This is a genomic window from Photobacterium sanctipauli (genome assembly GCF_003026495.1).
Lineage (GTDB): Bacteria > Pseudomonadota > Gammaproteobacteria > Enterobacterales > Vibrionaceae > Photobacterium > Photobacterium sanctipauli.
Window position 1 is genome coordinate 115,343 of the sequence record NZ_PYMA01000009.1, and the last position, 88,820, is coordinate 204,162.

Annotated in this window: 73 protein-coding genes, 2 tRNA genes and 1 other RNA gene (1 of these 76 cut by a window edge); 39 read left to right on the forward strand and 37 right to left on the reverse strand. The window is 49.9% G+C overall.

Annotation, left to right across the window (positions count from 1 at the left end):
- Nucleotides 1–225, reverse strand: the 5' portion of a protein-coding gene (seqA, locus tag C9I98_RS14985; protein ID WP_036818057.1) for a replication initiation negative regulator SeqA. 327 nt of this gene lie to the left of the window's left edge; 225 of the gene's 552 nt are visible here — the first part of the coding sequence; it begins with the start codon at nucleotides 223–225; its stop codon lies off the left edge, out of view.
- Between the two features lie 102 nt (nucleotides 226–327).
- On the opposite strand from seqA, the gene C9I98_RS14990 reads away from it, so the two are divergent.
- From C9I98_RS14990 to fldA, 3 genes are all read left to right on the forward strand, one after another.
- Nucleotides 328–1,095 (forward strand): alpha/beta fold hydrolase, encoded by a 768-nt coding sequence (locus C9I98_RS14990; RefSeq protein WP_036818049.1) that lies wholly within the window; start codon nucleotides 328–330, stop codon nucleotides 1,093–1,095.
- Nucleotides 1,096–1,173: 78 nt separating this feature from the next.
- A complete protein-coding gene (locus C9I98_RS14995; protein ID WP_036818051.1) occupies nucleotides 1,174–1,395 on the forward strand; it encodes a DUF2788 domain-containing protein in 222 nt (73 codons plus the stop codon).
- A gap of 239 nt (nucleotides 1,396–1,634) precedes the next feature.
- Nucleotides 1,635–2,162, forward strand: a complete 528-nt coding sequence (gene fldA / locus C9I98_RS15000; RefSeq protein ID WP_036818053.1) for a flavodoxin FldA — start codon at nucleotides 1,635–1,637, stop codon at nucleotides 2,160–2,162.
- Between the two features lie 88 nt (nucleotides 2,163–2,250).
- Here the strand turns inward: fldA and C9I98_RS15005 are convergent, their stop codons facing one another.
- Nucleotides 2,251–2,754 (reverse strand): DUF4442 domain-containing protein, encoded by a 504-nt coding sequence (locus C9I98_RS15005; RefSeq protein ID WP_036818054.1) that lies wholly within the window; start codon nucleotides 2,752–2,754, stop codon nucleotides 2,251–2,253.
- A gap of 217 nt (nucleotides 2,755–2,971) precedes the next feature.
- On the opposite strand from C9I98_RS15005, the gene fur reads away from it, so the two are divergent.
- Nucleotides 2,972–3,418, forward strand: a complete 447-nt coding sequence (gene fur / locus C9I98_RS15010; protein ID WP_107272156.1) for a ferric iron uptake transcriptional regulator — start codon at nucleotides 2,972–2,974, stop codon at nucleotides 3,416–3,418.
- Between the two features lie 128 nt (nucleotides 3,419–3,546).
- On the opposite strand, the gene glnS is transcribed toward fur, so the two are convergent.
- A complete protein-coding gene (gene glnS / locus C9I98_RS15015) occupies nucleotides 3,547–5,211 on the reverse strand; it encodes a glutamine--tRNA ligase (protein WP_036824288.1) in 1,665 nt (554 codons plus the stop codon).
- 313 nt (nucleotides 5,212–5,524) lie between these two features.
- Nucleotides 5,525–8,197: a beta-N-acetylhexosaminidase gene (locus tag C9I98_RS15020; protein WP_245907168.1), complete on the reverse strand. Its 2,673-nt coding sequence runs from the start codon at nucleotides 8,195–8,197 to the stop codon at nucleotides 5,525–5,527.
- A 54-nt stretch (nucleotides 8,198–8,251) separates the two neighbouring features.
- Between C9I98_RS15020 and C9I98_RS26550 the strand changes: the two genes are divergently transcribed.
- Nucleotides 8,252–8,389, forward strand: a complete 138-nt coding sequence (locus tag C9I98_RS26550) for a hypothetical protein (protein WP_158262689.1) — start codon at nucleotides 8,252–8,254, stop codon at nucleotides 8,387–8,389.
- 54 nt (nucleotides 8,390–8,443) lie between these two features.
- Here the strand turns inward: C9I98_RS26550 and nagE are convergent, their stop codons facing one another.
- On the reverse strand, nucleotides 8,444–9,934 hold the full coding sequence (gene nagE, locus C9I98_RS15025; RefSeq protein ID WP_036829000.1) for an N-acetylglucosamine-specific PTS transporter subunit IIBC: 1,491 nt from the start codon (nucleotides 9,932–9,934) through the stop codon (nucleotides 8,444–8,446).
- Between the two features lie 255 nt (nucleotides 9,935–10,189).
- On the opposite strand from nagE, the gene nagB reads away from it, so the two are divergent.
- The 5 genes from nagB to asnB all read left to right on the forward strand — a co-directional run bounded on the left by nagB (nucleotide 10,190) and on the right by asnB (nucleotide 17,089).
- Nucleotides 10,190–10,990 carry a glucosamine-6-phosphate deaminase gene (gene nagB, locus C9I98_RS15030; RefSeq protein ID WP_036829002.1) on the forward strand — a complete coding sequence of 267 codons (801 nt, stop codon included), beginning with the start codon at nucleotides 10,190–10,192 and terminating at the stop codon, nucleotides 10,988–10,990.
- A 16-nt stretch (nucleotides 10,991–11,006) separates the two neighbouring features.
- Nucleotides 11,007–12,143 carry an N-acetylglucosamine-6-phosphate deacetylase gene (nagA, locus tag C9I98_RS15035; RefSeq protein ID WP_036829004.1) on the forward strand — a complete coding sequence of 379 codons (1,137 nt, stop codon included), beginning with the start codon at nucleotides 11,007–11,009 and terminating at the stop codon, nucleotides 12,141–12,143.
- Between the two features lie 2 nt (nucleotides 12,144–12,145).
- Complete coding sequence (nagC, locus tag C9I98_RS15040; RefSeq protein ID WP_107272157.1) at nucleotides 12,146–13,360, forward strand: DNA-binding transcriptional regulator NagC; 1,215 nt, start codon at nucleotides 12,146–12,148, stop codon at nucleotides 13,358–13,360.
- A gap of 161 nt (nucleotides 13,361–13,521) precedes the next feature.
- The gene (locus tag C9I98_RS15045; protein ID WP_036819337.1) at nucleotides 13,522–15,102 is read left to right on the forward strand and encodes a cation:proton antiporter family protein; all 1,581 of its coding nucleotides are present in this window, start codon (nucleotides 13,522–13,524) and stop codon (nucleotides 15,100–15,102) included.
- A gap of 310 nt (nucleotides 15,103–15,412) precedes the next feature.
- Nucleotides 15,413–17,089: an asparagine synthase B gene (gene asnB, locus C9I98_RS15050; protein WP_107272158.1), complete on the forward strand. Its 1,677-nt coding sequence runs from the start codon at nucleotides 15,413–15,415 to the stop codon at nucleotides 17,087–17,089.
- Nucleotides 17,090–17,560: 471 nt separating this feature from the next.
- On the opposite strand, the gene C9I98_RS15055 is transcribed toward asnB, so the two are convergent.
- The 4 genes from C9I98_RS15055 to htpG form a co-directional block, all read right to left on the reverse strand.
- A complete protein-coding gene (locus tag C9I98_RS15055; RefSeq protein WP_107272159.1) occupies nucleotides 17,561–18,865 on the reverse strand; it encodes an inosine/guanosine kinase in 1,305 nt (434 codons plus the stop codon).
- A 161-nt stretch (nucleotides 18,866–19,026) separates the two neighbouring features.
- Entirely contained in the window at nucleotides 19,027–20,016 is a 990-nt protein-coding gene (gene hemH, locus C9I98_RS15060; RefSeq protein WP_036819945.1) for a ferrochelatase, read from the reverse strand.
- A gap of 139 nt (nucleotides 20,017–20,155) precedes the next feature.
- Complete coding sequence (gene adk, locus C9I98_RS15065; protein WP_036819942.1) at nucleotides 20,156–20,800, reverse strand: adenylate kinase; 645 nt, start codon at nucleotides 20,798–20,800, stop codon at nucleotides 20,156–20,158.
- A gap of 196 nt (nucleotides 20,801–20,996) precedes the next feature.
- Nucleotides 20,997–22,895, reverse strand: a complete 1,899-nt coding sequence (gene htpG, locus C9I98_RS15070; RefSeq protein ID WP_036819939.1) for a molecular chaperone HtpG — start codon at nucleotides 22,893–22,895, stop codon at nucleotides 20,997–20,999.
- A gap of 257 nt (nucleotides 22,896–23,152) precedes the next feature.
- On the opposite strand from htpG, the gene C9I98_RS15075 reads away from it, so the two are divergent.
- Complete coding sequence (locus tag C9I98_RS15075; RefSeq protein ID WP_036827437.1) at nucleotides 23,153–24,013, forward strand: winged helix-turn-helix domain-containing protein; 861 nt, start codon at nucleotides 23,153–23,155, stop codon at nucleotides 24,011–24,013.
- On the forward strand, nucleotides 24,004–24,552 hold the full coding sequence (locus tag C9I98_RS15080) for a regulatory protein ToxS (protein WP_036827434.1): 549 nt from the start codon (nucleotides 24,004–24,006) through the stop codon (nucleotides 24,550–24,552). Before C9I98_RS15075 ends, C9I98_RS15080 begins: the two co-directional genes overlap by 10 nt.
- 117 nt (nucleotides 24,553–24,669) lie before the next feature.
- Here the strand turns inward: C9I98_RS15080 and recR are convergent, their stop codons facing one another.
- From recR to C9I98_RS15105, 5 genes are all read right to left on the reverse strand, one after another.
- A complete protein-coding gene (recR, locus tag C9I98_RS15085) occupies nucleotides 24,670–25,272 on the reverse strand; it encodes a recombination mediator RecR (RefSeq protein WP_107272160.1) in 603 nt (200 codons plus the stop codon).
- Between the two features lie 3 nt (nucleotides 25,273–25,275).
- Nucleotides 25,276–25,605 (reverse strand): YbaB/EbfC family nucleoid-associated protein, encoded by a 330-nt coding sequence (locus C9I98_RS15090; protein ID WP_036822669.1) that lies wholly within the window; start codon nucleotides 25,603–25,605, stop codon nucleotides 25,276–25,278.
- A 28-nt stretch (nucleotides 25,606–25,633) separates the two neighbouring features.
- On the reverse strand, nucleotides 25,634–27,877 hold the full coding sequence (gene dnaX, locus C9I98_RS15095) for a DNA polymerase III subunit gamma/tau (protein ID WP_036822672.1): 2,244 nt from the start codon (nucleotides 27,875–27,877) through the stop codon (nucleotides 25,634–25,636).
- Between the two features lie 146 nt (nucleotides 27,878–28,023).
- Nucleotides 28,024–28,569 (reverse strand): adenine phosphoribosyltransferase, encoded by a 546-nt coding sequence (apt, locus tag C9I98_RS15100; RefSeq protein WP_036822675.1) that lies wholly within the window; start codon nucleotides 28,567–28,569, stop codon nucleotides 28,024–28,026.
- Nucleotides 28,570–28,724: 155 nt separating this feature from the next.
- Nucleotides 28,725–29,105 carry a YbaN family protein gene (locus C9I98_RS15105; protein WP_036822678.1) on the reverse strand — a complete coding sequence of 127 codons (381 nt, stop codon included), beginning with the start codon at nucleotides 29,103–29,105 and terminating at the stop codon, nucleotides 28,725–28,727.
- A gap of 501 nt (nucleotides 29,106–29,606) precedes the next feature.
- On the opposite strand from C9I98_RS15105, the gene C9I98_RS15110 reads away from it, so the two are divergent.
- Nucleotides 29,607–29,972 (forward strand): TraR/DksA C4-type zinc finger protein, encoded by a 366-nt coding sequence (locus tag C9I98_RS15110; RefSeq protein ID WP_036822684.1) that lies wholly within the window; start codon nucleotides 29,607–29,609, stop codon nucleotides 29,970–29,972.
- 65 nt (nucleotides 29,973–30,037) lie between these two features.
- Here the strand turns inward: C9I98_RS15110 and C9I98_RS15115 are convergent, their stop codons facing one another.
- Nucleotides 30,038–30,676, reverse strand: coding sequence for a YccT family protein (locus C9I98_RS15115; RefSeq protein WP_036822692.1), 639 nt, complete (start codon nucleotides 30,674–30,676; stop codon nucleotides 30,038–30,040).
- A gap of 96 nt (nucleotides 30,677–30,772) precedes the next feature.
- A complete protein-coding gene (locus C9I98_RS15120) occupies nucleotides 30,773–31,768 on the reverse strand; it encodes a porin (protein WP_036822687.1) in 996 nt (331 codons plus the stop codon).
- Nucleotides 31,769–32,306: 538 nt separating this feature from the next.
- Between C9I98_RS15120 and dinG the strand changes: the two genes are divergently transcribed.
- The 11 genes from dinG (at nucleotide 32,307) to C9I98_RS15175 (ending at nucleotide 45,612) form a co-directional block, all read left to right on the forward strand.
- Complete coding sequence (dinG, locus tag C9I98_RS15125; RefSeq protein ID WP_107272177.1) at nucleotides 32,307–34,385, forward strand: ATP-dependent DNA helicase DinG; 2,079 nt, start codon at nucleotides 32,307–32,309, stop codon at nucleotides 34,383–34,385.
- A gap of 24 nt (nucleotides 34,386–34,409) precedes the next feature.
- Nucleotides 34,410–34,961: a primosomal replication protein PriC gene (priC, locus tag C9I98_RS15130; RefSeq protein WP_036824605.1), complete on the forward strand. Its 552-nt coding sequence runs from the start codon at nucleotides 34,410–34,412 to the stop codon at nucleotides 34,959–34,961.
- Entirely contained in the window at nucleotides 34,961–35,908 is a 948-nt protein-coding gene (locus C9I98_RS15135) for a histone deacetylase family protein (protein WP_036824603.1), read from the forward strand. Before priC ends, C9I98_RS15135 begins: the two co-directional genes overlap by 1 nt.
- Before the next feature lie 34 nt (nucleotides 35,909–35,942).
- Complete coding sequence (rsmS, locus tag C9I98_RS15140) at nucleotides 35,943–36,113, forward strand: pleiotropic regulatory protein RsmS (RefSeq protein ID WP_036824600.1); 171 nt, start codon at nucleotides 35,943–35,945, stop codon at nucleotides 36,111–36,113.
- Between the two features lie 290 nt (nucleotides 36,114–36,403).
- Nucleotides 36,404–37,639, forward strand: a complete 1,236-nt coding sequence (locus C9I98_RS15145; protein WP_107272161.1) for a hypothetical protein — start codon at nucleotides 36,404–36,406, stop codon at nucleotides 37,637–37,639.
- 148 nt (nucleotides 37,640–37,787) lie between these two features.
- Complete coding sequence (locus C9I98_RS15150) at nucleotides 37,788–38,297, forward strand: hypothetical protein (RefSeq protein ID WP_107272162.1); 510 nt, start codon at nucleotides 37,788–37,790, stop codon at nucleotides 38,295–38,297.
- A gap of 73 nt (nucleotides 38,298–38,370) precedes the next feature.
- Nucleotides 38,371–39,669, forward strand: a complete 1,299-nt coding sequence (locus C9I98_RS15155; protein ID WP_107272163.1) for a TolC family protein — start codon at nucleotides 38,371–38,373, stop codon at nucleotides 39,667–39,669.
- Between the two features lie 8 nt (nucleotides 39,670–39,677).
- The gene (locus tag C9I98_RS15160) at nucleotides 39,678–41,360 is read left to right on the forward strand and encodes an efflux RND transporter periplasmic adaptor subunit (protein ID WP_107272164.1); all 1,683 of its coding nucleotides are present in this window, start codon (nucleotides 39,678–39,680) and stop codon (nucleotides 41,358–41,360) included.
- Nucleotides 41,357–44,485, forward strand: coding sequence for an efflux RND transporter permease subunit (locus tag C9I98_RS15165; RefSeq protein WP_107272165.1), 3,129 nt, complete (start codon nucleotides 41,357–41,359; stop codon nucleotides 44,483–44,485). Before C9I98_RS15160 ends, C9I98_RS15165 begins: the two co-directional genes overlap by 4 nt.
- Before the next feature lie 106 nt (nucleotides 44,486–44,591).
- Nucleotides 44,592–45,071: a cupredoxin domain-containing protein gene (locus C9I98_RS15170; RefSeq protein WP_081879114.1), complete on the forward strand. Its 480-nt coding sequence runs from the start codon at nucleotides 44,592–44,594 to the stop codon at nucleotides 45,069–45,071.
- Nucleotides 45,072–45,093: 22 nt separating this feature from the next.
- Nucleotides 45,094–45,612 carry a CueP family metal-binding protein gene (locus C9I98_RS15175; RefSeq protein WP_036829993.1) on the forward strand — a complete coding sequence of 173 codons (519 nt, stop codon included), beginning with the start codon at nucleotides 45,094–45,096 and terminating at the stop codon, nucleotides 45,610–45,612.
- A 112-nt stretch (nucleotides 45,613–45,724) separates the two neighbouring features.
- On the opposite strand, the gene C9I98_RS15180 is transcribed toward C9I98_RS15175, so the two are convergent.
- From C9I98_RS15180 to C9I98_RS15205, 6 genes are all read right to left on the reverse strand, one after another.
- Entirely contained in the window at nucleotides 45,725–46,237 is a 513-nt protein-coding gene (locus C9I98_RS15180; RefSeq protein ID WP_107272178.1) for a glycine cleavage system transcriptional repressor, read from the reverse strand.
- A gap of 209 nt (nucleotides 46,238–46,446) precedes the next feature.
- The gene (locus tag C9I98_RS15185; RefSeq protein WP_036821733.1) at nucleotides 46,447–47,907 is read right to left on the reverse strand and encodes a methyl-accepting chemotaxis protein; all 1,461 of its coding nucleotides are present in this window, start codon (nucleotides 47,905–47,907) and stop codon (nucleotides 46,447–46,449) included.
- Between the two features lie 233 nt (nucleotides 47,908–48,140).
- Entirely contained in the window at nucleotides 48,141–48,629 is a 489-nt protein-coding gene (locus tag C9I98_RS15190) for a hypothetical protein (RefSeq protein ID WP_036821734.1), read from the reverse strand.
- A 257-nt stretch (nucleotides 48,630–48,886) separates the two neighbouring features.
- Nucleotides 48,887–50,695 carry an adenine deaminase gene (locus tag C9I98_RS15195; RefSeq protein ID WP_036821750.1) on the reverse strand — a complete coding sequence of 603 codons (1,809 nt, stop codon included), beginning with the start codon at nucleotides 50,693–50,695 and terminating at the stop codon, nucleotides 48,887–48,889.
- A 7-nt stretch (nucleotides 50,696–50,702) separates the two neighbouring features.
- Complete coding sequence (locus tag C9I98_RS15200) at nucleotides 50,703–52,034, reverse strand: NCS2 family permease (RefSeq protein ID WP_051902157.1); 1,332 nt, start codon at nucleotides 52,032–52,034, stop codon at nucleotides 50,703–50,705.
- Between the two features lie 9 nt (nucleotides 52,035–52,043).
- Complete coding sequence (locus C9I98_RS15205) at nucleotides 52,044–53,279, reverse strand: M20 family metallo-hydrolase (RefSeq protein ID WP_107272166.1); 1,236 nt, start codon at nucleotides 53,277–53,279, stop codon at nucleotides 52,044–52,046.
- Between the two features lie 293 nt (nucleotides 53,280–53,572).
- Here C9I98_RS15205 and C9I98_RS15210 point away from each other — a divergent pair, with 293 nt between their 5' ends.
- Both C9I98_RS15210 and C9I98_RS15215 read left to right on the forward strand, forming a co-directional pair.
- A complete protein-coding gene (locus C9I98_RS15210; protein ID WP_146153881.1) occupies nucleotides 53,573–54,850 on the forward strand; it encodes a hypothetical protein in 1,278 nt (425 codons plus the stop codon).
- A gap of 6 nt (nucleotides 54,851–54,856) precedes the next feature.
- Nucleotides 54,857–56,044, forward strand: coding sequence for a multidrug effflux MFS transporter (locus C9I98_RS15215; protein ID WP_036818499.1), 1,188 nt, complete (start codon nucleotides 54,857–54,859; stop codon nucleotides 56,042–56,044).
- A gap of 490 nt (nucleotides 56,045–56,534) precedes the next feature.
- Here C9I98_RS15215 and ffs read toward each other — a convergent pair.
- An RNA gene (gene ffs, locus C9I98_RS15220) (signal recognition particle sRNA small type) lies at nucleotides 56,535–56,631 on the reverse strand.
- A 187-nt stretch (nucleotides 56,632–56,818) separates the two neighbouring features.
- Nucleotides 56,819–57,553, reverse strand: a complete 735-nt coding sequence (locus C9I98_RS15225) for a VP0952 family biofilm-associated protein (RefSeq protein WP_036818502.1) — start codon at nucleotides 57,551–57,553, stop codon at nucleotides 56,819–56,821.
- 97 nt (nucleotides 57,554–57,650) lie between these two features.
- Between C9I98_RS15225 and C9I98_RS15230 the strand changes: the two genes are divergently transcribed.
- Nucleotides 57,651–57,956: an MGMT family protein gene (locus tag C9I98_RS15230; protein WP_036818511.1), complete on the forward strand. Its 306-nt coding sequence runs from the start codon at nucleotides 57,651–57,653 to the stop codon at nucleotides 57,954–57,956.
- A 19-nt stretch (nucleotides 57,957–57,975) separates the two neighbouring features.
- On the opposite strand, the gene C9I98_RS15235 is transcribed toward C9I98_RS15230, so the two are convergent.
- Entirely contained in the window at nucleotides 57,976–58,395 is a 420-nt protein-coding gene (locus tag C9I98_RS15235; RefSeq protein WP_036818505.1) for a YbaY family lipoprotein, read from the reverse strand.
- 139 nt (nucleotides 58,396–58,534) lie between these two features.
- Here C9I98_RS15235 and tesB point away from each other — a divergent pair, with 139 nt between their 5' ends.
- Nucleotides 58,535–59,407: an acyl-CoA thioesterase II gene (gene tesB, locus C9I98_RS15240; protein ID WP_036818507.1), complete on the forward strand. Its 873-nt coding sequence runs from the start codon at nucleotides 58,535–58,537 to the stop codon at nucleotides 59,405–59,407.
- A gap of 56 nt (nucleotides 59,408–59,463) precedes the next feature.
- Here tesB and C9I98_RS15245 read toward each other — a convergent pair whose 3' ends face one another.
- The 3 genes from C9I98_RS15245 to C9I98_RS15255 form a co-directional block, all read right to left on the reverse strand.
- Nucleotides 59,464–61,320 (reverse strand): SmdB family multidrug efflux ABC transporter permease/ATP-binding protein, encoded by a 1,857-nt coding sequence (locus C9I98_RS15245; RefSeq protein ID WP_107272168.1) that lies wholly within the window; start codon nucleotides 61,318–61,320, stop codon nucleotides 59,464–59,466.
- A complete protein-coding gene (locus C9I98_RS15250) occupies nucleotides 61,320–63,086 on the reverse strand; it encodes an ABC transporter transmembrane domain-containing protein (protein ID WP_107272169.1) in 1,767 nt (588 codons plus the stop codon). The genes C9I98_RS15245 and C9I98_RS15250 overlap by 1 nt, the downstream gene beginning before the upstream one ends.
- Nucleotides 63,087–63,280: 194 nt before the next feature.
- The gene (locus C9I98_RS15255) at nucleotides 63,281–63,754 is read right to left on the reverse strand and encodes an Lrp/AsnC family transcriptional regulator (RefSeq protein ID WP_036828273.1); all 474 of its coding nucleotides are present in this window, start codon (nucleotides 63,752–63,754) and stop codon (nucleotides 63,281–63,283) included.
- Between the two features lie 162 nt (nucleotides 63,755–63,916).
- Here C9I98_RS15255 and C9I98_RS15260 point away from each other — a divergent pair, with 162 nt between their 5' ends.
- The gene (locus C9I98_RS15260) at nucleotides 63,917–64,984 is read left to right on the forward strand and encodes a PLP-dependent cysteine synthase family protein (RefSeq protein ID WP_036828271.1); all 1,068 of its coding nucleotides are present in this window, start codon (nucleotides 63,917–63,919) and stop codon (nucleotides 64,982–64,984) included.
- Between the two features lie 282 nt (nucleotides 64,985–65,266).
- Entirely contained in the window at nucleotides 65,267–65,965 is a 699-nt protein-coding gene (gene queC, locus C9I98_RS15265; protein WP_036825594.1) for a 7-cyano-7-deazaguanine synthase QueC, read from the forward strand.
- Nucleotides 65,966–66,037: 72 nt separating this feature from the next.
- On the opposite strand, the gene prmB is transcribed toward queC, so the two are convergent.
- A complete protein-coding gene (prmB, locus tag C9I98_RS15270; protein ID WP_036825590.1) occupies nucleotides 66,038–66,970 on the reverse strand; it encodes a 50S ribosomal protein L3 N(5)-glutamine methyltransferase in 933 nt (310 codons plus the stop codon).
- A 53-nt stretch (nucleotides 66,971–67,023) separates the two neighbouring features.
- Between prmB and smrB the strand changes: the two genes are divergently transcribed.
- Entirely contained in the window at nucleotides 67,024–67,554 is a 531-nt protein-coding gene (gene smrB / locus C9I98_RS15275; RefSeq protein ID WP_036825587.1) for an endonuclease SmrB, read from the forward strand.
- Nucleotides 67,555–67,677: 123 nt separating this feature from the next.
- On the opposite strand, the gene C9I98_RS15280 is transcribed toward smrB, so the two are convergent.
- Both C9I98_RS15280 and sixA read right to left on the reverse strand, forming a co-directional pair.
- A complete protein-coding gene (locus C9I98_RS15280) occupies nucleotides 67,678–68,037 on the reverse strand; it encodes a hypothetical protein (RefSeq protein WP_081879007.1) in 360 nt (119 codons plus the stop codon).
- Between the two features lie 111 nt (nucleotides 68,038–68,148).
- A complete protein-coding gene (sixA, locus tag C9I98_RS15285; protein ID WP_036825585.1) occupies nucleotides 68,149–68,622 on the reverse strand; it encodes a phosphohistidine phosphatase SixA in 474 nt (157 codons plus the stop codon).
- A 290-nt stretch (nucleotides 68,623–68,912) separates the two neighbouring features.
- Between sixA and C9I98_RS15290 the strand changes: the two genes are divergently transcribed.
- Nucleotides 68,913–71,678: an insulinase family protein gene (locus tag C9I98_RS15290; protein ID WP_107272170.1), complete on the forward strand. Its 2,766-nt coding sequence runs from the start codon at nucleotides 68,913–68,915 to the stop codon at nucleotides 71,676–71,678.
- A 120-nt stretch (nucleotides 71,679–71,798) separates the two neighbouring features.
- Here the strand turns inward: C9I98_RS15290 and fadJ are convergent, their stop codons facing one another.
- Nucleotides 71,799–73,913, reverse strand: a complete 2,115-nt coding sequence (gene fadJ, locus C9I98_RS15295; RefSeq protein WP_036818987.1) for a fatty acid oxidation complex subunit alpha FadJ — start codon at nucleotides 73,911–73,913, stop codon at nucleotides 71,799–71,801.
- Nucleotides 73,913–75,223, reverse strand: a complete 1,311-nt coding sequence (gene fadI, locus C9I98_RS15300) for an acetyl-CoA C-acyltransferase FadI (protein WP_036818985.1) — start codon at nucleotides 75,221–75,223, stop codon at nucleotides 73,913–73,915. Before fadI ends, fadJ begins: the two co-directional genes overlap by 1 nt.
- Before the next feature lie 636 nt (nucleotides 75,224–75,859).
- On the opposite strand from fadI, the gene C9I98_RS15305 reads away from it, so the two are divergent.
- From C9I98_RS15305 to C9I98_RS15325, 5 genes are all read left to right on the forward strand, one after another.
- Nucleotides 75,860–76,426: a sigma-70 family RNA polymerase sigma factor gene (locus C9I98_RS15305; RefSeq protein ID WP_036818982.1), complete on the forward strand. Its 567-nt coding sequence runs from the start codon at nucleotides 75,860–75,862 to the stop codon at nucleotides 76,424–76,426.
- Nucleotides 76,419–77,141, forward strand: coding sequence for a DUF3379 domain-containing protein (locus C9I98_RS15310; protein ID WP_036818980.1), 723 nt, complete (start codon nucleotides 76,419–76,421; stop codon nucleotides 77,139–77,141). The genes C9I98_RS15305 and C9I98_RS15310 overlap by 8 nt, the downstream gene beginning before the upstream one ends.
- 306 nt (nucleotides 77,142–77,447) lie before the next feature.
- Nucleotides 77,448–78,725 (forward strand): outer membrane protein transport protein, encoded by a 1,278-nt coding sequence (locus C9I98_RS15315; protein ID WP_036818978.1) that lies wholly within the window; start codon nucleotides 77,448–77,450, stop codon nucleotides 78,723–78,725.
- Between the two features lie 346 nt (nucleotides 78,726–79,071).
- The gene (locus C9I98_RS15320; RefSeq protein WP_107272171.1) at nucleotides 79,072–80,379 is read left to right on the forward strand and encodes an outer membrane protein transport protein; all 1,308 of its coding nucleotides are present in this window, start codon (nucleotides 79,072–79,074) and stop codon (nucleotides 80,377–80,379) included.
- 219 nt (nucleotides 80,380–80,598) lie between these two features.
- Nucleotides 80,599–81,243: a trimeric intracellular cation channel family protein gene (locus C9I98_RS15325; protein ID WP_107272172.1), complete on the forward strand. Its 645-nt coding sequence runs from the start codon at nucleotides 80,599–80,601 to the stop codon at nucleotides 81,241–81,243.
- Between the two features lie 220 nt (nucleotides 81,244–81,463).
- On the opposite strand, the gene aroC is transcribed toward C9I98_RS15325, so the two are convergent.
- The 4 genes from aroC to C9I98_RS15345 form a co-directional block, all read right to left on the reverse strand.
- Nucleotides 81,464–82,549, reverse strand: coding sequence for a chorismate synthase (aroC, locus tag C9I98_RS15330; protein WP_036823103.1), 1,086 nt, complete (start codon nucleotides 82,547–82,549; stop codon nucleotides 81,464–81,466).
- Nucleotides 82,550–82,755: 206 nt separating this feature from the next.
- Complete coding sequence (gene rluF / locus C9I98_RS15335; RefSeq protein WP_036823104.1) at nucleotides 82,756–83,838, reverse strand: 23S rRNA pseudouridine(2604) synthase RluF; 1,083 nt, start codon at nucleotides 83,836–83,838, stop codon at nucleotides 82,756–82,758.
- 163 nt (nucleotides 83,839–84,001) lie between these two features.
- Nucleotides 84,002–87,139: a multidrug efflux RND transporter permease subunit gene (locus C9I98_RS15340; RefSeq protein ID WP_036823107.1), complete on the reverse strand. Its 3,138-nt coding sequence runs from the start codon at nucleotides 87,137–87,139 to the stop codon at nucleotides 84,002–84,004.
- On the reverse strand, nucleotides 87,139–88,221 hold the full coding sequence (locus C9I98_RS15345) for an efflux RND transporter periplasmic adaptor subunit (protein ID WP_107272173.1): 1,083 nt from the start codon (nucleotides 88,219–88,221) through the stop codon (nucleotides 87,139–87,141). The genes C9I98_RS15340 and C9I98_RS15345 overlap by 1 nt, the downstream gene beginning before the upstream one ends.
- Before the next feature lie 235 nt (nucleotides 88,222–88,456).
- On the opposite strand from C9I98_RS15345, the gene C9I98_RS15350 reads away from it, so the two are divergent.
- Nucleotides 88,457–88,541 (forward strand) — tRNA-Tyr (locus C9I98_RS15350).
- Nucleotides 88,542–88,622: 81 nt separating this feature from the next.
- Nucleotides 88,623–88,707 (forward strand) — tRNA-Tyr (locus C9I98_RS15355).
- Nucleotides 88,708–88,820 lie beyond the last annotated feature (113 nt).

Consider the following 88,820-nt stretch of genomic DNA (forward strand, 5'->3'; position numbering starts at 1 on the left):
CATCTCTTTTACGCGATCAGTTTGAGCCAAGTTACCAGCATCTTTGCTGACCACGATCCCTTTAGGGCGAACAGGCATTACAACCTCTGGTTGCACAGGCGCAACCTCGCCTTGGTTAGGCATCATTAGCAGTCGGCGTAGAATATCTGATGCGCTCTCGCCAATGTGTTGAGTCTGGCTGGCGATGTAACGATATAGCTCTTCGTCTACCTCAATAGTCTTCATCGTAGTGTTCATTATCGTTCCGTTTGAAAATCACGGTGCGATTATAACGTGATCCGAGGTTATACTCTACGGTAAAGCGTTAACAACAAGAGAAAATAGTCAGTGAATCTTCATTACCAAGTGGATGGCGAAGGAAGCGCGATCGTCTTGATCCATGGCCTGTTCGGCAGCGCCGACAACCTAGGGCTACTCGCCAGATCGTTGAAAGATAAATATAAAGTGATCAGCGTTGATCTACGAAACCATGGCCGCTCCCCCCACAGCGAGCATTTTACCTACCGCGAAATGGCCAACGATGTCCTTAATGTCATCGACCAACTCGACATCGAGCAGTTCTCATTGATTGGTCATTCTATGGGCGGAAAAGTGGCGATGGCCATGACCGAGCTGGCTAAGGACAAACTCGACCGCTTGCTGATCCTCGATATGGCGCCGGTGCATTACCATGTTCACCGCCACCAAAACGTGTTTGCGGGTTTGCGCGAAGTGGCAAAGCACACCGTTGGCAAACGCAGCGAGGCCGAAACTTACCTGGCCATGCACGTTATCGAGCCCGGCGTTCGCCAATTTCTGCTTAAATCATTCGCCAAGCAAGACAGCGGCCAGTATGGCTGGCGATTCAATGTGGAAGGGCTTATTGCCAACTACGACACCATCATGGGCTGGGAAGAAATCACCCCCTTCCATGGCAAAACCTTGTTCGTGAAAGGCCAGAACTCAGACTACATTTTGCCGGAGCACCGCGAGGCTATCGGCCGCCAATTCCCGGCAGCCAAAGCCCATATGGTGGCCAATACCGGGCACTGGCTGCACGCCGAAAAACCGGAGACGGTAAATCGTATCATTTTGAACTTCTTACAAGCGGCTTAGCCGTTAACAGTTGGCCATTGTCTGTGGTATAGTTCGCGCCTAGCTCAACATTAACAATGCTGTGGTAAGGAGACACGAATGTTGTATGAGCACATGGACCTGCTTGAATCGATTGGGCTGGACTTACTGTTTGCCGCCATTTTTTTCTTTATCGGCATGGCCATTAAAGATGTGCTAAAACAAGGCAATGTGCCGCCTTTTGGCCGTAAAATCGTCTGGTTGGTCTTATTCTTAGGCTGTACCGGGTTCATTGCCAAAGGCCTTATTCAGCTAAGCTGGGAAGGGGCAGGCATCGGTTAAGGTTGCTGTAACAGTAAATACCAACCAACATAAGCTCTTGATATTCCTTACTAGTTAACTAGAAAACAAGTGCTTATCCTGGTTGGTACAATCAATGGTAGGTTTTGATCGGTAAATCGCATAGACTCGTAGATCGAAATAGTTATCATTGACTATCAGAGTATTCACTCTGACACAGAATTATGTACATCGTTGGCAGTCAGGCTAACGGTCAACAATTAATACGGGTAATTTCTACTATGGCGAGTGTAGGACTCTTCTTTGGTAGCGACACAGGTAACACAGAAGCTGTCGCTAAAATGATCCAGAAGCAACTAGGTAAGAACCTAGTTGAAGTTAAAGATATCGCGAAAAGCAGCAAAGAAGATATCGACAATTTTGATCTGCTACTACTGGGTATCCCTACTTGGTACTACGGTGAAGCACAGTGTGATTGGGACGACTTCTTCCCTGAGCTAGAGAACATCGACTTCTCGACAAAGCTTGTTGCTATCTTTGGCTGTGGCGATCAGGAAGACTACGCTGAGTACTTCTGTGACGCGATGGGTACAGTACGTGAAATCGTTGAAGGTCGCGGCGCAACTATCGTTGGCCACTTCTCAACGGAAGGTTTCGAGTTCGAAGCATCAAAAGCACTGGTTGATGACGACCACTTCGTGGGCCTTTGTGTTGACGAAGACCGCCAGCCAGAGCTAACTGAAGAGCGCGTTGAAAAGTGGGTTAAGCAAATCTACGAAGAAATGTGCCTAGCAGAGCTAGCAGACTAATCACTGGTTGAGCTAGTAGAGCGCCAGGGCAATTGCTCTGGCGTTTTTGTATCTGGTACCTTTCCAGGGTATCTACCACCAACCACGGCTATGAAGTCAGCTCCTCTTCAGCCAACTTCCCCACCTCTTCTCGGTACTGCGGCTTCTTCCTTACATACAGTGTGCGTTTCACCTCGGAAACCACCTCCCCCTGTATGTCTTTAACCTGCACCATAAATTCCGGCAAATGCTTATCGCCGCCCGCTGTCGCATCAAGGATATCACGCAGGCAATTATCGCTAATCACAAAATCCGCGTATAAATCGCTGTTTCCAGGCTTGATAAAGTTAATCTCGGCATGTTTATCCCACACGTAATATTCCTTGCCTAACAGCCCTATAAGCATTAATGCATAAACCGGGTCTGTTAGAGAAAAAATACTACCACCGTATTGAGTACGATTAGCATTTTTATTCCACCATCTTAACTTTAATTTTATTTTTACTGTTTTAAAGTCATTGGAAATACGAATTATTCTAATTCCCGATCCCCAAAAAGGCGGCCATAAGTTCAGAGCCAGCTTGACGAGTGCGGGTTTATAGAGTTTATACACAGGCAGTCACCTTCTTAACTGGTACGATGTCTTAAATACTACCTACGAAAACTCAAAATGTACAATTTAACAACAATCTGACAACAAAAAGAAAAGTTAAATATCAGCAAGATTGACCCGTTTTGAGGTTTATTGTTACCTTGTGGTCACTTATAATGATTAGAGAAGAGAAAGACTACCGTATTATGTTGATGCGGATAGCCAATAGGAAACTCGAATGTCAGATAATAACCATGCACTTAAACAAGCAGGCCTAAAGGTTACACTTCCACGTCTGAAAATTCTGGAAGTACTTCAACAACCTGACTGCCAACACATCAGTGCGGAAGACTTGTATAAAAAATTAATCGATATTGGTGAAGAAATTGGTCTGGCAACAGTTTACCGAGTATTGAACCAATTTGATGACGCTGGCATTGTGACGCGTCACCACTTCGAAGGCGGTAAATCTGTATTCGAGCTGGCGACCCAGCATCACCACGATCACCTTGTTTGCCTAGACTGCGGCAAAGTGATTGAATTTTCTGATGATGTTATCGAAAATCGCCAGAAAGAAATCGCTGCCAGCTTCAATGTTCGTCTTACCAACCATAGTTTGTACCTATATGGACATTGCATCGAAGGTAATTGTTCTGAAGACGAAACACTTCACGATCCTAAGTAATTAATTCGACTATACCTAAAACGACAAGGCCGGGAGCTCAACACTTGGCCACCAAAGCGAATTAATCGTTTAGCCCGATACAAAAAAACCCGCCAATGGCGGGTTTTTTATTGGCTGCAATTCGCGAATTAATCGCCAATCTTCGCCCAAGTATCGCGCAGGCCAACCGTGCGGTTGAACACTAGCTTGTCAGCAGACGAATCTTTGCTGTCTGCACAGAAGTAGCCGGTACGCTCGAACTGGAACGCTTTTTCTGCTTCAGCCGATACCAATGAAGGCTCAACCACACCGTTCATCACTGTCAGTGACTCTGGGTTGATCACAGAGACGAAGTCTTCTGCCGCACCAGGGTTTGGTACAGTGAACAGGCGATCGTATAGGCGGATCTCAGCAGGTACACCGTGAGAAGCCGATACCCAGTGGATAACGCCTTTCACTTTACGGCCATCTGCTGGGTTCTTACCCAGTGTCTCGTTATCGTAAGTACAGAAGATAGTCGAAATGTTACCTTCTTCGTCCTTCTCGATACGCTCAGCCTTGATCACGTAAGCGCCACGCAAGCGAACTTCTTTGCCTAGCACCAAACGCTTGTACTTCTTATTCGCTTCTTCGCGGAAGTCTTCACGTTCAATGTACAGCTCACCGGTAAACGGTACTTGGCGGCTGCCCATCTCAGGCTTGTTCGGGTGATTAGCCACTTCAAGCATTTCAGCTTCGCCTTCAAAGTTCTCGATAACCACTTTAATTGGATCAAGAACTGCCATCGCACGCGGTGCGTTCTCGTTCAAATCATCGCGGATACAAGATTCAAGCGAGCTCATCTCGATAGTGTTATCTTGTTTGGTCACACCGATACGCTTACAGAACTCACGGATAGATGCCGACGTAAAGCCACGGCGACGCAGGCCTGAAATCGTTGGCATGCGCGGGTCATCCCAACCAGAAACCAAGTTCTCGGTAACCAGCTGGTTCAGCTTACGCTTAGACATCACAGTGTATTCAAGGTTTAGACGGCTGAACTCGTACTGGCGAGGCTGGCAGTCAATCGTGATGTTATCAAGTACCCAGTCGTACAGACGACGGTTGTCCATGAACTCTAATGTACAGATAGAGTGCGTAATGCCCTCTAGCGCATCGGAAATACAGTGGGTGAAGTCGTACATCGGGTAGATGCACCACTTGTCGCCAGTCTGGTGGTGGGTTGCGAAACGTACACGGTAAAGAACCGGGTCACGCATCACCATGAATGGCGATGCCATGTCGATCTTGGCGCGAAGGCACATTTTGCCTTCTTCGATCTCGCCGTTCTTCATTTTGTCGAACAGCTCAAGGTTTTCTTCTACGCTGCGGTCGCGGTACGGGCTGTGCTTACCTGGCTCAGTAAGGGTACCGCGATACTCACGCATTTGCTCTGGACTTAGCTCATCAATATACGCTAAGCCTTTATTAATTAATTCAATAGCAAACCCGTGTAGCTTATCGAAGTAGTTCGATGAGTAACAAATCTCACCGCTCCACTCAAAGCCCAACCAGTTAACATCGTTCTTAATAGACTCAACGTATTCGATGTCTTCTTTCTCAGGGTTAGTATCATCAAATCGTAGATTACATTGACCCTGATAGTCCTGAGCAATACCGAAGTTCAAACAAATAGATTTCGCATGACCGATATGCAGGTAGCCGTTCGGCTCCGGCGGGAATCGGGTATGTACGCTTGTATGTTTGCCACTTGCTAAATCCGCATCGATAATCTGGCGGATAAAGTTCGTTGGACGAGCTTCAGATTCACTCATCAATTACACCTCGTGTGCTTACAGGATTTTTGAACCCCCTATGATCCATAATTATGGGGGATGACTCAACAAATAGTATGCATTGTTTGTCGATATGTATAAAAAAACCCCGCTATTAGCGGGGTATCAAAACAGCAAGCCCTAAGATCAGGCCCAATAACAACATTCCACTCAGAAACCCACAATGGAAAAAGGATTTCTCGGACTGAAACTGCCCTAACAGCTTCTTGATAATCACTATGCCTCAATGACTATCAAGAAGCTGGCGGAGATGGCCTCCGCCAGACATATTAACAAGCTAGTGCAAAGCCACTTACAGTGACGTCACTCGGCTAAAGCGCTGGCCATTGGCACTGATAGCGCGGATCTGTACATCACCCGATACCGCAGGCTTCGCCTTCGCATCGTAGTTCGTCCAGTTTTCGCCACCGTCCGTTGAATATTGCAGCACCAAACCAGGCATGCTGATGTTCATGTGCAGTACACCCGCCTCTACTTTCGCACCCGGCACAGGTACACGGTAGTTAACACCTGCCGCATCAAGCTTGGCCAATTCACGCTGACCCAGGGTGTTGGCAAAGCGTTGCCATTCAGCAGTCAGCGCCTCTTTGTCAACCAGCTGCGTTTGCTGAGAGTACTCAACGCCTACCTTGTACTCATTTTCCCACTCGCCTTCATGCCAAGCACGCTGTGCCGCGGCAATCACACGTGGGAATACCATGTACTCGTACTGCTCGTCGGTGCGAACTGTCTCACTCCATAGCTGGGCAGACATACCGTAAATGCTGGCATCTGCGTTACCCTTGCTCACGAAGCCGTTACCGTCGCGGTCAACCGACGTTTCTGCATTTTGAGGCAAGTTTTCAGGTGCAAAGCCGAACATCTTACGGGTATCCGTTGCACGTGTTGCCCAGTAGTAACCGCGCTCTTTCGGATCGACCTCGTAAGGCATATCCATGTAGAGGTAGTCTGGGTTTGAGGCAATCATGTCGTAGCCTTTCGCAGCCCAGTCATAAGCTGCTGTGCCACCGCCCCAGTACAGTACGTCCCAGTGGTTAACACGCACGTTCTCGCTCGCAAACTGGTCGGCATCACCCTTCAGGTATTTCAGGCCGTCATTCCAAGCCTGGAAGTTAGCAACGCCCTTGCTTGCCGCGATTTCACTGACTCTCAAGCCAAAGTAGCCCACCAAGTGGGCAAAGTCTTCAACTTCACCGTTTTCTAGCAGCTTCTGACACATTGGAGACTGGGCAAAAGGCTTATCCTGCGCCGATAGGTCTAAGTCGCCCTTCCATGCAACCTTCTCATCGCTGTTCACGTCTTGGAAGCCGGCACCCAGCTTAATGTTCTTCGCTTCATCGGCACCGTAATGCCAAGTATTCAGCGGCATACCCGCTTGCTTGTGCATGGCCGCAATTTCGGTAATCACCTTGTCTACGAAGTTTAGCGATGAATCCATGCATGGGTTGATGAAGCTGTACTTATCGTAGAACTGGACCGTTGTTACGTTTGACGTATCTTGCGGGTCGGTCAAGCGGTACTGCTCAGCCGCCGCCATATCGCCGGCTTCAGCCAAGCGCTTGTAGCGCGCTTCCATCGAGATAACCGCGGCACGGGAGTGCGCTGGCATATCAAGCTCTGGGATCACTTCAATGCCACGTGCTTTCGCGTAGTGAAGGATTTCAAGGTAGTCTTCCGTGCTGTAGTAGCCCGAGCCAAAGTTGTCGCTTGTTGGGCCAGAACCCAGCTGCGGCAATAGACACGTCGTTTCAGACAAGTCGTGACAACGCTGGCTACCGATCTCGGTTAGTTCCGGCAAGCCAGGGATCTCGACACGCCAGCCCTCGTCATCGCTTAGGTGGAAGTGGAACTTGTTCATCTTGAACGCGGCCATTTGGTCAAGCGTTCGCAAAATCGCTTCTTTCGAGTGGAAGTTACGGCCAACATCGACCATCACGCCACGGTAATCGAAGCGCGGTGCATCGCTCACTTTCAGGGTTGGGATAGTTTGCTCTGCGCCAGTGCCCATCAAAGACATCAGCGATTGCAGGCCGTAAAACGCACCTTGGTAGTCGTAGCCGACAACCGTCGTCACGCCATCACGGACATCAAGCAAGTATGCACCGGATACTTTGTTTTCTTGGCTAAAGCGCGATGGATCAAGGTACAGCTTAACCGGGTAGTCACCATTGGTATCAATGCCAAACGATGCCATGCGCGTCGTTGCCGCTTCCAGCATGGAGGTTGGCAGCGCCTTGTTTTCAATACTAATACCGTTGGCAAGTGAGACTTTACCGCCAGTCAGTTTAGTGCTTAATGGCGTTGGGATAATCGTGCCTGCAACCTCTTCCTTGGCCAGCAGGTCTACATCGCTGTTCTTCTCGAAACGAGACTGCGCCGTCGCCAGCACGTTGTTGTCGGCAGGCGTACGCTTCCAGTTATCGCCTTCAATTGGGTTGGTGTAAGCCGATGGATCTTCATGATCCGTGCTCACGATGGTTTCTGGTGTCGAGTCACCCGCCACGACATACGATCTTGGCATGTAGTCCGTCTCGAACAACTTCCAGTATTCACCAATGTATGGGATCACGACACTTTCACCCTCAGCGAAGCCTTCGAACTTGTCGGTTGGCTCAAGGGTATGCAGATCACCTGTTACATGGGTAACCTTAAACTGCTCGTTCTGAACTTCAAGGATCATGCGGACGCTGTGGAAATAGATTTTCCAATCTTTGCTATCAACCGCAGGACCGTTGTTGGTCAGGGTTAGGTTAATCAAGTCACAAGACGCCCATTCTGCTTGTAACTCCTGACACTTAAGGCCTTCGTTTGCGCCGTGGTTAGTCACCAGCTGGTAATTAACACCCAGGTTAGCAGCCAACGTATCAGCAACCTGCTGGTCGGTCATTGCAGGTGTGTTTGACGCACAACCGGTTGCGGCCAATGCCACCACCGAGGCCAACAGGCTCAGTTTAAATGCTCTCACGAGTAACTCCTTCTCTCCCGAAACCGCCGATAAAAAGTTGGCGGTAAAAATAAAATGTCAAAACGACATAACAATAATCTGAAATTGCAGGTACAGGACATCGCCATTCAAACACTGGCAAGCGCCAGGGAAAGGTCGATAGTCGTAGTGGAATTTCAGGTGATTGTTGAGTCTGTTGCGGGTCTTGCTTGAAGGTACCGGCCTCCAGAGTGGAGACCGGTAGTACTGGTTAATTACGTGTGGTAATTAAGGCAGTTTTACAGCTGATAGGTCTTCAGATGCTGGGATTTTTTTCATTTCGCCAGCAACGATTTCAGCTAGTGGGCCAAGGATAACCTGTAGGTTGTTTGAACCAAGTTTAACCACACCCATTGCACCTAGTGCTTTAAGTTGTTTCTCGTCAGCAAGGCTGCTGTCTTTTAGCGTTAGACGTAGACGAGTGATACAAGCATCGATGTTTTCTAGGTTTTCGTGACCGCCTAGTGCTTTTAGGTACTGCTTAGCTAGTTCACCAGTTTCCTTAGAACCTTGTGCTGCACCTTCTTCAGCGTCGTCATCTTCACGACCTGGTGTCTTCAGGTTGAACTTGATGATAACTGTGCGGAAGATGAAGTAGTAAAGCGCGAAGAATACGAAGCCCTGTACGATTAGCATGTACCAGTTTACAGCTAGTGGGTTACGAGTAGATAGAACCATATCTACTAGACCTGCTGAGAAACCGAAACCTGCAATCCACTGCATAGAAGCTGCGATGTATACAGAGATACCAGCTAGTAGTGCGTGAACAACGTATAGTGCAGGAGCTAGGAACATGAATGCGAATTCTAGCGGCTCAGTAACACCAGTGAAGAATGATGCGAAACCAGCAGCGATCATGATTGACGCAACTTTTTCTTTGTTCTTCGCCTTAGCAGTGTGGTACATCGCAAGTGCTGCACCTGGTAGACCGAACATCATGATTGGGAAGAAACCAGCCTGGTACATACCTGTAACACCTACAGTTGCAGTACCTTCAGCGATTGATTTCGCGCCACCAAGGAAGTTAGGGATATCGTTGATACCAGCAACGTCAAACCAGAATACTGAGTTCAGTGCGTGGTGTAGACCAACTGGGATTAGTAGACGGTTGAAGAATGCGTATAGACCAGCACCTACCTCGCCCATGCCCTGGATACCTTCACCGAAGCTTACAAGACCGTTGTAAACAGAAGGCCAGATGTACATAAGAACGAATGCAATCAGGATACCGGCGAAAGACGTTAGGATAGGAACCAGACGCTTACCAGAGAAGAATGCAAGTGCTTTGTGAAGCTCAACGTGTGAGAAGCGGTTGTAGATCTCTGCAGATACGATACCTACTAGGATACCAACGAACTGGTTGTTGATCTTCGCGAATGCAGCAGGCACTGCGCTTGCGTCGATGCCCTGAATCTGAGCAACTGCGCCCGGAGACAGTAGAGTAGTAACAACTAGGAAACCAACGAAACCAGAAAGTGCTGCTGCACCATCTTTATCTTTAGACATACCGTAAGCAACACCGATTGCAAACAGTACAGACATGTTGTCGATGATTGCGGCACCGGCTTTAATCAAAAAGGCAGCAAGTGCGCTGTTCGCACCCCAGCCGTTTGGATCGATCCAGTAACCAATACCCATTAAGATTGCTGCGGCAGGCAGAGTGGCGACTGGCACCATCAATGCTTTACCTACTTTTTGAAAATATCCAAGAATGTTCACCCTTAGTTCCCCCTATGGTTTTCTTAGATGCAGAGTTGATAACTTATTTTAGCTACCCGATTAAGTTATTTGCAGTTTAAGAAATTAATTTCGCCCCGCAAATTAAAACCTCCTTATTTGTGATCTTTATCACCTGCAGAGCCAATAATCAGGCGATTTTGCTAGCTCGATCATAAAACTTATTTTATTATCCAAAACAAAGGCGATAACACGCTAAGATTTTATTGGTATTTAAACTTGGAATGAGGTGTCACCGTGAGACTAATCCCACTGAATGAAGCTAAAGAAGTAGGTTTGTGGTCTGCTCGCTATATTGCTGATCGTATTAACAAATTTAAGCCAACAGCGGAACGTCCTTTCGTATTGGGTCTACCAACAGGTGGCACTCCACTAGCTACTTATAAGCGTCTTATCGAGCTTTATCAGGCAGGTGAAGTAAGTTTTAAGCATGTTGTGACTTTCAACATGGACGAGTACATCGGCATCCCAGCTGATCACCCAGAGTCATACCGTACATTCATGTACGAAAACTTCTTCAACCACGTTGATATTCAGGAAGAGAACATCAACCTGCTTAACGGCAATGCAGAAGATCACGCAGTAGAATGCCAGCGTTACGAAGACAAAATTAAGTCTTACGGCCGCATCAACCTATTCATGGGTGGCGTGGGCAACGACGGCCACATCGCGTTCAACGAGCCAGCCTCTTCGCTAGCTTCTCGTACTCGTATCAAGACGCTAACAGAAGACACGCGTATCGCAAACTCGCGCTTCTTCGATGGCGACATCAACCAGGTACCAAAATACGCCCTAACTATCGGTGTAGGTACACTGCTTGATTCAGAAGAGATCATGATCCTAGTAACAGGCCACAACAAAGCCCTTGCTCTTGAAGCCGCTGTTGAAGGTTCTGTTAACCACCTATGGACAGTATCTGCGCTTCAGCTTCACCCTAAATCTTTGATTGTTTGTGATGAGCCATCAACGCAAGAGCTGAAAGTGAAAACGGTTAAATACTTCCAAGAGCTTGAGTCACAAAACATCAAGAACCTGTAATTAAAAGGATTTGTTCATGTACGCGCTTACCAATTGCCGCATATATACCGGTAGCGATGTGCTGAATAACCACGCCGTCATTATTGACGGCGTGAACATTCACGCTGTTTGCCCTGAGGCAGACCTACCTGCAGATATCGAAACTCGCGATCTAAACGGTGCCAACCTAACGCCTGGCTTCATCGACCTACAGCTAAATGGCTGTGGTGGCGTCATGTTTAACGATGAAATCAACGCCGACACTATTCACACCATGCACCGTGCCAACCTGAAATCGGGTTGTACCAGCTTCTTGCCTACGCTTATCACTTCGTCGGACGAAGACATGAAAGCAGCCATCGCTGCCGAGCGTGAGTATCAAAGCCAATACCAAAATCATTCGTTAGGCCTGCACCTTGAGGGTCCATACCTTAACGTAATGAAAAAAGGTATCCACTCTGTTGACCACATCCGTCGTTCAGACGATGAAATGATCAAAACCATCTGCGACAATGCCGATGTTGTCACCAAAGTGACGCTAGCCCCCGAGCAAAACCCGCACGAGCATATCGAGAAGCTGGTAGACGCAGGCATTATTGTTTCTGCCGGCCATACCAACGCCACCTATGTTGAAGCCCGCAAAGGTTTTGCTTCTGGTATTACTTTCGCTACCCACCTATTCAACGCAATGACGCCGATTGCAGGCCGCGAGCCGGGTATGGTTGGTGCAATTTACGACACACCAGAGGTTTACACAGGCATTATTGCTGACGGTTTCCATGTTGATTATGCCAATATTCGTCTTGCTCACCGTATGAAAGGCGAAAAACTTGTTTTGGTCACCGATGCAACTGCACCTGCAGGAGCAGACATGGATCACTTTATTTTTGTCGGCAAGAAAGTATATTACCGTGATGGGAAGTGTGTTGATGAAAATGGCACACTCGGTGGTTCGGCACTAACAATGATTGAAGCAGTTCAAAACAGTGTCGAACATGCAGGTATCGCCCTGGACGAAGCGATCCGTATGGCCACTCTGTATCCTGCTCGCGCCATTGGCGCTGACAAGAAACTGGGTGCCATCAAGAAAGGGATGGTTGCTAACCTAACTATCTTTGATCGTGACTACCATGTTCGGGCGACTGTTGTTAACGGTGAATACGAGCAGAACTAACTATGACAGGCGGACAAATTGGTAATGTAGATCTGGTAAAACAGCTGAATAGTGCAGCTGTTTACAGACTAATTGACTTGCAAGGCCCTATTTCACGAATTCAGGTAGCTGACGTCAGTCAACTCGCGCCTGCAAGTGTTACTAAAATCACCCGCCAACTGCTAGAGCGCGGCCTAATCAAAGAGGTCGCGCAGCAGGCTTCCACCGGAGGCCGGCGTGCTATCTCGCTGACCACAGAGTCAGCGCCATTTCATTCAATTGCAGTACGCCTAGGCCGTAACTACATTGAATTGACCCTTTATGATCTGAGCGGTAAGCATGTTGCCGGCTCAGCGCATCCGTTCCATTACACCAGCCAACAAGAATTGACCGATGGGCTGTTAGAGCACATCCGCCAATTCATCAATGACAACCAGAGTGTCATGCGTGAGCTGGTTGCATTCGGTATTACCCTACCTGGCTTAATCGACCCTGAAACCGGCGTAGTGGAATACATGCCGCATATCGACGTCGAAAACCTACCGCTGTCAGACATTATCAGCGACAAGTACGGCGTTGCCTGCTTTGTCGGCAACGATATTCGCGGTTTGGCACTGGCGGAGCACTACTTCGGCGCCAGCCAGGATTGCAATGACTCAATCCTAGTCAGTGTTCACCACGGTACCGGTGCCGGTATCATTGTGAACGGGCAAGTCTTCCTTGGCTTTAACCGCAACGTGGGCGAGATCGGCCATATCCAAATCGACCCACTGGGTGATAAATGCCAGTGTGGCAATTTTGGTTGCCTTGAAACCGTCGCCGCCGACCCTGCCATTATCGAGCAGGTTCAAAAACTGCTAGCCCAAGGCTACCCAAGTACGCTTAGCGAGTTGGAAGAAGTAACCATGCCGGCGATTTGCGAAGCGGCAAACAAAGGCGATGAGCTTGCAAGCCAGGCGCTAATCAAAGTGGGTAACCAACTTGGTAAAGCACTGGCAATGACAATCAACCTATTCAACCCGCAAAAGATCGTCGTCGCAGGTAACATTACCCAAGCCAAAGACGTTATCTTCCCGGCAATCCGCCGTTGCGTTGAAACCCAGTCGCTATCGACCTTCAACAAGGATCTACCGATTGTCGAGTCAGAGCTATATACCCAGCCAACCATCGGCGCCTTCTCGATGATCAAGCGCGCCATGCTCAACGGGGTGCTACTACAACGTCTGCTAGAAGAATAATAGCAACGATAAGCTACTCATTCGTAACCCATAAATAAGGGGCATGTTCCAGACAGGAACATGCCCCTTGTGTTATATTGGTTGGTTAAAAATAAGGTCTTTATGGCCAATAAAATAACAATACCGATCAAGATAAAGCTAAAAGGACCGTCAGCCTAATTATGGAACTCATGTTTATTATTGCCGCCTTCCTGGCTGGCTATATTGCCCTCCGTTGTAAATTGCCACCACTGGTGGGCTTTCTTGTCGCCGGTTTTGCCCTCAATATCGCCGGCTACGAATCCACCGAGGTACTCAGTAGCCTTGCCGACTTGGGCGTCACCCTGCTGCTCTTTACCATCGGCCTCAAACTTGATGTCAGAACCCTCCTTGCCAAGGAGATTTGGGGAGGGGCAACACTGCATAACCTGTTAACCACGGGATTATTCACCCTCGCCCTATTGGTGCTCAAGCAGTTGGGTATTGGCATGATGGCCGATATGGATGTCATGCAGCTGGCTCTCATGGCCTTCGCCCTTTCTTTTTCCAGTACCGTTTTTGCCATCAAGGCGCTGCAGGAAAAAGGCGAGCTCAATGCAACCTACGGTACACTGGCTATCGGCATTCTGGTTATGCAGGATATCTTCGCAGTTATTTTCCTTACCGTGTCGACCGGCAAAGTCCCGGAGCTGACCGCGCTGGGGTTGTTCGCCCTGCCATTACTTCGCCCATCGCTATTTAAAATTCTTGACCGCGCAGGCCACGGCGAGATGCTGGTGCTCTACGGTGTCTTCCTTGCCCTGGTCGCCGGAGCGGGCTTGTTTGAAGCCGTCGGCATGAAGGCAGACCTTGGCGCACTTATCCTCGGTATGATGCTGGCGGCCCACCCCAAGGCTTCAGAGCTGTCCAAGTCACTCTTTAACTTCAAAGAGCTGCTGCTCGTCTGCTTCTTCCTCAATATCGGCCTTTCGGAAGAGCCGACCGTCGATGGCTTCCTGATGGCATTGCTGCTGCTGGTATTGCTGCCTATCAAGGGCATTTTGTATTACGTTATCTTCAACTTATTCAAATACCGAGTACGTACCTCGTTGCTCGGAACACTCACCCTATTCAACTACAGCGAGTTTGGCCTGATCGTCGGTGGGCTTGCCTACAACATGGGCATGCTACCCGGCAGCTTCTTGGTGGCCATTGCCATTGCAGTATCGCTGTCTTTCCTGATTGCCGCCCCACTAAACAGCATGGGCCACCGGCTCTACAAAGACGCGTCCAAGTGGCTGAAAGAATTCGAGCCGGAACAGCTAAACCCGAGCGATCGCCTGATCGACCTTGGTGATAAGCAGATCATGATCTTGGGTATGGGCCGTATCGGCAGTGGCGCCTACGACGAATTAGTCAGTCGCTATGGCGAGCACGTGATTGGGGTCGAGGCGCGTGAAGACTCAGTTGAGTACCACCGTGACAAAGGGCGCAATGTCATCCACGGCGATGCAACCGACCCGGATTTTTGGGCTCGCGTGATTTCCAAGCGCAATACCAAGCTGATCTTGCTTGCGATGCCGCACAGTCACGCCAATACGTTTGCCCTTGAACAAATCAAGGAGCGAAACTACCAAGGTAAGATCGCCGCCATCGCAAAATACAGTGATGATGAAGAGCAACTACAAGCGCTCGGGGTGGATGCAGCGTTCAATATTTACAACGAGGCCGGTAGCGGATTCGCCCGTCACGTCTGTGATCATTTGGAGCCACAAATTAAGTAGCCCCACCTCCCCTTCACCCCTTCATAACATGGCAGCTTCGGCTGCCATTTCTTTTTTGGTGCAAATTATGAGCTGCTATTGGATTTTATTCGGAATATCCAGTTTTAATTAAATAGTATTCACCACAAGGCCTTTTTCTATATTGAATTGAAATTAGTGGTTGCATTTAATTGTTGAATACGCAATTTTAAATATTAACGAAGAGGCAACAGTTTATTAGCGAGCATCCGTTAAAATTCAACGCGCTAGCTAACAGCCAATTCTCAAGATTTATGGATTGCGACAATGATTTAACTTTGGGGTAAGAAGTATGTGTTCAGTATTCGGTATCTTAGACATTAAAAGCGATGCAACCGCATTGCGTGAAACCGCGTTGGAAATGTCTAAAAAAATGCGCCACCGCGGACCAGATTGGTCAGGCATCTACTCATCAGACAAGGCTATCCTTGTCCACGAGCGTCTGGCGATTGTTGATTTGAATAGCGGTGAACAGCCTCTTTACAACGAAGACAAAACACATGCCCTTGCTGTTAATGGCGAGATTTACAACCACAAAGAACTACGCGCAGAATTTGCAGCTGATTACCCGTTCCAGACAGAGTCTGACTGTGAAATCATCTTGGCCCTATACAAGGAAAAAGGCCCAGAGCTGCTTGATTACCTCAACGGTATTTTTGGCTTCATCCTTTACGATGAGCAAGAAGACGCTTACCTGATCGGACGTGACCACATCGGTATCATTCCGCTATACCACGGCTACGATGAGCATGGTAACTACTATGTTGCCTCTGAGATGAAATCATTGGTACCTGTATGTAAGACAATCAGTGAATTCCCTCCTGGTAGCTACCTGTGGAGCAAAAAAGGCGAGCCTGTTCGTTACTACAAGCGCGACTGGATGGAATTCGATGCTGTAGCCGATGCGAAAACAGACAAAGCGGCACTGACTGAAGCTTTGGAAGGTGCGGTAAAACGCCAGCTAATGACCGACGTACCATACGGCGTGCTGCTCTCTGGTGGTCTGGATTCATCGGTTATTTCTGCCATCACCAAGAAGTTCGCGGCTAAGCGTATTGAAGATGATGAACAATCACAGGCATGGTGGCCAACACTGCACTCATTTGCCATCGGCCTTGAAGGGGCACCTGATCTGAAAGCAGCGAAAGTGGTTGCCGACAGCATCGGCACGGTACACCACGAGCTGACTTACACCGTACAAGAAGGCTTGGATGCAATTCGCGACGTGATTTACCACATCGAAACGTATGACGTCACGACTATCCGTGCTTCAACCCCAATGTACCTCATGTCACGTAAAATCCGTGCCATGGGTATCAAGATGGTACTGTCTGGCGAGGGTGCCGATGAAGTCTTCGGCGGCTACCTGTACTTCCACAAAGCGCCAAACGCGAAAGAGTTCCACGAAGAGACTGTTCGTAAGCTACTTGCACTGAACATGTTCGACTGTGCCCGTGCCAACAAGTCGATGGCGGCATGGGGTATTGAAGCCCGCGTACCTTTCCTGGATAAAGAATTCTTGGAAGTGGCGATGCGTGTTAACCCTGAAGACAAGATGTGTGGCAACGGCAAGATGGAAAAACACATCGTTCGTGAATGTTTCGAGCACTACTTACCAGAGTCTGTTGCATGGCGCCAGAAAGAGCAATTCTCTGACGGTGTTGGCTACAGCTGGATTGATTCACTGCGTGATGTTGCCGAAGCGAAAGTGTCGGATCAGCAGCTTGAAACGGCGAAGTTCCGCTTCCCGTACAACACACCAACGACCAAGGAAGCCTACGTTTACCGCGAGATCTTCGAGGAGCTATTCCCACTTGAAGACGCAGCGAAGTGTGTCCCTGGCGGCCCATCTATCGCTTGCTCAAGTGCTAAAGCCATCGAGTGGGACGAGAGCTTCAAAAACAGCGCTGACCCATCAGGCCGTGCGGTAGCTGCAGTTCACAACGAAGCATACGACAAAGAAGCTTAATAAGTCGCTTCTACCAGAAACCAAAACGAGAGCCCCGCGCTCTCGTTTTTGATCTTGCTCCTGCCCTTATCAAGCCGGAGGGGTTATCCACCAACCTCACCACATTCGCCCTACATCAAGTCGCGAAGCAACCCCATCTAACTTCCCCTTCTATCAACTGCATCGCCCTTCCTGCCACCTTCGCTCAAGGGGAAGAACAGGTTCGCATTCATGCTTTTGCTCTTTGCTCCTGCCTTTTTCAAGCTGATGGGGTTATCCACCAGCAACACCACATTCGCCCTACATCAAGTCGCGAAGCAACCCCATCTAACCTCCCCTTCTATCAGCTGCATCGATCTCCCTGCCACCTACGCTCAAGGGGAAGAACAAGTTCGCATTCATGGTTCTGCTCTTTGCTCCTCACCAGATAGCTGGGAGGCAAGTATAAAAAAACCGCCCGAGTGGGCGGTTTCTAATAAAACAAGCAGGATCTTAGCGTTCCCAGTATGCTTCTTCCAAGCTATCTTCGCGCTCTGGTAGGCCACGGGATAGACGCGGAGAGTGCTGGGCCAGTACTTCATAGCTTACGCGGTTAGAGTACAAGCAGATCTGCGAGAACGACGAGTAAGTCAGAAAGCTGAACTGGTGCTTGCTCGACTTAGGTACATTCTCTTTGTGGTAGCGGTTGGCTGACATGTCGTGCAGTAGCGCAGACAGTGCACCGTCACCGGCACCGTTGGTGTTCTTGATACGCTCAGGGCCACCCATGTAAGGGGCAATGTGCGAGAATACCTTGATAGGATTGGTACAGTCAGACTGAAGCATCGGACGGCTGAACTCGTAGCGGTTGAACTCTGGGATCTCGCCAGGTAGGAGCGGTAGGCTCGTTTCACGCTTCGCTTCGTCTTCGGTATAGCCTGCGGTATATAGGCCGACAGGGCCTGCCGTACAAAGTACAAGGTCAACCCATTCTAGGGTTTTTTCAGAAGCCACCAGCGGATCTGACTCACCGGTTAGCGCTTCTGCTTCGTCTTCGTTCATCGCAACCACAGTCACGTGATCACGCAGGAAGTCACGCCACCATTGCGGATCATCCTGGATCACGAACTTAGTTCCCAGCGTCAGAACAACGGGTACATCATGCTTCTTGGCATACTCAATCGCGCGCATGGTGGCTTCTGGCATTGGGTCGCCGTCTTTACAACGCACCAAGTATGCCGTCAGTACCAAAGCAGACGCACGCTCGAATACAGATTCAGGGATGCTTTCAGGCTGAAGCTGGTTCATCTTGCCTTCGTTGATCGCAAAAGTACGTTCGCCGTCTTTTGAAATCAGCGCGAAGCAACGGCCGATAGGCCCTTCGACAGGTTGAAGATGGTTCATATCCATACGGCTAGAGGTATTACACAGGTAACGGTAAGCGTAGCTGCCGATCTCAATGTCTTTACTCATTACACCCAACAATACCGACTTATCATCCGCCAGCACTGAGTAGTTGTGCAATGTATTACCAATAGTACCGCCAGCAAATTCGTGGCTAATAAGATCTTTCTCTTTTAGCTCTTGGTACAGGGCTTCCGCTTTCTCGTCAGTGATCACTAACGAGTGGCCTTTACTCAGCTCATAGCGTTCCAGGAATTCATCTTCAACACATGCCTCGATATCAACTAGAGTCTGGTCGATACCGACAGTATGGGTGCGCGTTAGTCGCTTTTCTTGTTTAGCTTGGCTAAGAAGGGGATCTCGCGCATGTACAGGAAAGTAATGCTTAGATTTACGTTGGCCTGGAAATTTCATGTCAATGAGCTGTCTGTTGAGAAATTTTTGCGAATTCTATCACAGAATATAGAACAAAAAACAAAAAGCTCTCACAGAATATGAGAGCTTGGGAAAGCGCAAGGCAAGTTATAAATACAAGTTGTCCAGTTAATTTAACACCTTGTACCTGGCGTGAGAGGTTACCACCCCTGACTATGCTGCTGAACTAACTCTGCCATCAAAGCAATATGGGACGGGTTGTCATTCAAGCAAGGGATAAGGTTGAACTCTTCCCCGCCAGCCTCGATAAAGGTTTCTTTGCACCCTTCAGCAATCTCTTCCAGCGTTTCCAGACAATCGACAGAAAATGCCGGGCACATCACATCCAATCGCTTGATGCCTTTTTTCGCCAGCGCTTCTATCGTGCCTTCGGTATAGGGCTTAAGCCACTCTTCACGACCAAAAATGGACTGGTAACTCATGCTCATTTGCTCGCGCGGCATGGCGAGCGCTTCAGCCAACAAAGCGGTGGTCTCGTTGCAATGCTCAGGGTACGGGTCGCCATTATCCGCATAACGCTTCGGGATCCCGTGGTAAGAACACAGCAGGTAATCAGGCTTACCATGCGCTTGCCAAAAGTCAGTAGCTGATTGAGCCAAGGCCGAAATGTACTGCGGGTGATTGTAGTAGTCATTCACAAAGCGAAGCTCAGGAATATCTGCCTGCTGCTTGAGTACCTTGGCCACTTTATCGAACACTGCCGCTGTTGTGGTACGAGAGTACTGTGGGTATAACGGCAGAACCAGCACCCGCTTGCAGCCCTGCTGCTTCAACGCCTGCAAGCCAGAATCAATACTCGGTGTGCCATAGGTCATCCCCAACTCAACAGGTACATCTAGTTGGGCTGCCAGTTCTTGCTGCTGGCGCTGCGAATACACCATCAAGGGCGAGCCATCTTCCATCCATACCGACTGGTACAGCTTGGCGACCTTAGGCGAGCGGATAGGCAAAATCACCCCGTGAAGTATCGGACACCAAAGCCATCGGGTCATATCCACCACCCGGTGGTCGTGCAGGAACTCAGACAAAAACCGCTTTACCCCCTGCGGGGTGGCTTCGTCCGGTGTTCCAAGGTTGACCAACAACACACCATAGTCTTTATTGTTTTCGTGTTTGCTTGACTCGCTCATGATGTCCTTCACACTCTCTGGCTAATTAGCTTTTTCGTTTCAGCAATTTATACCACATTCCAAGCCAATCCGATCACCTGTTTTGCAGGCATAAAAAAAGGGCTGGCATTATGCCAACCCTTTTTTCAAGAAAAGCAAATTAAGACAGTGCTTTTTCTAGCTCAGCGCTAACAGCAGCAACAGGCTGAGTACCGTCGAATTTCAGGTACTTAGTGTTACCCGCTTCAGCTTCTTTACCGTAGTAAGCAATTAGCGGTGCAGTTTGCTCATGGTAAACGCCTAGGCGAGCACGTACTGTCTCTTCTTTGTCATCTTCACGGATAACAAGATCTTCACCAGTTACGTCGTCTTTACCTTCAACCTTAGGTGGGTTGTAGATGTTGTGGTAAGTACGGCCTGATGGTAGGTGTGCACGGCGGCCAGCCATACGCTCAACGATTACGTCGTCAGCAACGTCGAACTCGATAACGTAGTCAACGTCAACGCCGATTTCTTTCAGGCCGTCAGCCTGAGGAATAGTGCGTGGGAAGCCGTCAAGTAGGAAGCCTTTTGCACAGTCGTCTTCAGCAATACGCTCTTTAACCAAGCCAAGGATGATGTCGTCAGACACTAGTTGACCAGCATCAATTACGGATTTCGCTTGCTTACCTAGCTCTGTACCTGCCTTGATTGCTGCACGTAGCATGTCACCAGTAGAAATTTGTGGAATACCAAACTTCTCCATGATGAATTGTGCCTGAGTACCTTTACCTGCACCTGGAGCGCCCAGAAGAATGATGCGCATCGTGATCCCCTTTAGATATTAATGGAGTTTTCAAAGAATGAAAAAATACACTGATTAGCCCTGACTCGCAAGCCCAGTGCGGGCTACAAGCCATGATTACATGCTTTATCAGAATACAATTAGACATATACCCAAGCTCCTTCAAGGTATAGGTAAAGCGCGATTAGACCTTAGTCATATCGCGCTATCGGACAACTTATGCCAGCAGCTTGTTGACCGCCGCAAGGAACTGGGATGGATCGTCCATCGTGCCCTTCTCCGCCAGCATCGCTTGGCCAAGTAGCATTTCAACCCAGCGACCGAAGGCTTCCTCGTCGGCTTCATCTGCCATCTTGTTAACCAGCGGGTGATCCGGGTTTAGCTCGAAAATGTAGTTCACATCCGGTGCGTCGTGACCAGCGGCTGCTAGTAGCTTCGCCATTTGGGTGCCCATTTCGTGCTCGTCAGTCACAACCACCGCTGGGGTGTCCTGCAGTTTGAACGTGGTACGAACATCTTTCACACGATCGCCAAGGTAGGTTTTGGTGCGCTCGACAACCGACTGGAACGCTTCCTCTGTTTCCTTCTGCTTCTCTTTTTCTGCCTCGTCTTCGAACTTCGACAGGTCAAGATCCGCCTTGGTGATTGACTGGAACGCCTTACCGTCAAACTCAGGCAGGTGTCCCATTAGCCACTCATCGATGCGGTCGTGCATCAAGATCACTTCCAAACCCTTAGTGCGGAACTGCTCAAGGTGCGGGCTGTTTTTCGCCGCAGTAAAGCTGTCTGCCGTGATGAAGTAAATCTTGTCCTGTCCCTCTTTCATACGAGAAACATAGTCTGTTAGCGACACGGTCTGCTCGGCAGTTTCTGCATGGGTAGAGCTAAAACGGAGCAGTTTGGCCACCTTCTCGCGGTTAGCCATGTCTTCCGCCGGGCCTTCTTTTAGCACTTGGCCAAACTCATTCCACAACGTTTGGTATTTTTCGGCATCGTTATTAGACAGGCGCTCCATCATCGTCAGGGCACGCTTAGTACACGCCTTGCGCAATGACTGGGTCACCTTGTTGTCTTGCAGGATTTCACGCGAGACGTTCAGCGGAAGATCGTTCGAGTCGATCAGGCCGCGCATAAAGCGCAGGTAAGAAGGCATGAACTGCTGCGCATCATCCATAATGAATACACGCTGCACATATAGCTTCAGGCCGTGCTTGCTGTCGCGGTTGTTCATATCCCAAGGCGCTTTTGACGGGATGTATAGCAAGCTGGTGTAATCCTGCTTGCCTTCAACACGGTTATGGCTCCATGTTAGTGGCTCAGCAAAGTCGTGTGATACATGGTTGTAGAACTCCTTGTACTCTTCTTCGCTGATGTCAGATTTGTTACGCGTCCATAGTGCCTGCGCCTTGTTGATCTGCTCCCACTTGCGGCCCGTTTCCTTGCCTTCGTCGTCGCGTTCAACCGTTTGGATCTGTACCGGAATACCGATGTGATCAGAGTACTTGCCAATGATGTCGCGCAGGCGGTACTCGCTTAGGAATTCTTTCTCTTCTTCACGCAGGTGAAGAATGATGTCAGTACCACGGGTTGCTTTTTCGATATCTTCAACCGTGTAGTCACCTTCGCCGCCAGATTGCCAAGAAACAGCTTGATCGGCAGCAACGCCCGCGGCACGGGTATTCACCGTAACAGAATCGGCAACAATAAATGCTGAATAGAAACCTACACCAAACTGGCCAATTAACTGCGAGTCTTTCGATTCATCTTCATTTAGCTTGGCAAAGAAATCTTTAGTGCCGGATTTAGCAATAGTACCCAGGTGCTCGATAACATCATCGCGGGTCATGCCAATACCATTGTCGCTGATGATCAAGGTGCCGGCCTGCTCATTGAAAGACAGCTTTACACCTAGCGTCGCGTCATCTTCATACAAGTCTGGCTGTGACAGTGCGCGAAAACGTAGCTTATCGGCAGCATCAGAGGCATTTGAAATCAACTCACGGAGGAAAATCTCTTTATTTGAATACAAAGAGTGGATCATAAGGTGAAGAAGCTGCTTCACTTCAGACTGAAAACCGCGTGTTTCCTTGTTTTTGTGGACAGTTTGATCGCTCATCTCTACTCCAAAACTCGTACATTTGTAACTATTTTGAGACGGGTTATTTAGACAAAATTTTATAAAGCCTAAAAAGTTCATCGTCTCAATCAACATTTCTTTAAATACATATGGTCAAACCAGCCGTTTTCAACCTAAAATAGCGCTTTTATATAATTTTTATTTTTTCAGAACCATTTTTGATAAGTTTTACATTAAGAGGCGATTCAGGGAATGCATGCTATAAGGGCGTGTAAGTTGTTCCCTCGGAGCTAAAAATGAATAAAGTTGACAATAAATTCCTAATTGGGCAACGCTTTTTGTTTGACCCATATGACAACAGCTTGATCGACCAACAAGAGAATGATGAACTGACACGACTAGGCAGCAATGAGAGTCGTGCCCTGAGCCTGTTGATTGAAGATCCAGGCGCAATCATCACTCGTACACGCCTTCATGATTATGTGTGGCGCGAGCAGGGTTTTGAAGTTGATGATTCCAGCCTTACCCAGGCCATTTCGACCCTTCGTAAGGCACTGAAAGACTCCACGAAATCTCCGGAGTTTATCAAAACAGTACCCAAACGCGGTTATCAAATGATTGCTGCGGTTGAGTCTTTGGCTGAGCAATCAACCGCCAGCACTGATGAGCAACAGCCGCAAAGCGACCTTAGCACGGAAGAAACAGTGAATACCGAGGCGCCTTCGCAGGAGCAAATTCTGCCTAAAGCCTCTGATGTTAGCCCTAGCACGCAAAAAGCACCAAAAGCTAAAAAATCCTCTTGGCCTTTGATCAGCGGCCTGGCCGTGTTGTTGGCACTCCTTTTACCTATTTTGGTCAATATCAGCATGCCACCGAAGTCGGAGGCTTTTGAGCCGCTGACAACCATCAATGGCATTAATGTACTGGTTCCAAAAAACCACCCGAACGTTTCGCAGTGGGAGCCGATGATCACCGAATGTACCCAAACCTACCTTGAGTACCATAGTGGCGAAATGAAGCCAATCGAAATCATCGCAACAGGCGGGCAAAGCAACCAGCTATGGATTAACTATGTCCACAGCCATGAACTGCCAAGTGAGAATGTCACCCTGCGTTTGCTAACAAGCCAAAAGGACAACACTAAGCTATGTCAGTAATTAACAAGCAGAACCCGCTATTGGCACATATAAAGAAGTACTGGGCCATTATCCTGCTGGCTATTTCCAGCATATTTAGTGTTTGGCTTTACTATTCAAGTGATTACAAGCAAGAACAGCTTTTGATGTCACGCGAGTGGCAATCAACTCAGCTCAGCCGAATCAAAGAAACCGAACTGGAAGATTTGGGTATGCTGCGCCGTGTTGAGCAAACCAGCCACGTGGTGTACCTGCCGAACAAAACCTACTCTCGCATTACGCTAGTGAAGCTTTTCAGTGATCAGGAGCAGCCGCTCACCCTGCATATTTCTGAGTCGGGCGACTGGGATGTCAGTGGTGGTTACCTATTAACAGAGCCTAACGAGTTCAAAGACATCACCTCAGGCCAAAACAACGACTTCCAGAAACACCACCTGTCGATTGTTAAGCAAATTATCCGCATGGATGCCCGCCAGAGCCGCCGCCTTGATGTGATTAACGAGAAGTCTATCCTGCTCACTAGCCTTAGCTACGGTTCGAATATCTTGTACTCGCTATAAAGCATTAAGCGCTAGCGATTAAAGCAAAATCAAAACACATAAAAAATGCCGACATTGGAACTCCCAATGTCGGCATTTATTTTTAGTCCGATAAATATAAATTAATATTTAAATCTATCAATAAAGCTTTTGTCGCCCTGCCAGCGAGTGAGACAACGTCGTGCCATCCACCAACTCAAGCTCCCCACCCACCGGTACACCGTGGGCAATACGCGTGGCTGGAATATCATATTCGCTACAAAGCTCGGCAATGTAATGGGCCGTTGCCTCGCCTTCAACTGTCGGGTTGGTCGCCAAAATCAGCTCACCAATTTGCTCGTTCTGCATTCTGAACTCGAGGCTATCAAGACCGATGTCAGAAGGCCCGATGCCATCTAGCGGCGATAAGTGCCCCATAAGAACAAAGTATCGACCCGAGAACTGACCGGTTGATTCCACCGCAACAATATCAGCAGGGCTTTCAACTACACAAATTTGGCCATTTTCCTGACGTCGAGGGTTGGCGCAAATGGCACACACTTCCTCTTCGGTAAACGTGCGGCAATCACGGCAATGGCCAATGTCTGTCATGGCTCGGCTTAGGGCATCAGCAAGCTGTAACCCGCCTTGGCGATTTCGCTGTAACAAACTGAAGGCCATGCGCTGCGCCGACTTGGGGCCAACCCCAGGCAGGCAACGCAAGGCCTCCATTAGTTGTTCCAGTAAGTGACTGGTACGCATTAATTAGAATGGCATTTTAAAACCAGCAGGCAAGTTCATGCCGCCAGTCACACCAGCCATTTTTTCTTTCTGTGCTTCTTCAATACGGCGAGCTGCATCGTTGAATGCTGCTGCGATAAGATCTTCAAGCATGTCTTTGTCGTCTTCCATTAGGCTGTCGTCCAGCTCAACGCGACGTACACTGTGGCTACCAGTAATCGTAACTTTTACAAGGCCAGCACCAGACTCGCCAGTCACTTCCATATTTGCGATTTCTTCTTGCATCTGTTGCATGCGCTCTTGCATCTGCTGCGCTTGCTTCATCATGTTAGCCATACCGCCTTTACCAAACATATTATCTCTCTCTATTGGTCTGGTTAATCTATAAGGGTCTTACGCTGTCTTCATCTAGTACAGCCGAAAAGCGCTGACAAATGAAATTCACGTTCGGATCAGACTGTAAGCTTTGCTTTGCCTGACCCAGTTTCTGCTGATAAATCGCCTCGCGCCACTCTAGCGGCGACTGGCCATTATCACTCAATTCAATATTTACTGTCACCGACTCGGCAAACAGATCAGACAGCGCAACCGCCAACTGCTCTTTGGCCTTCGGTGTATCAAGGTGCTTCTGCGCCGGCCTTAACAACAAGGTCACTGCATTCCCCTCACGGGTATAAGCAGAGTTAAGGGCAAGCTGCTGAACCAAGCGGCCTACATTAAGTTTAGTCACCCAATCTGACCAACTATCCTGATTTGCTGCTTCCTTGACAAGCAATTTTGCCATTTCAGGTGTTTTTTCATGCTCTAGCGCCTGCTTTAATACCGTTGGCGCGACCTCTTGTTCAACAACTTGCTCTTGTTGAGGCTTTGCTGTTGGTCGCCACTGATACTCGGTATCTTTTTGTTTCTCAGCAGGGGTTGACGCACCCGGTACAGGTGATGCGTGCATCGCTGGCGCTGGTTGGCCATTTTGCTTGCTCGCAATACGATCTAACACACTAGAGGTGTTTTTTTTCGCCCGTACCGGTTCACCCTTTTTTGCAGGTGATGAATCTGTAACGTCTTTTTTACTTTTACTGCGCAGTTTATTACGCGCCGCCATCAACCCCGTTGCCGCCGAGGCTAGACGGGCGGTTGGCTGCACAGGCGCTGCACCGTAGCCCTGAGGCTGCTGCCCCTGTGGCTCATAGCCATGCGGTGGCGGCGCATCATAGCCCGGTGCCGGTTGCGACTCAGGCGCACCATGGTTTGCCGGTGGCACTTGCTGCTGTTGCGGCATTTGTGGCTGCGGCGTAGCCTGTGGTTGCATTGGTGCAGGTGCAGGCTGGCCATACTGTGGCTGTGCTTGCTGGGTAGGCGCAGCCGCCGTTTGATTACCGTTCATTTGGGCTTTCAATGCTTGTACCCGCTGCATACCTTGCGGCTGCTGCTGGGCTGGCTGTTGCGGCATTGAATTTTGCGTCGGTTGCTGCATTGATTTTTGCATCGGCGCTGGCTGGGTCGCCGGCACATTAATCGGCTGTGGCGCAGCAACTGGCACAGCAACAGGCCTAAATGCCAACATACGCAGCAACACCATCTCAAGGCCAGTTCGCCCATCAGGGGCAAAAGCCAAATCTTGGCGGCCTTGCAAGGCAATCTGGTAACAAAGCTGAATTTCCTGCGGCGAAACCGATTTGCTGAGCACCTCGATGCGCTCAGCATCCGGCGCAGAGCCATCCAACGAGGCGGGTAATGCTTGGTGCATCGCAACACGGTGGAGTTGGGTAGCCAACTCTCTCAGTAGGCTATCCCATTCGACACCCACCCCAGCCAACTCTTCCAGGCAGGCCATCGCTGGCTGCGCTTCGCCTTTGGCCACGGCTTCGAGCAAATAGAGGGCTTGCTCGGTGTTTAGCGTGCCAAGCATCTCGGACACAGATTGGGCAGCCACTTGGCCGTTCCCCAAAGCAATGGCCTGATCCGTCAAACTGAGGGCGTCGCGCATACTGCCTTCGGCAGCTCGTGACAATAAGCCCAGCGCTCGGGGCTCAAATTCAATTTGCTCTTGGGACAGCACATTCTCAAGCTGGGTTTGGATCTGGGTATTATCAAGGTGCTTCAGGTGGAACTGCAAACAGCGAGAAAGAATGGTTACCGGCAATTTCTGCGGATCGGTCGTCGCCAGAATAAACTTCACATACTCTGGCGGCTCTTCAAGGGTTTTCAGTAAGGCGTTGAAGCTGTGACGAGAGAGCATGTGCACCTCATCGATCAGGTAAACCTTAAAGCGCCCGCGGGCAGGCTTATACTGGACGTTGTCCAACAGTTCACGGGTATCTTCAACCTTAGTACGAGAAGCGGCATCGATCTCGAGCAGATCAACAAAACGCCCCTCGTCGATTTCGCGACAAGTTTCACACTGGCCACAAGGCGATGCAGTGATCCCTTGCTCGCAGTTTAACCCCTTGGCAAAAATGCGTGCGATGGTGGTTTTACCTACCCCCCTTGTTCCACTGAACAAGTAGGCATGGTGAAGACGGTTATGGGCAAGTGCGTTAGCCAATGCTGTTAAGACATGGGACTGACCGACCACATCGTCAAACTGGTGTGGACGCCATTTACGTGCCAGAACCTGATAACTCATGTTTACGAACCTTACAGAATCAAGAACTCAATGCTAGCACAGGGAGGTTTTTTGAGCGAGAGGGCGCATCATCGAGCGCCCAATCATTAGCCAGCTAAACGCTGCTATTTGAAGTATATACCCCGTTCGCCGGGGTATGGACGGCATTAGTGGCCGTCGAAATCACAGATGCTGAACACGTTGAGGCCAAGATCTTTCAGGCGGGTTTCACCACCGATTTCCGGCAAGTTAATCACGAACGCTGCATCTTCAACCACACCACCTAGACGGCGAACCAACTTAGTGGTCGCTTCGATGGTACCACCCGTTGCCAGCAAATCGTCAACTAGCAGCACTTTATCACCTTCTTGAATCGCATCAGTGTGAATTTCAAGGGTATCTTGCCCATATTCAAGCTCGTAGCTTTCACCAATCACTTCACGCGGCAATTTGCCAGGTTTGCGAACCGGTACAAAACCCACGCCCAATTCAAGTGCCAACGGCGCACCAAACAGGAAGCCACGCGCTTCAGTACCGATAACCTTGGTGATCCCCTGATCTTGGTATTTTTCGATCAATACCTGCATGGTGGCACGGTAGGCGGCTGGATCTTCCATTAGGCTAGTCACATCACGAAACAGAATACCTGGCTTAGGGTAATCTGGGATCGACTTGATACTGTTTTTGATTAACGCGAGCTTGTCTTGAGTCATAATCATTTTCCATGCCCAACAAAATGCAGGGCTAACGAGCTAAGTAAAACCGTGTATGCCTTATCGCGCGATACACTGATAAATTCCGCCCAAATAGTAGTGACTTTAGCTGCAAGGGGCAAGGATTGCGCGCAAATCAGCAGCGATAGCTTGCCCTACTCCACAGAGGAAGGAGAATCGTGTACCGGCAAGCGGTTGAACCACAGTAGCAACACGCTTAAAAAGACCAACAGCATCACTTTATGCCACACCAAAGGCACCAGGTAGATAGAAAGGGCAAAGCTAAGCACAATCATAATATTGGCGCGCCGCTTGACCTTGGAAGAAACCGCGCCGTTCTGGTGCCAGTTTCGCAAGATTGGGCCGAAATGGCGATGCTCCATCAGCCACCGATTGAGTCGAGGCGAACCACGCATAAAGCAGGCGCTCGCCAACAGCAAGAAGGGCGTGGTTGGCAATAAAGGCAATACTGCCCCCAAAACACCTAAACCGACACAAATCCAACCACACAACAATAACAGCGTACGCTTTACCATTTCCTACACACTAATATTCGCTATCCCTTCTGTGAGTCTACCTCAGCGGGGTTAAAACAAAAATACCAGCATTTGGCTGCTGGTATTTTAGGTTCGTTCAAGTAGCAATTGCTTAGCGTGACAGGATATCAATCAACGTCAAACTAGCTGGTAGGGTTGGTAGCCCCATCACCAAGACAAAACCAAAAAAGTACTTTACGCTATACGGATCTTTAAAACCCTGTTCCATGGAACTCTTCCTTTATTTAGACTTTACCTATATCCAAGCCACCCCATTTACACGTATATAATCGTGCTACATTCATGTCTATGGCTTGTGTTTCTGGCTCTTGTGGCCATTGATTATTGAGCAGGGTCAATATAGCGAATATTGGTTACTACAAAAACCGAAAGAAATTACGGTTATTAAGGGATTAACCCATAAATATTTGATTCAAATCACAATCAAACTATTCATTCGTCATAGACTAAATTTCACCACCCATAACAAATGATGATCATATGGCAACATCAGATATCAGTTTCGATCAGCTAAAACAACGCCTTGAGCAAGAGCATGGCTTGCTTGCCAAAGAGCTAAAACATGAAATGCTGCTAAATACGCTGGTGCCGTCTGCTACGGCAATCGAAAGCGCCGAGCTTGGGGAGCTCATGTTGATGGCAAAATCATCATTCATCCCTAACTTGTTTGACTTGGCGATCCGAATGGAAAAAGTCGATGCCGCAGTGTGCTCTATCAAGCTTGGTATGTACGGATTCTGCGTCGATTGCGAAGACGAAATAGAACTGGCTGATCTTCAAGATGATCCGGCCCAACCGCGTTGCAAAAGCTGCCGTGTTCACAGCCGCTACCACCACAACGCTTAAAAGCAGATAAATTTAAAGCGGGACTCGCCCGCCTTAATTTAGCTTACGCCTAGTGAGCCAATACATTATTGTTTTTGGCTTTCAACCCATTGGGCAAAGGCCGCTTTTTCTTCGTTATTGGCTTTGCTGTACCAAAGTTTCAACTGGGCCAGTGCGTCACCGCTGATTTTCACTTCGCCTTTTTCACTGACTTCCACTGTCGCCTGCTCAAGGTCGACCGCATAACCCTGCTCGAAGGTAATACCTTGCTCGCGGTTATAATCAGCCACCAACGCTTCCATATCGCTGTAGGCAGCAAAGCCCTTGCCTTGCAACTCAACGTATTCCAGCGATCGTTTGGTGCCGTTGTCTAATTCTAGTTGCCACTGCGGGCCTCGCTGGAAGTGTGCTTTTGCCTGGGACATGGTGGTCAAACGAGGCAGTACAATGGTGGCATCTTGTTCTGGCACATCCAGCTCAAACAAGTACGGGCGGGTGGTATAGATTGTAGTTTTAGACCCGTCTTTTACCTCACCATCGAAACGCACCACCACCTGGTGTTTACCGGCTGGTAGGTCGACACTCTCGGCTTCAGACCAAAATGAGGATTCCACTTTTTTGCCATCAACCACCAGCAGCTTGATATTTTTGCCGGTGCTCAATGTCGCGGCTTGCAAGCCCATTGGTAACGCCATCAACCCTGCAACAACTAGCCATTTTTTCATCGTTTTCATCCCTTCTTTCTATTTCCTAGCGCCAACATAGCAAAAAGCCGCCAAGACGGCGGCTTTTATTGAAGTAATACTAAACGTGAGTCACGATTAGAATTTAACTTCCATACCTACTAGGTAGCCAAGGTCTAGATCATCAACATCAGAGTTAGCCCAACCTAGTTCACCGTATACTTTCACGTTGCTGTGAAGCTGGTGAGTTACGTTCGCGTAGATGTTGTCGATTGTATCTTCAGCTTTGTTCGCTGGAGTATTTTCTGCTGTGATATCAGCACGGTTGTAACCTAGAGCAAATGTGTTTTTGCCTAGAGTGTAAGCACCGTTGATTTCAAAAACATCAACTTCAGATTTAACAGCGCTGTTTGCTGAATCTTCGTAGTCAACCTGAGCGTAAGATGCTGCAAATGCAAACGCACCCATTACGTACTCACCTTCAAGGCTGAAGCCATCAACATCTAGACCAGATGTGAAATTATCATCAGCCTGGATACCTTCAGCAGTGTAGTAGTAACCACGTACGTCGAAGTCACCGAAACGAGCACCTAGACGCGCATCAGTTACAGTACCGTCAGAGCCAAGGAAGTCATTAGCTGGTTTCTCAGCTTCTGCATCTAGATCGTGAGTGAAGCCGAAGTAGAACTGACCGTTGTCGAAAACGTATTTGATTGCTTCGTTACCTTCAGTCTGAACAAGGTCTAGCTGCTCAGTACCTAGCTCGTAATCTTTACCGATACCTGCATCATCAGTGATGTATAGCTGACGACCAAACGTTAGGGTACCGAAATCACCACCAAGGCCAACCCATAGCTCATCGTTAGTAACTTCACGCTTTTCGAAAGCAAAACCGATACCTGCAACCGCGTTTAGTTGGTCAGTAACTGTAACAGTAGTGTTTAACTGTAGGTCACCGTCATCTAGGTGTAGGCCAGCGTCATCATTGCTGTCTTTGTCTTGGATTGGCTGAAGGTACTGAACCTCAGCTGCACCTGAAAGGTCAACAACTACGCCGTTTGCGTCATATAGGTTGATGCCAGCTTGCGCTGAACCTGCTGCTAGTACTGATAGTGCTAGTAGTGTCTTTTTCATGATATCCACTGCCTTTTCTTATTTAGACTGGAATTCCTGTTTCCAGAATTCCTTTTCTTATACCCCTTCGGCGTTATCCCTTATAAACATAAAAGACAATAAAAAAACCAAAGAGCGAGTAATTTGTGGAACTCATCCTGACAGAACAATAATCTCCATGTCAAATCTTCTAAAGTCAAACTAAAAAAACATCAAAACAACAAACAATCAATAACTTATATGGACATGCGAGCGCATTTTGTACACTGTTGTTATATTTACGGGAACTAACTTACTTTTTTATTTATCATAAATATCAATACATAAATCTAAAAAATACCACAAAAAACAGCAATTAATAGCACAAAACACCATGCAATATAGGATCACGCAGAAGATCCATCATATAAAAACCTCCCATTCCCCCATGCATATCGGGTTCAATTTAATTTCGTGAGGGGTCTCTCACTTTTGCGAAGAAATGAACGAAAACATGCGGCCGCTCACAATCAGATGTTCGTGCTATAATGCCGAGCCCAGCCCTTACGAAGTTTCAGATATGTTACACAACCAGATAAAAGCAGATATCAAACAGTGCTATGAGAACCTAGGAAATCAGCTAGATAACTTTATACCTAGAAGGGCTCAAAACTATCTGGTGGCTGAAATTGCCAAGACGCTTGGCGGCGAATACCACAAAAAACACCGCATGCTGGTGGCTGAAGCCGGCACGGGGATTGGTAAATCTTTGTCCTACTTGCTGGGGGCAATACCCTTTGCCTTGTTTAACAACAAAAAAGTACTCATATCGACAGCAACAGTGGCGCTTCAAGAGCAGCTTATTAATAAAGACTTGCCCTTGTTCAACCGCATTTTCCCAAAAGAGTTCAGTTTTATTCTGGCCAAGGGCCGGCAGCGCTACTGTTGTAGCCATAAATTAGAAGCCAGTTGCAATAGCGATTCAGATCAACAGCTTAGCATGTGGGAAGAGAAACCTAAAAAGTCTGATTTAGAACTTTTGAGACGCATGTTGAAGGCGCGTGAAAGCAATAAATGGGACGGCGACCGTGATAGCTGGCCAACCAGTATCCCAGATCGGGTATGGCAGCAAATTGTTGCCGATAAGCACAGTTGCCACTCCGGATTACCCAAGCACCGTGATTGCCCCTTTGCCAAGGCGCGCGAGCACCTGGAAAAAGCCGATGTCATTATTGCCAACCATGCCTTGCTAATGGCGGACATTGAGTTGGGCGGTGGCATTATCTTGCCAGAGCCAGAGAAAACCATTTACGTCGTTGATGAGGCCCATCACCTTCCCCAGGTTGCCCGTGATTTTTCTTCGGCCGCGGCGAGCCTTAAAGGGGCAGCGAGCTGGCTGGAGAAACTAAACCAATCGGTCGGCAAATTGGCCGAGTTGGCTGATTACAAAAAATCGGGGCGCTTCCAAACATCGCTCAGCGAAAACATTGCCGTGCTGATCCCAAGCTTGCGCCAAATCGCCAATAACATCGACCCAGCCCATTTCAGCAAAGATGGTATTTACCGCTTTGAGCATGGTGAGCTGCCAGATTGGCTCACCGAAGAAGCCAAGGGCTGTAAAGAAGCCAGCAAGAAAGCCTTGCAGTCGTTGGGAAAAATCCACGACCTTATTTCCGAACGCACCAAAGACAATGAAATTCAGCAACGCCAGGGTGAGCAAGCACTGGCTGAGTCCGGCTTTTATCTTCAGCGCCTAGAGAACTTGGAAAAGGTATGGTCTTTAATGGCACAGCCTATCAAGGACAAAGGCGCACCGCTGGCCAGGTGGATAGAAAAAAGCCCCGACCGCGAGAATGACTACATCATTGAAGTCTCTCCCCTTGAAGTCGGCCACCGCCTTGACCAACTGCTGTGGAGCCGAGCGGTGGGCTCAATATTAGTGTCGGCAACAATTCGTGCATTGAACCAATTCGACTACTTCTGCCGCCAAGCAGGTATATTCGAAAAAGAAGCCACCCGCTTTTTGGCGTTGGCCTCGCCGTTTGATTACCAAAACAATGCCCGCTTGGTGATCCCGGCCATGCCACTCGAGCCGCAGGCCGGAAAATTCACCGACTTGCTCATTGAAAGGCTGCCAGAGTATCTGGAGGGGGAGAAATCGAGCCTAGTGCTTTTTTCTTCCTATTGGCAAATGAACCAAGTGGCTGAAAAGCTGCGTCCGTTGGCGAAGAAAAACAAGTGGGAATTATTGGTACAAGGTGAGGAAGCACGCCACATTACGCTCAAAAAACATAAAGAAAACTGTAAAAGCAACAAAACCAGTATTCTTTTCGGTACCGGTAGCTTCTCTGAAGGGCTTGATTTACCAGGTGATTTACTCACAAACCTGATCATTACCAAGATTCCGTTTGCAGTCCCTACCTCGCCGGTTGAAGAAGCCCATGCCGAGTACATCGAAAGCAAGGGGGGCAACCCTTTTTTGCAGATCTCAGTGCCGGAAGCAAGCAAAAAACTGATCCAGTCTGCCGGGCGTCTACTGCGTAAAGAAGAGGACTCTGGTAGAGTCGTGCTACTCGACCGCCGAATTATCAGCCGCCGTTACGGCAAGGCATTGCTTGATTCACTTCCGCCTTTCAAGCGCGTTATTGAGTATTCTTAAAGGGACAACAAGAAAGAGAAACCAATGGTAGATCTGCAACGATTAGACAGCCTCGTCTCACAACTTGCCATCGAAGCGGCTAACACCGATCGCCAACGGGGTGAAGCCCAGCGCCCGCTGTTTGACGAACAGCTCTTCGTCTGCCGCAGCAAATTACTGACGCCATGTGTGAATGAGATCCGCCACGAAATTAGCTCGCTACGCAGCGAGCAACAAGCGGGTAAGCTACTCCCCACGCGTACCCAGCATATCTGCGAGAAGATTGTGGCCCAAATACAAGCGGTGCAGCGCGAGCTGGCGACCCAACAGATCCGCAAAAACGAACCCAAGCGCGGTCGCGGATGGCGAAAGCCTATTCACGAGCTCTACCAAGATCTGGCCCAGCACCAAGACTGGGAACGCCGTTTGTCTTCAATGCGCCGCGACAAAGAGCTTATGCTAAGTCGCTGTACCACGCTGGCTGAACAACAAAAGCTGCAAAAAGAGGTACTGGCACTCGAAGGTCGGTTAACCCGTTGCCAAGCTGCCCTAGCAAAAATTGAAAAAGACATCAGCTTGCGGGAGCGAAAAAACTAATGACGTTGCCATTGGTCTACCACCCTATTTATTCACAGCTTGAGCTTCCGCCTGAACACCGTTACCCCATCAGTAAGTATCGGCGTTTATTTGACTACCTCACCGATTCGCTCACCTTAAATGAGCGTCATGACATCAAGTTGTATCAGCCTGAGCCTATTTCAGTGAACGAAGTAAAGGCGTTACATCACCCTGACTATATTGATGCCTTATTTGGAAATACCTTGCCGGCAGCTAAAATGCGCCGCATTGGCTTTCCTTGGAGCCAGCAGCTGATCGAACGAACGCTAATGTCATCTGGTGGAACCAAGCTTACTGTCGATTTGGCCCGCCAACATGGCATCGGTATTCACCTAAGCGGTGGTTATCATCATGCCCACAGAGACTTTGGCAGCGGATTTTGTCTTATCAACGATCTTGCCTTGGCCGCCAAACACGCCCTTACCCTTGATGGCATCGACACAGTGTTGATTATTGACTGTGATGTGCACCATGGCGACGGGACTGCCACCCTACTCGCTGATGAGCCCGATATCATCACTTTTTCTGTTCATTGCGATAAAAACTTTCCGGCCAGAAAGCCCGATTCTGATGTTGATCTTGCACTACCGAAATCAACAACGACAAATGAATATTTGTCGGCCTTCTCGGGAGTGTTGAATCTCACCTTGGCGCAATACCAACCCGATCTCGTGATATACGATGCCGGTGTCGATATCCACCAGCAGGACGAACTGGGATACTTTGATGTGTGCACCCAGGGTATATACCAACGAGATTCGCTGGTACTAAGCCAATGTAAAGAAGCCGGGATCCCTATCGCGGCGGTTGTTGGTGGCGGCTACCGCCACGACCACCAATTATTGGTTGAATTGCATGCCCAGCTGATTCATTCCGCTATGACCGTATTCCTCGGCGAGTCGCAGCCGAAGACCAATCAGTGCTAGACTGTCTGCAACTTTTACTCATCAGATACGAGCCATGACCGAACAAGAAAAATCACCACTGGATGACGCCCCAGCCGACGTCAAACTTGCTGTCGATCTCATCTACCTGCTTGAAACAAACGAGATTGAGCCAGAAGTTGCGCTTTCAGCGTTAAAAATGGTGACCAAAGATTTAGAAGGTAAAATTGCAGCCAAAAGCAACTGACTTCCAATCGAATTTTATCGCTTCCTAATCCAACTTCATCGCTTCTATAAAGGGCTTTAGATCTCAATCTAAAGCCCTTCTTGTTTGAATCCGTCAATATAATGACACTGGTTTATTATTCCCAATCCAACTAAACTGATCACATTAATTCACGCCAGTTATTTAACTTATTAAATACAACAATTAGAATCAGCGTGAATATAAAAATTTAAATCAACTTGAATATAAGAATTACCTTAATAAAAACATTTATTTCTCATATATTTTATTGTGATATCACGGAGTAACACATGAAGAAGGAATTAAAAATAACTGCGCTAGCGGCGGCAATTATTTTATCCGGTTGTGCATCAGATTCTGACTCAACAGCAAGCTTACCACTTGAAACCAATCACTCAGAGACAGCAATTCAAACTGACAACTTGGTTCAAAGCATTGAAAGTGCAGAGCAATCTATCGCAGGAGCCAAAGATATTGAATTATCTTGGTTTGCAACGAGCGCAATGCGTGATGCCCAGGAAGCATTAAAAGAAGCAAAAGAATATTACTCAGTTTTTGAACTTGATCCTGCTAAGGCAAATAGCAGCAGTGGTTTCTTCAGCTCAAAAACCAATATTCAAGCAGCAGAAGATGCTGTAAATCAATTCAACCTTCACTTTGCCAAAGCAAATAAAATCCGCCAGCAATCATTATCTGTCCTTGATGAAGCTTTCTCTTATCGCCATCAATTAACAGAAATTGAAGCTGCCAAGCACTACCCGAATACCGCCAAGCAATTAGAAAGTGAGCTTAAGCGCCTTGTTAACTATGTGGCCGATGACAAGCCAGAGCGAGCCACCAAGGCACAGCCTGCCTTAGTGACCAAACAACGCGCGTTGGAAGTCAAAACCGTCACCAAGATCTATCTGTCTCCGGCACAAAAAGAACTGGCACGCTTGAAGAAAGCCAACGTCGCCTTGCATGCACCTGAGACCTTGGCCTCGGCTTCAGCCACCCTCACCGCCGCTGAAGCCTTTATTGCCTCAGAACCTCGTGCAACCGCAAAAATCAAAGACAAAGCTGACGAAGCCATGTTTTCACTCAAGCACGCGGGTAACATTAGTGACGTGGTGAAAAAGCTAAAAGCGATGCCAGAGAAGGACTACGAGCGCCACGTCCTCAGCTTCGAACGAATGCTGCTCAATATCTCGTTGGCATTAGGAGCGCAAGACATGCGCGATCAGCCTATCGGCACCCACGGTAAAAACCTCGTCGCCTACATCAAGCAACAACGCCAAGATGTCGGTAACGAGCAGCAACTTATTGCCGAGCTAAATCAAGAAATTGATGCTTTAAGCCGTGAAGCCGAAAAAGTTGCCAGCTTGGAGAGCCAAATTAGCCAGCTCAATGCTGAAAAACTTGCCCAGCAGCAAACTGAGGTTATTCCCGCGGTTCCTGTAAAGGCGGCGGAAGAGAAAGTCGCCACTGAGCAGCCAACCCCAGAAACTCAGGCTCAAACTGCAGACACCGACGCAGTTGAAAGCTAACAGCTAAACTGAAAAAAGGTGCAGTCATTGCACCTTTTTTCATCTATGCGACATCAATTTACTAGTATTTTCTTGACCTTCCTCTAGGGGTAAGGTCTACAATCCACCTGTTTGTTGTCTTTTCTTGGTAGAGAATTGGTAGAGATAGATGTCACCATTGTCATCACAAGGTGTTGTTAGGCTTATTCTGGTATTGCTGATCAGCTTGATCACTAAACCAGCTTTTGCTGTGCCTGCTCACCAATCTATCATGCAAGCCATGGCCACCGAGCAAATGGCTAACAGCCACTCTACGCCACAACACGCTTCCAAAAACCCTGCTACCGACCATACCAAGCATATGGCTGCGATGGGCCATATCACCATGACCAGCGAAATGGCTCAATGCCATATGATCCCTGATTCTGGGATGAGTCATTGTGACGGCTGCATGCCCGGTAGTAGCATGGGGCTGGGGCAAGGACAGTGTAGTGCAATGGAAAACATGACTGATTGCAGCAACTGCAACCAGTGTAATGGCCAACTTAGCCAATATAGTGATCTGCCAACCTTATTACCCAATATCACCAGTTCGGTAAGTGATACGCTTGCCGTGGCACATCACCCAGCCTCACCAGTATCACGCCAAGAAAGCGTACTGCGTCCCCCTATCGGCTAACTTCGAATCCACAAAACGGTTTCAAGCTTCGTCTTGTCGCCGCATTTTTTGATTTCGAATTAGCGGATATACAATGAAAATACATCCCCTTTACCGTGCCTTAGGCATGGCAATGGCTATTGGCTTAACCATGCCAACAGCAATGGCTGACAGCACACCGACGGCCAAGCAAACGTCGCAAAGTCTCGCCCAACTGATTCAATGGGCCATCGACAACGATCGGGGTTTGCAGCGTATTGAGTACCAAGCCAATGCGCAAACCGACCTTGGTATAGCTAACAGCCAACTAATGGATCCAACATTGAAAATGGGCGTGGGCGGCTTGCCTACCGACAGTTTTTCATTTGATGATGATCCAATGACCAATATTTCCGTTGGCCTAATGCAGCAATTTGGCCGTGGCAATACCCTCGCCCTCCAACAAAAGCAGAGTAACCAGCAGGCTGACAGCATCCGCCAATCCTCTGGTGTCCGCGAGCTGGATATCACCAAAGCCATCACCACCGCTTGGATTGAATTGGCTTACCTCAATCAAGCAAGTTTGCTGATGCAAGAGAACCAGGCCCTCTTCAAGGAGCTTGCCAACTACCTCGGCACCAACTACGGTTTGGGCAATAACCAGTCTCAGGATCTGATCCAGTCTGAGCTTCAAATCAGCAAAATTGATGAGCAGCTACAAGCCAACCAGCAAATGCAGTTAAAGCTCAAAGCGCAGCTGACAGAATGGCTAGGTGACAAGGCACGATTGATCCAGGCCCATTCGTACCCTCAGTGGCAAACCCTAGCGCAATTCCTCAATACCCATCCCCAAGACTATTATCCGGCATTGGCATCCCACCCGGCGATCAAAGTCACCAACGCCATGATTGCCAGCTCTGAAACCGGGGTCGAGATAGCCAATGAGGCCTACCAGCCCCAATTCGGTGTTGAAGTCATGTATGCCTATCGCCAAGCCAATGGTATGGATGGCTCGCCTGCGTCTGACTTGGTCAGCACTTTCGTGACCATGGATATTCCCCTGTTTACCGAAAAGCGTCAGGACAAAAAAGTCTCTGCGGCCCAATACCAAGTCGGTGCCGCCCGCACCCAGCGCGATCTGGTTCTCCAGCAAATGAACAGCCAAGTCAATGCTAGCGTGGTTGACCGCGACAATACCCAGCAGCGCCTTTCTCGCTACCAACAGGTATTGCTCAAACATGCTCAAGAGAAGGCTAACGCCGTTGAACGTGGCTACCAGAACAACACCAACCAACTGGATGAATACATCAAGGCAGCCAGCGATGTGCTGACTATCAAGCTCGAACAGGCTCGACTAGAAGCCGATGTCCAACAAGCGAATAACACGCTGTCCTACCTGCTGAACAAATATTAGGGGAAACAATGAAACAAACATTTACCGTTGCCGTGATTGCACTCACTGTTGGCGCGGCACTTGGCTATTTTGCCAACCAAGCAACTAACATAAACACCACCTCAACTGCAGCCAGTACTGCTAGCGATGAACCGCTGTACTGGGTGGCACCAATGGATCCAAACTATAAGCGTGACAAGCCGGGCAAGTCGCCAATGGGGATGGATCTGATCCCGGTTTATGAAAGCGACCTCAAAGCAGGCGGTAACGACGATCCAGCAGGGACAGTCACTATCAGCCCCACGGTCGAAAACAACTTGGGGGTTAAAACCACACTCGTTAGCAAGCACAGCCTAGAGCCCAACATTGATACCGTTGGCTATGTGGCTTTCGATGAAAGCCAGCTTTGGCAGATAAACAGTCGCGTTAGCGGCTGGATCCAAAGCCTGAACGTGAATGCCATTGGTGAGAAAGTGGAAAAAGGTGAAGTGCTGTTTGAGCTTTACTCCCCTGAGTTGGTCCGCGCCCAAGAAGAGCTGCTTAACGCCAAGCGAATTGGCAAAGCTGTATTAGTGCTGGGGGCAAAAGACCGACTCCGCTCGCTGGGGGTCGATAATCAGCAGATCAACACCTTGCTCCGACGCGGCAAGGCGGCACAGAACATTGCCATCAAGGCGCCTGCTGATGGGGTCATTGCCACGCTTAATGTCAGAAACGGTGCTTACCTGTCTCCGCAACAAACCGTTATCAGCGGTGGTTCGCTCGATAACATCTGGGTCGATGCTGAGGTATTCGAACGTCAAGCGCATTGGATCAAAGCCGGCACCGAAGCACAGATGCGCATAGATGCCCTGCCAGGCCAGCAATGGCAAGGTGAGGTTGATTATATCTACCCGATCCTGGATCCAAAAACCCGCACCATGCGAGTAAGGCTCAAGTTCAGCAACCCTAACGGCGAGCTAAAGCCAAATATGTTTGCCAACCTCACCCTTACCCCGCGTACGGATGAGCAAGCGCTGGTTGTACCGGAACAAGCCATCATCCGCTCGGCCAACATGAGCCGTGCCGTGCTTGCCCTTGGTGAGGGTAAATACCGTTCTGTCGCAATTGAAACCGGTCGAAGCGCTGGCGGAATGGTTGAAGTGGTCAAAGGGCTTTCCGCCAATGAGAAAGTGGTTACATCTGCCCATTTCCTTATCGATTCGGAATCCAGCCTTTCTGCCGACTTTAGCCGCATGGAGCCCAAAGCACAGCCGACAAACATTGTGCAGGTGACGGGTGTGGTTCGCCAAGTTATGGCCAGCCATAACATGCTAACCATCGAACATGCCCCTGTACCAGAGTGGGACTGGCCAACCATGACCATGGACTTCACTGTCACGGATGAAAGCAACCTTAGCGAGCTCGCCATCGGCCAATCCATTAGCTTCAACCTTGAAAAATCAGGCAATGGCCAATTTGGGGGATCAAAAATCGCAGTCATGGATGCTGTCCCGGCAGCTAATCACGCAACAATGAATCACGGAGAAATGGATCATAGTTCAATGAATCACAGCACCATGGACCACGGCGAGATGGACCATAGCTCAATGGATCACAGCACCATGGACCACGGCGAGATGGACCATAGTTCAATGGATCACAGCACCATGGACCACAGTAATATGGACCACGGCAAGATGGGCCATACGAACCAAGGCGGTGCCCAATGATTGGTTCGATTATCCGGTGGTCGATACACAACCGCTTTTTAGTCTTAATTGCGACTGTTTTCTTAGTTGCGGCAGGTATCTATAGCGTCAAAAAAACCCCAATTGATGCCATTCCTGATCTTTCCGATGTTCAGGTCATTATCAAAACCAGTTATCCGGGGCAGGCCCCGCAGGTGGTTGAGGACCAAGTCACCTACCCGCTGACCACCGCCATGCTGGCAGTCCCTGGTGCGGAAACCGTTCGCGGCTATTCGTTTTTTGGTGACTCCTATGTCTATATCATCTTCAACGATGACACCGATATGTACTGGGCACGCTCCCGGGTACTGGAGTACCTTAGCCAAGTTGCCCCAAACTTGCCGTCCAATGCCAAGCCAACACTCGGGCCGGATGCAACGGGCGTGGGCTGGATCTACAGCTATGTACTGGTTGATAAAACCGGCCAGCATGACCTAAGCGAACTGCGCAGCCTGCAAGATTGGTTCTTGAAGTATGAACTGCAAACGGTAGACGGCGTATCGGAAATCGCCACGGTTGGCGGTATGGTCAAGCAGTACCAGGTTCAAATCGACCCAGCCAAGTTGCGTGCCTACGGCCTAACACTGCAACAAGTGAATATGGCGATACAGGCTGGCAACCAAGAAGCTGGGGCATCGGTGGTGGAAATGGCCGAAGCCGAATACATGGTGAAGGCAACCGGGTATGTCTCTGATATTGACGATCTCAAGCAACTGCCGCTCACCGTAACAGATAAAGGCACCCCGCTATTATTAGGCGATGTCGCCGATATTCAACTCGGTCCACAAATGCGCCGTGGTATTTCTGAACTGAACGGTGAAGGCGAAGCGGTCGGCGGGATCGTGGTCATGCGCTTTGGCGAAAACGCCCAGCAGGTGATCAATAAGGTCAAAAGCAAGCTCGCTGAACTTGAACGCAGTTTGCCCGAAGGCGTGGAGATCGTCACCACCTATGACCGCTCGGGCCTGATAGACAGCGCGGTAAAGAATCTCTACGAAAAGCTGATTGAAGAGTTTATCGTGGTCGCCGTTGTCTGCGCCTTGTTCTTGTTCCATTTCCGCTCGTCGCTGGTTGTGATCATCAGCTTACCTATCGGGATTTTGTCGGCATTTATCGTGATGCACTGGCAAGGGATCAATGCCAACATCATGTCGTTGGGCGGCATTGCCATTGCCATCGGCGCGATGGTCGATGGCGCGATCGTCATGATCGAGAACGTGCACAAGCATATCGAGCGCACCCCGCTCACCGACAAAAACCGCTGGCAAGTGATTAGCAAAGCGGCAGAAGAAGTGGGGACGCCTTTGTTCTTCTCGCTGATCATCATCACTTTGAGCTTCGTGCCCGTGTTTGCCCTTGAGGGCCAAGAGGGCAAGATGTTCTCGCCACTGGCCTTCACCAAGACATACGCAATGGCGGCCGCCGCAGGCTTGGCTATTACCCTCGTACCCGTACTGATGGGCTACCTGATCCGCGGCAATGTACTGCCTGAGCACAAAAACCCAGTAAACCGCGTGGTAACTGGCTTATACCGCCCTTTGCTTAAGGCAAGCCTGCACTACCCGAAAACCATCATTGTGGTTGCCATTGCCTTGATGGCATCGTCTTTCTACCCGCTTCAGAAAATGGGCAGTGAATTTATCCCGCCGTTGGATGAGGGGGATTTAATGTATATGCCTACCACCTACCCGGGGATCTCAATCGGCAAGGCACGCGAGTTGTTGCAGCAGACCGATAAGCTGATCAAAACCGTCCCGGAAGTCAAAACCGTATGGGGTAAAATCGGCCGGGCTGAAACAGCCACCGATCCGGCACCGCTGACCATGATTGAAACCATCATCCAGCTCAAGCCCAAAAGCGAGTGGCGTGAAGGTGTTACCACAGAAAGCCTGCGCCAGGAACTGGATGCCCTCATTCAATTCCCGGGTCTGACCAACGCATGGGTGATGCCAATCAAAACCCGTATCGATATGCTGGCAACCGGGATCAAAACCCCGGTGGGGATCAAAATCGCCGGCCCATCGCTACCGGAAATAGAGAAAATTGGCGCCCAGCTCGAATCCGTTTTGAAAGGGGTCGAAGGCACCGCCTCGGTTTATGCCGAACGGGTGGCCGGTGGCCGTTACATCACCATGGACATCAAGCGCCAGCAGGCGGCACGCTATGGCTTGAGCATCCAAGCAATCCAGCAGGTGATCAGCACCGCTATTGGTGGAATGAACGTGAGCGAATCTGTCGAAGGGCTTGAACGCTACCCGATCAACGTACGCTACCCACAGAACTACCGCGACTCTTTGGTCAAGCTGCAAAACCTGCCGTTAATCACACCAAACGGTGCCAGCATTGCCCTGGCCGATGTGGCCGATATTCGCTTTGAGGATGGTCCTCCCATGATCAAAACCGAAAATGCCCGTCCGAATGGCTGGGTATTTATCGATATTGATAATCGCGATCTTGGTTCCTACGTCAAAGAGGCCCAGCAAGTAGTTGCCGACCAGTTGGCGTTACCGGCAGGCTACTCGATAACTTGGTCTGGCCAATATGAATACATGGAACGTGCCAAGGCACGGCTCAATGTCGTTGTGCCAGCCACTCTGGCCATCATCATGATGCTGCTGTATATGAGCTTCCGCCGGGTTGGCGAAGTACTGGTGATCATGAGTACCTTGCCACTCGCCATGGTCGGTGGCATCTGGCTGATGGAAGTACTCGGTTACAACTTCTCGATTGCGGTTGGCGTTGGCTTTATTGCCCTTGCCGGTGTTGCCGTCGAAATCGGGGTGATCATGCTGGTCTACCTCAACCAAGCATGGCGTTTCAAGCACCAAGAAAGCCAGCACCTCAAGCAGCCACTCACCAAGGCCCACCTCGATAGCGCCATTGAAGAAGGTGCAGGGTTGCGTGTTCGCCCAATCATGATGACCGTCGCAACCGTCATCATCGGCCTGATCCCGATCATGTATGGCTCAGGTACCGGCTCGGAAGTCATGCAGCGTATCGCCGCACCAATGATTGGCGGTATGTCTTCGGCACTACTGCTGACATTGGTCGTCATTCCCGCGGTATTCAAGCTCTGGAAAACCCATAGCGAAAAACTCAATGATTAAACCAATAGCGGACCAATAGCGAACCAATCGCGAAATAAACCGCTAAGTTCTGCCCATTTACTCGATAATAACCACCCGGTGCGCAGCCACCGGGTAAGGAGAAAAGATGAAAAAAGCATGGCTAGCAACATTACTGATGGCAACCAGCTCAATCGCTTTAGCCGCAGGTAATCATGACCACCATCATATGGAAGGCCATGGTGAAATGGCATCTGCCGTAGGCATGCCGGCACCTGCTGCCCAGGCCAACAAAACCTACCAGGTTACCTTGAACGACAAGATGCAGATGAATTTCAAACCCGCACTCGACATCAAACAAAGTGATGTCGTGGCTTTTGTGGTAACTAATGAAGGCAAGATCCCGCACGAATTCTCGATTGGCAGCGTTGACGAGCAAGTCAAGCACCGTGAAATGATGCGCGCCATGCCCGATATGGAACACCATGATGGCACAACACTCACTCTACAACCGGGGCAAACAGCTAAAATGGCTTGGCACTTTATGGGCAGCCAGTTTGTTGAGTTTTCTTGCAATATTCCCGGCCACTTTGAAGCTGGCATGAAACGAAATACCCTATTGAATTAACAGAAAAAGAAAGGCACACAACATGAAATACCTACTAGTCTCAGCGATGATTGCCCTCACCAGTCAATCGGCATTTGCAGCCTCCCAGGCCGAGCAATTTGAAAAACTCAATGCCCAAGATGCCTTGGAGCAGTCGCACCAATGGCACCGTACTGGCGAGGCAACCGTGAAGGTTTTCCCTGACTTTATCGAAGCAGAGTTTGCGGACAAATCAACAGCACGGATCCCAACCGGCGATCAGTTCCTGCTCTCAATCGCCCCGTTTGAAAATATGACCCATGGCTGTACCTTCCATGTACCTACCGGTTGCCAAGGGGAGATGGTAGAGAAGTCAATGATGGTCGAAATTACCGACAGCCAAACCAACGAAGTGGTTCAGGCTGGTATGGTGAGAACCCAGAAAGACGGCTTTATCGATTTCTGGGTACCGAAGAATGGCAGCTACAAAGTCTCGTTTAACTACCAGGGTAAAACAGCCACTGAAGTGTTAACCACTGATAGTCAAAGCCGTACCTGTATTACCACCATGCAATTGCTGTAGGCCATTAATCTAAACGTCAATTGAAACAAAAAAAGTGCCGGGCATATGCCCGGCACTTTCTTATTTATCTGACGGTCTGCTTGCTTATCTACTCATTCGAATAAACCGTGAATTAGGCCTCTTCCAGTACCTTCACCCGCAAGTCGTCATCGACCTGCATGATAGCTTCCACCAGCTGCTCATGATCCACCTCAGCCGGAACATTCAATTGCAACTCGGCATAGAACAGGGCCCGGCCAAGATCCGGCACACCAATTCGGTGGTTTTCAATTTTAATAATGCCGATGCCAATACCGTCAAGAATATGGGTAATATCATGCACGATACCGGGACGATCCGCTGACTCGACCTTCATCATGACATGATCCATCTTGATCGGCTCGTTTGATTTAAGATCGTCGATAACCCTGACATCCAAACCTTGCTGATCCGCAAATGCATCCTTGAGTTGCTGAGCAGCTTCAGCAGGAATATCTATCTTGAGGATACCGACAACTTGTCCATCAAGCCGGTTGATTTTACTGACTAACCACTTGCCCCCCAACTCATGGGTTTTCGCTGCAAGCTGGTTAATTAACTGAGGATGATCTTGCCCCGCCAGTGTAACGGTTAACTGAGTATTCATACGCTCCCCCTCTTCCACAAGAATTCTTGCTCTATACCCAGACTAGCAAGGGGAAGGCTTCCCTGCCGTGATTCGCCTCGATAAAGACAGGGAATTTATGCCAAATTCATGCAGCCATTCACATAATCAAAAAAAGAGCGAGCTCAACAGCTCGCTCCCTTATCAATGAAACTGCATGCAATGATGGGGGCTCCCCCCAACACTGCGCGCTATGCCGTGCGGTATTTTTCCAGCGCCTTGCCCAAGGTATGGGAGGTATTGGTCAGCGATAGATTCTCTTCCACCGCCTGCTCGGTCACCGAACGAAGCAACTCAGACTGATTACGGATATCATGCAGCTCCGAAGCAATATCGTTGGCCACGCCGGTTTGCTGCTCGGCTGCCGTGGCAATTTGGGTGCTCATGTCCATGACCAGCCTTGCCGACTCGGCAATCGCATCCACGTCCGAGCCAATCTCGGTGATCATATCGCGGCTTTGGTAGGCCTGCTCCAAGGTGCTCGAGGTGATTTGCGAAATACTCGCCGTTTCCGACTGCAATTTGTCGATCATCGCTTGGATTTCAACCGTTGCTTGCTGGGTGCGGCCAGCGAGGGTTCTCACCTCATCGGCAACCACCGCAAAGCCGCGGCCTTGCTCGCCGGCCCGTGCCGCCTCAATCGCTGCATTCAAAGCCAACAAGTTGGTCTGCTCAGAGATTGCATTGATAGTGGTGATCACATCATTGATCTCTTCTGCTTTTTCATTCAGGCTGCTGACGGTGCGAGAAGCGTCGTCTGTTTGCTGCGACAGCTGCATCACAACCTGGATAGCTTGCTGTACCTTTTGGTTCCCCTCATCAATCTTCTTCATATCAGCATCAGACTGGGTTGAGGTTTGCTGGGCAAGGCCTGCAATATCGTTGGCAGATGCCGTCATTTCTTCCATTGCCGTTGCCACGGAGTCAACCGACGCATATTGCTGCTGGATCTGCTGATCGGCACTTTTGGCCCCGTCCGTCGAGCGCTCTGCCGCTTGCGCCAAACCGTCGGTACTGTGTTTAACCGTGGTAACCAGTTCGCTCAACGTATCCATGGTGCGATCTAGCTCGAAGCCAATAATACCAAACTCATCACGGCCAACATGGAATCCCAGGCGCGAAGTCAAATCACCATCGGCAATGCGGCGAGTCGCTTGGTGCATCACCCATAATGCGCCACCAAGAAAAGTGGCCAACCAATACGAGAGCAAGGCAATAGGCACAAGGATTAACAAGGAGTAGAAAAAGGTGGTGAGTGCCTGGCTTTTCACCGCATCAAACTCTGCGCCAAACGGACGGCTCAGTTGGGCGTAGCCCTGCTGGTGATTCAGCGCGGTTGCCACTGTCGTCTGAGTATCTGTTTGCTCAGCTTGGGCTGGCAGGCTAACAAGCATTATGCCTTGCCCAGACAATAGCTGGCGCAGTGCTTGCTCATCCAACCCTGCCGATTGGGCAGTATCAACGATGGCATTTAACCGTGATTGGGTTTCCTGAAGGTGGCTTGCTTTGTATTGCTCAAGCTTACCGAAATAGTGGCTGGCCGATAGGCCGACGACCAACAAACTCACTAAGCCAAAAAACAGCCAAAACTTATCGTTAATCGACATTTTCACAAATAGCCGATCGACCGTACGAAATTCAACTTCTCTCATTGTTATTCCATGTATGTCCCACTTTGTAGGCAAATGATAACAAGTTGAACAAGCCAAGTGTGATGGGCAACATATTTATATAATGAGAGCTCACAACAAATATTGCGAAAGGTCGACATTGATCACATCAATAGCTAAAACCTGGTTAACGCCAAACCCAAGGCATAAAAAAAGCTGCCCCTGAGTTAGGGACAGCTTCTCTATAATGATGTCACTAAAGACTGGGCAAGTAATTAAATACCCGCACGCTTTAGCAAGCCATTCATCAGGTTAGAGCTTGATTTAACCTGCTTAGACTTGTTCTTCAGTTCACGCGCCAATGACACATCGTTCATCTCGTTCGCGATGTAGATCATCGACTGGTACATATCACGTGGTGTCTTGATACGCTTGGTATCGTTCAACGGGCTGATGATAGAAACAACATCGCGGCCAGTCTTGTTATGCTTGGTGGCATACTCTAATACAGAATCAAGCAGCTTATCGAGATCAACCATAAACTCGTTGCTTTCAACGCCTTGCTTCTGCATTTCCTTGTAGTTTTTCTTACGAACCTGCTTGATGATAAACGCAGGTTTGTTGATTTTCTTGTAGCCGAAGTAACCGGCAATAATCAGTAAGGCCACACCACCAGCTACGTAGCCCCAAATCGAACCGGAAGACTCAACAACCGGTTGGATAATTTCGGCGGCATTGTTAGCAGACACTGGTACATCAGACATATTGGTAACCTTTAAATTCTTTCATAACGGAACACTGAGACATTATGCACTCTGCTCTCGCAGAACTATGCGATTTATCAATTTTTCATTCAAATAGGGTGATCGACGTCAAAAAATTGAATGTTTTCTGGTCAATTTCACTCAACAAAACCAAACTCGCGAAAGAAAAAAGGTCAGTTAGCACTGCTAGCCGACCTTTCTCCTTTTGCATAATATCAGCTCAAAATATGCAACTTATTCAGCCTTACGGCGGTAGCTCAGTCGCTCGCTTGGGCTTTATTCTCTGGGAACAAAGGCACAAACGATTTGGTCTCGACGTTGATCAAGCCCTTATCAGACAGCTTGGCTTTCGGGATCACCGGCAATGCAATGGTCGCAATACGCAACAACGGGTTCACCGCCTCCCGGAAGCCTAAGGTCAATACTGCTTCCTTAAGCTTCTCGCCCTCGACGGCTAACGATTGGCAATCCAATGTCGACATCAACCCTGCCACAGGCAGTGCTAATGAGCCAAGCAATTGGCCGTTATTGGCACAAGCAATGCCGCCCTTCATCACTTTCACTTGCTCGATGGCTGCCAGTGCATTTTCCGGCGTATCGTACATCACGGTCAGGTTATGGCTATCGTGAGAAACCGTCGCCGCAATAGCGCCTTGCTCCAAGCCAGAACCGCTCACCACAGCCAGTGTGCGCTGATCGGTCTTGCCATAACGGTTTTGGATCATCACGAATTGATGGCCTTCCGGCAGTACCAGTTTGCCACCAACCACAGGAATCGATACCTGCCGCCATTCGGTCAATGATGCATTAAGGCGTAAGTAATGCAGAACATTCACGACAACACTGCCATTTTCCACAGGCGGTTGTATGGTTAGCATCTCGGCATTGAAGTCAGGTAACTCAGCAGTGGTATCCTGCTCTTCCAGTGGGTGTACCTTAGCGGAAAATGGTGCAATATAATGACCATTTTCTGCCACCAGCTTACCTTGGCTGATCACTTTTGCCGGACGCGGATCATGAAGATCATCCACCAGCAGAAGATCAGCCACGTAACCCGGTGCGACGGCACCCAGATTGCGAATTTCCAAGTCTTTGGCGGTATGCAAGGTGGCACATCGGATCGCCGTGATCGGGTCCAGCCCCGCCTCAATGGCGACTTTCACCACATGGTTCATATGGCCATGTTCAAGAATATCGGCCGCTTCCCTGTCATCGGTACACAGGCAGAGATAATCATGGAACTTGAAATCTTTGACCGCCTCGACGATGTCTCGCACATTTCGCGACATCGAGCTTTCTCGCGCTTGTACGTACATGCCAAGGCGCATCTTATCCTTGGCTTCCTGACCAAAGCGGGTCTCGTGATCGTTGGTTGGCCCGGTGCACAAATACGCGTTCAGGCGCTGGCCAAACATGCTCGGGGCATGGCCCTGAATGTAGGCCGACTGTTGGGTCGAGCGTACAAGGATCGGATTCATGCGATCGTCTTGCTCCAGCACGCCCAAGAAATCCATCACTTCACCGATACCGAAGATATTGTCTTCATTGCACAGCGAAATCACGTCTTCGTCGTTAAAGGTTGCCCCCGCCGACTCCATCCCCGGCAAGGCTGGCACGCACGACGGCGCCAACACCAAATTACGGATAGGCATATCAGCACTGGCTTGTGCCATGTACTTCACCCCATCGGTACCCAGCACATTGCCCACTTCATGCGGGTCGGTCACCACGGTTGTCGTTCCCCATGGCAGCACCGCCTTGGCAAAGTTTTGCGGCGTCATCATGGTACTTTCGATATGCAGATGGGCATCGATAAAGCCCGGTATCAAATAGCGCCCTTGCCCATCAATCACTTCCAGCGCATCACGCTGGATATCTTCACGATTCAGGTTATCGGGATCCATGTCCACATAGGCAATAAAGCCATCTTGCACGCCCACTTGCCCAGGGTGGATTTCCCCGGTAAACAAGTTCACCACCTGTACATTGGTCAGTAGTAACTCAACCGGTTGACGCCCCATCGAGGCGGCAACCAAGGCAGACATATCCTTAGGATTCAGTCTCATAGTATCCCTATTTAATCGCAAAGAAGTAGATAAGCGGTATCGCCAGCACATACAAGCCCGGATGGACATCACGATGGCGCCCGGCGAGTAGCTTGATGGCAATGTAAGACAAGATGCCGATGCTAATACCGTTGGCGATGCTTGAGGTAAACGCACAGAAAACAATGGTGGCAAATGCCGGCATCGCTTCGGTCGGATCGTCAAACTCAAGGCGCTTGACGCAGGTCAGCATCGAAATACCCAACATGATCAGCACAGGCGCGGTCGCAAAAGCCGGGATCATCACCACCAGCGGCACCAAAAACAGGCAGAGCAAGAAGCAAATACCGGTCACAATCGCCGTCAGTCCCGTACGGCCGCCGGCTTCCACCCCGGCCGCTGACTCGATAAAGGTGGTCAAAGTGGTCATCCCGAACAATGAGCCAATGGTTGTCGCCAGCGAGTCGACCCAGAACGGACGGTTGATATTAGGCAGGTTGCCGTCTTTATCGAGAAAGCCGGCTTTTTCCGACACGCCGAGCAAGGTGCCTAGCGTCGAGAAGAAATCACCAACAAAAAAAGTGAAAATAAACGAGATATAACCAAACTGGAGCGCCGCCCAAATATCAAGTTCAAACGCAATAGGCGCAATCGACGGCGGTAGGGAAACCAGCTGCTCTGGCACTTGGGTCATGCCCAGCGGAATACCGATAATGGTGACGATAATGATTGCCAGCAGCAACCCACCGTTAATTTTGCGAGCCGCAAAGCCAAACGCCAGCACCAAGCCCAATAGCGTTAGCAGCACCGTGCTATCGCTCATGCTACCTAGCTTTATCGCCCCCTCGCCAATCACCATCAAGCCGCCGCTCTTGAATCCAAGCTGGGCAATGAACAAACCAATCGCAGCCCCAATGGCTATTTTGACGTTGGTTGGCATCATTCGAACAATCAACTCACGCAACCCGAGGAAGGTCAGCAGAATAAAGGCTGCGCCAGAAATAAAGACCATTCCCATTGCGGTTTGCCAGTTCACCACACCCTGTGCCACCAAGGTGAAGGCGAAGAAGGCATTGCCGCCCATCGCCGGGCCGATCGCAAACGGCAAGTTGGTGAAATACCCCATTGCAAAGCAGCCCAATGCCGAGAACAACGCAACCGCAACGGTAACCGCCCCCACATCCATCCCGGCGACACGCATAAACGAAGGGTGAACAATCAAAATGTAAGCCATCGCCATAAAGGTGGTGATCCCCGCCATGACCTCCGTTTTCAACGACGAGTTTTGTTGGCTAAATTGAAAACGACTATCGAGCCTATCTGACAGCGTCGCCTTTTTTTCTAACTCTTGGGTTAGCATGTAACGTCCCTATTGGTTTTCCATGTTGACAATAAACTGGGTCAGCACCTCGGCACCGGCTTCCAAATGCGCATTGTCGGTGTGCTCTTGCGGGTTATGGCTAAAGCCCTTTTCACTGGGTAAGAACACCATGCCGACCGGACATACTGCGGCAAAAATGCCTGCATCATGGCCCGCCCCGCTGTGAATAGGCACCGCTTGATGGCCAGCTAGCTCTGCAGCCGCCCCAAGTTGGCGTTGCAAGGCATCATCCATTGCCACTGCCGGCCCCTCGCCCATTAGCTCGGTTTCAAACCTTAAGCCTTCTGTTTCAGCCAGCTGCTCACAATAACCAATGATCTGGCGGTGCAAAGCATCGAGCTCGGGATCACTCACGTCACGGACATCGATTTCAAGATGGGCAATCGCCGGAATGATATTGGCGCGGTTTGGCAAGCAAGTAATACGACCGGCCGTAATCGTGGCGCTATCGGTGGAATGGGCATCAAGCAAGGCTGGAATATGGTGAATAAAGCCCGCTGCCGCCACCATGGCGTCGCGGCGTTGATCCATTGGTGTGGCACCGGCATGGTTAGCCTGCCCGAAAAACGACAACCTGACACGTCTCAATGCACTGATGGCACTGACAATGCCCAGTGAAATCCCCATCTGATCCAGCTTGGCTGCCTGCTCGATATGAAGTTCGACAAACGCTGCCGTATTTTGGGCATCATATTGTTGGGTCGCGATCGCTTCCGGAAACAAGCCATTTTGCTGGCACGCAGTAAAGTAGTCGACACCTTCGGTATTTTTCACCTGCTTGAGATCGTCTAGGCTGAACAGCCCCGTGACCGCCTTGCTGCCTATGAACGGACTTTTGAAGTCACACCCTTCTTCCGCTTCAAGCGCAATGATCTCAATGGGAAACTCAGTGTGAACGTGGCGACGGTTTAAGTCATCCACCATTTTTAGGCTACAGGCGATACCTGCCAAACCATCGTATTTTCCGGCATTGCGCACGGAATCATAGTGGGAACCAAACACCAAAGCCTTGGCTTGGCTATCTTGCCCTTGGCGGCGCCCCCGCACATTGCCGACATGATCAACATAGGCCTCAAGGCCAAGGTTTGTCATTGTATTAATTAGATATTCCCGGGCTTGCAGGGATTCTGGCGTACAAGGGAAACGTGTGACCCCATCTGTGGTGGTCGAGAAACTCGCCATATCCTCAAGAAAGGCGGCGATAGAAAACGAATAATCATCCATGATCAGCGTAATTGGTAATTAATATATTAAAGAGGTTATCCAGTATGCCTCAATTACATGTAACTTGTTAAGTTGTTAATTGCATCAAAATGCAACCCAAGCGACTAAAAAACCAACTTATAATCTTAAAAACAACAAGTTAAAGAAAATAAGCAAAACGTCGATTTTTAACTACCTCCGTGCCCAATCACGGCTGGGGGAAACAATTGTCGGCCATGCCAAGGCAGATCAACGTATCGCACGAAGAAAGTGCTAAGCTATCGGCCGTTAATTTAATATCGCAGGGTTGGGGAATGGTAAACAAAAGCAATGTATTGGTCTTTGGCGGCTTGGGGGATCCGCAAAGTGCCGTTGTCGGGCTATATCGAGACTTGCTCTCTAAGCTGCAAGACAACTACCAGCTAATCGCGGTTGACCCAAGCCTGGCACAACTGGATATCAGCCACCACGCCAAGCAACTGGGCATTGAATATGATGGCTACTTTGCCAACCTCACCGACTTTGGTTGCTCCCCCTTGGCAAGTACCCCGATCCAAGCGGTATTGATCCTGACGCCGGTCACCACCCACCTCGCTATTGTTCGGCAGGTCGCCAAGCTTGCATTAGCCGACGATGCCTTGATGGTTATCGAAAAGCCGTCCTTTGCCCTTGATGAAGTCTCGCAAGGCTTCGACCAAGACATTGAACAACTTAAGCGCCAAGGCTTACGTTTCTACTTTATTGATACCGCACTAGTGTCACCGGCGCTAGAGTATGTCTTCGACCACCAGCTGATCTCAGCAGCAGTGCCACCGCATAAAATCATCGCCCATGCCACTGATAATCCGTTGGCGAAATATGCCTATTTTCCATCATTTAGTTTTGAGCAAAAACTCACCGCCATTAATCAACGGGGCTTGGTCAACCTAAGCAAGAATGGCGGTGCCGGTATCGGCCTCGATATGGGTATTCATGCTGTGGCCGGGTTGATGCGGCTGCTTGATGAGACGGATTTTGGCTACCGGAACATCCAAATCGACCAGCTTCGCCTTGAAGCCCTCGACCACCCCGATCTAGAGCGCTACCCGGGGGCCGAAACCCACCTTTTCGTCCACGGCAAACTTGAGTGCCAGCACCAAGCCATTCCCTTTAATTTGATTGGCGGCAAGGGTGGCGACATTTGGGATCGCCGGTTAGAGCTTCATTACAGTGATAAAATCATTTCCATCGGCTTTGGTACCCTTAAGCACTACCCCTACGTCCATATCCAGCAAGGAAACGAAGCCACTTGGCGTACCTTCCCGCTCACCACTGCCGGGTACCCTCAGCACTTTGCCGATATCCTCTGCCTTTTGGAACTTGGGGGGGAAGACACACTGACCATCAGTTGCCAGCAAAGCGAACGGCTGATGAAAAATGCAATGAAGCTATTTGAAGCCACCTATTATCATGCAGGCAAAGCCCATGACGTGCGCGAGCAAGCCATCTATAAAGTCAATGAGCACCTACCACGATTTTTAACCAAGGATGAGATCCACCATAGAAGCCGGCTTGATAGCTTCATGAAAAAGCATTGCGAGATAGGACAGTAACCCAACATGACCGATAAAAGCTTCTGGCGTACCCTTGCCCTTGCCTGCTTGATCATCAGCGTCGGCCAACTCAGCACGGGATTGGTTTTTCCCTCCCTGCCATGGATAGCCAAAGACTTTGATATCTCACTCGACCAAGCGCAGTTACTGGTCAGTATTTACCTACTCGGCTTTGGGCCATCCCAATTTCTGTATGGCCCAATTTCAGATGCGCTAGGCAGAAAGAAGGTGTTACTGGCCGGACTGTTGATCGCCCTTTGCGGCCTATTCATGATCATTGCGCTCAACCACTCCTTTACCGGCATGGTCATGGGGCGTTTCCTACAAGGACTAGGGACAGGGTGCTGCGCAGTTTTGGCCAGGGCTTCAACCCGCGATAGGTTCAATGGCGCAGAGCTGCCGCTGGCGATGTCATATATCGCCATGGCGGCTTCAATCACCCCGCTGCTAGCACCGGTGCTTGGTGGCTTTATCAACTTTCACTTTGGTTGGACCATGGTGTTTGTTTCATTGTTTGGCTATGTCTCCTTCGCTTGGTTGGTCTTTGCCTTCCGCTTTCAAGAAACCATGAAATGCACCTCCAAGGTGCCTTCACCGAAGCAAATGGCGCGGCAATACTGGCAACTAATAAGCTCGCGCTACTTTATGAGCTTTGCCAGTATTAGCTGGCTTAATTTCAGCCTGATGATCACCACCGTCTCAGTCATGCCATTTATCATGCAAAACCAAATCGGCATGACCTCTGACGAATACGCCATGTGGGCGCTGATCCCGGCAATGGGCATGCTAATGGGGACCACCCTGTGTAATCGCATCAGACCCAAAATCGGGTCTCGCAAGATGCTGCTCTATACTCCCGTACTGCATGCCTTTGCCGCACTGTGGCTGTTCTTTTGCCCGCTTGAGCCGCTCTACCTGATGCTGGGGCAGCTATTGATGATCCTCGGCAACGGCATTGCCCTACCTTGTGCCCAGGCCATGGTAATGCAGCCATACAAGAAGCAGGCCGGAGCGGCGGCGGCAATGTCGGGGGGCGGACAGATGATCGCCTCGTCTATCGTTAGCATGTCTTTGGTACAACTCGGCCTTAGCCAACCTTGGCACTTATCCATCGTGATTGCGGTATTTGCCCTTATCACCCTGAGTAACATCATTCGCGGTTTCAAGGTTAGCCCAGATGTACAACCAACCTAGCCATCTCGCTGGGTAGGAGACACATATGGCGTGGTACTGGCTGGCAAGTGTAATAAAGCAGGGGCCGATAAATTTGTTGTGAATTGAGCAGCCGCTAGCAAACATCTGTCACTAACTGACCTATTAAGAATGGCCGCCGGTGGGAATAATGGCACCCATATGATCTACGCCGATCGTATGGAATCTTTGCCCCTTTTCCCATTTGGGGCTTTTTTTTACCCGCTATTACCGCCACTATCAATTCCACAAAATTTCACAATAGCCCCTCATCCGGTGCATCCGTAATACCAACCTACATAAATACACGGAAAGTGCTGAACTTCTTAAGTGCTAGCCTTCGATTTGTAGCAAAGAAAACAATGGAGTATCTAATTCAAAAGTGGGCATCAACAGAAGGTATTACTAGTAGTGATAATGCGTGATTAAAGGAATAACAGCAGGGAGAGTAGTCGGCATCAGTGGGTTTACCAAACGCCAGATGGGTGGAAGCCCCCACCAGCCACATCCCGGCACACACGACACCTGCTGCGGTTGCTCCCTTCCGGGCCTGGCCGAGTTCACAGGTTAGTGTTGCGGGAGGACCAATGGGGGCCTCCATAGATTCTTTGTCTCATTTCGAGAACGGGAAGGATTATCCGTTAAGCCTCGGCATAATGCAAGGACTGATAAGCGCAAACCAGACCGAATGCTGCTTTATTGCGCAGCATCCGCTATTTGGTTGCATCTTCACCCAATCAGGCTTCGAGCAGCAAGATAACCAACTGACGCTGAAGGCTAAACTTCTTCTTCCGGATCTTCCAACAAGTACTCGCCTAGCAGCGCGCCGCCTAGCACCAGTAGCCATGCCACCAATACCGGGCTAGGTACTTCAAACCAAGGCACCAACACCAAAGTGGCAAAACCGATAGCCGGCAGAATCCAGCTCATTCTTGGTACCCACTCAGCTATCTTGCTATTGCGCATACCTTGCAGCGCGGCAATAACCCCGGTGGTACACAGGGCGACCAGCGCGGCATGCTCCATACCGCCAACCCACAGCGGCACCACCAAAAATAGCGGCCACCAGGTATTGCCATCAACAACGCGCCAGCTTCTGGCGGCAATCCATATGATGCCAACGGCAATGATTTGAATAACGGTATACGTTGGCGAGCCTTCAAGCTTACCCTCGCCTTGCAACGCCATGAGCCCGACGTCCATAGCAAGCACAATCGAGATCAACAGCGCAGCCAGCTGCCACGACCCTTTCGACGAGCAACAAACGGCAAAAACAGGTAACATCATGAAAAGACTGACAGACAGCGCGAGCGGTTGTTCGGGCAGCACGAACCCGAAAGAGCCGAGCCCGATAAGCAGTAACCAAGCACTGACGCCCCCTTGCGGCAGCAGCCACAAAGCGGGAATAGCGAGGGCAAGGGCTGGCAGCTCTCCTTGGCTTTGGCCCAGTGCACTAACGCCGACAATGGTCAACACTACGCTGACCACAACAAGTAACGCGGCATACAACATGGCAGCACCTCCTTGCGTTATGCTGATAGCGGCAAGGAAAATAACAATACCAGTGGGTATTTTGCCCTATCAGATTTTGTTTGGCATAGGTATAAATATGGACGATTTCGCAAGTCAAATCTACACCCAAGTTCACCAAATTCCGATTGGGAAAGTGGCAACTTACGGAGATATCGCAAAATTTTCAGGCTTTCCCGGTTATGCACGCCAAGTGGGCAGGCTAATGGCGACGCTACCGGAAGGCTCGAGTATCCCCTGGCATCGGGTGATCAATTCAAAAGGTGCGATTTCGCTAACAGGGCATGATTTAGAGCGGCAACGAAAAAAACTGGTCGCTGAAGGTGTCGAGGTATCGGAAACAGGGCGGATCCGATTGGCTAAATACCGCTGGGATGGCTTTTAGGCCACCCCAACGAAACAACTTAGTTTACTTTCACCAAAACGAGGTTCTTTTGCATGGTTGCATTGGCGTCGGTGATCACATGGTTGGCAGTATCTGTAATGAATACCAATTTGCCATCCACTTCAATACGGGCGCTCACCGCGTAGGTCATGTTCGGCTCAATGTCATCGCGCAAGAAGTTAAGCTGAAAGTTAAATGGCACCTGATTGCCATCAGCCAAAAATGCTTGGCTACTGATCAACTCTGCTGGGGCATCCATTTTCGACACATCAGACAAGGTAACGGTAATACGGGCATTATCCGGCAGCGCAATACGCTCGCGGTAAGTGACGGTGCCTGTTACCTGCTCCAAGCTGGTGTCCTCTGATACTAGGTTGGTACATGCTGATACCACAAGCGCAATAAACAGCGCCGAAATCAGTAGTAAAACCCGTTTCATTTATTATCTCCGTGTATACAGCATGAGTTGTACTTGAACTAAATGGCAAACTGAATGATTATCAGAACATTAACGAACAAATAATCACCACCAGCACGACATTTATTTCCGTAATGATAACATTATTTATGGAGCTCCAATGAGCAAAGAACTGAATGAACTTCTCACTCTGCTACATTTAGAACAACTTGAGCAGGGCTTATTTCGTGGACAGAGTGAACATTTAGGCTTACCCCAAGTTTATGGCGGCCAAGTGCTCGGCCAATCTTTATCCGCAGCCAAAGAAACCGTCGACGAAGAGCGACAGGTACACTCTTTCCACAGCTATTTCCTGCGTCCTGGCGATCCGCACAAGCCAATCATCTATGATGTCGAGAACCTTAGGGATGGAAAAAGCTTCAGTACCCGCCGGGTGAAGGCAATCCAATACGGCCGCCCAATTTTTTACCTAACGGCGTCCTACCAAGCGGAAGAAGACGGCTTCAGCCACCAGTCAATGATGCCCCAGGCTCCGAGCCCGGATACGCTCAAATCAGAGCAAGAGTTGATCCAAACCATTGCCCACGGGCTACCAAAGATTGCCGTCGAAACCTTCGGTCGCGAGCGCCCGATTGAAGTGCGCCCGGTGAACATTGTGAACCCGTTAAAGCCACAAGCCATGGAAGCCAAGCAGTATCTCTGGATCAAGGCCAACGGCGAGATGCCCGACGACCCGCGCATCCACCAATACGTGCTCGCCTATGCCTCTGATTGGGGATTCTTGGTCACCGCGCTTCAACCGCATGGGGTGAGCTTGCTGTCACCCAACATGAAAGTGGCCACTATCGACCATTCAATGTGGTACCACCGACCGTTTAGGATGGACGAGTGGCTGCTCTATGCTATCGATAGCCCGTCAGCCAGCGGCGCGCGAGGATTTGTCCGGGGTGAAATCTACAACCAAAAAGGCGAGCTTGTTGCCTCTGCGGTACAAGAAGGCTTAATGCGCCATACTTCGCCTAAGCAAAAATAGCCGCCGCAAACGCCACTCATATAAAAAACAAGGCAGCCTCGCTGCCTTGTTCACGTCTAGCCTGAAACCTCTGACTCCAGCTGGTGAAGGTGCTCGCCAGCCTGTTGCAACTGGTACATTTGCCAATAATGCCCTTGTTGCAAAAGCAGCTGCCCATGCTTGCCCCGCTCCAAAATCTCACCATGGCTCAACACAATAATTTCGTCAGCATCGACTATCGTCGACAAACGGTGGGCTATCACCACAATACTCATGTCCCGGCGCAAGGTGGCCAACGCACGCTGAATATGCTGTTCGGTACCCGAATCAATATTGGCTGTCGCTTCATCCAAGATCAGTATTTTCGGCTTGGCGACAAATACCCTCGCCAAAGCCAGCAGTTGCTTCTGGCCGGCAGAGAGGCTGACACCCCCGCTACCCAGCTCGGTATCAAGCCCCTGTTCATACTGACGTATTTGACCAGCCAGGCCGACCTTTTCCAGTGCCAGCCAAATATCATCGTCCGTAATTATCTGACCAACGCCGCTATCAGCAAGCCGCCCCAAGGTAATATTGTCCCGTACACTCGCCGCGAGGATATGCGGGTCTTGCTGCACCATGGCGATCCCCTCGCGTAAAACAGGGTGTGCCAATGACGGTAACCGCCGACCATCCAAATAGATCTCTCCCTCGCCCACCGGATAGAAGCCCATCAACAACGATGCCAGTGTACTCTTGCCGCTCCCCGTATGACCCACCAAGGCCAGAAAGCCACAATGGGGAACAGAGACATCAATACCGTCGAGCACATTTTGCTTACCATCGTAGCTAAAGCGAATACCGCGGCACTCCAGCTTGCCAGATTGCATCAAGCGCTGATCGTCACCATAGGCTTGCTGCTCTGCATCGATAAAGCCAAAAATCCGCTCACTGGCAACCAATGCCTGCTGCAACAGCGACAGCTGCTGGGTCAACTCAATTAAGGGCTCGGTCACACGGCCAAGGTAGCTGACAAAGGCATACAGTACCCCCACCCCAATCAGCTCAACACCACTGACACCAAACAAGGCGACCAAAGAGAGCAAGGCCACCCCGGACAGGAAATCAATCAGCGGGCGCAGTAAAATGCCATTTAGCTTGGTCACATTAATTTGTGCGCCAAGGTGGTCATTGGTCAGGGACGAAAACTGCTGATAGAACGCCTTCTCCTGTCGCATCAACTGGATCAGGCTCATGCCTTGGATCGACTCACTCATCGACGCATTAATATCGGCCAGTAAATCCCGGATCCGCCGATAGGCTTCCGCACTCCGGCGTTGGTACAACACCATGACGGCAATCACAATCGGCAGCAAGACCAACACCACCATGGTCAAGCGCCAACTGATAATACTCATCACCACCAGCATCACGACGATCAAAGTGACATTCTTTAATACCGTGCCAATCACGTAGACATAGAAATCCTTGATTGACTCGGTATCGTTGGTCACCCGCGAAATCAGCTTGCCGGTCGGCATATAGTCGAACGCTGACAATGGCTGGTTCATGATCCGGCCAAAGAGTTGCTTGCGAACCGTTTGTACCACCCCCACCGCAATTTCATTGAACCGCAGCGACTGTAAATAACGAAACCAGGCCGCCGCTATCATCAAGCCGATATACGCCACAGCCAACAGGGCAACATCTTCCGCTGGGTAACGATTGGCAGCGATATTGTTATCGATAAATCGCTGGATCAACCAAGGACCGGAAACATCCGCCACCGATGCCACCAGCAATAACCCAATTGCCAGCGACAACTTTTTCTTATCCGCCAAGGCATAGCTGAGCAGGCGCTTCAAGGTCGAGACGTTTAGGGCCGAGTTGTTCGGGGTTGATACTTTTTGTTCCGCCGCTTTCGAGTCCGAAATATTTGTTGTCTGCTCTTCCATTATTCCCCCTCGATGGCCTGTTCAAGTTTCTGGTAACGGTACATCTCGGCATACCATTTATCTTGCTCCAACAGTCCGGCATGGTCGCCGTGTTCAGCCACCTTGCCCTGTTGCAGCACCAAGATATTATCGGCGTCTTCCAATGCTGTTAGGCGATGGGCAATCACAATCACGGTTTGCCGTTGATGCTGGCGAGCTGGATCGTGGAGGTTTGAACGTTTCAAGTTTTGCAAAATTTGATGCTCGGTTTTACCGTCAACCGCAGACAAGGCATCATCCAGCACTAAAATTTCAGCCTCCAGCAATAGCGCCCGGGCAATAGCGATGCGTTGCTTCTGCCCGCCAGAAAGGGTGATCCCCTTTTCCCCGACTAAGGTTTGGTAGCCTTCAGGAAACTGCATGATATCGCTGTCGATACAAGCCGCTTTCGCCGCAGCACGCACCTGCGCCAAGGTGGCAGCCGGCCGCCCCAATGCAATATTGTCGGCAATGGAGCGCGAGAACAGAAACGGGCTTTGGCTGACCACCGCAAACCGGCTACGCCACTGCTCCAAGTCAGCTTGGCGTATTGTCACATTGCCATAGCGGATACTGCCCTGCTCAAGCTCTTGCTGGCGAAGCAGCAGTGCCAGCAAGGTAGACTTCCCGCTGCCGATTGGCCCGGCAATGCCCAACATTTGTCCTGCGCTTAGGGTGAAAATGACATCCTGAAGTGCTGGCTGGCTTTGCGCCTGCCAGTGAAACCGATCAATGGCCACCTCCAGCGGCTGATTGTCTTGCGGCATTGATTGCTCGCCGCTGACAATATCGGGCATCACCCCAAAAATCACCTCCAGCCTTTTCCAAGCCGCCGAGCCACGCTCGAGGATATTGAACAGCCATGCCATCGCTAGCATCGGCCAGATCATCAAACCTTGGTAAAGGGTAAAGGCGGTGAGATCCCCCAAGGTCAAGCGCCCCTGATGCACCATGTACGCCCCACCGGCAATACTGAGGAAAAATGACATTCCTATCGCAATTTGGATCACCGGATCGAACTTGGCATCGACCCTTTCGACCGCGAGGTTCTTTTCACCCACCTTATCAACGACATCGGCAAAATCCGCCTGCTGGCGCTGCTCCAAACCGAATGCACGTACCATCCTGACACCGTTCAGGCTCTCTTGGGTTTTATCAGTGAGATCAGAGAAGGCCGCTTGCGAGGCGGAAAAGCGGGTATGAAGTTGGCGGCCAAGGAAAAACACCGCAATGGCCATCAACGGCATAGGCAGCAGTGCCAAGATGGTCAGCTCCCAGCTCAGCATCGTGGTCATAATGAACAGCACGGCCAACCCCGTGATCAACGAATCGGCAGCCGTTAGCACCCCCTCGCCCGCCGTCATGACCACGGCATTGACATCATTGGTCGAGCGCGCCATTAAATCACCGGTTTTATAACGCTCGAAGAAGATAGGCGGGTGGGAGGAAAAGTGTTTATACAAGCGGTTTCTCAACACCGAGCCAAGTTCGGCAGCGGCGCCAAACAGCCAAATCCGCCAGATGATCCGCAGCACGTAAACAACACCCCAAAGTGCTGCCAAACCACCCAGCCACAATAGCATAGTGCCCGAATCAATCTCGCCACTGACCACACCATCGACTATCCAACCAATGGCGCGGGGCGGCAGCAACTCAAAAAGGGAAACGAGGATCAGAATAAAGATGGCGCCCGCATAACGCCGCCACTGTTGGCGAAAGTACCACCTTAATTGCCAAAATATTTGCATCGCTCCTCCCTCGCACTGCTTATACCCAAGCTACTTCAAGGTATATATGATTCTTTTCATTATGAAAAACAATAAGCAACGCGATCAATACGAAAAAAGCCGATAGCCTAAAAAGGCGATGAATAACTAATACTTTGCGAGCGACACTACACTATTCAGAATAGTTATGATTAAAACCACGGCATTAAAACGCTTTATACTGGCAACGCCGTCGTGTACTTCAAAGGCTCCATGGCGAAAGTGGAGGTCACATTGGTTAAGCCCTCGATACTGTTGACCAGTTTCTTGTAAAACTTATCGAAAGCAGCCATGTCGGCGACCTGCACCTTCATCATGTAGTCATACTCACCCGCCATGCGGTAGAACTCCATGACCTCGGGGAAGTCGGACACCGTCTCGACAAAGCAGTGGTACCACTCCTTGGAATGATTGCTGGTTTTAATTTGCACAAACGCGGTAAATGCCAGGCCGAGCTTGACCGGATCCAGCAAGGCAACCCGCTGGCGCAATACCCCGCTCTCTTCCAGTCGCTTGAGTCGCTTCCAGCACGGCGTCGTGGTCAAGTTGACCGCTTCGGCCAGCTCAGCCAGCGCCAAGGTGCCATCTTGCTGCAACATACGTAAAAGTGTTCTATCTGTTTTGTCCAAACCCGCAATGCCATTACCCATTAAAACCACCCAAGAGTAAAAATTTCTCCACAATATGGATGATAGAGCAAATAAGGTAAAGATTTTTTCTACGTTGGCGTTTACATTATTGTCATAACATAAAGATGCTAACGATAAAAACAGTCAGCCCGCGATTAACGCCAACGCCGAAAAGGAGCCACCATGAGCCACGACCCACAATGGATTAACAATGCCATCCGCAAAATTGAAGCCGACTTCCAGCGCTCTGCGGACACCCATTTAATCAAGCTCGATATCCCGGCCCTTGACGGAATTGATATCTACCTTAAAGACGAAAGCACCCACCCAACCGGTAGCTTGAAGCACCGCCTGGCACGCTCGCTATTCCTCTATGCCCTGTGTAACGGCTGGATTGGTGAAGACACGACAATCATCGAGTCATCGTCGGGCAGCACCGCGGTATCAGAAGCCTACTTCGCCCGCTTGCTCGGCTTGCCGTTTATCGCTGTCGTGCCAAGAAAAACCGCGCAGAAGAAGATTGAGCAAATTGAGTTCTATGGTGGCCGCGCCCACTTCGTCGACAGCCCTGCCGCTATCTATGACGAATCGCGCCGCCTTGCCAAAGAGCTAAACGGCCATTACATGGATCAATTTACCTTCGCCGAGCGTGCAACCGACTGGCGCGGCAACAACAATATCGCCAACAGTATTTTCGAGCAGATGGAGCTTGAAGCGCACCCAATCCCAAGCTGGATTGTGATGAGCCCGGGTACTGGCGGCACATCCGCAACAATTGGCCGTTATATCCGCTACCAGATGCACCCAACCAAACTATGTGTGGTGGATCCTGAAAACTCCGTTTTCCACGACTATTACAAAACCCGCGATCTATCGCTAACCGGAGAATGTGGTAGCCGTATCGAAGGCATTGGCCGCCCGCGCGTAGAGCCAAGTTTCATTCCCGATGTGATTGATCAAATGCGCACCATTCCGGACGCCGCCAGTATCGCCACTGTTCACTGGTTGGAAAAACTGCTGGGCCGCAAAGCCGGCGCTTCTACCGGCACCAACCTTTATGGTGTGCTGCAACTGGCTTGTGAAATGAAAGCCCGTGGTGAAAAAGGCTCGATTGTTACCCTGCTCTGCGATAGCGGCGAACGCTACCTCGATACCTACTTCAATGCCGAATGGGTGAAAGAGAATATCGGCGATATCTCCGGCTATCTTGAACAGTTAACCCACTTTGAGCAAACGGGGACATTGGGCTAATAGCTAAACCTAGCGATTGATTCGCATCTTACCCACCACCTTTAAGCTAGCCGCAGCATCTCGCTGCGGCTTTTTTATTTAAAGCGCAAAACCCACTCAAGTCTTGCAGGCACCTTCCCTCTTAACCTGCACTGCGGTAGCATTGTGTTGCCAATAGAGAACCTGCTGTTGGTCTACCCTTGATTGCGAACAGCGATAAGGCTAGCACTAACATGGTGCTGCTTAGCGGGTAGTTCCCTACCGACTGTTTTTCGGTACGAATACAACATAGGATACAAATACATGCGCAAAGCCGTAGTTGTTTTTAGTGGCGGCCAAGACTCCACCACCTGCCTGATCCAAGCCATGGCAAATTATGATGAAGTTCACTGCATTACCTTTGATTATGGCCAGCGCCATAAACTTGAAATCGAAGTGGCCGAATCCATTTGCAAAGAGCTGAACGTCGCGGCCCACAAGGTCATGGATGTCGGCCTGCTCAATGAACTGGCGATTAGCTCACTGACTCGCGACAACATTGAAGTTTCCCACGAGCTGCAGGCCAACGGCCTACCGAACTCGTTTGTACCGGGCCGCAACATCTTGTTCCTAACCCTAGCCGGGATTTATGCTTACCAGATCGGAGCCGAAGCCGTGATCACCGGTGTATGTGAAACCGACTTTTCCGGTTATCCAGACTGCCGCGACGAGTTTGTGAAATCACTGAACCAATCGCTGGTGCTGGGAATGGATCGCCCGTTGAATATCGAGACTCCGCTTATGTGGCTAAACAAAGCGGAAACCTGGGCGCTGGCTGATCAGTACAGCAAGCTGGATTTCGTTCGCGAGAAAACCCTAACCTGCTACAACGGCATTATCGGTGATGGCTGTGGCGACTGCCCTTCTTGCGATCTTCGCAAGGCTGGCCTTGATGATTACCAGGGCAACAAGGAAGCCATTATGGCGGAGCTAACCAGCAAGCAAAGCGCTGGGCAGGCTTAATCGTCTCTACCGCCCATAAAAAAACCGAAGCACTTTTCAGGGCTTCGGTTTTTTATTATTCACAATGACAGATTAGTCGCGGTATAGCGCGAACTCTTCTTGGCACTCAACCAGCTGCTCGCGGGTCATCATAAACACGCCGTGGCCGCCGTTGTCGAACTCAATCCAAGTAAACGGAATATGCGGGTACTGCTCTTCCATGTGGATCATTGAGTTGCCCACTTCACAAATCAATACACCGTTCTCTTTCAAGTAGTCAGGCGCATTGGCAAGGATACGGCGAACCAGTTTCAGACCGTCGGTACCCGCGGCAAGGCCAAGTTCTGGCTCATGGCGGAACTCGTCCGGCAGGCTGTCCATGTCTTCTTGGTCAACGTACGGCGGGTTGGTGACAATCAGGTCGTATTGATCTTTTGGCACGTCGCGCAGCAAATCAGAGCGAAGCGGGATCACCTGCTGCTCAAGGCCGTGGTCTTGGATGTTCTGCTCGGCCACCGCCAATGCATCCGTCGAGATATCGACAACATCCACTTCCGCTTCTGGGAAGGCGTGGGCACAAGCAATACCGATACAACCCGAGCCGGTACACAGATCCATAATGCGCGTTGGGCGCTCGGCAAAGAAAGGTTCGAAGTTGTTTTCGATGAGCTCGCCAATCGGCGAACGCGGCACAAGTACGCGCTCATCAACAAAGAACTCCATGCCGCAGAACCATGCCTTGTTGGTTAGGTAGGCCACTGGCGTGCGCTCGTTGATACGACGAATAACACGCTCAACAATGCGCAGGCGCTCGCTGCTTGTTAGGCGCGAGTGGCGAACTTCCGATGGAATATCCAATGGCAAGTACAGGGTTGGCAGTACAAGCTGGACTGCTTCATCCCATGCATTATCAGTGCCGTGGCCGTAAAAAAGACCCGCTGCATTGAAACGGCTGACCGTCCAGCGTAGCATGTCCTGCAATGTATGAAGTTCGTTGACAGCTTCGTCGACAAAAATCTTATCCAAAATAGCCTCCGAATGGCGCTACAATACCGCTATAGAGTTGTTGGAATTTCACTATGAGTAAAAAAGATCTTACCCTGGAAGATGACCTAGCACTCTTTCAGGATGCGGTTAAGGGCGTAAAAAAGATATCGAATGATACCATAATCACGCCACGCCGACAGAGCCCAAAAGCCGATAAGCCTAAAGTCTCGGCAAAAGAGACCCAAAATCATGAGTTTTACTTCTCAGATGAGTTCGAACCTCACCTTAATGAAAACGGCCCGACCCAGTATGCCCGTACCGGCGTGTCTAAGTATGAAGTAAAAAAATTGCGCCGCGGTGTCTATGTGCCCGACATGTATCTCGACATGCACGGTATGACCCAGCAGGAAGCCAAGCGTGAGCTTGCAGCCATGATTGCCGCCTGTATCAAAGAAAGCGTGGCCTGTTGCTGTGTGATGCACGGCATTGGTAAACACATCCTCAAGCAGAAAGCCCCGATGTGGCTGGCCCAGCACCCTGATGTGATGGCATTCCACCAGGCACCGCTTGAATTTGGTGGCGATGGTGCGCTGCTGGTCTTACTCGATATTCCTGAGCGCTAGAAGAGCGCGCCTCGCAAAACACTATTTAGCGTGCGAGAGTACCAATCACTATTGTGAGTACAAAAAAACGAAGGGCAGGAACGCATGTTCCTGCCCTTGCTGTATTCATTAAGCCAATTCAGCTTAGTATACGTAGCGAGCCAACGCGCCCACATTGATCACCTGGCCTTCGACAATGAGGGTCACCTCGCCGCTATCGCAAATTTGCATGCGGGTTTTGACGGCCTGCTCGCTGTAGTAGTGCTCGCAGTTACCGTTACGGGCACTGTCGATGCGAGAAAAGATAGTAATGCCTGCCGGGCTTAGGAAGTTTTGCGGCGAGGCAAAGGTCAACGTACTACCCGATGCCGAAATGTGCATTTCCTCACTGATACCGTTGGCCCACTTAATCGCGCCATTAGCATTGATACTTGGTGCCATTGGTGCCTGCACACACCCAGCCAACAACGCGGCTCCCATAAGCAGTGATAATTTTCCTTTCATCGCCATATCTTTTGAATAATCGTCAACAACAATACCTAATTAGGGTATCGACCAGCACACGAGAAACCTGAGCTTTTTTCATCGCCCTTTTTCAGTTCCACGCCAAAGGCGCTAGCCTTCGGGGTTTGCCTGCCACAGCAGCTCACTGGCTTCCGTGTCAGGATCGTACTCAATCGCCGCAATCGACGAGGTGATAAACATCGGTGGCTGAAGGCCTGCAACCAATTCTGCCGTAAGGTAACCAACCAACGGCAGGTGCGACACCACCAGCAAGGTTTCAGGGCGCTCTAGCGACACCACAGCCTTGATGTAAGCAGCGACACTGTCGGCATCGCCGTAGGGCGTTATATCATCGAGTGTCATCAACCGCTTTGGCTCTGGTAAGTGCCCGGCCATTGACTGCCATGTCTGCTGCGCACGCAAGTAAGGGCTGACCCATACCATGTCCAGATCACTACCAAGCTGCGACGCGAGCTGCACAGCCATCTGGGATGATAAAGCCTCACCTCGTGGGGTTAGCGGGCGTTCTGCATCACTCGGAGCAAAGTTATGAGCCTCACCGTGACGCATGATATAAATTCGCATAATTCTTCCAATTACTACCGTCGTAAAATCACAGGTGCGCTATCTATTTTTACTGTCGGCACGCTGAAATTGATCAACTTCACTTTCTGCTGTTCAGCTCTCTAGCTGGCTTATTTGCCATGCTAACAAGTTAGCTGGCCCGAAAACAGCCATAAAAACGACTCTCTCTCGGTTCCGTGACCCCGGTAGGATCTCACTTTTTCTTGCTGCAACAACAAAGTGTATTATTTGCCAGCCTTAATAATGAGCGTCATAATTAGTCTAATTTCCTTTGAAAATAGGCTCTTCCCGTGCATACAAGTCCCAATGACCCTAAGCAGTATCAATACATAACGCTTTCAAACGAGCTAAAAGTACTGCTGGTACATGATGCTGATGCACCACGCTCTGCTGCCGCACTGACAGTGAATGTTGGCCACTTTGATGATCCGCTCGATCGCCAGGGTATGGCACACTTCCTTGAGCATATGCTGTTCCTTGGCACAGAAAAGTATCCTCGCGTGGGCGAATTCCAGACCTTTATCAACCAAAGCGGCGGTAGCAACAATGCCTGGACAGGGACGGAAAACACGACCTATTTCTTCGAAGTCAGCCCACACGCTTTCAGTGAAGGGCTCGACCGCTTCGGCCAGTTTTTTACCGCCCCGCTATTCAACGAGGAAGCCGTCGACAAAGAGCGCAACGCGGTAGATTCGGAATACAAGCTGAAAATCAAAGATGACGTTCGCCGCCTTTATCAGGTTCACAAGGAAACGGTTAACCAACACCACCCGTTCTCCAAGTTCTCGGTCGGTGATCTCACCACATTGGAAGACCGCCACGACAAGTCGGTGCGCGATGAGCTGATTGAGTTCTACCAAACCCACTACTCGGCCAATTTAATGGCATTGGTACTGCTTGGCCCACAATCACTGGACGAGCTGGAAGCCTACGCCACCACCTTCTTCCAGCACATCCCCAATTCGGGCATGGCTAAGCCCACTATCCCAGTACCACTGGTGACCGATAACGAAAAAGCCAAGTTCATCACTATCGATCCGATCAAGGAAGTGCGCAAGCTCACCCTGTCGTTCACCCTGCCATCGGTCGAGCAGTACTACCGCGAGAAGCCGCTATCCTACATTGCCCACCTGCTCGGCAACGAAGGCAGCGGTAGCCTGATGTCTCTGCTTAAAAAAGAAGGCTATATCAACACCCTTGCTGCCGGCGGCGGCGTTAACGGCAGTAACTTCCGGGAATTTACCATCGGCCTGAGCCTAACACCGAAAGGCTTGGCACATATCGACGACATCGTTGAAATCGTGTTCCAGTACATCGCCCTGATCAAGCAACAAGGGCTCAACGAATGGCGCTACCAGGAGAAGAAATCGGTACTGGAAATGGCATTCCGCTATCAGGAAAAAAGCCGGCCGCTTGATACCGCCAGCTACTTGGTGATGAACTTGATGCATTATGCGCCAGACGATATCGTTTATGGCGACTATATGATGGCTGGCTACGATGAAGCCTTGATTGAACAGTTCCTGGCCCAGCTGTCACCGGATAACATGCGTCTGGTGTTGGTCGCCCAAGGCCAAGAGTATGACCGTACCGCCCAGTGGTATAACACCCCTTATCGTGTAGCGGATTTTTCAGCCGAGCAAATTGCCCGCTGGCGTGATCCTGCCATTTCCAGTGAGCTTGCCCTGCCAGAACCAAACCCGTATTTGTGCGAACACCTGGACCCACACCCATTGAGTGAAGGGGCCGAGCTACCGCCACAGTTGATCCAAGACTTACCGGGGTTTCGTTTATGGTTCAAGCAAGAGCATGAATTTAGGGTACCGAAGGGGATCATGTACGTGGCCATAGACAGCCCGCACGCTGTCAGCTCGCCGCGTAATATCGTCAAAACCCGCCTATGCGTTGAGATGCTATTGGAAGCCACCAACGAAGCGGCCTACCCGGCCGAGATCGCCGGGATGTCATACAACCTGTATGCCCACCAAGGCGGCGTCACCCTGCAGCTATCCGGCTTTAGCGAGAAACAGCCGCTGTTGCTGAAATTGTTACTCGAGCATTTCGCCAACCGTACCTTTAATCAAGATCGCTTCAATAACATCAAGGCACAGATGCTGCGCAACTGGCGCAATGCCGCGCAAGACAAGCCGATCTCGCAGCTGTTTAACCAATTAACGGGTGTATTGCAGCCAAACAACCCCCCCTATCCAGTACTGATTGAAGCCCTGGAATCTATCGAAGTGGATGAACTACCGGCGTTTGTCGAGGCGATTTTTGCCGAGCTGCATATTGATACCTTTATTTACGGCAACTGGCGCAAGGAAGATGCGCTCGCGATCGCTGAGACCTTAAAAGATGCTTTCCGAGTAACCGACCAACTTTACGGGGAGTCGCAACGACCATTGGTTCGCCTGAAGCAATCGGGGACGCTCACCCACGAGATCCAATGCCAGCACGCCGATTCGGCTATCTTGATGTATTACCAATCGCGGGAAACCACCCCGCGTAAGATTGCGATATACACCCTTGCCAACCATTTGATGTCGACTACGTTCTTCCACGAGCTGCGCACCCGCCAGCAGTTGGGCTATATGGTCGGAACGGCAAACCTGCCACTGAACCGCCACCCGGGGTTAATCTTGTATATCCAGTCACCGGTCGCGGGCCCTACCCAGCTACTCGAAGCGATAGACGAGTTCACCAATGCCTTTGCCCTTGTTCTGCTAGAGCTTAACGAAGCTCAGTGGCAGGCGAGTAAGCAGGGGCTTATCGCCCAGATTTCCGAGCCGGACACCAACCTGCGCGCGCGCGCCCAGCGCTTCTGGGTGAGCATCGGCAACAAGGATGCCGAGTTCAACCAGCGCCAAAAAGTCATCGAAGCCTTGTCCGGGTTGGATCGGGTCGACATGGTGCGCTTTATTGTCGACATTATTAAGCCGCGCACCTCTAACCGTATTGTCATGCATGCCCAAGGCCAAGCACACAGCAACCTTGAGCCTCTGATTATTGGCGAGCCTATCGGTTCAATTGATGAATTCCAAAAAGGCGCTTACTAGGGCCTGTTGCCCTTCCCCCTAAAATGTCATCAAGCCCTTCACTGCTGGTAAAGGAAACGAAAAAAAGCCTGCTTGTATATATCAAGCAGGCTTTGTCATCTTAACGATTTCTCTTAGTAATTAGCTCTCAGAGTAGAAAGACTGGCCCTCATTCGCCATCGCAACCAGCTTCTCGCATGGTTTGAAACGCTCGCCGTATTTATCGGCATGGCTATTGAGCAGTTCAACCACTTTGGCTACGCCCAGCTGGTCCATATAACGGAACGGGCCGCCAAGGAATGGCGGGAAACCGATACCGAAGATCGCACCGATATCGCCATCCCTTGCCGAGCGCACCACGCCTTCATCCAAACAACGTGCCGCTTCGTTTAGCATCATCAACGTACAACGCATTGCCAGTGCCGAACCTTCTTCTTTGCGCTCAGGTTTCAGGTTCAGCAGTTTATAGACCGACTTATCAACGGCTTTTTTCTTGCTGTTATACAAGTAGAAGCCCTTGCCACTCTTGCGGCCCTTACGACCATCGCTGAGCAAGGTGTCGAACACATCCGGCCCCTGGAAACGCTCGCCAAGTTCCGCCACCAAGATAGGCATGATCTTGGCACCGATATCGACGCCGACTTCATCAAGCAAGGTGATAGGCCCAACCGGGAAGCCAAAATCAAGCAGAGCATTATCAAGGTGCTCAATCGGCTCGCCGCTTAGCAATACATTGGCCGCTTCATTCATATATGGCGCCAGGATACGGTTGACATAGAAACCGGCGCTGTCACCCACCACAATCGGTGTCTTACCCTGTTTCTTGGCTAGGGCAACCACGGTGGCAACCGTCTCATCAGAGGTACCTTGGTGCGGGATAACTTCAACCAATGGCATTTTTTCAACCGGGCTGAAGTAGTGCAAACCCACCACATTTTCTGGACGCTGTGCCGATTCGGCTATTTGATGGATCGGTAACGAAGAGGTATTGGTGGCAAAAATAGTGTCAGGGTTGCCGTGCTCCTCTACCTCTTTCACCATCTGGTGCTTCAGCTTGAGATCTTCAAACACCGCTTCAATCACCACATCCAAGCGATCGAAACCGGTATAGTCAGTACCGCCAACAATCGACATCATCTGCTTTTGCAGCTGTGCCTTGCTGATGATCCGGCGCTTACGCTTTTTATCCAACAACTTATAGTTGTAGGACATTGCATTGAGAATACCGTCGTTGGCAATGTCTTTAATTCTGACCGGGTAGCCCTTGGTCGCTGTGACATGGCTAATACCGCCGCCCATCAAACCGCCGCCCAGCACACCTACTTGGCTGATCTTCCTAGGCTCGGTATCGGCGCCATTTTCTTTTTTCATTGCTGTAGTTGCAAAGAAAATGCTGCGCAATGCGGCAGACTCCGGCGACATAACCAAATCACCGAATAGCTTGGCTTCACGCGCCAACCCCTTGGTCATCCCCTCCTGCAAACCGTACTTGATCACTTCCAAGATGGCTTCGGTTGCCGGGTAATTGCCACGGGTTTTCTCGCGGGTCTTGCTGGCGGCCTGATCAAAGACCAAAGAGCGGCCTAGGGCGTTGCCCCCCATCGCCCTATCTTGCAGTGACAGGCGGCGTTTTGGCTTAGGCTTGAGCGCCAGCTGCTCGGCAACATCGAGCAAAATGCTCAGTGGTACTGACTCATCAACCACACCCAATTTCTTGGCTTTCTTGGCTCGCAGCTGCTTACCCGTCAGGATCATGTCCAATGCATTGGCAACGCCGATCAGACGAGGTAGACGCTGGGTACCACCCGAGCCAGGCAACAAACCTAGCTGGACTTCCGGCAAACCAAGACGGGTTTTGTCATCATCCGAACAAACTCGGCTATGACAAGCCAGTGCCAACTCCATACCGCCGCCCAAACATGGGCCATGGATAGCGGCAACCACGTGGAAAGGCAGGTTCTCTAGCTCAGCAAATAATTGCTGACCTTGCGTGGCCAAATCACACGCTTCTTCTGCGGTGTTACAGGCTGCCAACATGCGAATATCCGCACCGGCAATGAAATTATCCGGCTTACCGGAATGTACCACCATGCCTTTGATGTCGGATTTCGCTTTTAGCTCTTCCAATACGGCGCTGACCTGCTCAGCAAATACCGATTGGAGAGTGTTCATCTTCTCGTCAGGCACATCGATCTTGAGCCAGGCAATACCATTGTCGGCGTATGAGAGCGAAAATGCAGATTGTTGTTGGGTCATTATTCAGCCTCCAAGATCATTGCTGCACCTAAACCACCAGCGGCACAGGCCGTATTCAACGCCAAGCCACCACCGCGTCGCTGAAGCTCTCTCAGGGTTTGGGTGATCATCCTTGCGCCAGTTGCGGCAAATGGGTGACCGTAAGCAATCGAGCCACCAAGCACATTAAATTTGTCCATATCGATTTCACCAATCGCCTCGCTGCGCCCTAGCTTCTCTTGGGCGAACTGCTTGGAACCGAACATCTTCACGTTCGACAAGGCTTGTGCGGCAAATGCTTCATGCATATCAATCAAGGTTAAATCGGATAATTTCAGCCCGGCACGATCAAGAGCGATTGGAGTGGCATAAGACGGCCCCATCAACATGTCGTGCTCGACGCCAATCGCCGAGAAGGCATAAGAGCGAATGTAACCCAGCGGCTTGAGGCCAAGCTCTTTCGCCCGCCCTTCGCGCATCAGCATGATTGCAGCAGCACCATCGGTGAGCGGGGTGGCATTCGCCGCCGTTACCGAGCCAAACTTGCGGTCAAAGGCTGGGCGCAACTTGGCATACGATGCCAAGCTGGAATCTTCACGGATATTGTTATCTTTATCGATCCACTGGCGGTAGGGCTCGGGGAAGGCCGTGATCACTTCATCTTGGATCAAGCCATCACGCCAAGCTTGCGCGGCAAGGGTGTGGGAACGGTGTGCCAATGCATCTTGCTCTTCGCGGGTAATACCATGGGATTTGGCCATCTGCTCGGCAGTTTGTCCCATGCTCAGACCTGTCGAGTACTCTGCCACCGCTGGCGGCACAGGCATCAAATCTTTCACGCCTAGCTTACTGATCAGTTTTAAACGCTTACTCATGGTTTTGGCTTTGCTCAATGCGAGCAAAGTCGCCGCCAATCGCTTTGAAACCCCAATCGGCAGCACCGATGAAGAGTCTGCCCCGCCGGCGATACCAATATCCACCGTACCGGAAATGATACTCTCGGCCACATTGGCTGCCGCCTGGAAACTGGTGGCACAGGCACGGGTCACACTGTATGCATCGGTACCGATATCCATGCCGGTACCCAATACAATTTCACGGGCAATATTCGGCGCTTCAGGCATTTGTACCACTTGGCCAAACACCACTTGATCAATCAATGCAGGGTCAATATCAACCTGCTGAAGCATTTGATTAACCACCATTTTCCCCATATCTAGGGCGGGTACGCCATCAAACGCTGTTGCTTGACGGGCAAACGGGGTACGTAATCCACTTACAACGGCGATGCGCTCACCTTGACGTGTAGTGAGATTCTGGAGACGTGACATCGCAACTCCTTAATTATTGTTTGTCGGGCACAAGGGCAATTGATGCCGTCTAGCAAGCACTTCCCTGATGTGCATTAGAGGTCTGACCACAACAATTGTAATGCAGTTGTTATCAATATCAAACAATTGTTTAAAATTTGAGAGGCGTGATACGTATAAAGAATAGAAAGGGCGATACCGCTTGGGGGCAACAGGGCAGCTATCAGCTTGGTTCAACAAGCAATTTAGATAAAATTTTGATCAGGAAAGAAAAAAGTCGAATGGGAGTGCTAAGATAAAAAAAAACCATACCTAAAGGTATGGTTGTAATCTACACGGAAAGCAATCCATGTAAGAGTATAAGTCAATTAACATAAAGCCAATTGCAAATCAGGCAAGCCTGATAGGAGAAAGTAAAGTCAGCCTTCAAAAGGAAGTTGTCATCTTGCTCAACAGATAATAAGCCTAGGTTAATGTTCCTAATCCTCGGAACCTCAACCAACACTTAGTATCAGATGACGGGGACTACTATAACTTTCTCACCAAGACACAATTTGAACCAGATCAATTTTAGTGCTGATTATTGGATGAATCGTCAGAACATTGCATAAAAACGCCAACAAACAGGCATTGTTCTCTCAATTGATAGGCAAATTTATGATTAAGCAATTTTTTCGAAAGAAAAAGCCGGATGCCTCGGTCTCTGTAAATATGAATAAGCAAAGACGATATGAAGCCCTTGTTCGGGCTTGGCATCGGGACCTCTACCGTTACGCTTACTGGTTGTGCCATGATCCCCATATTGCGGAAGACCTGGTACAGGAAACCTGTTTGCGTGCATGGCGTTCGCTCGATAGCCTTCAGGATGACAAAGCAGCCAAATCATGGCTTATTACTATATTGCGCAGGGAAAATGCACGGCGTTTTGAACGAAAGCAGCTTGATCTGGTCGATATTGATGACTATGCCATCGCAGACACCCAGCACCAAGGGGCCGATATGGATGTCGAGCAGCAAATGTTACGCAAGCAGATCATGCAACTTGAACCTGAATACCGTGAGCCATTAGTACTACAGGTGATGGCCGGGTTTAGCGGTGATGAAATCGCCGAGATCCTCGACCTGAACCGAAATACGGTAATGACACGCTTATTCCGCGCCAGAAACCAGTTAAAAGAGCAAATAGAGAAACAATCCGAGCGGAGGGGGCACCAGAATGGATGATTTAGAATTTCGCCGTCGCCTCTTGGCCGATCCCAATGATAACAGCCAAGAGATGATTGCTGCGCGTAACGCTTCTGTTACCAATCGCAAGCTCAGTGATGAGTTGCTGCAACTCGATAGTAAGCTGGAGCAAGCACTGAAAGTTGATGTGCCCGATGATCTCGCTGATCGGATCTTGTTCCACCAGTCTGGGCAGACCGCCAAAAAGCCGAACAAAACGCGAGTGCACCTTGCGCTGGCTGCATCCGTTGCCTTCGCCTTTGGGGTGTTCACTGGTCAATTTAATAACATTGTTGGCACTACACAGCATACCGATTATCAGGCTGAATTAGCCCAAACGGCATTGGAGCACATTTACCACGAAGCGCCTTTTATTGAAGGGATCAATGAATCGGTATCACTGAGACAAGTTAACGCCAAGTTAACACCTTTCGGGCCAAAACTTACTGGGCTACCTGGGCATGTGTATTACATTAACCACTGTGGGTTTGGCAATAAAAACGCCCTTCACATGGTGATGGGTACAGACCAAGGTAAAGTCACGGTCTTTATTGTTCCTGAAAATTCGCCACAAATGACACCTTTTGGTGACGATAGTATGCAAGGTGTGGTGATGCCAATTAAGGATGCCAGTTTGATTGTGGTTGGCGAAAATGGTCAAGATGTCACCCCTATCGCCAAAAGCCTCGAAGCCGACCTTAACTGGGAAATTTAACATTTATACATAATACCAACCCCAAAACCCCGCAACCATAAACAAAAGTTATGATTGCGGGGTTTATTATTCTGCAAAAGAATCCTACAAAATAAAATGTTACCCCTGTTGCATATTTAGAAATAGATCCCTCAAATTACTTACCAAATTCGATAGACTGCCTACGAGATTGTTAACCAAGTAGTAACAATCAAAAGGGGCTCTACTGGTCTGATTTGTTAGAACAGTAACGCCCCATACAATCTTGCGCGCTCTGCAGGAAATAGCAGATATAAAAGCGGTAAATAATTAGGAATAACAATAAATATGAACAAGAAGCGTCTGTTTACAAAATCTGTGATTGCGTTCGCAGTCACCATGGCGTCGCAGCAAGCAGTAGCTGCGGGTTTCCAACTTAATGCACAATCAGCGACTGGCCTTGGCCGTGCGTTTGCCGGTGATGCAGTTATTGCTGATAACGCATCAGCAATGGCTCGTAACCCAGCTGCAATGTCGCTATTTGACCGTCCGGCACTTTCTCTGGGTATCAATGCTGTTGATACTGACATCAATGTGAAAAACACAGAGTTTGGCGCTGGTCCATTTGTTAATGATGTTGATGACGCATCTGTGGGTGGTGTGAGCTACGTGCCAAACATCTACTATATCCACCCAATTAACGATAAATTCACAGTAGGTGCTTCGATCTACTCAAACTTTGGTACTAAAACCGAATTTGATAGTGGCTATGGACAAGATCAAGCCCTTCCTGATTTTATTCCAGGCGTTGGTGGTCTAACACCTGACGTATACGGTGGCCTTACTGATGTTAAAAGTGTTAACTTCGGTCTAAGTGGCTCATACCGTATCAACCAGCAGTGGAGTGTGGGTGCTGGTCTAGATATCATCTATGGTAGCGGTAAGCTCCAGCGTGGCCGTGGCTTAAACGCTGGCAATGATCCAAGTAACCCAGATCTTCTAAACGTAGATGCAGACGGTGTTGGCTTTGGTTTCAATGTGGGTACTGTATACGAGCTAAACGAAAACCACCGCTTTGGCCTATCTTACCGCTACAGCCCAGAGCTAGAAGTTGATGGCGATATGTACTATTCACAATCAACCACTGGCAACCCGAATATCAGTGGCGACAAACTGAAAATCGCCCTGCCTGACATGGCTGAGTTCTCTGGTTACCACCGCGTACACCAGCAGTTTGCAGTTCACTATAGTGTGCAGTGGATCGGCTGGAGTTCATTTGCAAACCTAGAAACGACTGGTGGTGATGTACTGAACAACTACGAGTGGCAAGACGGTTGGCACTACGCATTGGGTGGTACTTACTACCTAAACAACGACTGGACGCTACGTGCGGGTTACATGTATGACACCAGCGCACAAGATAAAGTTACGTCAATTTCAGTACCAGACTCAGACCGTCAGTGGTTCTCGGGCGGTTTCACTTACCACCTAGACAGCAAGTCTAACATCGATGTCGGTGTGACTTACCTAGTGGGTGAAGATATTGAAGTAGAAGAAGGTATAATCTCTGCGACAACTCGTGCTGATGCATGGCTATACGGTATCCAGTACAGCCGTTCGTTCTAATTCAGCGAACGAGCTAAGCTAGTATTTTTAAAGGGAGCCTTAGGCTCCCTTTTTGTTTTCTGATCTAATTGATTATTTTTTATAGATTTTATTCACCAACTGAAATTTTATTCTCTCAAATTCAGCGCACACACCGTCGCTGAAACCTGCCGATATCAGTACATATGTACGCTAAAAACAGATCCGACCAGATTAATTTGCTTTATATATACCAGATATAAAACTAAAAAATAAAACAAAGTCAGATTATAACTTCAAAAGTACAACTTAACTTAATATCAAGTTAAAGCTTTTACTCTAAAGCGTATGATTCGCAGTATTCAATTTCAGCGAACATATTAGACTGATGAAACATAATAAAATCACATTAGCTTTAACAGCAGCGTTAACACTTGGTATGAGTGCCAGTACCATGGCAGCCGGCTTCCAACTAGCAGAATACTCTGCAACTGGCCTAGGCCGCGCCTTCGCCGGTGAAGCCGCAATGGCAGATAACGCCAGCGCCCAATTCCGTAACCCAGCCATGATGACATACCTTGAGGGTACACAAATCTCGCTAGGTGCCATTTATGTTGATCCAAACATTGATGTGAAAGGTAACCTTGGTAGCGACCTCGTGGAAGGCTCTATCCCAACGCAAGCCAATGATATCGCCCACTCAGCAGTGATCCCTAACTTCTACCTTTCTCATCGTATCAATGAGCAATGGGCTGTAGGCCTTGCACTAGCAACTAACTACGGCATGGAAACCGAGCTTGGTGGTGATTTCTTGGGTACTGTATTTGGTAACCAAGCCAACATCATGTCGGTTGAAATCAACCCTAATGTGGCATACAAGATTAACGACCAATTCAGCATTGGAGCTGGTGTACGTTACGTTATGGGCGAAGGCCACTTTGGCGCCTCAATCCCAACAAACCTTCCCCCTATTGACCCGGCGGTTGACCTGCTTAAAGGCCAAGACCTGAAATACATGGAAGGTGACGACAACGCTTGGGGTTGGCAACTGGGTGCAGCATGGCAGATCAATGAGAACCACCGTATCGGTGCCAACTACCGTTCTGCAGTCGACCTAAAACTAAAAGGTGAAGCATCAGGCATTGCTTACACCGGTATGCAAGGTGTTGCTACTGGCCAAAAACTACCTGGCAGCATGGCGCTAACCCTGCCAGCAACAGCTGAGCTTGCCAGTTTCCACCAGCTAACCGACAAGTTTGCCATGCACGCAAGCTTCAACTGGACGGACTGGAGCAGCTTCGACAAGCTTGAAGCAAGCATTCCGTCGCTAGGCTCACAGCCAGATCTCATCAAAGAAGAAAACTGGGAAGACAACTACCGTATCGCACTGGGTGCAACCTACCAGTACAGCAATAAACTAGCACTGCGTACCGGTGTTGCCTACGACACTTCTGCAGTTAACGATGAACACCGTACCCAGACTATCCCGGAAACCGATCGCCTATGGCTAAGCTTGGGTGCCGGTTACCAGTGGTCTGAAAACCTCAGCTTTGATGCTGGCTTCACTTACATCTTCGCAAAAGACGCTTCGATGGAAGAAAGCCTTGGTACTGATGAAGTAGACTTGATCAGCTTCGAAGGCGAAACTACTGGCAATGTTTGGCTAGCTGGTATTCAGGCTAACTACCGCTTCTAAGCCACAACGTCTCCCCCTGTCAAAGGAGTGCTTCGGCACTCCTTTTCTTTATCTCCCCCCGCCATCAACCACACCAAAAACCGTACAAAATCACACTTTTAAAACCCTCATACATGAATTTAATTAATCTATAGCTGTAAATATTTCATTAGACGTTGATTTATCAGCTGAATAGAATCACTGCCTATTGATATTCACTCTTATTCATGTGGCAAGCTAATGCTATTAACAACACTTTATATTATTGGTATTACAGCCGAAGCGATGACAGGCGCACTGGCTGCGGGTAAACACCATATGGATTGGTTTGGGGTAATGCTGGTTGCCAGCGCAACAGCCATTGGTGGCGGCACGGTGCGTGATGTCTTGCTGGGCCACTACCCGCTGGGTTGGGTGGCAAATCCCCAGTACCTGGCCATCACCTGCTTTGCAGGCATACTGACAACCTGGATTGCCCCGCAAGTCGTCCGTTTTCACAAAGTTTTCGTGCTGCTCGACTCGCTTGGATTAATTGTATTCAGCGTCATTGGTTGCCGCGTGGCAATGGACATGGGGCTTTCACCGCTGATCTGCATTGTGGCAGCGGTTGTTACCGGCGTTTTTGGCGGCCTGCTGCGCGATATGATCTGTCGTCGCCCACCACTGGTACTGCACAAAGAGCTGTATGCATCAGTGGCATTCATGGCTGGCGGTATGTACTACGCGCTGATGCACTTTGCCGTGCCTGAGCTAATTGCCACCGTCAGCACCTTGGTGGTTGGCTTTTCTATCCGCGTCGCGGCGGTGCAGTTTGGCTGGAGCCTACCGGTGTTCCGCTTCGATGAAGTCGAACAAGCGGAAGAAAAGCTGGAGCCTAAAGCGTAAAAAGAAGTTATGCCAATCAGCATGAGTCCTGTCTCTACGGCTTGGCGTCCAATGCTGGTTTGTTAACGGAACGGAACTGGAACTAACGAAAAAGCGAGAGCACTTTGGGCTCTCGCTTTCTTTTTTCTGTATTGCCTAGAAGGACATGGCCTAAATTCTAGGTACTAACTTTGAGGTGCTAGATTCTAAGTGCTAGATTTTAGGTGCTAGATTTTAGGTGCTAGATTTTAGGTGTTTCAGTCACCACGTCGGCATTCTGGCCACGGTGGCGCAACAGGTGATCCATCAAGGTAATAGCCAGCATCGCTTCGGCAATTGGCACCGCACGGATGCCCACACATGGATCATGACGACCTTTGGTGATCACTTCGGCACTCTCGCCTTGACGGGTAATGGTCTCACCCGGCACAGTAATACTTGACGTTGGTTTCAGGGCAATATGGGCGACAATATCCTGGCCCGACGAAATACCGCCTAGGATCCCGCCAGCATGATTGGACTTAAAGCCATCAACCGTCAGCTCATCACGGTGCTCGCTGCCGCGCTGCTCAACCACATCGAAGCCGTCACCGATTTCAACGCCTTTCACCGCATTAATGCTCATTAACGAATGGGCAACGTCTGCATCCAAGCGGTCGAATACAGGCTCGCCAAGGCCAACAGGCACATTGTTCGCCACAACCGTCAGCTTGGCACCAATGGAGTCGCCTTCTTTTTTCAGCTTACGGATCAGCTCATCAAAAGCGTCAACCTTATCGACGTCCGGGCAGAAGAATGCATTTTGCTCAACCTGATCCCAGTCGACCTTATCAATTTTCACATCACCCATTTGCGACAGGTAGGCACGCACTTCAATACCATGCACTTGCTTAAGGTACTTCTTCGCCACCGCGCCAGCTGCCACACGCATTGCGGTTTCACGCGCAGACGAACGGCCACCACCACGGTAGTCACGCGTACCGTACTTCTGGTGGTAGGTGTAATCGGCATGCCCCGGGCGGAACAGATCTTTAATGTTTGAGTAATCTTTCGAGCGCTGATCGGTATTTTCGATCAATAGACCAATCGAGGTACCCGTTGTCTGGCCTTCAAACACACCAGACAAAATTTTCACTTCGTCAGGTTCACGACGCTGCGTTGTGTACTTGGATGTACCCGGACGGCGGCGATCAAGATCATGCTGCATATCCGCTTCAGTTAGCTCCAGCCCCGGAGGACAACCGTCAATAATACACCCTAGTGCCAAACCATGACTTTCACCGAAAGTGGTTACACGAAATAGTTGTCCAATTGTATTGCCTGCCATTACTTCCTCTGTCTATTTACTGCCGCTCACCCAGATCACCCCAAGGTATCACTCTAAACCAAGCGTGCCATCCAGCTGCTATAGCCCGATGTTAAGTGTTTTCGTTAATGAGTACATAGTGCAAATTCATTGCCCTGAATGCAAGCATAAAAAATGGAAGCCGCAGCTTCCATTTTTCTCAATTCATCCCGCGGTAAACCGAGGGGTTACGAATCTTTTTTAGACTTCCACTTTTTAATGCCGCTAGAGCCCGAAGTACGGCCTTTTGGCGCATCGTCGTCACGCTGGGTTCTGCGGTGGCCAGGCTGAGTACCACGGCCTGGACGCGGGCTGCGGCGTTCATCTTGGCGGCGGCTACCATCGCGCTCACCAGATCGGCGCTTGCGGTTAAACTCGCCTTTGCCCTTATAGGTTTTGTACTTAATCTTGCCATCGCTGTCTTCACGGCTATCTTGCTGGCGGCTGTCATAAAGTTTGGCATCCGTCGCTTTCTTGATAGCCTGACCTTCGCCACCCACTCGTGATGCTTCCTCGGTCTTGCTTGAATCAGCGATCAAGCTATGGATTTCAGCAATCTCAGCCTCGGTCAGGTAACGCCACTTGCCATTTGGCAAGCCGTCAATGCTGATGTTCATGATACGCACTCGGCGCAGCTTGAATACATCATAGCCTAATGCTTCACACATACGGCGGATCTGGCGGTTCAAACCCTGGGTTAGCACGATACGGAAAGAGTAAGTGGTTTCCTTGGTCACTTTACATGGCAAGGTCACGGTATCTAGGATCTCGACCCCCGATGCCATCTTGTCTAAGAAAGCTTGGGTGATCGGCTTATCGACACGTACCACGTATTCTTTTTCGTGGGAGTTACCCGCACGCAGGATCTTATTAACAATGTCGCCATCGTTAGTCAGGAAGATCAAACCGTCCGAAGGCTTATCAAGACGACCGATCGGGAAGATACGCTTACGGTGGCCAATGAAGTCAATAATATTGTCTTTAATGTGGCGCTCGGTGGTACAGGTAATACCGGTCGGCTTATTCAGGGCAATATAGATTGGCTTTTCTTTGGCGCGCAGCGGACGGTCATCCACCAACACTTCATCGCCCGGTTGTACTTTCACGCCCATTTCCGGCTGCTCGCCGTTAATGGTGACTCGTCCTTGATCAATAAGCTTGTCCGCCTCACGGCGTGAGCAATAGCCTGTATCACTAATATATTTGTTTAATCGTACTGCTTTGGCTTGTTCGCCATTGCCAGCAGCATGCTGAGGCTGATTTTGAGACATGATGTTCTTCTACACTATGCGTTTCACAACGCGATCAAGGTGGTATACCAAATAGGATTTGGCCGTCATTGCCTTAATTCTACCAACACCAGTGAAAAGAGGGAAAGCGAAAAAAGAAAATGCCACCCTAAGGTGGCACTTCATCATGTATTCGCCGCAATGGCTATTTCGTTTCCGTCGCCGGAATATCGCCATGGGTTGGCCTACCCACGTAATCATGCTGCAACGCTTTTTCCAGTTGGTCGGCAACATGGCCCGGAGACTTGGTATTACCTGATACCAATCGGTACATTGCCGGGATCACCAACAAGGTAACGAAGGTCGCGAAGGCCATACCGAAGAACACCACGGTACCTACGGCAACTCGGCTTTCCGCACCCGCACCGGTCGAGATGATCAGCGGGACCGCACCAAACAAGGTCGTGAACGCCGTCATCAAGATTGGACGCAAGCGACGCTCAGAGGCATCAATAATGGCCTTCTCAAACTCAACGCCTTTGTCGCGCAGCTGGTTGGCGAACTCAACAATCAAGATACCGTTCTTGGTAACCATACCAATCAACATGATCATACCGATTTGGCTATAGATGTTGAGGCTCTGGCTCATCAGCAGCAATCCGGCCAAGCCACCAAAGATCCCCATCGGTACGGTCAGCATCACAACCATCGGGTTAATAAAGCTTTCAAACTGGGCTGCCAGTACCAGGTAAGCAACCAGCAATGCCAAGCCGAACACCAACAAGATGCTGCTTTGGTTCTCGCGGAAATCTTTCGACTCACCCGCGTAGTCAATCACAATATCGCTCGGCAGCATTTCAATCGCCTTCTCATCAAGGAAGTCGAGTGCCTGACCCAGGGTATAGCCTGGAACAAGGTTCGCTTTCAGGGTAATGGATTTCTGCTTCTGGTTATGGCTCAAGCGCTGGGCCGATGCCACTTCTTCAACGTCTGCCACCGATTCTAGGGTGATCAGCTCACCCGTACGGGTACGAACATAGATCTGGCTAAGGTCGGTTGCGTTGTTGAAGCTGTTTTCGTCACCACGCAAGTAAACGTCATATTCCTCACCGCGGTCAACGAACGTTGTTTCGCTGCGGCCACCCAACATGATCTCCAGTGTCTCCGCGATATCTGCCACCGGAATACCCAATTCTGCCGCACGCTGTCGGTTTACGCTCACCACCAGCTCAGGCGTGGTTTCAGCATAATCCAAGTCGACACCTTCCATCATCGGGCTTTGTTCAGCCAGCTCCTTCAGCTCGGTTGCCCACTGGAACAGTTCATCGTAATCGGCACCGTTCAACAAAAACTGGATAGGCTCAGACGAACCGCCACGGAAGCCTGGCATAAACGGCCATACGCGAATATCAGGAATACCTTGCAGGGCCTTGCGCACAATGCCCAACGCTTCGGTTGCCGACACATCGCGATCTTCCCAGTTTTCCAACTGCATGATCACAAAGCCTGTCTGATCCCCCGCGCGACCACCGAATGCCGGTGTCTGGATAGAAATCGACTTCAGTACGCCCTCGCCCACCATTGGCAGCAAACGGCTTTCCACTTCCTCGATATTACCCACCATACGGTTGTAACTGGTGCCCTCGGCACCTTTAACAAAGGCAAAGATAACACCACGGTCTTCCTGCGGCGCCAGTTGCGACGGCACGGATTTCATCAATACCGCACTCAGGCCAATAAAGGCGATAACCACAACCGGTGCAACGTAGCGGTATCGCACCGCAACAGACACCAACTTACGGTAACCATGCTCCAACTTGGTAAAGAAGCGATCAACCGCTAGGTTCACCTTGTTCTTCTTGGTCGTGCCTTTAAGCAACTTACTACCCAAAACCGGACTCAGGGTCAGGGCGACCAATGAAGAGAAAATCACCGCAACAGCCAGTAATACCGCGAACTCAGTAAATAGCGGGCCAACCATCCCATCCATGAAGGAGATAGGCAGGAACACCATCACCAGTACCACAGTGGTTGCAACTACCGCGAAACCTACCTCACGGGCACCTTTATAGGCAGCCAGCAAAGGCGGCTCGCCGCGCTCAATGTGGTGGTAGATATTTTCGACCACCACAATGGCATCATCCACCACCAGACCGATAGCCAGAATCAACGCCATCAGGGTGAGTAGGTTGATAGAAAAGCCCAGGAAGTAAGCCACCATAAAGGCAGAGATCAAGGAAACCGGCACCGTGATCGCGGGGATCAAGGTCGCTCTCGCCTGACCGATGAAGATGTACAACACCAGCACCACCAGCAAGCCGGTAATAAAGATGGTGCTATATACTTCGCTGATTGAGCGGTCGATAAAGATGGTTGAGTCATAGTCGACAAACAACGATGTCCCTTCCGGCAAGAAGCGCTGCATACGATCCACTTCGGCATGCACGGCTTCGGCCACATTCAGCGGGTTAGCATCGGTCATGGTCACCATGCCCAAACTTAGGTTGGCAACCCCGTTGTTTTTGAACGTCGCATTTTCGTTTTGGGCGCCAATGGCAACCTCGGCAACGTCTTTTAGATATATTGGCGAACCGTCTTCAGCCGTACGCACAACCAAATAATCGAAATCTGAGGCATCACGGTATAGTCGGGCAGTACGCACCGACATGGTGATGGCATCGTTACGCACCTCGCCACCCGGCAGCTCCACGTTTTCATCGTTGAGCGCATCGACGATATCTTTGGTAGTTACGCCACGGCCGGCCATTTGATCCGGCTGCAACTTAACGTACATTACGCGATACAGGGCACCGCTTAAGTCAACCGAGCTCACGCCGTTGATCAAGCTAAAGCGATCCATCAGCACACGCTCAGCGTAGTCCGTCAACTGGGTACGGTCCATGGTGCTCGACGTCAGGTTTACGTAAACAGCAGGTTCGCCAGAACCATTGTCTTTCGAGACCACCGGATCATCAGCCTCATCAGGCAAACGACGCTGGGCACGGGAAACCGCATCACGCACGTCACTGACGCCTTCAGTCAGGTTCCAACCCATTTCAAATTCAACCTGAATACGGGAAGAACCGTTACGGGTGGTTGAGGTGATACTGTCAATCCCGCTGATACCCGATAGCTGATCTTCCAGTATCGTGGTCACCCGGCTTTCCATAATGGTCGCCGAGGCCCCTTCATAAGAGGTATTGATACTGACCACCGGGTTTTCAACATCCGGCATTTCACGCACAGAGAGCTTACTAAACGACACCGCACCGAAAACACAAAGCAACAAGCTAAGTACAATCGCGACTACCGGGCGTTTAACTGAAACATCAGATAACCACATTAGGCATCATCTCCGTTCTTGCTTGGCGCCTTGGCAGTCATGTCGTTAACCTGCACACCATCGCGCATGTTTACCAAGCCCTGAACAACAATACGGTCACCAACAGCCACGCCCGACTCGATGACCACTTCGTTTTCAACTCGGGTGCCTAGCTGTACTTCAGTGCGGTGGGCTTTGCCAGCTTCATCAACAAGGTAAACAAAGCGCTTGGTACCCGAGTACTCCAGCGCCTGCACCGGAACAATGGCTGCTTCTTGCGGCTCAAAGCCAATGGTGGCCGCCATCAACATACCCGGCTTTAGCTTACCCTCGGTATTGTCGAAGCGAACGCGAACACGAATGTTCAAAGAGTCGGCCTGAACGCGTGAATCAATCGCTTGGATCTCTCCCTTAAACTTATGGTTTAGCCAAGCCTGGCTCGTTGCCGATACGGTCATGCCCTCGGTCAAGAAGGAGAGGTATTGTTCAGGCACCTGAATATCGAGGCGCATGGTCGACAGATCATCCAGCGAGAAAAGCTCACTGCCCACGGTCAGCATGTGGCCTTCACTGAAGTCGACCAAGCCAACGGTGCCGGCAAACGGGGCATTAATCGCGTGGTCGTCAAGCTCGGCCTTGGCCGCTTTCAACCTTGCATCCGCGATACTCACACTTGCCAATTGTGCATCAAGCTCCGTCTGGGTGATCGCGCCACGGCCAACCAGGCTCTTGAACTCGGTATACTTACGTTTTTCATCATTGAGGTAAGCTTGCGCTTCTTCATACGCCGCGCGTGCTTTGGCATCATCGAGCTGAACCAGCAACTCGCCTTTTTCCACTTTACTGTTTACGCCAACGACAATACGGTCAACTTTGGCGGCCACTTGGGTTGCCACGTTTACTGAACGTTGCGCTTCCAACTTACCCACCAAAGAAAGTGATTGAGTTATCGGATGCGAAGAAACTTCACCAGTGGCCACAGGAATAGCATTTCCACCTCGCTGGGACGACTGCTCAGCGGCAACTGGCTGCCCTTGGAAATAGAAAAAACCACCACCCGATAAAGCAGCTGTCACCAATGCTGCAACAAGGACCTTTTTCATTGTTCAATCCACTTATAAAAATCTACGGTGATGATAAACGAACCGGAGGGTCAACGGGGTAAAGAAATGTAAAGTTAAGCAATATTCTTGTTATACGTTTTTGTGAAAAACCTCAAAAAAGCGGTTTATGCCATCACAATCAACAATATGATGAAAATAGCAGCAGCCGGAACTATTTTGTAAGGAAAAGGGTTTACAGCGTCCTCCGGTTTGATATTATCCGCTCCGCACTTGTGGAGGGGTTCCCGAGTGGCCAAAGGGAGCAGACTGTAAATCTGCCGGCTCCGCCTTCGATGGTTCGAATCCGTCCCCCTCCACCATTATTCTTGAAAGCTGTTCCTAACTTATGTAAGGTACGTCTTTCCGTTAGTTGAGATTACTCCTAGCAACCAGAACCCTGTGGAGGGGTTCCCGAGTGGCCAAAGGGAGCAGACTGTAAATCTGCCGGCTCCGCCTTCGATGGTTCGAATCCGTCCCCCTCCACCATTATTCTTGAAAATTGCTTCGGCGGTTTTCTGGCTTTAGATAGCCAAGACAACGTGCAAAACCCCGTGGAGGGGTTCCCGAGTGGCCAAAGGGAGCAGACTGTAAATCTGCCG

What these genes read in the sequence shown, in the direction of transcription:
- C9I98_RS14995 (WP_036818051.1), top strand. Translation starts at nt 1,174, where the DNA reads ATGTTGTATGAGCACATGGACCTGCTTGAATCGATTGGGCTGGACTTA.
- fldA (WP_036818053.1), top strand. Translation starts at nt 1,635, where the DNA reads ATGGCGAGTGTAGGACTCTTCTTTGGTAGCGACACAGGTAACACAGAA.
- fur (WP_107272156.1), top strand. Translation starts at nt 2,972, where the DNA reads ATGTCAGATAATAACCATGCACTTAAACAAGCAGGCCTAAAGGTTACA.
- glnS (WP_036824288.1), bottom strand. Translation starts at nt 5,211, where the DNA reads ATGAGTGAATCTGAAGCTCGTCCAACGAACTTTATCCGCCAGATTATC.
- C9I98_RS26550 (WP_158262689.1), top strand. Translation starts at nt 8,252, where the DNA reads ATGTCAAAACGACATAACAATAATCTGAAATTGCAGGTACAGGACATC.
- nagA (WP_036829004.1), top strand. Translation starts at nt 11,007, where the DNA reads ATGTACGCGCTTACCAATTGCCGCATATATACCGGTAGCGATGTGCTG.
- nagC (WP_107272157.1), top strand. Translation starts at nt 12,146, where the DNA reads ATGACAGGCGGACAAATTGGTAATGTAGATCTGGTAAAACAGCTGAAT.
- C9I98_RS15045 (WP_036819337.1), top strand. Translation starts at nt 13,522, where the DNA reads ATGGAACTCATGTTTATTATTGCCGCCTTCCTGGCTGGCTATATTGCC.
- asnB (WP_107272158.1), top strand. Translation starts at nt 15,413, where the DNA reads ATGTGTTCAGTATTCGGTATCTTAGACATTAAAAGCGATGCAACCGCA.
- C9I98_RS15055 (WP_107272159.1), bottom strand. Translation starts at nt 18,865, where the DNA reads ATGAAATTTCCAGGCCAACGTAAATCTAAGCATTACTTTCCTGTACAT.
- hemH (WP_036819945.1), bottom strand. Translation starts at nt 20,016, where the DNA reads ATGAGCGAGTCAAGCAAACACGAAAACAATAAAGACTATGGTGTGTTG.
- adk (WP_036819942.1), bottom strand. Translation starts at nt 20,800, where the DNA reads ATGCGCATCATTCTTCTGGGCGCTCCAGGTGCAGGTAAAGGTACTCAG.
- htpG (WP_036819939.1), bottom strand. Translation starts at nt 22,895, where the DNA reads ATGAGCGATCAAACTGTCCACAAAAACAAGGAAACACGCGGTTTTCAG.
- C9I98_RS15075 (WP_036827437.1), top strand. Translation starts at nt 23,153, where the DNA reads ATGAATAAAGTTGACAATAAATTCCTAATTGGGCAACGCTTTTTGTTT.
- C9I98_RS15080 (WP_036827434.1), top strand. Translation starts at nt 24,004, where the DNA reads ATGTCAGTAATTAACAAGCAGAACCCGCTATTGGCACATATAAAGAAG.
- recR (WP_107272160.1), bottom strand. Translation starts at nt 25,272, where the DNA reads ATGCGTACCAGTCACTTACTGGAACAACTAATGGAGGCCTTGCGTTGC.
- C9I98_RS15090 (WP_036822669.1), bottom strand. Translation starts at nt 25,605, where the DNA reads ATGTTTGGTAAAGGCGGTATGGCTAACATGATGAAGCAAGCGCAGCAG.
- dnaX (WP_036822672.1), bottom strand. Translation starts at nt 27,877, where the DNA reads ATGAGTTATCAGGTTCTGGCACGTAAATGGCGTCCACACCAGTTTGAC.
- apt (WP_036822675.1), bottom strand. Translation starts at nt 28,569, where the DNA reads ATGACTCAAGACAAGCTCGCGTTAATCAAAAACAGTATCAAGTCGATC.
- C9I98_RS15105 (WP_036822678.1), bottom strand. Translation starts at nt 29,105, where the DNA reads ATGGTAAAGCGTACGCTGTTATTGTTGTGTGGTTGGATTTGTGTCGGT.
- C9I98_RS15110 (WP_036822684.1), top strand. Translation starts at nt 29,607, where the DNA reads ATGGCAACATCAGATATCAGTTTCGATCAGCTAAAACAACGCCTTGAG.
- C9I98_RS15115 (WP_036822692.1), bottom strand. Translation starts at nt 30,676, where the DNA reads ATGAAAAAATGGCTAGTTGTTGCAGGGTTGATGGCGTTACCAATGGGC.
- C9I98_RS15120 (WP_036822687.1), bottom strand. Translation starts at nt 31,768, where the DNA reads ATGAAAAAGACACTACTAGCACTATCAGTACTAGCAGCAGGTTCAGCG.
- dinG (WP_107272177.1), top strand. Translation starts at nt 32,307, where the DNA reads ATGTTACACAACCAGATAAAAGCAGATATCAAACAGTGCTATGAGAAC.
- priC (WP_036824605.1), top strand. Translation starts at nt 34,410, where the DNA reads ATGGTAGATCTGCAACGATTAGACAGCCTCGTCTCACAACTTGCCATC.
- C9I98_RS15135 (WP_036824603.1), top strand. Translation starts at nt 34,961, where the DNA reads ATGACGTTGCCATTGGTCTACCACCCTATTTATTCACAGCTTGAGCTT.
- rsmS (WP_036824600.1), top strand. Translation starts at nt 35,943, where the DNA reads ATGACCGAACAAGAAAAATCACCACTGGATGACGCCCCAGCCGACGTC.
- C9I98_RS15145 (WP_107272161.1), top strand. Translation starts at nt 36,404, where the DNA reads ATGAAGAAGGAATTAAAAATAACTGCGCTAGCGGCGGCAATTATTTTA.
- C9I98_RS15150 (WP_107272162.1), top strand. Translation starts at nt 37,788, where the DNA reads ATGTCACCATTGTCATCACAAGGTGTTGTTAGGCTTATTCTGGTATTG.
- C9I98_RS15155 (WP_107272163.1), top strand. Translation starts at nt 38,371, where the DNA reads ATGAAAATACATCCCCTTTACCGTGCCTTAGGCATGGCAATGGCTATT.
- C9I98_RS15160 (WP_107272164.1), top strand. Translation starts at nt 39,678, where the DNA reads ATGAAACAAACATTTACCGTTGCCGTGATTGCACTCACTGTTGGCGCG.
- C9I98_RS15165 (WP_107272165.1), top strand. Translation starts at nt 41,357, where the DNA reads ATGATTGGTTCGATTATCCGGTGGTCGATACACAACCGCTTTTTAGTC.
- C9I98_RS15170 (WP_081879114.1), top strand. Translation starts at nt 44,592, where the DNA reads ATGAAAAAAGCATGGCTAGCAACATTACTGATGGCAACCAGCTCAATC.
- C9I98_RS15175 (WP_036829993.1), top strand. Translation starts at nt 45,094, where the DNA reads ATGAAATACCTACTAGTCTCAGCGATGATTGCCCTCACCAGTCAATCG.
- C9I98_RS15180 (WP_107272178.1), bottom strand. Translation starts at nt 46,237, where the DNA reads ATGAATACTCAGTTAACCGTTACACTGGCGGGGCAAGATCATCCTCAG.
- C9I98_RS15185 (WP_036821733.1), bottom strand. Translation starts at nt 47,907, where the DNA reads ATGAGAGAAGTTGAATTTCGTACGGTCGATCGGCTATTTGTGAAAATG.
- C9I98_RS15190 (WP_036821734.1), bottom strand. Translation starts at nt 48,629, where the DNA reads ATGTCTGATGTACCAGTGTCTGCTAACAATGCCGCCGAAATTATCCAA.
- C9I98_RS15195 (WP_036821750.1), bottom strand. Translation starts at nt 50,695, where the DNA reads ATGAGACTGAATCCTAAGGATATGTCTGCCTTGGTTGCCGCCTCGATG.
- C9I98_RS15200 (WP_051902157.1), bottom strand. Translation starts at nt 52,034, where the DNA reads ATGCTAACCCAAGAGTTAGAAAAAAAGGCGACGCTGTCAGATAGGCTC.
- C9I98_RS15205 (WP_107272166.1), bottom strand. Translation starts at nt 53,279, where the DNA reads ATGGATGATTATTCGTTTTCTATCGCCGCCTTTCTTGAGGATATGGCG.
- C9I98_RS15210 (WP_146153881.1), top strand. Translation starts at nt 53,573, where the DNA reads ATGGTAAACAAAAGCAATGTATTGGTCTTTGGCGGCTTGGGGGATCCG.
- C9I98_RS15215 (WP_036818499.1), top strand. Translation starts at nt 54,857, where the DNA reads ATGACCGATAAAAGCTTCTGGCGTACCCTTGCCCTTGCCTGCTTGATC.
- C9I98_RS15225 (WP_036818502.1), bottom strand. Translation starts at nt 57,553, where the DNA reads ATGTTGTATGCCGCGTTACTTGTTGTGGTCAGCGTAGTGTTGACCATT.
- C9I98_RS15230 (WP_036818511.1), top strand. Translation starts at nt 57,651, where the DNA reads ATGGACGATTTCGCAAGTCAAATCTACACCCAAGTTCACCAAATTCCG.
- C9I98_RS15235 (WP_036818505.1), bottom strand. Translation starts at nt 58,395, where the DNA reads ATGAAACGGGTTTTACTACTGATTTCGGCGCTGTTTATTGCGCTTGTG.
- tesB (WP_036818507.1), top strand. Translation starts at nt 58,535, where the DNA reads ATGAGCAAAGAACTGAATGAACTTCTCACTCTGCTACATTTAGAACAA.
- C9I98_RS15245 (WP_107272168.1), bottom strand. Translation starts at nt 61,320, where the DNA reads ATGGAAGAGCAGACAACAAATATTTCGGACTCGAAAGCGGCGGAACAA.
- C9I98_RS15250 (WP_107272169.1), bottom strand. Translation starts at nt 63,086, where the DNA reads ATGCAAATATTTTGGCAATTAAGGTGGTACTTTCGCCAACAGTGGCGG.
- C9I98_RS15255 (WP_036828273.1), bottom strand. Translation starts at nt 63,754, where the DNA reads ATGGGTAATGGCATTGCGGGTTTGGACAAAACAGATAGAACACTTTTA.
- C9I98_RS15260 (WP_036828271.1), top strand. Translation starts at nt 63,917, where the DNA reads ATGAGCCACGACCCACAATGGATTAACAATGCCATCCGCAAAATTGAA.
- queC (WP_036825594.1), top strand. Translation starts at nt 65,267, where the DNA reads ATGCGCAAAGCCGTAGTTGTTTTTAGTGGCGGCCAAGACTCCACCACC.
- smrB (WP_036825587.1), top strand. Translation starts at nt 67,024, where the DNA reads ATGAGTAAAAAAGATCTTACCCTGGAAGATGACCTAGCACTCTTTCAG.
- C9I98_RS15280 (WP_081879007.1), bottom strand. Translation starts at nt 68,037, where the DNA reads ATGAAAGGAAAATTATCACTGCTTATGGGAGCCGCGTTGTTGGCTGGG.
- sixA (WP_036825585.1), bottom strand. Translation starts at nt 68,622, where the DNA reads ATGCGAATTTATATCATGCGTCACGGTGAGGCTCATAACTTTGCTCCG.
- fadJ (WP_036818987.1), bottom strand. Translation starts at nt 73,913, where the DNA reads ATGACCCAACAACAATCTGCATTTTCGCTCTCATACGCCGACAATGGT.
- fadI (WP_036818985.1), bottom strand. Translation starts at nt 75,223, where the DNA reads ATGTCACGTCTCCAGAATCTCACTACACGTCAAGGTGAGCGCATCGCC.
- C9I98_RS15305 (WP_036818982.1), top strand. Translation starts at nt 75,860, where the DNA reads ATGATTAAGCAATTTTTTCGAAAGAAAAAGCCGGATGCCTCGGTCTCT.
- C9I98_RS15310 (WP_036818980.1), top strand. Translation starts at nt 76,419, where the DNA reads ATGGATGATTTAGAATTTCGCCGTCGCCTCTTGGCCGATCCCAATGAT.
- C9I98_RS15315 (WP_036818978.1), top strand. Translation starts at nt 77,448, where the DNA reads ATGAACAAGAAGCGTCTGTTTACAAAATCTGTGATTGCGTTCGCAGTC.
- C9I98_RS15320 (WP_107272171.1), top strand. Translation starts at nt 79,072, where the DNA reads ATGAAACATAATAAAATCACATTAGCTTTAACAGCAGCGTTAACACTT.
- C9I98_RS15325 (WP_107272172.1), top strand. Translation starts at nt 80,599, where the DNA reads ATGCTATTAACAACACTTTATATTATTGGTATTACAGCCGAAGCGATG.
- aroC (WP_036823103.1), bottom strand. Translation starts at nt 82,549, where the DNA reads ATGGCAGGCAATACAATTGGACAACTATTTCGTGTAACCACTTTCGGT.
- rluF (WP_036823104.1), bottom strand. Translation starts at nt 83,838, where the DNA reads ATGTCTCAAAATCAGCCTCAGCATGCTGCTGGCAATGGCGAACAAGCC.
- C9I98_RS15340 (WP_036823107.1), bottom strand. Translation starts at nt 87,139, where the DNA reads ATGTGGTTATCTGATGTTTCAGTTAAACGCCCGGTAGTCGCGATTGTA.
- C9I98_RS15345 (WP_107272173.1), bottom strand. Translation starts at nt 88,221, where the DNA reads ATGAAAAAGGTCCTTGTTGCAGCATTGGTGACAGCTGCTTTATCGGGT.